Consider the following 115,343-nt stretch of genomic DNA (forward strand, 5'->3'; position numbering starts at 1 on the left):
GGGGTTGAAAGACAGGGAAATTTATGAATTGGATATGAGTTCCTTAATCGCCGGAGCCAAATACCGTGGTGAGTTCGAGGAACGGCTGAAAGGCGTTTTAAAGCAAGTGAAGGAAAGCGATGGGGAAATCATTCTTTTCATTGATGAAATCCATACGATCGTTGGCGCTGGAAAGACTGAAGGGGCGATGGATGCAGGGAATATGCTGAAGCCGATGCTTGCACGCGGTGAATTGTATTGCATCGGTGCGACAACGCTTGACGAATACCGGATGTATATCGAAAAGGATCCTGCACTTGAACGACGCTTCCAGCAAGTGCTTGTACGTGAACCTTCGGTGGAAGATACGATTTCAATTTTACGCGGCTTAAAAGAACGTTTTGAACTTCACCATGGCGTCCGAATCCATGACCGTGCAATAGTCGCAGCAGCAACATTATCGGATCGCTATTTGACAGAACGTTTTATGCCGGATAAAGCAATCGACCTGATCGACGAAGCGAGCGCGATGATCCGGACGGAAATAGACTCGATGCCGCAAGAGTTAGACTCAGTCACACGTCGTATTATGCAGTTGGAAATCGAGGAACAGGCGTTACGGAAAGAGAAGGATGCAATCAGCCAAAACCGCTTGGAAGCCTTACGGACAGAGTTGCAGGAGTTAAAGGATTCTTCCTCCGACATGCGTGAGCAGTGGGATAAGGAAAAAGAAGCTTTGCGTGGAATCCAATTGAAACGCGAAGAGTTAGACCGATACCGCCGCGAGTTGGAAGATGCACAGAACCGCTTTGATTTGAATAAAGCTGCGGAATTGCAATACGGCAAGATTCCTCAATTGGAAAAGGAATTGCAGGCACTCGAAGGTCCGTTAGCCAATAGCTCTGAAAACCGTTTGCTTCGCGAAGAAGTGACGGAAGATGAAATCGCAATGATAGTTGCCCGTTGGACCGGCATTCCAGTTACAAAATTAGTTGAAGGCGAAAGGGAAAAATTGCTTCGTCTTCGCGAGACGTTGGAGGAAAGGGTTATCGGGCAAACAAATGCCGTTCAGTTAGTAACTGAAGCTGTTTGGCGCGCGCGGGCAGGCATTAAGGATCCGGATAAACCGATTGGATCATTTTTATTCTTAGGACCAACTGGAGTCGGGAAAACGGAACTTGCAAAAACGCTTGCCGCGAGCATTTTCGATTCCGAAGATCATTTCATCCGAATCGATATGTCCGAGTACATGGAAAAACATAGCGTATCCCGACTCGTCGGAGCTCCTCCGGGCTATATCGGCTATGAAGAGGGTGGACAGTTGACGGAAGCGGTGCGTCGCAACCCATATTCAGTTGTCTTGTTAGATGAGATTGAGAAGGCGCATCCAGATGTATCGAATATTTTACTGCAAGTCTTAGATGATGGGCGAATTACTGATAGCCAGGGAAGACTTGTCAATTTCACGAATACAGTTGTGATCATGACATCCAACATCGGTTCGGCATATTTGTTGGATGGACAATTCGATTCGGAAAATCATGCAGCCGAGGACTTGGTCATGGCAGAATTGCGCCGCCACTTCAAGCCAGAACTGTTGAATCGGATGGACGATATTATCATCTTCCACTCATTATCGGGAGACTCATTCCGTTTGATAGCGAAGAAAATGCTTGATGATCTTGTCAAACGGTTGAATGAACAGGAAATTGTACTGGAATATAGCGATGAAGTCCTTGACTGGATTGTAAAGGAAGGGACAGACGCAGATTTCGGGGCAAGACCATTAAAACGGTTCATCCAACGCTATGTAGAAACCGCAGTCGCAAAAGAAATCATCAAAGGCGATATGAAAGATGGGGAGAAATTGGTGTTATCGATGGAAGAAGGTAAACTTTTGGTTGAGAAAAAGTGAATTAATATTAAAAAAACCATTCCAATGAAAAGGAATGGTTTTTTGTTGCTCAATGATCTGCTACTTCTCCATCAGGAATAGCTGATGTCATAACGATAACTATCACTGATAGGACCACTGATGCGATAAGGCCGGTCATGAAGTCAAATGATGCGATTCCTGCGATTGATCCTGCAACATAGTTTAACATCGTCACTAAGAGGAAGGACCAGAAGAAAGTCATAATATATTTCATTGAAATCACCTCTACATAACTATTTCACCGTTCATCATACCACAGCACACACAATCATAAAACAAAATTATTTTTAGATTTCATTTTCTTTGGCGAAATCGTGTCCAGATATTGAAAAACGGGTTCAGTTCCACTATAATTAACACCAGGTACTAATAATAGATGATAAGGAACGGGGTATGTGAAATGAATGCAGGGTTGATTGGTGTAGGGAAGTTTGTCCCGTCAAACGTAGTAACAAATCAGGATCTTGAAGCCCGTATGGATACGACGGACGAATGGATTCGTACACGCACCGGCATTGAGGAAAGGCGCATTGCGGATGAAAATACCGATACTTCCGATATGGCTTACGAAGCAGCATTGGACGCATTGGAAAATGCAAATATAAAAGCTGAAGAAATTGGAATGATCATTGTTGCAACAGTGACTCCGGATCGTCCATTCCCTTCAGTCGCTACGATGCTTCAAGAGCGGTTAGGTGCAAAAAACGCAGCTGCCATGGATGTTTCCGCAGCATGTGCAGGTTTCATGTACGGCATCGTTATGGCGAAACATTTCGTAGAGGCTGACACCTATAAGCATGTTTTAGTCGTCGGCGTTGAGAAATTGTCGAAGATTACAGATTGGGAAGACCGAAACACTGCAGTCCTGTTTGGTGATGGTGCGGGAGCGGCGGTAGTTAGTAAAGTGAGCGAAGGCCGCGGAATCCTTTCATTCGAATTAGGAGCGGACGGTACAGGTGGCAAGCATCTTTACCAAGAAAAAAATAAATACATCCAAATGAACGGACGGGAAGTATTCAAGTTTGCAGTTCGGCAAATGGGTGAATCTGCAGTTAATGTTACTGAAAAAGCCGGACTTACTACAGAGGATGTAGATTATTTAATACCTCATCAAGCCAACATCCGTATTATGGAAGCATCGCGTCAACGTTTAGAGTTGCCGATTGAAAAGATGTCCAAGTCAGTCCATAAGTACGGAAATACATCTGCTGCCTCTATCCCGATTTCATTGGTCGATGACCTTGCGGAAGGCCGCGTCAAAGATGATGACATCATCGTAATGGTCGGTTTCGGCGGCGGTCTAACATGGGGCGCTCTCTGTATTAAATGGGGAAAATAATTACGAGATACTATATACTTGATAAAGATTATTCGTAAAAATGAAAGGGAGTTTTCAGGAATGGAAAAACGTCGTGTCGTTATTACTGGAATTGGTGCTGTTTCTCCAGTAGGAAATTCCGCGGAAAAATCGTGGGAAGCGGTATTGAATGGTGAATCGGGAATCGGACCACTTACAAGATTGGATAGTGAACAATTCCCTGTGAAAGTTGCAGCTGAAGTGAAAGACTTTGATATTGAAGAATATATTCCTCGTAAAGATGCAAGGAAGATGGACCGATTTACACATTATGCACTGGCAGCGTCCATCATGGCGATGAAAGATGCGAATCTTGAATTGGATGAAGAGACTGGTTTGCGCACTGGCGTCTGGATTGGTTCAGGGATTGGCGGAATGGAGACTCATGAACAGCAATTCAAGACGTTTCTTGAAAAAGGTTATCGCCGGGTAAGCCCATTCTTCGTACCAATGATGATTCCGGATATGGCTTCTGGTCAAGTATCAATCCATTTCGGAGCAAAGGGTATTAACTCTTGCACAGTTACAGCTTGTGCATCAGGGACAAACTCTATTGGTGACGCATTTGAAGTCATCAAACGTGGTGACGCAGATGTAATGATCACTGGTGGAGCGGAAGCACCGATTACAACAATGGCCGTTGCAGGCTTCTGTTCAAACACTGCATTGTCATTGAACCCGGATCCTGCAACTGCATCTCGTCCATTCGATAAGGAACGGGACGGCTTCGTCATTGGTGAAGGAGCAGGAATCCTGATCCTTGAAGAATATGAACATGCGGTTAAACGTGGTGCTAAAATCTATGCGGAAATCGTCGGATATGGCTCCACGGGAGACGCCCACCATATTACAGCTCCTGCACCGGAAGGCGAAGGCGGTGCACGTGCAATGCGCCAGGCATTGGAAGAAGCGGGAATCAGCCCTGATAAAATCGATTACATCAATGCACACGGTACAAGCACGCCATATAACGATCTATTTGAAACGATTGCGGCGAAAACTGTATTCGGTGAGCATGCCTATAAGTTGGCTATGAGTTCGACTAAGTCAATGACAGGCCATTTATTAGGCGCAGCTGGTGGATTGGAAGCAATCTTCACTGTGAAAGCATTGCAGGAAGGGATTCTGCCACCGACTATGAATATTGAAAATGCAGATCCGGAATGTGATCTTGACTACGTTCCGAACGTTGCACGTAAAGTCGATATTGAATATGCAATGAGTAACTCATTAGGTTTCGGCGGTCATAATGCCTCACTAGTATTCAAAAAAGTGAACTAACCATAAATAAAAGCTCCCCATTTAGAGGTCATCTTCTAAATGGGGAGCTTATTTTCATATGATAAGAAAAAGCAAAAGGGCGATGTTCATGACACGTATATTCCTCTTTCTTCTCAGTTACGGACTAATAGTTGTTTCTGTATCCCATATGATTTTTTATTTTAACTATATTTCACTTGGATATAGTTGGACACGGATTATAGTATTCATTATTGGTACAGCTGATTTCACGATCTTTGTAGCAGCGCTTATTTTACTTCTTCTTACCGTCTTCTTCCAATACCCATTGCGGACTCCATCTTCTTAAGTGTGGCGGATGCGATTGTATTTGCTTTTTCAGCGCCTCTGTCTAAATGTACATCCAGTTCAGATGAATGAAGAAGTTCCGTGTAGCGTTCTTGAACAGGCGCAAGATGCCCGATGATGGCTTCGGCAACCCCCGCCTTGAAAGCGCCATATCCGAGCCCTTCATATTTAGCTTCGAGATCTGCAATTGAAACGCCGCTCATTGCGGATTCGATTGTCAATAGATTTGAGACGCCAGGCTTATTTGTTTCATCGAATTTAACGAAGCCATCAGAATCCGTCACCGCACTTTTTATTTTCTTCTCAATTTCATTCGGTGTATCTAAAATTCTAATCGTACCTTTTTGATTAGGGTCAGATTTGCTCATTTTTTTCAAAGGGTCTTGTAGGGATTTAATACGAGCACCGATTTTTGGTATGCGGATTTCCGGTATTGTAAGGACTTCTCCGTATCGTTTGTTAAACCGCTCTGCCAAGTCGCGTGTCAATTCAACGTGTTGCTTTTGGTCTTCTCCGACAGGGACGACATTTGTGTTATAGATAAGGATGTCGGCAGCCATTAATGGGGGATACGTTAGCAATGCCGCTGAAACGCCTTCTTTTCCATCAGACTTATCCTTGAATTGGGTCATACGTTCAAGTTCACCGATATACGAAATACATTGCATCATCCATCCGGCTTGTGCGTGTGCGGGAACTTCTGATTGGATGAACAGTGTTGATTTTTCTGGATTGATGCCGCTGGCGATGTAGATTGCTGCGAGTGAGCGGATTGTTTTTGTTAGTTCATCGGGATCTTGTTGTACTGTAATAGCGTGCTGGTCTACGATGCAGAACCGGCAGTCGTATTCTTCTTGAAGCTCCGTAAATTGTTTAATAGCCCCAATATAGTTCCCGATTGTTACCGTACCGGTAGGCTGCACACCTGAAAAAATAGTCTTCATTCCAATTCCTCCTAAATATAATTGATTTCCGCTCCAGGCAGACGCTTTCCGGGGGGCGGGCGGTGAGCCTCCTCGGTCGCTTTGCGACACTGCGGGGTCTCACCTGTCCCGCTAATCCCCCAGGAGTCGCCGCCTTTCGCTCCAATCAATGATGCCAAAACTATATAAGTAAATAAAAAAACACCAGCCATCCCCAAAAAAGGGACGACTGATGTTGATCAACCGTGGTACCACCCGAATTAGCCCGTAAAAGGCCACTCAAATCCCATAACGCGGGAGACGTGATTGGCTAATAGGCTGCATCAACAACCTTCGTTCACCAATCAAGCTCAGGAATCCAATTCTTCTTGTACGTCTTGCCTGTTTACACCGGCCACAGGCTCTCTGATAAGGCGAAACAAGAGTACTCTTTCCGTCTTTGCTTTTTATAATTGTTAGTTGTCAAAAGTATAGTATGACTTTGTACGGATTGCAATAGAAAAACTCAAACAGACAAAAAAACAGGTGTTTTGAGGTTTTTTGACAAGAAATCACGGGAATAGTAGAGTTCCCCTATTCAATAGATTTTTGCTTTGGTAGAATAAATGAAAGAGAGGAAGTGTCCTATGAAGAAAATGAAGTTTTTGAGTTCACTACTACTTGCCGCTGCAGTTGTGATACCGACTATGGCGCATGCCGATGAAACTATAAAAGATATTGAATTTGCAGAACGTACATATGGATTTGAAGCGGTGGATGAAGCTATTGTAGCGAGTTCGAAATTATTCCGTTATGATTCGGGACTTGTTTTTGAATATCCGGATGCAGTTAGAGGAATTTACGTCACTGGACATTCTGCAGGAGGGGCCCGATTCGAGAAGTTACTGAATCTAATCGGTTCGACCGATTTGAATGCAATGGTAATTGATATTAAAGATGATTTCGGGTATTTAACATATAAGCCGCAGGAAGATTCCCCGTTGTTTGGTCTCGGAATCGGTAAACCGTATATTAAGGATCCTCAAAAGATGTTAAAGACGCTTGAAGAGAATAAAGTATACCCGATCGCAAGGATAGTTGTGTTCAAGGACAGTGTCCTCGCAGAACAACGACCTGATCTATCGTTCATGGATGGCGATCAGGTATGGAAAAACGGAAGGAAAGAATCATTTGTGAATCCGTTTATGAAAGAAGTTTGGGATCATAACGTACAAATTGCGATAGAAGCTGCAAAGATGGGGTTCAAGGAAATCCAATTTGACTACGTTCGTTTCCCTGAGGGCTTTGAAAAGAGAGCAGATGTACTTGGATATACGATGGAAGACTACAAGGATTCAGAGCTTGACCCAGTGCAACGCCGGGTGGAAGCAGTTACCGATTTTGTTGCCTATGCACGTGAACAGTTAAAGCCATATGATGTTGATGTGTCTGTTGATATTTTTGGATACTCAGCAACATTGCCGGAAGCGCCAGGAATCGGACAAAACTTCTCTAAGATTTCCGAGAACGTAGATGTCATTTCGTCAATGATTTACCCAAGTCATTGGACTTCCTATTTCGGAATTTCAAAACCGGATCTTGAACCATACCGTCTGGTGTCTGAATATGCAAAAGTTGAAAATGCGAAATTAGGGGAACTTGAGAATCCTCCGACTTCCAGACCATGGTTGCAAGACTTCAGCGCACCTTGGTTAGGTGCTGGGAATTATCTGCGTTATGGGAAGAATGAGGTCGAAGCACAGATAAAAGCATTGCAAGATAACGGCATAAACGAATTCCTGTTATGGAATGCTGGCAATTCATACACAGAAGGTGTGGATTATACACCTTAAACTTTAAAGTAGGGGAGAGATCCTCTACTTTTTGTAATTAAAATCATAACTATTTTCATGCATATTGAAACCTTTTTGGGTCAGATTCGTACTATTAGGAAAGTAATTTGCTTTTTCATTCGAGAATACCTAAATGAGAAATCGATTTTTTTCGCAAAAGATGTTTAAAGATTTATGTCATCGGGTATAACAGTAAAGAGTCAAAAAGTACATAACAGAAGGAGCTGTAACCCTTACATTATTGCGGAAATGTGACAAAGGTACAATCTGTATTACTTTTTTTTGAAAAAGTGTATTCATTGAGAATGAATATGTGTATAATAGGAGATAGCTAATTACTTTAAAATCATTCTAATTTAATTTTAAATAAAATCAAGAGCAAGCCGACTGAAAGGAAGTGTCAGCGAATGGGAGTTACATTATTTACCTCACCTAGTTGCACATCATGTAGAAAAGCTAAGGCATGGCTGGAAGAGCATGAAATACCGTATACTGAAAGAAATATCTTTTCGGAGCCTTTGAATATTGGTGAGATTAAGCAAATCCTTCGAATGACGGAAGACGGTACGGATGAAATTATTTCAACACGCTCCAAAATCTTCCAAAAACTGAATGTAGACGTGGAAAGCTTACCACTTCAACGTTTATACGAATTAATTCAAGAACATCCTGGCCTATTAAGAAGACCAATCATTCTTGATGAAAAAAGGCTTCAGGTAGGGTATAATGAAGATGAAATCAGACGTTTCCTACCTAGAAAAGTAAGGGCCTATCAGCTGCTTGAAGCGCGGCGCATGGTAAACTGAATTAAAATATAGTAAAGCTGATAGGGAGCTAACGGGCATTCGCCAAATCCTATCGGCTTTTTAATTTCTTTTAGCTCCAAGAATCGCCCTACGCTATAGATTATTCCCTTGCTTTATGTGCTGATGTTCCCTACAATGCTATTATCAATAGAAGTCTTGAGCGGGAACCCTTTCAAAACTTCGCAAACGGTCATATAGTAAGTATAAGCATTGCAGGTTAATCGCGAGAATAAAAAAATGGGCATATGCCTATTTGTAAGGAAGGGAGAGAAAAGGGATGGAAATAGAGCGTATCAATGAAAATACAGTAAAGTTTTATTTATCGTATATAGACATAGAAGAACGAGGCTTTACGCGTGAGGAAGTCTGGTACAATCGCGATAAAAGCGAGGAGCTCTTCTGGGAGATGATGGATGAAATCAATGACGAGACCGAATTTGAAGTAGAAGGTCCATTGTGGATTCAAGTCCATGCGATGAATAATGGAATCGAAGTGACAGTGACACGTGCACAAATGGAAAACACAGATATAGAATTTGGAGTGGATGAGTCAGATAAGCATTTTGAACCTGACCCTAACATATTCGCAAACCCTGAACAGCTTATGAGTGAATTAAATGATGAGCCCGTAGTATGGACTTCTGATATGTTCGTGTTCGATGATTTCGAAAATCTCATTCCGTTAGCCAAGAAAATTCCCATATACGCAGTTCAATCATCTCTCTATTCATTTGAAAATAAATTCTATATGCATGTGATATACGATGAATCTGAAATGGACGACGATGCTAAATTGGATTATTGTAGTATTGTTTCAGAATACGGTTCATTATCCCAGGTAACGATTCATCGTTTAGAGGAATATGGGAAGGTCATAATGGAATCCGATGTTTTGAAGACAGTTGAGAAATATTTCGGTGAATAAATAGATAACAGCTACTCCCTAAAAACATCGGGGAAGTAGCTTTTTTTGTTTAAAGACAATTGTTCAAAATAGTTGCATTTATGAATGAAGATTCCTACAATTAATTCGAGAGGAGTGAGGAGAATTTTAACAGCGTGTTCAGAGGATGGGCGGACAATCATTTTGTCTGCTGATCTAAAAAGAGAAGAACTTCGAAAGTGGAGGGAGACTCGTAGCTTTTTCTGCCCACAATGCAGAGGTCCGGTACAATTGAAAGTCGGTAATATTGTAGTCCCCCATTTTGCTCATTTAAAAGACACAACCTGTCGTACATCTTTTTCAGAGGGGGAATCCCCACAACATTTAACGGGCAAGTTGCTATTACATCAGTTGCTAACGGCAAATTCGCAAAATACGGTTTTGGAACCGTTGTTAGCCGAAATCTCACAGCGGCCAGACTTGCTTATTTTAAATGAACAGGAAAAAATCCCGATTGAGTTTCAATGCAGTACAATCCCCATCTCCCTTTTGGAAGAGCGAACGGATGGGTTTCGGAAGATTGGAATGCCTCCTATTTGGATATTGCACACGCCAACAAAGTTTGCAAATTTTCCCGAAGGTATAGGGACATTTCAGTTTTCAAAGTTTGAGGAATGGTTTATTGTCAGCACCCCACCTGAAGGAGATGTGCTCCTTACATTTAATCCCCAAATGAAAACATTTCATTATTTCACTAGTTTGTTGCATGTGGCGGGCCAAAGGTATATTGGCATGCACCACATCCTTCCCGTTAACTATCAATCCTTTCCATTTTTACGTCCTAAGATACCATTAGAAAAGGACCTTGCCCGATATGTAAATCTATATAATTCCAAGCGTCATGAAGATCTTGAACGTTCGGTTTTATTGAACAGAAAAGGTATTACTAATCCCTTTTTGAGATGCTGCTATGAAATGAGGATACTACCGACTAAACTGCCAGCATGGGTAGGTGTGCCTGTTTCTAAGAATCAAGCATTTCGTGAAGCGGATTTTGAATGGCAACTGCGGCTCCTTCATTTTCTGAAGCGAAAAGGCCTTGGTTTAATGAAAGTGAATGCGTATCATTTACGGCAATTTGTTAGGAGTTTTGAAAATCCTTCAACTGAAAAAATTTCTGCTTGTCAAAACTATCTCTCGTTTTTAGTCAAATACGGGGTGGACAACCCTTTGAATAATACTGACTTCAGCGAAAAGGTCATTTTGTATATAATTTCAGAAAGATTTCTTGCAAATGACCGACAAAATTGAGAGAATAATAATGATTCGATTTACGAAGAAATTTTTAGGGGGAGGAAGTTGAAAATGACGACGGAAGTTAAAAACAAAGTGTTAACCCGTGACCAAGTCAAAGTGGATGAAACTTGGCGCTTGGAAGATATTTTCCCCACGGATGAAGCGTGGGAGCAGGATTTTAAAGCAATCGAGGAACTATTAGCAAGTGCAGAAAGCTATAAAGGGACATTGAATAATGGTCCTGAAGCTTTGGCCGAGGCTCTTACCTACCGTGATACTGTTTACCAAAGAATGGGCAAGTTATACACATACTCCCATTTGAAAGGTGATCAAGACACGACAAACAGCTTCTATCAAGCGATGGATAGCCGTGCGAAATCATTGTACTCTAAAGTTTCTACTGCACTATCATTCTTCACACCAGAGTTATTGACAATCCCTGAAGAAGAATTGAACAGTCTTGTTGAGAATAATGATAACTTAAGCGTTTACAAGTTTGAGTTTGAAAAAATGAACTCACGCCGGGCTCACATCCTTTTAGCAGAACAAGAGGCAATCCTTGCGCAATTGGGCGAGGTAACAGGAAATGCCGCTGAAACGTTTAGCATGTTGAACAATGCTGATTTGACATTCCCGATGGTAAAGGATGAAAACGGCGAGGAATCTGAGCTTTCTCATGGTCGTTATATCCGTTTCCTTGAAAGTAAAGATCCAAAAGTGCGTGAAGAAGCATTTAAAGCAATGTACAGCAAATATGGTGAGTTCAAAAACACATTTGCATCTACATTGAGTGGAAATGTGAAAAAGAATAATGTCAATGCGCGAATCCGCAAATTTGATTCTGCCCGTCACGCTGCTCTATCGGCAAACCATATTCCAGAACAAGTTTACGACAACCTTGTTAACACAATTAATAAAAACCTTGAACTGCACCATCGCTATGTGGCTCTACGTAAGAAGGTACTTGGACTAAATGAACTTCATATGTGGGACATGTTCGCGCCAATGGTAAAAGACGTTGAAATGAAAGTTCCTTATGAGGAAGCAACAGACACAATGCTTGAAAGCTTCCATCCATTAGGTGAAGAGTATAAATCCATTGTTAAAGAAGGACTTGATAACCGCTGGGTGGACGTCCGCGAAAATAAAGGGAAGCGCTCAGGAGCTTATTCATCTGGATCTTATGGCACAAACCCATATATCTTAATGAACTGGCAAGATAATGTGAATAACTTGTTCACATTGGCTCATGAATTTGGCCATAGTGTTCACAGCTATTATTCCCGTAAAACACAGCCATACAACTACAGCGGCTATTCGATCTTTGTTGCGGAAGTTGCATCTACAGTAAACGAAGCAATCTTGAATGATCATCTATTAAAAACAATTGATGACGAGCAAAAACGTATTTATTTACTGAATCATTGGCTCGAAGGATTCCGTGGTACAGTATTCCGTCAGACAATGTTTGCTGAATTTGAGCACAGAATCTACCAGCTTGACCAGCAAGGCGTTGCATTGACAGCTGATAAACTATCGGAAGAATACGGCGCGTTGAACAAGAAGTATTTTGGTGATGCAGTTGAAGTGGATCCTGAAATCGCTCTTGAATGGGCACGTATCCCACACTTCTACTATAATTATTATGTGTACCAATACGCAACAGGTTTCAGTGCAGCTGTTGCATTAAGCCATCAGATCCTTACTGAAGGTCAACCTGCTGTCGACCGATACATCAATAACTTCTTGAAAGCCGGCTCATCGGATTATCCGATTGAGGTTCTGAAAAAAGCGGGAGTCGATATGACTTCTACAGCACCGATTGAAGAGGCATGCCGTGTGTTTGAAGAAAGATTGAACGAGTTGGAAGAGTTACTGAATAAGCAATAAAAAAATCCTGACTTGGTAATGTTTGTCGCCAAGTCAGGTTTTTGATTCTATGAATCATCGATATTCTTCTATAATAAAAGTAAAAGCGCTTACATTTAGTGTATTTACAATCGGGGTAGCGACTGATAGTCTGTAAGTCTTTAGGTAAGGGATTTGCATATGGTTTTATTTGTGACAGAGATGTGAAACTTTATGTGAAATGTTGCATTAACTATTATTTCGTGATAAATTATAGATGTGAAATAAATCACATACCAAACATACACCCCTTTTGTTTGAACGTGAACATTTCTCCCATTCCCTTTGTAAAAGAGCATCCCTCTCCCCCAGGAGCGGATGCTCTTTTCTTTTTACTTAAAAATTGTCATCCAACTAAAAAGCAGGCGTCCCGATTAGTAGCCGGGACGCCTGCTTTTTATCTATTGTCGTTTACGCCAAAGCGTTACATTATTGAATGGTTGCCTCTCCAAATTTTGTTGGAGTAGCTGCTTTTTCAACTCGCGTTCAGCTGATTTCTCTGAGATGTGGTAGATCTCAGCGACTTCTTTCGTTGCGAGTGAATCAAAGCGTTTAAAAAGATCATCAAGTGGTGGGGGAGTGTCCGGGTCGATTGGATAACCGACCATCTCCTCTAAAATCTGTTCATAGATTTCATAAGAGTGGAGTCCGTTCACCTTGAGTCCTTCGTCTTCAATGTTTTCATTGAAAAAAACAAAGGATGGGGCAATATCCACTTCCATTTCATTCGCAAGGTACAAATCCACCTGCAAGGAACGCAAGACATTATGGGATGAGAAGTCGAGGATGAATTCATCAACGTCCAGCCCTAATTTTTCAGCGATTTCAACAAGAACCGAAAACGATAAGACGTTCCTTGACTTCAAGTAGGTATATTCGAATAGTTTCGAGAGAAAACGGAAACCGGCCCGTTTTCCTTGGAATTCCGCGGCTTTCATTGCGATACTTGGAAAGGACGGATGGGTTTTATCGCATGATTTAACATCATCACATCGATTGCTCAAGTTTGTAAGATTCATCTTGGGCAATGATGATCGAAGTACAATTCTTAATGTAAAGTAGCGTTCGTATTCAACCTGTAATTTACGGAGCAGAGGCTGAAGTGCCCAGCATTTGCTACATAAAGGGTCAACGAATGCATAGATCTCAATGGGTTTTGATAAGGATGCTGACGAAGTGACACTGTTTTCCATAATCGTATCACGATTCACCACTCATCGCCCTCGTTTCTGTTCACCATGTGATTTGCAGTCATAACAAGCCGTTGGTAATACACGTCACGAAGTGTACCCTCAAGTCCTACATCGTTCATCGCTTCTTTCATGCAAGCGAGCCATGCTTGTGCTCGTGTCGGGGTTATAGGAAAAGGCATATGACGCGCTCTCATCATCGGATGTCCGTGTTCCTCCGTGAATAAATTCGGTCCGCCTAAAAATTGTGTTTGGAATTGTTTCTGTTTTCGTGCTGTTTCCGTCAGGTCTTCAGGGAAAATCGGAAATAAGTCCGGGTGGACAGCCACTTTTTCATAAAAACGATCGATGAGCTCAGATAATTTTTCAGCGCCGATTTCCTCATAAGGAATCAAAGGTTTACGAATCATGTATGTCAATCTCCTTTGTTCTGACTGTATGGATATTCTAACAACCAAACAAATCTTTCACAAATATATTGCCTTCCGAGGAATGAATAGTATCAAACTTTAGCCGTATTATAGTAGTTTAAGACTTTTGAAACATAGTCTTGAGTTTCTTTGAAAGGTGGTATCCCACCGTATTTTTTTACATTGCCAGGCCCTGCGTTGTATGCAGCCAAAGCCAATTCAATAGTACCAAACTGGTCAAGCATTTGCCTTAGGTATTTTGTTCCGCCCATTATATTCTGCACCGGATCGAAACTGTTCCGTACTCCCAAGAACTTTGCAGTACCAGGCATAAGTTGCATCAATCCAATTGCCCCCGCACCACTTACGGTGGTGCTGTTGAAATTGGATTCCTGTTTAATAACCGATGTGATCAAGCTTTCAGGCAGTCCATATACACGGGCTGCTTGTTCAACTAGCCCGCTGAAATGATTACCGCCCGAATCGGCAATCGGTTTTGAAGCAGTTTTCTGTAAGATAAGTTCAAGGCTGTTTGGGAGATAGACATTATTCGAACCTTTAAATAGTAGATTCTCCATTGACGAAAGCCCGTCAAGCATTCCAAATGATTGATTCATAACTGAATGAGTATTGAAAGATTTATTATTTATACCATCTAATGCATTGTTTATCATGTCGCTGAACAAGGTGGAAGTGGAATCTTGTACACCAAAAGAGGACTGTACAGAACCCAAAGTCTGCATTGCTTGTATATCCATCAATGTTCGGATTGTTCGTGCATTCATTAAGTGGCACCCCTTCTTTGATGCGAACAGAAGTCCATATACATTCAGTATATCAAGTCCTGCACTAAAACGCATGTTACAAACTGCATCAAAGCCATTCATATGGTAGACTATAAAGGCATCAATAACAAGTCGGGAGGGCTACTGATGAAGGAATGGAAGCAATTTCTTGAGCCGTATAAACAAGCAGTTTCGGAACTTAAAGTGAAACTGAAAGGGTTACGGACACAATATGAGCTTGAAGGTGTACATATGCCGGTGGAGTTTGTGACGGGGCGTGTGAAACCTTTAGCAAGCATCTATGATAAAACCCTCGAAAAAGGAATTCCATTCAAACCTTCGGCAGAGTTAGCAGAAGAATTGCCTGATCTTGCAGGACTTCGGATCATGTGTCAGTTCGTGGATGATATTGGGAAAGTAGTCGATACATTGCGAAAGCGCACCGATATGAATGTTGTAGAGGAAAGAGATTATATATCGAATAAAAAACCGAGCGGGTACAGATCATTCCATATGATTATCGAATATCCTGTACAGACGATTCACGGTGAAAAGACAATTTTGGCAGAAATTCAAATCAGGACATTGGCGATGAATTTTTGGGCATCGATCGAGCATTCCCTGAATTACAAATACCAGGGTGAATTGCCTCATGAAATCAGGCATCGTCTTGAACGCGCCGCGGAGGCGGCTTTCAGACTCGATGAGGAGATGTCGCTCATCCGTGATGAAATACATGATGCACAACAATACTTTACTGCATATAAAGAAACAGCAGACAGAGGATATGGTGAAAAACGGAGGAGGGGGAGTGGGCGATGATGAAATTTGCGGTTCAGACTAGGAATGATTCACTTTCAAACCGATTACGGGATGAAGCTGTCGAGTACTTAACAGACTTTGGACTTGTTTTCGATGAAGATTCACCTGATATTGTCTTATCGGTTGGCGGAGATGGGACTTTGCTTCATGCCTTTCATAAATATATCCATCGACTGAAAGATACGGCATTCATAGGCATTCATACAGGGCATCTTGGTTTTTACGCTGATTGGAAGCCGTCCGAAATGGAAAAATTGGTCTTGTCGATTGCACGTAAAGAATACAATGTGATCGAGTACCCATTATTAGAAGTGACCATTACCTATCGTAATACAGATCAGGAAGCCAAATACCTCGCGTTGAATGAATCGACAGTCAAATCCCCCGAGGTGACTCTGGTAATGGACGTTGAACTGAACGGTGTGCTTTTTGAAAGATTCCGAGGGGATGGTTTATGCATGTCTACACCTTCCGGATCTACTGCATATAATAAAGCACTTGGCGGGGCAATCATCCATCCATCATTGGATGCTATACAACTAACCGAAATGGCCTCCATTAATAATCGGGTATTTAGAACAGTTGGTTCCCCGTTAATTTTGCCGGCACATCATTCGTGTGTATTGACTCCGGTAAATGGACCGGATTTTATGGTTACTATTGATCATTTGCAGTTATTGCATAAAGACGTTAAATCAATAGAATATAAGGTTGCGGATGAGAAAGTGAGATTTGGTAGATTTCGTCCTTTCCCATTTTGGACAAGGGTCCATGATTCATTTATAGCAAGTGAAGAGTGATGAAACAATGAGTGATAATCGGTTTACTTTAAACTTTATTGTGGAAGAGAAAAATCTATTAAGAGAATTCCTGCACGCGAAAGGGATTTCCAAACGAACATTAACTGCCGTGAAGTATGACGGTGGTCAATTATTAGTGAACGGTACGGAGCAAACTGTTCGGCATATAGTAGAAGTAGGGGACACGGTAACGGTTCAGTTCCCGAGAGAAATGCCAAGCGATGGACTTGTTTTAGAATCGGGAACGCTAACTATTCTATATGAAGATGAAGCGATTATTATCGTGGATAAGCCGGCAGGACAAGGGACTATCCCGTCCCGTGACCATCCAGCCGGAACAATTGCAAATTATATTGCAGGTAAATTCATGGAAGAGAAAGTCCCTTCAACAGTGCATATTGTAACAAGATTGGATACTGATACATCAGGCCTTATATGTGTAGCCAAAAATCGTCATATCCATCATCTTTTGAGTGAACAGATACGCGAGACTGGATTCTATCGAAATTATGTCGCATTTGCAGAAGGTCATATTTCAATGGGTGCCTTTGAAATCGAGCAACCTATCGGGCGGAAAGATGGGAGCATTATCGAAAGGATTGTCCGTTCAGACGGTCAATACTCCAAAACGGTCGGCAAAGTTCTTGGACATTATGAACTGAATGGTTCAAAATACACTGCAGTTTCCCTTGAACTTCATACCGGCCGGACGCATCAGATCCGCGTTCATCTTCAATGGCTTGGGCATCCGCTTGTCGGAGATGATTTGTATGGTGGTTCACGCCATCTTCTCAACAGACAGGCGTTACATTGTGCATCGATCGGTTTCCGGCATCCGCTATCGGGAAACCGACATCTATTCACTAGTGAACTTCCCGCTGACCTAGCTATGTTGATCAGTCAAAATGAGTGAACTTTTCCGGAACGAACGGCTGTAAAGACGGGACCGAAACTACTTCCATTTCTGGATAACGAATGGCGGTCAGCTTACCTCCAAACACACAACCCGTATCTACATTGACGGTTCGGTGCTTGAATCTTGCCTCGAGAACCGGTGTATGGCCATAAACAATCCATGCATCTCCATGGTATTTCTTTGCCCAATCCCTTCTTACAGGTCGTCCATCTGGAAGTGTTTCACCTGTAGTATCACCATAAAGAACAAAGGACTGTATTTTTTTTGAAAAGGGTTCTCCTATCATCTGTTCACGGATTCCTGCGTGTGCGATAATGAGATTCCCGTTAGCTAAATTTGCATATAAAGGAAGAGCCTCGTAAAATCGTTTGTATCTATTCAAAAAACGATGTTTTTCTTTAGGGGGAAGAGCATTCAATTCAGCCATCGTTGTTTCCAAACCATGTGTCTGCTGAACATTTCTCCCTATCGATAAGCGGTATAGTTTATTGCAGTGATTCCCAGGGGAATAGATAAGTCTCTGTTTATCCTGTAATTTGAACATCAACTTAAGTGTTTTAACAGATGAGGGACCACGATCCATCGCATCACCAACGAATGCAAGTTGCCTTTCCTTATGAACGGGTAAATCGGCTTCAAATGTGTAGCCAAGTTTGTTTATAAGCATGAGCAATTCGTCGTAGCAACCGTGGATGTCCCCAATAATATCCAGTTTCATCAACAAATCTCCTTTTAATCAATCGTTTTTAGTTATTTTACCTTGAATGGATACAAACATGCATGTCGGGATGGAAAGGAAGGTGCAGCCATGACTGTTAATGAAGAAGTGCGTGAAGAAATCATCATCGATGAAGAGAAATTGATTGAAGCCCTTGAAAGGCAGGATATTAAAACCTTTCGTGAGGAATACTTAATCCTTCACCCATATGATCGTGCCATTTTCTATGAAAAGGTTGACGTCGGTCTAAGGAAGACAATGTACTTCTTCCTTTCACCAAAAGAGTTGGCCGAAATTTTTGAGACGAGTGAAATCGACGAAAATGAATATAAGCAGTTCCTTCAGGAGATGGACACGACATATGCAGCGGACATGATTTCATACATGTTTGTCGATAATGCGGTAGATGTCCTGAAAGAACTTGATAAATCACAAATTGCGACTTATTTGACGTTAATGAATAAAGCAGCGGCTTCAGAAATTAAATCGCTCTTACATTATGAGGAATACACTGCTGGTTCAATAATGACCACGGAGTACGTCTCAATTCCTCAAAACTCCACTGTACGCTCTGCGATGACAATATTAAAAAATGAAGCCCCATCCGCAGAAACAATCTATTATGTATTCGTTGTCGATGAAGATAATCGTCTAACAGGGGTTGTCTCACTCCGTGATCTTATCATCGCTGACGAAGACACATTAATCCAATCAATTATGAATGAGCGTGTTGTTAGCGTCTTGGTATCGGCTGACCAGGAAGACGTCGCCAGGATGACGCAGGATTACAACTTTCTTGCAGTACCAGTTGTTGATTTTCAACATCATATGCTTGGAATTATTACAGTCGACGATATTATTGACGTCATCAATGAAGAGGCATCAGATGACTATTCTAAACTTGCGGCCGTTTCGAATATGGATTCTTTCGATAAAAATTCCCTGTCCGCAGCAAAGAAACGAATTCCTTGGTTGATCATCCTTTTGATCCTTGGTATGTTGACTGCCAATTTGATCGATTTATTCACCGATACGATTTCGCAAGTCGCTCTTTTAGCGGCCTTTATCCCGTTAATTGCCGGAACGGCGGGTAACAGTGGTACTCAGGCGTTGGCGGTTGCTGTCCGAGGGATTGCTACCCGTGATATTGAGGATGAGAGCAAGTTCAAGCTTTTATTACGTGAAGCGGGAACAGGTCTCATTACAGGTATAGTCTGTGCAATTTTTGTTGTCGGACTCATTTTCATCTGGAAGCATGAGTTTATCATCGCGTTATTGGTTGGTGCTGCTATTTTAGTGTCGATTTTTGTCGCTACAATTTCAGGCTCCTTCATACCGCTATTCATGCATCGGATGAAGATAGACCCTGCTGTTGCGTCAGGACCGTTCATCACTACGTTGAATGACGTGATCAGTATTATTATTTACCTTGGTTTGGCGACTACGTTCATTAGCAGCCTTAATTAGACCGAAAAGAACTTCATTGTTCTTAGGCGCATATACTACGGAAAAAGGGGGTAATCAACATTTCCTACAAAGATCCGTTGATATTTGTGCAGGGGCCGCCGCCGGTTTATTTGAAGAAGAAGGTTATTGAAGAAGAAAGTACATCGGTATTTGTCCTGAATGAAGAAGTAGTTAAGGAAATAATTGAAGTTGCATCTTCTCGTCAGATGGAACTGAAAGTTGCCGACCCCAACATCCTTACTAAAATTCAATATTTAAGTGGACCGTTTCAAAGGTCTGCGTACAAACCTTTACAGTTTATGGTCGAAGGTAAGAGTGTGAAAGGTGCCATTCAAAGAATTGAAGATGATTTGTTATGGATTGACCAGGATGATGAGGTAGTAACGAAGATAGAAATCGGGAAGATTGAAGATGTGTTATGGAGAGGTCAGTCGTTTGAGAGAGATTAAGTAAAACAGGACTGTTCGGAATGTCAGTGAAAATTGACTTTCCGGAATAGTCCTGTTTTACTTTATTTGCGTGTTATCATCCAGCTTCGGGCGCCAGAGCCTCGGGTCATAAGTCAAAGCTGCTCTGTGGCAAAAAGCGCCACGCCGCATCTTCGCCTTATGCCTGTCGCCTCTAAGCAGACGCCCTACGCTTTTGCATAGAAAAAGCCCGATCTTTTGGATCGGGCTGAGTTAGCATCACAGGTTGTATCTTCAGTCTTCGTCGCAATCAATATGAACGTCCTTAACACACTGAACAGCACAGAAGCAAGATAAGTCTACGGTTACGCAAGTACCAGTTGCTTCGAATCTTTCGACTTCGCAAACTGCGTCAAGGTCAAGCTTGCCGCCTTTGAATAAGTCGACTCTCCTGCCTCGGATATCACGAGGTTCAAGTACTTGTAAAGTAGCGCAGCAGTTATCAAAAACGTTTTGCACTCTAAAGAAGACGGAGAAACATGTATTACAGTCCCTTCGACCTTGTTCGGAGGCCGTTGCTGTTGCTTCAGCTTCAGAGAACCGTCTGGCTCTCCTGAACATTGCTTTGAATGGATTACCTTTTTCGTCCAAAAGCATGAATACACGCGTATTGGCTCTTTGTCGCGCTGGGCTAACAAGGCTACCGAGCGGAGTCAGGAAACAGTCAGTTCTACAATCGTCACAGTCAATTTCGTCACGAATCCCTTGTACGCGCTTGATGGCACGAACTACTTCACAAATACAACTGTTGTGGCGATTGTTATCAGATCTGACATCTTCATTTCTTCCACATCCCATTCATTCCACCTCCTTTTCTCAACTCCTTATACATTATGCTTTTCAAGGTTTACGGTCAGGGCAAACAACCCGTAATGAATAAAAAACAAGATCAATGCCATACTTTTAAAAAAGGGGATGATGACGATTCGTCGATTACTGCCCATATTTTGCATAATTCTTCTTCTTTCGGGGTGTATTCCAAACGAATTCACTTTTGAAAATAAATCAGGGGAGGACTCGGAGAAAGCGAAGGAGTTAATCAAGAAAGACGATCGGATAAAAGGGGCTTCAGCTCTGTTTTATGAAGATCATCTAATTGTTGGAATCCGAGTGAAAACCTTTGATAGGTTCAAAAAGAGAAAGATTGCAAAAGAACTGGAAAAGAAGTTAACAAAGAGCTACCCCGATCTTGCGGTATTGGTATCCGCGGACAGTAAGATTTTAACGGAAACGAATAAACTAATCTTAAAAGGCGATGAAAAAGGGACAAAGAAAAAGATTCACGAACTGATTTCTCTAACGGAGGAAGAGACATAATGGATGAAAAAAAATATGCGAAACTGGAGCAAAGCATTACTCCGAAACCGCCGATACTTAAAAATGTCATCAAAGCATTCTTAGTTGGTGGTACCATCTGTCTAATTGCCCAATTCATCGCTCTTTTCTATATGACCTTCTTTAATTTTACAGAGAGAACGGCAAGCAATCCGACAGTCGCAACGATGATTTTCATCTCCATGCTTCTGACGGGTTTTGGATTATATAAGAAAATCGGTCAATTGGGCGGAGCGGGAGCTTCAGTACCGATAACTGGATTCGGTAACGCTGTTGTGTCAGCGGCAATTGAACATAAATCAGAGGGATATGTACTTGGTGTCGGTGGAAATATATTTAAGCTTGCGGGATCCGTTATTCTCTACGGTGTCTTTTCAGCTTTCTTAGTTGCTCTTGTTAAGACGATCCTTGTGAAGTTAGGAGTCGTATCATGGTGATGAAAGGTTTATTAACATTTCCCTCAACCCCGTCCATTGCAGCAACTGGTGTGACAGCCGGGCCGTTAGAGAAGAAAAGTCCGTTTCATGTCAACTTTGATAAGATGTTCGATGATGAACGATGCGGAATGAAGACGAATGAACAGGGACATGCAAAATTGATGGAAGATGCCATTATGATTGCATTAAGTAAGGTCGATAAAGTACCAAGTGATGCGGATTTTTTATTGGCGGGGGATCTTGTCAATCAAATGACGCCATCCAATTTTAGTGCAACGACTGTCGGTATTCCGTATATTGGACTTTTCTCGGCATGTGCAACTTCTGTATCTTCCATATTGTTGGCGGCTTTACTAACGGAGTCGGGCATGTCAAAACTTGCTGTTGCAGGTTCGTCAAGCCAGCACAATGCAATCGAAAGGCAATTTCGATATCCGATTGAATATGGCACACAGAAGGGGGATACTTCCCAGTGGACAGTAACAGCAGCCGGTGCAGCGGCGATAACCCCTTACCAGGAAGGTGTACCATGTATTGAACGAGGGACGTTTGGAAAAGCCGTGGATATGGGAATGACAGATCCGTTGAATATGGGTGCAGCGATGGCGCCTGCTGCAGCAGATACGTTGATGCGACACTTGTCAGGTCATAATGCTTCAGCAAGCGACTATGATCTGATCATGACGGGGGATTTAAGTAAAGTCGGCTTTTCGATTTTTAAAAAGATGGTCGGCAATCAAGGAATTAAAGATTTCCAGAATTTCAGTGATGCGGGTGAGGAATACTACGGTGGTCTTCCGGAATTTAAGGCAGGGGCAAGCGGTGCGGGATGTTCTGCATCTATTTATTTTTCCGAAATTTATAAGAAGATGATGGAAAAGGAATACAAGAGGGTTCTCCTTATTGCGACAGGGGCACTTTTATCTCCTTTATCCTATCAGCAAGGAGATACGATACCGTGCATCGCGCACGCGGTCGAATTAACGATGAAATGAGTGGTTTATTTGTTCTCGATATTCATTACCTCCTTTATCGTCGGCGGTTTAATATGCGTTATTGGCCAACTGATGTTTGATGTGGCAAAAATGACCCCGGCACATACACTATGTACATTAGTTGTAGCGGGATCTATCTTAGACGGATTTGGTCTTTATGAACCGCTAATCGACTTTGCTGGGACAGGTGCCACGATTCCGATCACATCATTCGGTAACGCATTGACACATGGAGCGCTTGCTGAAGCCGAGAAACACGGGCTTATCGGTGTCTTGACTGGGATGTTCGAAGTGACGAGTTCGGGTATTAGTGCAGCCATCCTTTTTGGATTCATCGCATCATTTATTTTTAAACCGAAGGGCAATATTTAAAAATGATTGTGCAAACGCCCCCTTCTTCTCTCCGCTATCTGCATAGGATAGATGGAAGGGAAGGAGGGATTTTTATGTTTGGTGGATGCTATCCTTACGGTTATGGCGGAGGGTATGGCGGAGGAAGAGGCTATTATGGCGGTTCCACTTTTGTTTTAATTGTAGTTCTCTTCATCTTGCTAATCATTGTTGGCAGCAGCTTTTGCTAAGGGGGAGGTAAAAGAGTATGAATGACTCGTTTTTTAAGAAAATCGAAGCCAAAACTGGCGTTCCAATGGAAGAAGTTTTTGCATTAGCAAATGCTATCCAATATGCAGACTTCAGCGACGAACGGCAAGTCCGTAAAATCGTAAAAAAAGTCGGCAGGCTTGCAAACAAAAATGTCCCACAACATATGGAAGACGAATTAGTAAAATCAATCGTCAACAATGGGAACTCCGTAAACTTCAACGACATCCAACGAATGATGGGGTAATACCAAGTGCTGAAGGTGGCGTTTAGCTGCGACAGGCGGTGGAAGGTTTGAAATAAAGGCGTTCTTTGCCTTTACTTTCAAACCTGAAGCGACCCGAGCAGCTGCCACCTGAAGCCGGATGATACCAAAAATGAGAGGGTGGCGTTTACGCCGCCCTTTTTCAAATACATACAAAAACAATTGTTTCATATAATAAGAGAACGGTTATAGAGTATAAAAGGAGTGAGGAAATGGGTTATCAACTGCCAATTCAACCAATTCAATCCGAAATATATGCAAATCGTATGAATGCTGGACAGAACAATTTTGCTTATATCAATCGCACTCAAAAAGTAAGTTTGAATCCCGAATTAATGAATAGATTCCAAAGCCATCTCCAGCAAGAAGTAATCGCGAGTCTGGAAGGGAAAGGACTTATGGTGAATAAATACGTATAAAGGAAAAGTGAACCTTGAAAGGGTTAGTAGTCTTCGATATATCGGTAGGTCTAAAGTAATGAAACGACGATAACTCATTGAAAGTGACCGATAACTCGAACCGATTGACCGATAACTTGCGAGAAGTGATCGATAACTCTCAAAAAGTGACCGATAACTCGCGCCAAGTGACCAATAACTTCTCAACCGTCCCATTGCAATATGAAAAACCGCTTCAGTCAACACGGACTGAAGCGGTTTTTCCTTGTGTATACTTAGTTACTAATATCCTTTTCCATAGCACGATGGGGGATATCCGCATCCATGAATTCAGGAGAAGTGACAATATAGCCAAGCTTCTCATAGAAAGGTACTGCATAAGACTGTGCGTTCAAAATAATTTTCTTCATGTTAGTGGACTTTGCATGTTTTTCGAGTTCACGCATGATTAGATTACCAAGATGCTTGCCACGTAATTCCTTTAATATGCAAACTCTCTCGACTTTTCCAATACCACTATCAATTTCTCTAATGCGCCCTGCACCAATCGGTCGTTCATCATCATAGATGACGAAATGATCGGCCGATTGATCGAATTCATCCATTTCAAGACCGAGGGGCACTCCTTGCTCTTCCACAAACACCTTTTTCCGAACGTCATACGCTGCTGCCCGATCATGATCAGATCGGGCAATCTTAACCTCAATCAATCTTCAACTTTCCTCATCAAGACGGAAAGTTTCATAAACTGTCCAAGATCCGTCTTCAAGTTGATAGAGGAGATGGATACGATCGATAATTTCTGTATGATCGATTCCAACCATCTTAATTTGACCAATTATGTCGTCGTGTTCACCCGAAGTGAGTTTTTGAGCGATAGTAATATGTGGGACGAAGGAGAATTCTGGCTTTTCGCCAAAGAAGTCTTCATTCAGATCTTTATGGAGTGCAAGTATATCCTCATTCGGTGTTACCTTGAAGAAAATCGTATTTGTAATAGGCGCAAACGTGCTTACTTTTGCTACATTTAACTCGAAGGGGCTATGCTTTTTTGCAACCTCTCGGATTGCTAAAGCCACTTGCTCAATTTCCTTATCGTCAGCTTCAAATACGCCCTTCACAGTCATGTGTGGAGTGATACGCGCATAATGTGGGTCATACCGTTTCCTGTAACCATTTGCCAAATCTTGGAGTTTCTTTGATGGAAATGCGACTACACCATATTTCATCCTTGTGACCTCCTTGTATAATGTTTTAATACACTACTTCATATCCTCAATTATAACAGAATCGCCGACACATTGCCTAAATTGGAATCATTCGTATTGAAAGGAATTTTTTATAGCACGTCTAACGTCCTTTTGCCAATACTTCCATGTATGGTCCCCTATGAATTCTTCATAGAAGTACGAAAACCCTCTTCTTTTGATTAAATTATTTAACTTTCTATTTGGCGTAAGAAAATCTTGAACCCCATCCTCTGTCGTTTTAACTTCCGTTTCCTCTTTGCCAATTACGTGATAGATGGAAAACGCGGACGGATCTTCCAAAGCCTCCACCTGTTCAAGGACATAATCATCCACATAAGGTGAATGAAGAATTACCTTCCCGAAGCAATTTGGATATTTCAAAGCTGTAAGAAGTGAAATTGTCGCTGCCAGAGAATCTCCGATCAACCCTCTACCTGCACCGACTTGGTATGTAGGGTAGTTTTCATCAATGTAGGGAACAAGCTCATGTGCAAGGAAACGGATATACTCTTTGTGGCGATCACCATTTGGATGATACATTCTTCTTCGTTCTTTAACGCTCTTATAAGGTATTCCGACGACAATCATATTATCAATTTCGCCATCGTTGACCAATTCATCTGCCACGCGTCCGATTCTGCCGTATTGAAAATAATCTTTGCCATCCGAGGCAAAGAGAACTGAATACTTATAAAGTGGTGAATACTGATGTGGTAAATGGATGAGAAGCTGCATTTCCTCACCAAGTGCATTACTGTAAAAGCTGACCTCTTCTATTTTTCCATATTCCATCGGTATGTCCTCCCTTGTTGTTTATGTATCAAGATTGTATCATATGGTACCCTACAGGTATAATCCATAGACAGCTTATTAGGTTGGGGGTATAGACATGCTGAATAATCATTCGTTTGGAAGCGGTCATATTATACGTGATAAGCACGGACTAAAAATAAGGAGGCAATGATAAATGTTCACAGGTAAAAATATAGTTCATAGCGACGTTGTCACGAAAGCAACTAAGGATGCTTTACTCCGGCGAGGTGTCACGCTTGAAGACGTGGCTAAGATTGTATATGAAATGCAAGTTCCTTATAATGAAGGTCTTGACCTTGCAGAATGTGTAGATTCCGTCGAAAGAGTGCTCCGTAAAAGGGAACTGCAACATGCAATCCTTGTGGGAATCGAATTGGATGAATTAGCTGAGCAAGGGAAATTATCAGCTCCTCTACAACAGATTGTTGATTCGGATGAAGGACTTTTCGGTGTGGACGAAACGATCGCATTAGGTGCAGTGTTCACGTACGGTTCCATAGCCGTTACAACTTTCGGTCATTTGGATAAAAATAAGATCGGCATTATTAATGACCTCGATACGAAAAAAGGAATTGGCGTCCATACATTTTTAGATGACCTTGTAGCGAGCATCGCATCATGTGCCGCATCGAGATTGGCACACAGAAAAAGGGATTTGGATGAAGCTGGAATAACATACTTTGACGAAAAAGAAAAATAAAATAAGAAGAATAGTTAATAGTGGGCATCCAAGGAAGATGATACAGTTGTTTATCATCTTCCTTTTCTTAATTAATTCAGAATGAAAACGCTTGCGATTTGCAGATTATTCACAAGAAACGTTGACAAGCGAATGATTAGTTGTGATAGAATAGGTGTTAAGTTGCAAAACTATAAGAATACAAAAAGGGAGAGAGATTGTATGAATAAAAGAGTAGGTCGCATTCTTGCATTGATGTCAGTGCTTACATTGCTACTTCTATCAGCATGTGGTAAAAAAGACATTGAATATCTAAGTATTTTGACAGGCGGTACGCAAGGTACTTATTACGCACTTGGGGGGGCGCTTGCAGAAAACATCGGCAAGGATACTGGTATTAAAACAACAGCTGAAGTTTCACAAGCATCTGCAGCAAACATGACTGCCCTTAAGGACGGAAAAGCTGAACTTGCTTTCGTGCAGACGGATATCGCTTATTATGCGTCTAAAGGTGAAATGATGTTTGACGGCGAAATCATCGACACGGTTTCAGCAATCGGTTTCCTATACCCGGAAACAGTTCAATTGGTAACTCTTGAAAAGAGCGGCATCAAGTCATTTGCTGACTTGAAAGGTAAAAAGGTATCTGTAGGAGCGCCAGGTTCAGGAACTTATGCGAATGCTGAACAGCTTCTTGAAATCCATGGTTTGTCTATGAAAGATATCCAAGCTCAAGATTTGGACTTCGGCGAGTCCACAGAGAGTTTGCAAGCTGGGCAAATCGATGCAGCATTCATCACTGCTGGTACTCCAACAGCTGCTGTTGAAGGGTTGAACGCAACAGCAAAAGTATTTATCGTTCCAGTTGAAGATGCCAAAGCTGACGAATTGATCGCAAAATATGGTTACTATGCAAAAGAAGTTATCCCAGCAGGAACTTATGGTATTGCTAATGACACACCTACAGTATCAGTTGGTGCAATGTTAGTAATTCAAAATGATATTCCAGAAGACGTGGCTTATAAAATCACAAAATCGATTTATGACAACGCATCTAAATTGACGCATCCAAAAGCTGCGTTGATCAAGGTTGAAACTGGTCTTGACGGTATCGGTATTCCGGTACACCCAGGTGCTCAAAAGTACTTTGACGAACACAAATAATTGAATCAAAGCAGAAAGAAAATCGGGGCGGTGAAGCGACATGCTTCATCCGTCCCATTCTTAATTGCGACACAGAAAGGAAGAAGGCGGATGAAATGGAAGAAAGTACTTCCGCCCATCATTCTGCTGCTCACGCTCCTTGCCTTCCTCGCCTTTATTTTCCTGCCGATACATAAGGTGTTCTCATTTACGGAATATCGAGCCAATCATCCGAAAATCTACTATGTAAGGATGAAAAATGAGCAGGAATTTCAAATAAGGTATGTTCACTCCATCTTTTTAACTGATGTAATTGAGTCCTATAAGGTGACCAATCAAAATGCCATACAGTTATTATCTATGCAATATGAGAATGTTGGAATTGGCTTACCGGGATACGCGGAAGAAGGCCAAACGTTATCTGTCAAGGATGGTTTGTATACGCTTACCTTTCTGGACACCATTATCCAATCATTTGTCCTTTTTGTTGGCGATGTCGATGCGGATCTCGCTTTCCGCTATGAGGGACTTGAAACAGATTTGAAAAAACATTTAATAAGGGGAAAATCGTACACATTTAGTGTGCAAAGACTATCTTTTTACCAATTGATGAAAGGAGTAAAGATAAATGGCTAAAGATAAAAAACGGGAAGAAGAAATACAAGTTAATTCTCAAGTAGAAGACAATGAAATGTTAACAGAAGAACAGCAGTTAGAAATCCTTCAGAAGTACGATCCGGAGTCAAATACCCGGAATGTTAAAGGAATCTTCAAGATTATTGTGTTTGTTGGATTATTGTCCTTTTCGCTTTTCCAATTATACACATCCATCGGAACACCATACACTGCCTATATTCAGCGTTCCATTCACTTAGGTTTCGCATTGTCACTTATTTTTATTTTATTCCCGGCGATAAAGAAACCGGGTGTAAAAAAAGACAAGGTGCCTTTCTATGACGTAATTCTTTCCTTACTTGCGATTGCTGTTGGGTTGTATTGGCCGCTATTCTACGGTGACCTTATTGGTCGCGTCGGACGGGTTTCCGAAATGGATTTATTCATCGGTATCGTAGCAATTCTTTTAACATTGGAGGCTGCACGACGGGCTGTTGGGCTACCAATTACTATTATTTCAAGCATTTTCTTGGTATATGCGTTTTTCGGACCGTATTTTCCAGGGTTCCTTGCACATCGTGGCCAAGATATAAAGAGTATTGTGCAGCTGATGTTCTATACGACGGATGGTATTTTAGGGACGCCGATTAGTGTTTCTGCGACATTCATCTTTGTGTTCTTGTTATTCGGGGCTTTCCTCGTAAAAACAGGCGTCGGAAACTATTTCAATGATTTGGCTGTTGTACTTGCTGGTCGTTTGACCGGTGGTCCTGCAAAAGTTGCGATCTTCTCGAGTGCATTGCAAGGAACGATTTCAGGAAGTTCCGTTGCAAACGTTGTTGGTTCTGGTTCATATACAATTCCAATGATGAAAAAGTTAGGGTATCGTAAGGAATTTGCTGGCGGAGTTGAGGCGGCTGCTTCAACTGGTGGGCAGATTATGCCACCAATCATGGGGGCTGCAGCGTTCCTAATGGTTGAATTCATCGGAGGCGTAAGGTATTGGGATATTGCCAAAGCAGCTGCTATTCCAGCCTTGCTATACTTTACCGGAATTTGGATCATGACGCATTTTGAAGCGAAGCGTGTCGGTCTTAAAGGCATGACCGAGGATCAAATGCCGAATCGGAAAGCGACATTGAAAAAGATTTATCTTTTATTGCCGATTTTAGGAATTATCCTTTTCCTATTACTTGGAGTTCCGACGATGAAAGCGGCTTTATTAGGTATTGTTCTTACTTTAGTCGTCAGTTTCTTTGATAAATCTACACGTCTTGGACCTAAAGATATTATTATGGCACTTGTTGATGGTGCACGTACTGCATTGGCTGTTGCAGCAGCGACTGCATGTGCCGGTATTATCGTTGGGGTTGTTGTTAAAACAGGATTAGGGTTAAGCCTTGCAAATGGACTTGTTTCGGCTGCGGGTGGAAATATTCTATTAACGCTTATCTTTACAATGCTTGCAGCCTTAGTACTTGGGATGGGGTCGCCGACAACTGCAAACTATGTCATTACGTCGACGATTGCTGCTCCTGCCATCATCCTATTGCTTATGGGCGGTGAGATGGGACCAGATACGACTATTCCGGTTGTCGTAGCGATTTCTGCCCACTTATTCGTGTTCTATTTCGGGATTATCGCGGATATCACGCCGCCTGTTGCACTTGCTGCATTTGCCGCTTCTGGTATTTCCGGAGGGGACCCGATTAAAACGGGAGTTGTATCTGCAAAACTTGCGATTGCAGCATTCATCATTCCGTATATGTTTGTATTCAATCCGGCAATGCTTATGATTGATTCATCCTTCTTAGAAATTATTTGGGTCGTCTTCACCGCCATCGTCGGTATGATTGCAATCGGTGCAGGAATGATCGGCTATTGGTATAGGAAATGCAATTGGATCGAGCGGATTATTACAGTGGGAACTGGATTATTGTTAATTTATCCAGAAACTATTACTGACATAGTTGGTCTTGTACTTTTCGTTATCTTATGGGCAATTCAATGGAAATCGAAAGGCAATGACGATAAAAGGAAAGTTGCAGTTGCTTCATAATTGAAAAAAGCTGCCACTGAAGATATTCAGTCTTCTGTGGCAGCTTTTTTACTATTTAGTTTTGTGTAATTTCTTCTACCTATTAAATAATATCAATAGTTGTTACTATTGAATTAATTGTCTTTTATGATTATAGTAGAAAGTATCATGTGATTTGAAAATTGGTAGAAATTAGTGAACAAGCTGAAGGGTGGAAGAAAAATGTTGAAATTATCAAATGTATCAATTACCTATAATGATAAAGCCGTTTTGGATAAATTGGAGTTAACGGCCAATATAGGGGAAATTATAGGCGTGGCGGCTCCAAACGGAACCGGGAAATCTACAATGTTCAATGTGATGGCAAATTTTGTGAAGCCAGATTCGGGACATGTATTATTTGATGGAAAATACGCCTACCGAAATGAAAAGGAAGAGTTATTGATACATAAGCAGTTATGTACTTTTCCGGAACAAAAAGATCTGTTTGGCGAGTTATCCGGAGTGGATCACCTGAAACTCTATGCAAATATGTGGAAGGGATCGGCAAAACATGTACCAGCAGTCATTGAGCGACTTCAAATGGGGAACTATGTGAAAAGGAAGGTCCGCACATATTCGTTGGGAATGCGTCAGCGTTTATGCTTTGCAATGATGATGGCAGCTGACACGCCTGTAATCCTTTTGGATGAAGTGATGAATGGCCTTGATGTCGACAATGTGGCTCTCCTATCGGAATGCTTAATGGAAATGAAAAAGGATAAGCTCATTTTTGTCGCATCTCATTTACTATCAAACCTGGATTTATATGCTGATAGGGTCCTTTTCTTGAAAGACGGAAAGTTTGTGCATGAACATAAATTTACCGGTGAAAATGATGTTTACCTAAAAATTGAAACAACTCCTGAAAAATATGAAATTCTGAAAGAGAAGGAGAAATTGCCACTAGGTCATATCTATTTGGCAAACCACTTATTATGTATTCCACTACAGGGAATGAGTACTGCAGAACAGACGAAGTGGATCGAACGGATGCTTGACTATAATGAAAAAGAAATGACAGTTGGCCCACTCGGAACGGTGGAATACTATGATAAGTTTTATTCGAAAAATGCATAATTTTGTATAGAAATAAGTAAAGAAATTACTTTACTATTAAAAGGGGAAGTTGGGATGAATCGAACTTATTTGAAGCATGAATTTCTTATAACAACGAGAAGCAAACGGAATATTCCTTTTATATTATTTATGGCCGTTTTGCTATTAAGTTATTGTTTGATTTTATTGCCGAATAAAGAAACAAAAGAAACCTATTATCCTGAAGAGGTTAGGGATTATTTGACTACCCTTGAAGTGGAGCAGAAGTTCAGGGAGGAAAAAGGAAACACAGGAATTATCATATTCACTGGCCAGCCTGTGTATGCCATGAATGCATATTATTACAAGCTGAACCACGCAATGCTAACAGCGTACGAGGATAAGAACTACACACGCTTCCTATATTTGAGGAATTTCACCCTGTTAGGGAACGAGCGGGAATACACAGCAGATCCAAATCTTTTTACACTTTCACCTTTCCCAGGCAAAGACAGGGCACATTTATATCAGCAAACAATGATGCGCTATGAGGATTATCTTGAAAATGATTACCCCATTACATATGGCTTGATGTATGAAAAGACAGGCTTGCAGGCTTTACAAAAATTCCTACAGACAAACGGAATTCTATTCATTCTGTTCTGTGTAATCTATTTTAGCAGTGATATTTTGTCAAGGGACCGTAAATACCAGACAGTTCTGCAAGGGATGCCGTTGTCTTGGTATCGTCAATTGAATTTGAAATCACTATCGACATTTCTTTATTCACTACTCATAATCGCTGTCATGCTTGTTGTAGGTGTCATCGTAATGAGCTTGCAGTTCGGTTTTGGCTACTTCGATTTGCATGTACCTATCATGATCGGTCAGCAATTGTTTACAGCTGAAGATTATGATGTCATTTCCATTGCAACTTTTATAGGGAAAACATTTATGGGGATTCCATTATTAGTCTTCCTATTCATCCGATTGAATATCATTTTAGGTTTGATACTAAAAAACGAATGGGTTGTCCTTTTAGTAAGTAGTTTAATACTCTTCTTGGATCGTCTATTCGCTACAAGAACGACAAGGGAGCTATTCGGACAAGATATCAGCTTTTTTCCTCAGATCTATTTTGACTTCGGAAAGATTGTCGATGGGGAAAAGAATTTTCTATTGAATGTGGAGACGATTACATTCGCAAAAGGGCTTGTTGTATTACTTGTCACAATCGCCGTTATCGAAGCTCTACTATTCATCTGTTCAAGAATCATCAATAAAAGACGTTTCTATAAAGCATAAAAATAATGAACAGGAAAGGATACGATTATGTTTTGGAAGTATTTATTATTTGAGACAAAATTATTGTTGCATAATCGGAAAAACTGGTTGTTAGGATTAGCGATAATCGTGTTTTTCCCATTGTATTATTCCAGTTATAGTTTAACAGATATTAAGGATTTGCAAAGAAAGAAAAATGATGAAGCGCAGCAATTTCATACCGTCTTCAATGCTTTCCCAGAAGAGCTTCGGGAGACGACAGAAGGGTTAGCGGCCTATAATAATTTAACAAAGCAATCCTCTTTGCTTAACATGCAGAGATTTTATTTGTGGAAGAAAGCTGATTATGACAAATATATAGATGATGGTATCAAGTTGAGTGAATTGAAACTTGAATTGCATGCGTTGGGAAATATAGGGGTACATCCGAAGTACGTTATTCCTAAAGAGGAAATTCAAAAGGAAATGGCGCTTTTACACTATTATAAAGACCATGAACTGCCGATTATTCCGAATCCATTTGCTGCAAGCAACTATTTACCGGTCGCTTTAAAATTGATCAGCGGATTAGTGTTTTGCCTATTCATATTAATCAGCGGCAGTAGCATGTTAATCATTGATCAGCACAATCAATCTGTTGTTAGCGGTTTTCCAGTTTCCTTCATGAAAAAGGTCACTAGCAAAATAGCTATCCATTTCGTCCAGGCCATGCTGTTCTTACTAGTCGGCGTGATAGTTGGGGCGTATTATGTTGCAGGTAAAACGGAGTGGGGGAGCTTTGTTACACCAGTCTTAGTTTACCAAGATGCCGATTTCATTGCAGTATCAACAATTCGATATATTCTATACATGTTCATCGCTTTTGCACTGATTGCGATATTCCTGTATTTAGCCTTTATTTTGATTAATGTACTAACAAAGAATCTATATGCGACGATTTTGATATTACTGATCATCCTTCTTGCTCCAGATTTATTAAGTGTGGCAGGTGTTGAATCCAATCTGTTATATCCGTTGAAATTTATAGATATAGGCTCCGTATTAAGTGGGGAAGCCGCAATGGAATTCGGCATTAAAAACTTGGACTTCAAACATTCTTATAGTTGGCTAATAGGCTTAAATCTGATAGCTATTACCATTTTATATTTGCGTAATATGCTTCTATATATTCGTAGAGGGGAATTTGCATTAAAAGCAAGCTGAGGCAGAGGAGTTGGCGAACACATAGGAGAAAATCGGGGATGGTGGATTGTTATGGATTACAATATAAGGAATTGGTATAAGTCGAGATTTGGGATAATAGGGTCAGTTTTTTTTGTGGCAACATGCCTTTTATTAATGACAGGTTGCAATCCATTACAAGGGACGGCGACAGAAAAAATCATTAACTATGAAAAAAACTTTGAAATTGTTGGATCAGAAAAGGATGAGTTGATCGGAAAGGTGAATCCTGAGATTTTCTTTACAGCTAATCGGAGCAATGAAGGTTTGGAACAGGTAGGACACAATGTGTATACAAAGGAAGGTGTAAAAGTCAACCTTCAGGAGGGAAGGTACTTGATCACGGGGCAACCGGCAGGAAATATTTTTATTTATGATGAAAATGGTAATCTTGTCATCCGTGAAGTTGTTGGTTATGGAGGGGTTGCCAGTCTTTCGGTTGATATTAAGGATTCATATACTATCTTTGCGGATGGTGGATATGATTATGTTAATTTCACACCACTATCGACACTTCCATCTACTGAACTGACAGCAGGTATTTGGGAGGTTGGATTAGATATCGAAGCCGGGGAGTACATCGTTAGCAACGATAACGGATTGGGATATTTGGAAGTACATGAAAAGGGCAAAGAGCCTATTCTGTATGAAATAATTGGAGGATCCCAAATATCTCAGTCGACAAGTCGTGTGAGTCTGATAGATGGGCAAAAGCTCCGTGTCACGAAAATATCCAAAGTTTTATTTACACCAGTGGAAGATTAAACTTCAGTGAGTATGTTCATAAAAAGTATGTTCATGAAAAAGTGCCTAATGAAAGGGCACTTTTTTCCTACCTGTACTAAAATAGAGGTAACTATTCAAGGAAGGGAACGGGTTGAGTGCAACTGACACTTACTTTCATTATTTTAGGAATCACTGTTGTTTTATTCATGACGAATAAAATTAGGGCGGATCTTGTTGCGGTTCTTGCATTGCTTGCATTTGTACTGACCGGCATTCTATCTCCGATTGAGGCATTGTCGGGGTTCTCCAACTCGGTAGTTATCATGATAGCGGCTTTGTTTGTAATCGGCGCGGGGATTTTACGGACGGGACTTGCCCAAATGGCTGGGTCACTTCTATTAAAATATTCCGGTGACAGTGAGAAAAGGCTATTCATACTTTTACTTGTCATCGTTGCCTCAGTTGGTGCCTTTATGAGCAATACCGGAACGGTTGCACTTATGTTGCCGATCGTTGTCAGCATTGCGATAAGCATTAATAGTAGCCCTTCAAAATACTTGATACCACTTTCCTATATGGCCAGTTTTTCTGGATTGCTCACGCTGATCGCTTCACCACCGAATTTAATCATCAGTCAAATGCTTGTCGACAACGGTTATGAGAGATTAAGCTTCTTCCAAATTACACCGATTGGAATAATTGGTGTTGTCGTTGGAATCATCTATTTATATCTTGTTCGGAATAGATTGTTGCCGAAAAGAAAAACCGCCTCTTCGAATATGAATAATAAATTATCAACTAAACAACTTGCTGCTGATTATCAGCTTGGTGGTAATCTTTTTCTTGTTAAAGTACCGACAGGGTCCGATCTTGTAGGGAAACGACTAACACAGCTGAAGATACCAGCTACATATCATCTCTGTATCTTGAAAATTAGCAGGAAATCAACGGAAGGCATGAACTTATTGCCAATGAATTTTCATGAAATGGCAGGGCCGAACAGCGTCATTCAAGAGAAGGACCGACTTTATATTCAAGGTTCACTTTCTAATGTAGAAAAGTTTGCGGAAGACTATGGTTTGTCTGTAGAACAAAGCACGTCCGAAGCGGATGAACTTGTCTCAAAACAGTTGGGCATCGCGGAAGTGCTTCTTACTCCACACTCCAGCCTTATCAATGAGACACTTCGCACAATCGGATTTCGGGAGAAATACAATTTAAACATTTTGGGCATTAACCGGCAAGGTGATTATGTTGTGAAAGACATGTCAAAGCAGACGTTGCGATTTGGGGATGCCCTACTTGTACAAGGTTCGTGGGATTCGATTGAATTACTTTCAAGGGATACACGGAATGTCGTCGTCATCGGGCAACCGAAAGAGCATGCAAGTATGGCTGCTGCCAGCGGAAAGGCCTCTATTGCGGGTGCTATTATGATTTTGATGGTGCTTCTCATGGTTCTTGAAATCTTCCCGGCAGTCATTTCGGTATTGATCGGTGCCGCTTTGATGATCTTGACGGGATGTGTCCGGAATATGGATGATGCATATGGTCAAATCAACTGGGAGAGTGTAGTCCTAATTGGGGCAATGCTACCAATGGCGACAGCACTTGAGAAGACCGGAGGAATGGTGCTTTTATCTGAAGGGATCATTACATTTATGGGCGGGCTTGGGCCATTGGGGATTTTAGGTGGTATCTTTTTCCTTACAATGGTGTTTGGTCAATTTATTAGCAATACAGCTACAGCCGTGTTATTCGCACCGATAGGGTTAAGTGCGGCTCTTACCATCGGCGTTAGCCCGTATCCATTTTTAATCGCAGTCGCGGTTGGGGCCAGTATGGCATTTTCGACACCAGTCGCATCTCCGACGAATGCGCTTGTTATGACGGCAGGAGGCTATCAATTCAAAGATTTCGTTAAAATAGGTATTCCCTTGCAATTCATCATGTTAATCGTCATGATGATTGCTATTCCGATTTTGTTTCCATTATGATAGGTAGTAGGTTGACTATTAAATAGGAGTGGATGAAATGGCTATCGATGTATATCTAACTTTCAACGGAAATTGCAGGCAGGCAGCAGAGTTTTATGCAGAAGTGTTCAATACAGAAAAACCAAAAATCATGACATTTGGCGAAGCACCACAAAATCCTGAATATCAGTTACCAGAGAACGCCAAGGACCTGGTCCTGCACACTCGGTTGAATATTAATGGAAGCAATGTCATGTTCTCTGATACGTTCCCGGGTTCACATTTTGTTCAGGGGAATAATGTGAGCTTAGCTTTTGTTAGTAATGACATGGAAGAAATCAAAAGTACTTTCGACAAGTTGAAAGTAGGCGGCAAAGTGGCGATGGATTTACAAGAAACCTTCTGGAGTAAGAGCTATGGCTCATTGCAAGATAAATTCGGCATCGAATGGCAACTTAGCCACGAAGAGTGAGTATAGAAAAACGGCAAGGATTCATATCCTTTGCCGTTTTTGTTTCGGCTGAAACATTAATAGGAAAACTATAATGTGACTGACAATCATAGAGGGTGTTACAATAGCCTAAGACATTTGCCTATCTGAAAGGAAGAAACGATGATGAAAATCAAAGAAATTGATATTTATGCAATCCACCTGCCTTTACACGAGCCATTTGTAATTAGCTACGCTAGCTTTGACTATATGCCTTCCATCATTGTCAAAATCACTACTGACACGGGTCATATAGGCTATGGTGAGGCGGTTGCTGATGAACATGTAACAGGAGAAAGTTGGGAAAGTACATATGCACTATTGAAACATACACTTGCGCCGAAACTGATTGGCATGAATCCAGCCCAAATGGAAAAAATCCATGCAACGATGGATGCGGAAATATACGGAGTGCCCGCTGCAAAAGCGGCAATGGACATCGCTTGCTATGATGTCGTCGGAAAAGCACTTGGTGTTCCTGTCTATGATCTATTAGGAGGAAGATACCATGATGAATTCCCAATCACTCATGTACTGAGCATTGCAGCTCCAACGCATATGGCGGATGAGGCGGAGCAGCGTGTTACAGAAGGATACCGTTCATTGAAAATGAAAGTCGGTAAAAACGTTTGGGAAGACGTGGAAAGAATCAAAGCAGTGCGGGAGCGCGTAGGAGAATCGATTGCAATCCGTGTCGATGTCAACCAAGGTTGGGTGAACAGCTCAACAACATTGCAGGCGTTAAAGAAACTTGAGGATTGTTCACTCGATTGGCTGGAGCAACCAGTTAAAGCCGATGATATCGATGCGATGGTGGAAATCAAATCAAAGACTTCAGTTCCAGTAATGATCGATGAAGGTCTAAGGGGATTCCGTGAAATGAGGGAAATCATCGCAAAACGTGCTGCTGACAAAGTGAATATAAAGCTGATGAAATGCGGAGGCATTTATCCGGCTATAAAACTCGCCCATATGGCGGAAATGGCCGGAATCGAATGCCAGGTGGGATCCATGGTGGAATCCTCAATTGGCTCAGCTGCCGGCTTCCATGTTGCATTTTCCAAGAAAATCATGACAAGTGTCGAATTGACGGGCCCTTTGAAGTTTAGTGAGGATATTGGTGACTTGAAATATGATATACCTATCATTCGTTTAACGGAAAAAGCCGGTTTAGGCGTTACAGTCAACGAGGATATATTGAATAAATTGACAATCTTTACGGAGAAAGTGGTCTAATGGAAAAAGAACTTACATTGAAAAGCGGCCAAACTGTCATTATTAGGATCCTACATACAAACGATCTGCAGCAGATTATGAAATTACAGGAGAAAGTAATCGCTACATTGGCGGATGCATCCTTCCTACAACCACTTTCCGAAGAGGAATTTCTTACTATTCTCCACGGTAACGGATCGATAATCGGTGCATTTCATGACATTACGTTGATTGGCTTCAGAGCGATGCTTGAACCGAAAATCAATGAAGAGCATTTAGGGTATGACGCGGGATTGAGCGAGTCTGAATTGCCATATGTTCTTTATTCCGAAGTCTCTAATGTCGATCCTGATTATCGGGGAAACAGCTTACAGCAGATTCTTGGTAAGTTACTGATGAAAACGATCAATACACATCGTCACCGCTATGTATTTGCGACGGTTGCTCCATTCAATATCGCCAGCCTAAAAGACAAATTTGTATTGGGAATGCATATCGTTTCCTTAAAAGAGAAATATGGCAATCTCCTCCGTTACACTATGATGAAAAACCTTGTAACGAATGATAAAGTAGAACGGGAAAGTACCATTGTTGATATGTCCGATATCACAAGGCAACAATCATTGTTGAGCGAAGGTTGGATTGGTATCGGCATAGAAGAGAAAAATGGATCTTGGATTGTGAAATATCAAAAATGAAAACAGAACCGTTCCAGTCAAGGGGGATACAAATGAATTTTACAGTGGGTAAGAAGTTATGGACAGGTTTTCTATCCTTATTAGTTTTGATGATAATTTCAGGTACATTCAGTTACTTGGTCATTCCACACATAAGTGGGAACTACAAATCGCTTCTTCATGATCAAATGGAGAAAATTGTTTTGTTAGAACAGCTTTCATCCGATCAAAAAGAACTTTCATATGATTTACGGGGCTACTTACTGCGCAATGATATGAATTACTTGGAGAACCGGCAAAACTTGCTTGAATCAATGGACGAAAAAGTAAAGGAAATGGAACTTGCTTTCAAATCAAAAGAAAATAGAGCATTGCTTGAAGAACTAAAGATCGCATCGAAGCAGTATCACCTTCTAACCGATGAAGCAATTGCTGCTTTTGAAATTGGTAATGACAGGGAGGCACTTGAATACGCTGAAAAAGCGGAGCCTTATCAGATCCTCACATTAGAAAAAGCAAGTAAACTAATTACCAACCAACGTGGGCAAATAATTAAAGCTGAAGAAGAAATGGAAAAAAGAATTACATCAACCGGATACTTCATTATAGGAGTAATGGCGATTGTTATTATTTTAAGTGTAATCATCTCATATTTCATTAGTAGAAATATAACTCGACCGGTTAAAAAAATGACCAGTGGAATAAAAAGGCTTGCTCAAGGGGATTTTGCAATAGATCCTTTGGATATTAAGAATAAGGATGAAATTGGTGAAATGGCAATCGCCTTCAATGAAATGAAAACAGATCTTCGGATGGCTATTATAAACACAAGGGATTCAGCATATCAGTTAGCTGCACAAGCACAGCAACTAACAGCAAGTTCTGAGGAGAGCCTTGCCGCTTCTGAATTGGTAGCAGAAATTGCTGAAAAGAACTTATTGGCAAGTGATATGCAGGTAAAACTTGTGAATTCTTCAAATGATTCAATGGGTGAAATGGTGAATGGTATTAATCAAATTACGGCAGACAATGCGGCAATGCTCAGGTCATCGGACAAAGTCCTAAGACTCGTGGGAGATGGCGCTACTATGATGGAGGACGTAACGGATCAGATGACAAGCATATCCACTTCCTTCCGCCAATCCGCTGACATTATAACGGAACTATCCGTGCATTCTGAAAGAATACGCAATGTTACCGAAATTATTACCGGAATCGCTGAGCAGACCAACCTCCTTGCTTTAAATGCGGCGATAGAAGCTGCTCGTGTCGGAGAACATGGAAGAGGCTTTGCGGTCGTCGCTAATGAAGTTCGAAATTTGGCAGAGCAATCGAAGAAATCGGCTGAAGAAATAGGTCGAATGATTGACGCAGTCACTCGAAATGTTTCACTCGCGGTGAATAGTACAGAAGTTGGGACCGGATTAGTAAAAGAAGGGCTTACAATTACAAAAAAGACGAATAATGTGTTCAGCGAAATTGAAATGGCATCGAATGATGTTAGCGCCAAAATTGAAACAGTTTCAGCAGCAATTGAACAAATTCGTTCTATGACTGAAAGTGTAACTATGGGAGCAAGAAAAGTAGAGGAGCTTGCAATACAGACATCGGCGGAGGCCCAGTCAACAAGTGCTGCAACAGAAGAACAATTGGCTTCCCACGAAGAAATTACCTCAAGTGCCCAAACCCTTTCGGAAGTCGCTGAAAAGCTGCAAAACGATATGAGACGTTTTACAGTATAATGAAAACTCCATGCCAAACGAACGGCGTGGAGTTTTTTCATTTCGTTCTAACGATTCTGAATAAATTGTATTGCCGAAAACCTATTAGAGTGGTACAATCAATTTCTGTTTCGCTAAAACCCCAACATCTCTATAAAAAGCAGGACGCAAAATACGCAAAATGGAGGACTGTATATGCAGAAACATCCCGATTTTGAGTTTGAATTGCAGCGCCTTGACTACACGAAGCACTACATGCAAAAGCTCCTTTTAGAGTCGATGCGTGACGTGCAATCCTCACAAGATGAAATACGCCATGCAATGGCCGACTTGGATTATTTAGATTCAAGTTTAAGCTACATCAACATTTTGACGAATACCCGATTTTTTGAAATGGCCCGAACACAAAAGGAAGGTTTAGAGGCAATCCAGGAAAAGCCTTATTTTGCCCGAATCCATTTTAAAGCGGATGGCGAAAAAGATGAATTCCTCTATATCGGAAAAACATCCGTCTTTCATCAGGAAACACAAGAACCGATCATTGTCGATTGGCGTTCACCTGTTGCGAATGTGTACTATGATGGCAGATTGGGAGATTTGACGTATAAAGTGCGTGACGAAGAAGTCAGCGGGCATCTTTTTTCAAAACGGCAGTACAAGATTGAAAAAGGGGAATTGCTGGATATCCTCGATGTCGACCTAACAACGAATGACGAATTGCTTCAGGAAGCTTTGGCCGGAAAAGCGGATGTCCGATTAACGGAAATCGTTTCAACAATCCAAGCCGAACAAAATGAAATCATTCGCGCGAATCTGAGACAGCCAATCATTGTACAAGGAGCAGCCGGAAGTGGAAAGACAACGATCGCACTTCACCGTATATCCTATTTTCTCTATACAATGGGAGCCGATTTTCCTTCAGAGAAATTAATGATTTTAGCACCAAGCAAGCTTTTCATGGAGTATATCGGGGATGTGTTACCGGAATTAGGCGTCGGTCGGATATGCCAAACTACATTCACTGAGTATGTGTTGAACGCCACGGGATTGAAGCTAAAGTTAGCCGATCCGAACGGAAAGTTGGAGATGCTGACTGCCGGCACTTTCGTGAATGAAGAAACACTTTTCATCGCAAAAATGAAAGGGACACTAGAATACCGCGAAATCATGCAACAGTATGTCAAGAAATTAGAGCATGAGACGGCGGAACTATTTGAAGATATCTATATTGAGAAATATCGGATTATAAGGGCCGCTCGACTAAAAAAGTTGTTTTTAGAGGACTTCAATTATATGCCGCTTGAGAAACGAATTGAGCGGATTCGCGTCATTGTCCAAAGCGAAGTGAATCGAAAGAGGAAACAACTTTATAAAATCCTCTCCGATAAATATGAAGAAGCGCTCGATAAAGCACTGTACGGAATTCGTGATGATGAAAAGCGGAGATCACGAATTACAAGGATTATGGACGAGCGCGACGAACGTCTACCTTCTATTGAAAAGGAAGGGAAGCAAAAAGTCGCTTCCTACATGCGAAGATTTAAAAAGTTCAATTGTAAAAAACTATACAGGGATTGGCTTACAGATCCACAATTACATAAAGAATTAGCATGCCACTGGTCCGATTCGGAAAGGGATGCTTTTTTTGCCGCGCACGTTATTGATTTATGGGAAACGGAAGATTTAGCAGCCCTCTATTATCTACATGCAAAGCTTAAAGGTATCGAGGATAAATGGAAAATGCGAGTCGTCTTCATCGATGAAGTTCAGGATTATAGCGAATTCCAGCTTGCCGCACTCCAAGACGGACTCGAAACCGATATGTTCACAATGGTCGGGGACCTGGCGCAAGGAATCCATAGCTACAGAGCGTTAACATCTTGGGACCCAGTGCAGCAAATGTTCCCCCGAGCAACGTACACAACCTTACAAAAAAGTTACCGGACCACAATTGAAATCATGGAACTCGCGAATAAAGTCCTTGCCCAAATGGACGAAGATTTGCCTTTAGTCGAACCAGTTGTCCGCCACGGCAGGGACCCGGAGTTTTATAGAATGAATAGCCTTGATACTTCCAAGGTGAATGAAATCTATCAAGCAATACTCCAGAGGGGGCACCGTTCGATAGCGTTAATCTGTAAAACGCGGAAAGAAGCGGCGGCCATCCATAAACAGCTTGAACAATCGGGAATGCCGGTTCAATTATTAGGTGAGAACTCCGATATAAACGGGGATTGCCTGTTGATCGTGCCAAGCCACTTATCCAAAGGCCTGGAGTTCGACGCAGTAATCATCGCGGCCTACGAAGAACCTTTCCGCGACCATCCAATCGATCGAAAGCTGTTATACGTCGCAATGACAAGGCCAATGCATGAATTACATCTGATTTCCGACTCACTAATTCCATTGATATCACCGAAAAATGCATAAAGCCATCTATAAACGCATAAACCGCCGGAATCACGCATAACACGGACGAAAAGCTCATAAATGAAGAAAAGTACGCATATTTCCGTTTAAACACGCATAAATCGCTTCAGAAGCTCATAAGAGATTTAATTTACTCATAAGGTATGAAATATAAGAAATATCATGAATAATACAAGCGAGAGTATTGACTTGAAAAGTAAATGATTATAACGGGTAGAAGGTAGCAAGACGCTATTCTTTTCCCGTTTTTTATATAGGTCTCGTTTATCATGGCAGAGTTCCCATTCCCCTCTCTAGGACGAAGATATATGAATATTGGAATATGAATAAATATAATTTGTAGTATAATCTGATTAAGGGGGGGAGGTAACATATGCCACAGATCCACCATTATTGGAGAATACCTGATGAACAGGTAATGGACGGGATTTTGCAATTACATAACGAAGTTTTCGAAAATGCGGATGAACTGCTTGAGAAGGCTGCGAAACGACCAAACATTCTATTTGTAGCCGCAACTGAACAAAATAAGATTATTGGCTATAAAATCGGCTATGAGCTTTCTGCTGACCGCTATTATAGTTGGTATGGTGCCGTTCAAACGGAATTCAGGGGAAAAGGAATTGCCTCCATGCTTATGGAACTGCAGCATTGTCTTGTAATGGAAGCAGGGTATAAAGCAATCGAAACAAAGACTAGAAACAAGTGGCGTAATATGTTGATATTGAATATAAAACATGGTTTTGATATAACTGAAACTTTTTATGATGATGAAGGAATTCACCGAATTACTCTGGTGAAAAGCCTAATAGAAAATAAGGAAGTGATTTAAATTGAAATTGAAAAAAGCGCTGGTTGGCATATTTGTAATGATGATGATACTTAGTGGGTGCGGTAAAGGATACTGGATAATGAAAAAATCGAAGTTGGATGAGGAGCCTGGGGTCAGGGCGCATGTTAATTATTTGCAAAATGAAAAGCCGGATCGAAAAGGTTTTAAAGTCATTGATATTAACGAAGGGAAAAAGTTGGTCGTCGTATCTACTGGAACAAGTAAAGTAGAGTTGGAAGCGGTAAGTGTGGAATACTTGGAAAATCAAACAGTTGTCACGGTGAAAGAGATCGAGGCGGATAGTGACGAGATAAATCCGTATATTCTCATCGGGCTTGATAAACCTGTGAGTAAATTTAAAGTGGTCAATGAAGATGGGGAAGAGTACGATATTGGATTTTAATGTTGCCTGACTTCCCACAGAGTGGCGTTGACTTCCCATAGAATGGTGATGACTTCCCATAGAGTCGCCGGGACTTCCCGTAAAAGGTTGAAGACTTCCCATAGAATCACTATGACTTCCCATAGAATGGCGCAGACTTCCCGTAGTGCCGCCCGGACTTCCCATAGCGTTACCTAAAATTCCATCAACATAGAAGGACCGGCTCTCGCTGGTCCTTCTTAGCACTACCTATATAAGGAAAACCTATAAATTACTATAATAACTATCGAATTTCCTTATCACTCTCCAAGGAGTATACTTAAGGTACCAACAGGGGGGTGTTCGTTTTGGAATATTTATCACTATTTTTTATTGGGGTTATCGCAACCACAATTGGTACATTGGCAGGGGGTGGTGGACTAATCAGCCTTCCTGCAATGTTGCTTTTAGGGGTCCCGATCCACTCGGCAATCGGTGCGAATAAAGTATCTAATACAGTTAGTTCCTTTACAAGCTTTCTATTCCTTTTGAAACATAAACAAATCTCTTTACGGGAATCGTTCTGGATCATTCCTGTCAGCTTGATTGGCGGGGTAAGTGGGGGCTTCATTGCGACGATGCTTTCGGAAGACCGCTTGTATATATTGGCGATCATTCTCCTTTCATTTGCATTCATCACTTCATTCATCGGTAAGGGGGATTTCGAAGGGCAGGAGAAATTGAAAGCAAGTAAATTAAGTATTCCTGGGTTATATGGAATCGGCATCTATGATGGTCTATTTGGACCGGGACAAGGTACGCTCATGCTTTACTTATTCGGGCATTTGAAAGTTGCGTATATTAAGGCGGTTGGCTATGTGCGCCTTGCAACGTTTTCAAGCTGTTTCGGGGCAGCCATCACCTATATTGCCGCAGGGAAAATCATTTGGCCGTTAACGCTCATGCTTATGCTTGGCTCGATTACTGGGGCGCAAACCGGAGTGCGTATCGCAGAAAAGTTGAAGCCGAAATTTGTGAAGCCGTTATTACGGGTTGTTACCGTAGCTTTAATTATCCAAATTGTAATTGAGAATATTTGAATTGTAAAATAAGCCTCGTGGAATCAGGTAAATTCCACGAGGCTTTATTTCTGTTTGAAAAGGGAATGCTTATTACTGAACGATTCAAATTGTAGGTGAAAACATGCTACGGACAATCGGAATGACTACAGAGAGTGAAATGATTTTTGATTTCAGGCTTGAGGAGATTAAGTCACTTCCACTTGAATGGTATTGGGTGGATTTTGATCGGCCGACCGATGAGGAAAGTGAACTATTGTTTAGCTATTTTGACTTTCACCCATTAGCCATTGAAGATTGCTTAGGTCGATTGCAAAGACCAAAAATGGATTACTATGATGGGTTTTCATTCTTCGTGCTGCATTCAATTTGCAGTGACGACCTGGAGGCCGAAGAGTTGAACATGTTCCTTGGGGATAATTTCATCGTCACATTCCATAGAGGAAAGCTGCAGGAAATGGAAAATGCACGTGAGATGATTCTTACAACATCGAAAACATGGGATCAAGGACATAAATATGTTGTCTATCAAATCTTCGACAAAGTGGTCGACCAGTATTTCCCGATTTTATATAATATTGAAGATCATCTGGATGATATCGAGGAGGAACTTTCGCCAAGGACTGTTCATCTATCGATGGATTACGTATTTGAAGTAAGAGGCGATTTACTGCGTTTACGCAGAACGATTTTTCCTATGAGGGAATTGTTATATAGAATGCTCAATTCAGAGCGGTTAAATTTCACCCAGCAGGAGCGTGCTTATTTCTCTGACGTTTACGATCATTTGATTCGCCTCGGAGAAATGATCGACTCCAATCGAGAGCTGACGGCTGATATCCGGGATAGTCAATTGTCCATTAATTCCAATCGAATGAATAGTATTATGACAACATTGACAATCATTTCATCCATTTTCATCCCATTGACATTCATCGTAGGCGTCTACGGCATGAACTTTGACCGTATGCCCGAATTGCATTGGCGGTTCGGCTACCTGATTGTAATCGTAGGAATGGCTCTGATTGCGGTAGCCATGATTAGTTGGTTCAAACGAAAAGGTTGGTTCGGTATCGGCAAGACTTGAAGACAGCCGCACCCGGTAACAAAAGGGGGCGGCTGTTTTCATTCAAAAGAAAAATGTTCGATGATCTCGTATTTTGGGGATTTTGAAGGATGGATCGTGAAAAGTGAAAATCCGTCAACAATAAATTCGATAGGTGGATAAGTTTCCTTTGGAATTGCAAAATCACCAACTGACTTCCGTTTTTTCGCAATTGTAATATGTGGTGTAAATCGTTTGTCAATTTCAATGCCAAAATCTTTCCTGCCAATCGCGGCGATTGATTGTTGTAATGCATATAGTTGGGGGGATGCCTCCACAGACAAATAGACGACCCGCGGACCTTTTGGAGATCCAAAGAATGAAAGACCGCTCACCGATAAATTGAACTCCTTATGTTGGCTAACAACTGCATCAAGTTCTTGTTTCAAATGCGGGATTCTCTCCTTAGATAATGCGCCTATGAACAACAAGGTGATATGTAAGTCATCCATATGGGGAATTGCCTTGTAAGCAGAGGCAAGGTTGTATTTCTCCTTATAATGCCGGACTGTATCTTCAATGGAAGATGGTGTTTTTATCCCAATAAAGTAATGGTTATTCATATGTCCTCCTTGGAAGGTTCTTTTCCTTTATTGTAGCCTAACTGTTGTAGAGTTATAAATTAACTTGATTAACTGGTGCCTCTTTTCAGAAGAATGTGGTAATATGTATTTTGGAAGTTCTTTTAAAGGGGGAAAAAGAATGGTAGTTTTTACGAAAAAAGAAGTTGTTACTGATAATTTCCACGGAACTGAAATAGCTGATCCATATCGGTGGTTGGAAGATCCGAAAAATCCCGAAGTGCAGCAATGGGTGGATTTACAAAATGAGAAAACACAAGAATACTTATCTGGGTACCCACACAAGGATAAAGTTAAGGCGAAATTGACGGAAACATGGAATTTTCCCAAGTACACCGTTCCACGTAAAGAAGGAGATTATTTTTATTTCCATAAGAATGATGGTTTACAAAATCAGGCAGTATTCTATCGCGTTAAAGATCTTGATGCTGATGAGCTTGAAGTCATCCTCGATCCGAATACGATGAATGAGGAAGGGACCGCAGCGATTACGAATCTATCATTTACGAAAGACGGTAAGCGGTTGGCATACGGGATTTCCTTCAATGGCAGTGACTGGCAAGAAATCAAAGTGCGTAATTTGGAGACGGGTCAAGATGAGGCTGATCTAATCCGGTTTTGCAAGTTCAGTAATATTGCATGGAATGAAGAAGGGACAGGTTTTTACTACAATCGTTTCCCGGATCCATCCACAGTTCCTGCTGATGAGCAAAGCTTCAACAATAAAGTGTATTGGCATGAATTAGGAACAACCCAAGACGAGGATGTCTTGATATACGAGGATCCATCTAATAAGGAGTTCTCCTTCAATCCGATCTTCTCGGATGATTATCGTTATTTAGTATTGAACGTTTGGAAGGGTACAGAAAATAAAAGCCGGATTTATTATAAAGACCTCGAAAGTGGCGGGGAATTTGTCCATTTATTCGGCAAGGGCGATGGTGAGTATTCCTTCATTGGCAATGAAGGGCGTACATTCTACTTCATTACAAATGTTGACGCACCTAAAGAAAAAATAATTGCTGTCGATTTGGACAATCCTGCCAAAGAAAATTGGGTGGATATCATCCCTCAACGTGATGATGTCCTTGCATTAGGAAAAATCATCAACCATCAATTCATCGTTTCCTATCTACAGAATGCACATGATGAATTGAAGATTTACGATATGGATGGTAAACATGTGAAAGACATCCCATTACAAGGATTCAACTCGTTGACTGGACTAACTGGAAAAAAAGAGGGCGATACGATGTTCATCGGATATACGTCCTATCTTTCACCTAATGCAATAGGGTGCTATGATTTCAAAACCGGAGAACTTTCCCAGGTTTTCCAACAGAATAATAAGTTCGATACGGAAGGATTCGAAACAACACAGGTCTTTTATCCATCCAAGGACGGTACAAAAATTCCAATGTTCCTGACACATAGAAAGGGCTTGGAATTGAATGGAGAAAATCCGCTTTTGCTATATGGCTATGGTGGGTTCAATGTCAGCTTGACACCAGCTTTTTCTCCAGCAGTTCGCATGTGGATTGAGGAAGGCGGAGTTTATGCAGTCGCTAACTTAAGAGGTGGCGGCGAATTCGGTGAAGAATGGTATAAGGCGGGAACGTTGGAGCGGAAACAAAATGTGTTCGATGATTTTGCGGCAGCTGCAGAATGGCTCATAGCGCAAAATTACACAAAAACGAGCAAGCTTGCAATCATGGGTGGAAGTAATGGTGGATTGCTTGTCGCGACATCCATTACACAACGTCCAGACTTATTCGGGGCGGCAATTTGCCAAGTTCCGGTCGCGGACATGCTACGATACCATAAATTTACGGTCGGCCGCTATTGGGTGACGGATTATGGGAATGCGGAAAAGAATGCTGAGGACTTTGAGTTTATGATCAAATATTCACCGCTGCATAATGTGAAAGAAGGTGTCGAATATCCGCCGACATTAATCACGACTGCAGACACCGATGACCGTGTTGTACCGGCACATGCTAAGAAATTTGCAGCTACATTACAGGCGGGCCATGAAGGGGACAACCCAATTTTGCTCCGTGTAGAAAAAAATGCAGGCCACGGACTCGGGAAACCAACAGCAAAGATTATTGAAGAACAAACAGACGTCTACTCATTCCTATTCAAAACATTAGGTGTGGAGATTAATTAAGAAAAACAGGTGGAGGAAAAAAATCCTTCACCTGTTACTTTTGCCGTTCCCAATTCATAAGAGCAGGATATGGATCAAAGGCCCATTCAGTTTTTCCATTATATTTATACACTCCATAATGAAGATGGGGTGGGAATTTACCGGATGTCCCTTCTTTTCCATAGCCCGAGCTTCCAACATATCCAAGAAGCGTTCCTGGCTTAACGATATCGCCTTCCTTGATGCCTTTATCAAAGTAAGCAAGATGTGCAAAATAATGATACGTATTATGATTATCCCGAATTCCGATGCGCCAACCTCCAAATTGGTTCCAACCCATTACTTCAATAACGCCGTAGGAAGTGGCCACCACTGGAACGCCATAACCCGCAAAAATATCAGTTCCTTCGTGGATTCTCCGTCCACCCCATCCTCTGCTTGAACCCCAAGTACCCCGATATGAATAATGGTAGCCTTTTGGAACAGGGAAAACATGATCATCTAACTCAATCGTCTCAAAATGCTTATAAAGTTTGGCAATGGTCATGATCTGATTGACAGTCTGTTCACGTTTGTAATAATGCCAGAGAGCTGCCTTGAAATCTTCCTCGGCCGGTCCGTAGTAAGACAAATGAGATGACATTGTCAACAAGATATCTTCTAACTCGTTGGAGTCGGCAATTCCGTCACCATTCCCATCCAGTGCATTACCACCAAAAAAAGCAATAGCATCTGGTTCTGTGTCAGTCGGATTAGGATTTAACAGACCTGACCAATAGTGAGGCGGAATAATAATGGAAATGGGACCATCTGGTTTTGGTAAATCACTGCGCACTTGCCGGATGTTCCGCTCAAATTGATCGATTGCAGCCAAATGATACCAAGGTACAAGCTCGTTTGAAAACCGTAAATAATGTTCCATCCGCTTGGCATCGATACTTTCTTCAGTTTGACGATCAGAGGCAGAAGCAAAATGAATGGGGTAAATAAGGCTAATCAAAACACAAAATGCAACAATTTTATAATGGATACGCAAGGGGAAACCTCCTTTGTATGGTCATAGAATTCCCCGATCAGTTCTTTTCATGAGTATTTTGTCGACATTTCAGTTTTGTTTTAGGATGGATTTGTTTTTTAGTGCTATACTCAAGGAAAGAAAAAAGGGGGCATTTGAAATGGAGAAACTTCAATCAGTTGAACAATTTGAGGAGTTAAAAAATGGTGAACGGACGATTTTTATGTTTTCAGCAGATTGGTGCCCGGATTGTAGAGTAATTGAGCCGATCTTACCTACACTTGAAGCGGATTATCCGGAATATGAGTTCATTTATGTGGATCGGGATGAATTCATAGATGTTTGTCAGGAACAGGATATATTCGGAATCCCAAGTTTCATCGCATTTCACGATGGCAAAGAAGTCGGTCGTTTTGTAAGTAAGGACCGGAAGTCTCTTGAGGAAATTGAAGAATTTATTAATGGATTGGCTTAATAAAAAAGAAATCGGCTGTGAGGAATGCCGATTTCTTTTTATTTGTTATTCCCATGTTTTGTGGTCGTCGATTTCTTTCCTTAGGATTTCTGCACCCTTAGGGCTAATGTACATACCATTCGAAAGTTTTTTATTTTGAAGTGAGATTTCGCCTGTCACAACACATGCTTCGTCGACAACATATTTTCGCAAGATGATTTTATCATTGTCCACGAAGATTTCCATAGGTACGCCTTGATCGAGCCCCAAACTTCTCCGTAGTTCCTTCGGAATAACAATCCGACCAAGATGATCTACTTTCCGTACAATTCCAAGACTTTGCATGTTATCCTCCCTAACATTGGAATATTTAGTATATTATTACTTATACTATATCAGATAAATATAAAAAATACAAAAATATGAATATAGTTTCCGTTTGATATAACTATGCCCTTTCTATAAACTTTAAAACTATTCTAAACAAGTTTATCTGTTAAAATAGTTAAGGCTTTTATAGAGAGGAGAAAGTGAAAGACATGTCTTTTATCAATAAAAAATCAGTTGTTTTTGACTATGTCCAAATCATATTCGGCTCAGCATTGGTCGCTCTTGCTTTCAATATATTTTTATTACCTTCACGAATTGCAGCCGGAGGAATTTCTGGTGTAAGTACTATTCTTTATGAGTTATTTGGGTATAATCCCGCGATTGTTCAATGGTTAATTAATATTCCATTGATTGTATTAGGACTAATTCTTGCGGGGAAAGAGTTTAGTTCAAAAACGATCGTTGGTACATTTTGTGTTCCTCTTGTCATTTATTTGACGGCAGGAATAGACCTTCCAATCCATAATCCATTACTTAGCTCAATTTATGGTGGAATCGTCCTTGGTATTGGCCTCGGAGTTGTCTATCGGGGAAATGGGTCGACGGGTGGTACGGCACTGATCGCCCAGTTATTAAAGAAGTATACAGGTATATCCAGTGGCTTTTCTCAATTAATTGTCGATGGAGTTGTTGTTGTTACATCCGCATTCGTCTTTAATTTCGAACTCGCATTATACGCGCTAATGTCGATTTATGTGACAAGTAAGGTGATCGACTTTGTTCAATTGCAAACATCGCCAACAAAGCTTGTTCTGATCATTACGGAAAATGAAGAAAAAGTTCAATCAATCATTAAGAATGAGATTGACCGAGGCTTAACAAAAGTGAAGTCGACGGGTGGTTTTTCGAATGATGAAAAGACGATGATTTTTTGTGTCGTGGAGCAAGCAGAGGCAGTTTATTTGAAAAAGGTATTACAAGCGGCAGAGCCTTCGTCTTTCGTCATTTTCCTAAATGCTTCGGAAATATTAGGACTTGGATTCTCAAAGGCAAAGATTCATCAATAAGGTATACAAAATTAAAAAGAATGATATAATAGTTCACAATTGAATAATTCTTATCAAGAGAAGCTGAGGGATTTGGCCCGATGACGCTTCAGCAACCTCTGCAATTGCAGGAAGGTGCTACCTCCAACAAGATGTAAATCTTGAAAGATAAGAACGAAGAAAATTTCGATGTATCCTCGTTCCTATCCCAAGGAACGAGGATTTTTTAAATTTTAAGGGGGATGAAGTATGCCGATTAACATACCAGAACATTTACCAGCAGGAGAACTATTGAAAGAGGAAAAGATTTTTGTTATGAGTGAAGGGCGGGCTACAAGTCAAGATATCCGTCCGTTAAACATTCTGATATTAAATTTAATGCCCGAGAAGGAGAAAACAGAGCTGCAATTACTTCGGCTGCTTGGCAATACGCCGTTGCAAGTGAATGTTACTTTTTTGAATACAGCTACATATGAGTCGAAAAACGTCAGTAAAAATCATTTGGATTCATTTTACACAACGTTTGAATATGTGAAAAATCGACGTTTTGACGGACTGATTATTACGGGTGCACCAATTGAGCATCTTGCGTTCGAGGATGTCCAGTATTGGGATGAACTCAAAGAAATTATGGATTGGTCTAAATCGAATGTAACTTCAGTTCTGCATATTTGCTGGGGCGCGCAGGCTGCATTGTATCACCATTTCGGCATTGATAAACATGATTTGTCGAAGAAGTTGTCAGGTGTGTTCAGGCATACTTTGACAGATCCTACAGTTAAATTGACAAGGGGTTTCAATGATATTTTCGAAGCGCCGCATTCCCGTTACACATCTGTTTCAATTGAAGAAATTGAGCAAAATGCCGACTTGCAATTATTGGCATTATCTGAAGATGCCGGTGCATTCATTGTCTTATCAAAAGATGAAAAACATATTATGATTACCGGGCATTTAGAATATGATGCCTGTACTCTTGGAGAAGAGTATGAACGCGATTTGCAGAAGGGTATCGATATTGAAATGCCCGAAAACTATTTTCCGAATAACGATCCTACGAAGCGACCACTAAACACGTGGCGATCCCACACACATTTGCTATTCTCGAATTGGCTCAACTACTACGTTTACCAAGAAACTCCTTACGAGTGGGAGTAAAAGCCAATACTGTAATAGTTGGCTAATATTTGGTTTCTCCGTATAATGTCCGTGTTCAGTTACACACTACCTTCTAATGGAGGTGTGTGGAATTGTTGCATGACATAATCGAAAAAATGGATTTCTGGGAAATGATGCTTAGAACAACGCTCTCATTCATAATTCTTATGATACTTGCAAGGGCGATGGGAAAGAAACAGATTTCACAACTTACTTTTTTCCACTACGTCACGGGTATTACAATAGGTTCAATTGCGGCGGAGATTGCGGGGCAATCAGAAACCCCATTTTTAAATGGGGCGATTGCGCTGATTTGGTGGGGAGTACTAACAATATTTGTGAATTTTTTAACTGTGAAATCGAAAAAAGCAAGAGTTCTATTTGATGACTCGCCAACGATTATTATTCATAAAGGTAAAATAAGTGAAAAGGGCATGAAAAATGCGCGAATCACTTTGAATGATTTAAACATGATGCTACGTGAGCAAAGTATATTTGCAGTTGCGGATGTGAATTATGCAATCCTTGAGACGAATGGTCAATTAAGTGTCATGAAGAAGGCGAACAAGGAGTCTGCAACACGCCAAGATGTAAAAGCTCCCGGTAAAGAGCCAAAATATATTCCTACAGAAATTATATCCGATGGGAAATTGATAAAGGAAAATCTGACTGAACTTAACTTGACCGAGGAATGGGTATACGAACAGCTTAAGAAGAATGGAATTAATAAAGTAGAGCACGTTTATTATGCTGAGATTCTTGAAAACGGGACTCTCCATATCGACCAGCGTACGGAAGATAAATAATAAATAATTCATTAAAAGGCCCGGAATGATCCTCATTTCGGGCCTTTTTTTGTATATTGGTTAAAGAATTGCCCAGTCTCTTTCAATTGCAACTTGTTTTAGACGCTGTTCGGGCTTTACAGCAACTGGTTTTCCTACAAGCTCCAGTACGGGTAGATCGGAAAAACTGTCACCATAGGCAAAACTATTTGTCCAGTCGATTTCATACCCGGCAAGTGATTCAAGGATCTTTTCGTTTTTTCGTTTACCCTGTATATGGTGGATGGAAACATCACGATTTAGGGCACCTTCATCGGTGAAGGGGATTTCTGTTCCGATAATCACATCGAACCCCAGATCTTCGGTAACTGCATTCAGTAAGGAAGTGTAGGCTCCTGAAACGAGCATTACGTGGACACCGTCCTTCTTATGTTGCTTCAGGCGGCTAATGACGTCTTTATTAAACCCTTCACGCATGCTTTCTCTCATTTCTTGAAAATAGTCGTCCAACTCATTTTTTGGTAAAGTATGTAATGCATCAACGTAGATTTGCATGGAACGTTCCTTCATCGTATGCTCAGGAACAATTTTAATCTTATAGCCAATGTACAAAGGCAGGATTTTGCGGAAAAAAGTTTTATATTTTGACCTATGTGTAGGATGGTGTTTCATATGCCTCATCAATAATTGGAATGTTTCTTTTGAATACAATGTACCGTCGAAATCGAATATTGCTACGCGCATGAAATTCCCCCACTTCCAAAGCTTTTATATATGATAACACAGTGTTTGTTTTCGGAGTAAGAATTATGGATAATGGAAGAAGAGAGTGAGGAGAAGGATATGAATAGTAATCATAAGAAAACGAGGGAGGGCTCATTTCTTTTTCAAGTGACAGAGGAAGCTGAGCTTTTACCTTTTTTACTCGAAAATTTGAAAAAGAACAGCCGTAACTCAATTAAGTCCATGTTGACGAGAGGACAGGTTTCGGTTAATGGCCAAACAATTACGAAACATAATCATAAACTACTTGAAGGGCAAAAAGTGGAAATCCTTCATAATAAAGCTGCAAAGAGTGAAAGCTCGCTTACGGGGCTGTCAATCATCTATGAGGACGAATCTATTATTGTTATTGACAAGGAAGCTGGGCTCTTATCTATGGCTGCTAAAGATAAGAACGAAAAAACAGCATTCAGTGAGGTTTCCTCTTATGTGAAGAAGCAAAATCCGAGGCAACGGGTTTTCATCGTCCATCGATTGGATAGAGATACATCCGGTGTGCTTTTATTCGCAAAAAGTGAAAAGGTGAAAATGCAATTGCAAGACAACTGGGATGAATTGGTGAAGGATAGAATTTATGCTGCTTTAGTCCAAGGGAATGTCAAGAAAGAAAAAGATACGATCAAGTCCTATCTAAAGGAGACGAGAACGTATAAAGTCTATTCGAATCCGACAGATAATGGGGGGCAACTTGCCATTACCCATTACCGAAAAATCCGAGCGGGTCGACAATATTCATTATTGGAAGTCCGCTTGGAAACTGGAAGAAAAAATCAAATCCGTGTTCATATGGAGGAAATCGGTCATCCGGTTGTTGGCGATAAGAAATATGGCTCAACCGTCAATCCCATTAAACGGTTAGGTCTCCATGCGACCGCTTTAACGATTGTCCACCCGATCACGAATGAAATCATGAAATACGAATCGGAAATTCCATCATCATTCATCAATAAATCATTGTAATGAAAGCCGCCACGAAATAATTATCGTGGCGGCTTTCCTTGCTATACTTACTGTATTTGGTTAGGCGGCAATGCAGGTTGTCCTTGGGCAGATGCGTAGGAATTTACAAGTTGTTGCATGTCCTGTTCGGCAAGTTGTGGAACTTGGTAATAATGATGCTTGTTCTGATAAAGCGCAAGCTCATAAGCCATTTCAATGCAGTTCGGTACGGAATCTTGCAATACACGTCTTACTACAGGGTTACATGTCTCAAGTGCTGCCGCTGTTTTCGCGGTAGCATTCGTTTTTGCACAACCAAGTAGGAAGCCAGAAATCATTTCATCGGTAATCTCATTGGAATTTTGCATCGGTTTTTTAGGTTGTGATGGCTTCATCCCATATATGAAATCGTTGCCTTGCTGCATTTTATAACTTCCGGTTGGATGTGACGGGTCTTTTCCTGTTTTAAAACATTCAACAGTAATATTGTATTCATCCAAGGCGAATCGGTATTGTCTGTCAAGAATGTCCAATAACTCAGGGTCTTTTACATGAGGGCGTAAGATTATTGCTTGATTCAACCCTGCAATTGCATTTGAAAGGACTTCATGGACATCGAATAATTCGTGACCTCCATGGTTCATGGCTGGTGGAACGGATCCAGTGTGCATGTTTTGGTGCATTTGGCCGTCAAAATGATTTTGTGTCAATTAATTTCCTCCTTTTGTTGGTGATATCAATCGAAAGTAGTATGGCTTTTACCGAGTTGTGTATGCGCGAAAAAATTAGAAACACGCATAATCAGAGGCTTTTATAAATAGCATGGGATAAAGGACAATTTGTCAATGAAAGGCAGAGGATAAATTTGCAAATCCATGTTGTACAACCGGGACAAAGTTTATATGGAATTGGTCAAGTATATGGAATTCCCTTTGAGGAGATTGCAAAAGCGAACGAACTACAAGACCCATCGCGTCTTGTAGTTGGTCAAGCATTGGTCATTCCGATCACAGGAAGTTATCATTGGGTTCAACCGGGTCAATCGCTTTACATTATTTCGCAATTATACGGAATGACTGTCGAAGAACTTGCAAGGATTAACGGAATTCCGCCAAATAGCGTTCTCTATGTAGGGCAACGATTATACATTCCACAGAAAAGAAAAGGGATAATCGATGTTTTCATGTATGTGGAACCAAGAGTGGCGACATTAGAGTCTTCCGTAGCGGAAGTAAGGAAAAGGGCAATGGACATTACGTACTTAGGGATGTTCAGTTATGAAGCACAACGGGATGGATCATTAAAGGCCCCACCAATTGACGATATGCCTGAAATCGCTGCACAGGCAGGTGTACTGAATGCAATGGTTGTGACGAACTTGGAGAATTTTACATTCAGTCCTGAGTTGGCGCATGTCCTATTAACAGATCAACAAGTCCAAAATCGCCTATTCGAAAATATTGTACAAACTGCAAAAAGAATTGGTTACAGCGATATTCACTTCGATTTTGAGTTTATTAGCCCCTCTGATAGGGAATTGTATAATCAGTTCATTCGCAATGCCCGCGCACGTTTTCATGCTGCCGGTCTAACTATATCCGTAGCGTTGCCACCTAAGACAAGTGCAAGTACAGCTGGTATGTATGGTGGTATAGATTATAAAACTCTTGGTGAAATTTGTGATTTCGTCACATTGATGACGTATGAATGGGGCTATACGTACAGCGATCCGCAAGCTGTCAGTCCAATAAATCAGGTACGACGGGTTGTAGAATTTGCAGTCAGTCAAATTCCAAGTGAAAAGATCTTCCTTGGGCAGAATCTGTACGGGTATGATTGGACCTATCCATATCCTCCTGCAACCGGGGTAGCAGCTAAAGCACTTAGTCCTCAACAGGCGGTTAATTTGGCCATAAGTAAAAATGCTAATATCCAATTCGATACTACCGCACAGGCACCATTCTTCTTATACTGGGATAATGGCGTCCGCCACGATGTTTGGTTTGAGGATGCACGAAGTATCCAAGCTAAATTCAACTTAATAAAGGAATTTAACTTGCGTGGAATTATGTATTGGAAGTTGGGCTTAGCGTTCCCTCAAAATTGGTTGTTACTCACGGATAACTTCATTGTTAGAAAAAGATGATATAAACCGAACCATATGTGCACCTTTGCACATATGGTTCGTTTCATCCATGTCTTGATTAATCGCCTGAAATATAATTTATAACGTTTTGGAAAATATCCACGTTTGGATTGATCAATAGAGCAGGTAGGAATGCGAAAGCCATTATGATTATTACATTGGCCCCGATGACTGCACGCAACAATTTGCTGAATTTCATTAAAGCATCTCCTCTTTCTCATTGAATTGTTTTCCAATACTATAAAACGTGGCTTAATGGAAAGCCTATAAATAATCTATGTTCTACAACTTGTATATGATTTTATTTTTTTCAAATACCTTTCGACATTATTTTTAATAACGGACATAATTATGTAAAAAACTTATCCGTTCTTGAAAAAAATGTTGAATAGATTCATATTTTCAGTAATAATATGTAGAATGGCAATAATTTTTGGAATATTAATGATTCACCTTGGTAGTTTTTCCGTAGCTGTTTTTCGAAAGGAATGATTGAAATGAAAAATGTTGGAACTACCCATAATAACAGTAGTCGTGCGAATGATTATGTACATGAAGTATATGAGTTAGTGAAAAAAAGGAATCCTGATGAAAAGGAATTCTTACAAGCCATTAGGGAAATTTTTGTCTCTCTGCGACCGGTCTTTGTCAAACATCCTGAATATATACGTGATGGAATTTTGGAGCGTATCACAGAACCTGAGAGAATTATCTCATTTCGTGTTGCTTGGGAGGACGATCAAGGGAGAGTGCATGTAAACCGTGGATTCCGTGTGCAATTTAACAGTGAATTAGGTCCATATAAAGGTGGAATTCGGTTTCATCCTTCTGTAAACAGTAGCATCATGAAATTCCTTGCGTTTGAACAAATTTTTAAAAATGCTTTGACCGGACAACCGATAGGTGCAGGTAAAGGTGGATCTGACTTTGATCCGAAAGGGAAATCAGATCGGGAAATCATGCGTTTCACACAAAGCTTCATGACCGAATTAAGCAAACATATAGGTTCCGACCTGGATGTACCTGCGGGCGATATTGGGGTGGGGAAACGAGAGATCGGTTATATGTTTGGCCAATATAATCGGTTGAAGGGCGGATATGAAGCAGGTGTCCTAACTGGAAAGGACCCAGGTCACGGCGGCTCGTTAGGGCGCAAGGAAGCAACAGGATATGGCACAGTCTATTTTGTCGAGGAAATGTTGAATGAAAATGGACTTTCATTCAAAGATAGTACGGTTATTGTATCGGGTTCAGGAAATGTGTCGACTTATGCAATGGAAAAAGCACAGCAGTTAGGTGCAAAAGTTGTTGCCTGTAGTGATTCAGGCGGCTATATATATGATAAGAATGGGATTGACCTTGAAACCGTCAAGCGGTTAAAAGAAGTGGAAAACAAGCGGATTTCGGAATATCGGAAAACCCATCCGAACGCGGAATACCATGAAGGCTGTTCAGATATCTGGTCAATCCCCTGTGATATAGCTCTTCCATGCGCTACCCAGAATGAAATTGATGAAACCTCGGCACATATGCTTATCAACAATGGTCTGAAGGCTCTTGGAGAAGGGGCGAATATGCCATGTACAATTGAGGCTATCGACATTTTCCTCAAAAATGGCACGCTATTTGCACCCGCTAAGGCTGCAAATGCCGGGGGAGTTGCTGTTTCCGCAATGGAGATGTCTCAAAATAGTATGCGCCTATCATGGACAGCGGAAGAAGTTGACCAACGATTGAAAACTGTTATGAAAAATATCTATGGAAGCTGTAAAGATGCAGCGGATAGCTTTGGTAAGCCAGGAAACCTCGTGATGGGTGCCAATATTGCAGGTTTTTTGAAAGTCGCAGACGCAATGGTCGCCCACGGCATACGCTAAGTTTCAATACTACCTTTATCGTCTACGAATGGCGATGGGTAGTTTTTTTATGCTTAACCCTTGAAATTAGAAATAACTATGTTATTATAAATATACATTTAAATGAATAAAGATACATATACATGATTAAGGAGGATGAGATAATGGGAAATAAAAAAGTGGTTTTAGCATATTCGGGTGGTTTAGACACTTCAGTTGCAGTTCAATGGTTAACAGATAAAGGGTACGATGTGGTTGCTTGTTGCTTAGATGTAGGGGAAGGGAAAGACTTGAACTTCATCCAGCAAAAAGCTTTACAAGTTGGTGCAGTAAATAGTTATGTCATCGATGCAAAGGAAGAATTCGCTCAGGAATATGCACTCCTTGCATTGCAAGCACGAACGTTCTATGAAGATAAATATCCGCTTGTCTCAGCATTATCTCGTCCGTTGATTTCTAAAAAATTGGTTGAGGTTGCGCATAAGGAAAATGCAACCGCAGTTGCACATGGGTGCACAGGTAAAGGGAATGACCAGGTTCGATTTGAAGTAGCCATAAAGGCGTTGGATCCGACGCTTGAAGTTATTGCTCCAGTGCGCGAATGGAGCTGGTCTCGTGAAGAGGAGATCGCTTATGCGAAAGAGAAAAACATTCCTATTCCAGTAGATCTTGACAGCCCTTATTCTATCGACCAAAATTTATGGGGACGAAGCAATGAATGTGGAATCTTGGAAGATCCTTGGGCGGCTCCGCCTGAAGAAGCATTTGGACTAACAGCATCCATCGAAGACTCTCCAGACCAACCGGATGTTATTGAAATTGAATTTGAAAAAGGCGTACCGGTGAGCATTGACGGGAAGTACTACAAGTTAAGCGAACTAATTCTGAAATTGAATGAAATTGCTGGCAAGCATGGTGTCGGACGAATCGACCATGTGGAAAACCGCCTCGTGGGCATCAAATCCCGTGAAGTGTACGAATGTCCTGGTGCAATCACGTTATTAAAAGCGCATAAGGAATTGGAAGATTTGACACTTGTCAAAGACGTCGCCCACTTTAAACCGGTTGTTTCCCAAAAACTGAGCGAATTGATTTACAACGGCCTATGGTTCTCCCCATTGCGAAATGCATTGGAAGCCTTTGTGAAAGATACTCAGCAATACGTCAACGGTGTTGTGCGTGTTAAATTATTCAAAGGGCATGCAATTGTTGAAGGAAGAAAGTCTTCAAACTCCCTTTATGATGAGAAACTTGCAACATATACATCCGACGACCAATTTGACCAATCAGCCGCAGTCGGATTCATACAACTTTGGGGATTGCCTACCGAAGTGCATAGCACGGTGAATAAACAACAAAAAGTGAAAAACTGATTCAACTCGCCTCCTACAAATAATGTAGGGGGTTTTTTGTCGATAAAAAAGGATATTAGTCATTTGAAATAGAATAGAAGTAGATAGCATTAGACAGAATTTAGGGAGAGTGTGAATTTTGAATCGATTCGTTTTTGCATGCATCGCTCCGCATGGCGGAGAAATTATACCTGAACTTCAGGGAAGTTTTCCCGCTCGAATGTCAAAAACTCGTGAAAGTTTAACAGAATTAGGAAGGGAAATGGAGAATGCGAAGCCGGATGTGATCATCGTATTAACGCCGCATGGCACTCGTATAAATGGTCAGTTTGCGATTACGGATTCGGAAAGAATGGAAGGGTCGCTCAAAGAGAATGATGCTGAATTTACGATGGAGCGGTTGGTCGATAGGGAGCTTGCAAGAAGTATAGCGGAAGCAGCAACAAAAGCAGGCATACCTGCCGGTGCCGTGAACTATGGTACAGCGGCTGGTCCGATTTCATGCTTGCCTCTTGATTGGGGAGTAATCGTGCCCCTTCGATTTATGCCAAAGGTACCGATTGTTGTCATTAACCCTTCAAGGGAACTTTCATTTGAAATGCATGTTGCCTTTGGAAACGTGTTGAGTGAAACAGTTCAGGCGGGTACAAAACGGGTAGGGCTTATCGCAAGTTGTGATTGGTCACATACACATGATGAAACGGGACCTTATGGATTTGACCCCGCTGCGGAAAAGCTTGATGCAGAAGTGGTGGAATTGATTAAACAGAATGAGCTTGAGAAAATGGCTGATTTTGATGCCGATTATATCGAAGCGGCAAAACCCGATGGTATTTGGCAGTCTCTTGTATTGGCTGGTGCAATTCCAGCGAATGAGAGGAAAGTGAAATTCTTGTCCTATGAAGCACCGACTTATTTTGGGTTAATCTGTGCTGCTATTGAGTAGCATCTATCTGAAGCGGGTGATGTTGTGAAAAAATCGAAGAAGATGGGGATAGCGATAGGGATTGTACTTGTGTTATTTGGACTATCACTATGGTTTTTGACTGGAAAGTGGATTGCGGATGGACAAGAACCCGTAGCCAACGGAACCAACGAATATGCCATTATTCTTGGCGCAAAAGTAAATGGGGAGACGCCTTCACTTACTTTGCACTATCGCTTGGAAAAAGCTTTATCATATGCCGAAGGCCACCCTGATGTCCGGTTCATTTTGTCGGGAGGACAGGGGCCTGATGAAGATATTGCAGAAGCGGAAGCAATGAGGCGATATTTGACGGAGCACGGAATCAGTGAAGATCGGTTACTGATTGAGTCTAAGTCAACGTCAACATATGAAAATCTCCTATTTTCAAAAAGTCTATTACCAGAAGAAATTAATTCTTTAACAATCATCACTAGCGATTTTCATTTGGCGCGTGCCCGGATGCTTGCTGATACCCTCGGTCTTGAGACGGATGCCCTCGGAGCAAAAACACCCGCCTCCGTGAAAGTCAAACATACTATTCGTGAGAGGCTTGCAATCATTAAGACTTGTATCGTAGGTAAATGAAAAAGCTGTATCTCCATTAATTTGGAGAACAGCTTTTATTCATAGACTATCAATTGAATGAAATACGGGTTCCCGGTTGTTAAATGTTGTGATGTATGAAAATCCTATCGACTTTAATAGCTCGAGTGACTCCGCGAATTGAAAAGCGATATCACCTGATTTATGGGCGTCTGACCCTAATGTAATAACTTCTCCTCCACATTGCTTATAAAGCTTAAGAATATCGTCACTTGGCAATCCATTAGGCAATCCATAACGTACTCCAGATGTATTTAACTCAATACCTTTTCCTGCTGGGATGATATGTTTGAAGATTGCCTGCAATATATCATGGAAGTCGTTTTGGAGAGTTTCAGGTGCATAGCGCTTTATCAAATCGATATGACCCAAAATTGAATAGTTATCGAAGTTTTTCACACAATACAGCAATTCATTATAATAACTGAGGGAAGCCTCTTCTACAGTTTTCCCTTTGAAAATATCGCCGTAATGCAAGCCCTTCCTCTCCACAGTATGCATCGAGCAGATAATGAAGTCGAAGGGTTCTTTCTTCAACATTTCATCATACCGCCCTAATATATGTGGCTGAACGCCGATTTCCACGCCTTTACGAATACGGATTTGTCCATCGTATAGCTGCCTGAGTTCCTCAATTCGATGAGTGTATTTTTGTTTATCAAAATCAAATTCAATTGCTTCATCCGGATAATCATAATCGATATGCTCCGTAAAACAGATTTCCGTAAGGCCTTTTGCTATGGCTCCCCGCACCATTTCCTCCATTTCGACAAAGCAATCCTTTGAAAATGAACTATGCATATGGTAATCAAACATATTAATTCCTCCAAACAAAGTTGTGATTTTATCATATCATTGTGGAGGGTGAAATAGGATAGCAATTCAAGCTGAAAAACTGGTATACTTATGTCAACTATAAAGGGTAGGGAAGGCAGGCATATTAATGACCACTCCAAAATATATCGATATTGCGTTGATCATTTTTTAGGGTATTTTGCAATCGACCGTTTTTCGAAAGGCCAGACCGGAATAGCAATCATGTTCACTTTTTTATCTTTATTGAATGTCTTCGTTTTAATTATGAAAATTAAGCAGGATAAAAAACATGTGAAAGAACCAAAATAAGAAAAAAGCTGCAATTTCAGAAGTGCAGCTTTTTTCTTCCGTTTTTATCATTTTTATGGTATAATGACGGAATGCCAAGCTTAGAGGTGAGGAATTGACATGAAAAAATCAATTTACGGATTAACATTGGAACAGCTGACAGCTTTTTTAGTGGAAAATGGACAAAAGAAATTCCGTGCTGCTCAAGTATGGGACTGGCTTTATAAAAAGCGTGTCGCCAACTTTGCAGACATGAAAAATATAAATAAAGAATGCCTTCAATTATTGGATGAGAATTTTGCAATACAGACTCTTGAGGAGTCAGTGAAACAAGTTTCGGATGACGGGACAATCAAGTTCCTTTTCAAAATGCAAGACGGGAACCTAATCGAAACCGTTCTGATGAAATTCCCATACGGACAGTCCGTATGTGTAACGACGCAAGTTGGATGTAATATCGGCTGTAGTTTCTGTGCAAGTGGTCTATTGCGCAAAAATCGTGATTTGGAAGCAGGCGAAATTGTTGGCCAAATTATGAAAGTGCAAGAACATCTTGATAATCTGGGCGGCGGTGAACGTGTTAGCCATATCGTTGTAATGGGAATTGGTGAACCGTTTGATAATTACACGAACTTGATGAACTTCCTTCGTGTCGTCAACGACCAAAATGGATTGTCAATTGGTGCACGCCATATCACCGTTTCTACAAGTGGGTTAACACCGAAGATCCGTGAATTCGCGGAAGAAAATATTCAAATCAATTTGGCTGTATCATTACACGCACCAAACAATGATTTACGGAGCCAAATTATGAAGATCAATAAAGCTTTCCCGATTGAGAAATTGATGGATGCGATTGATTACTATTTGGAAGCGAAGAACCGTCGGATTACGTTCGAGTACATCCTATTGGATGATGTAAATGATCATGTGGCGGAGGCAGAACAATTGGCGAAACTGCTTCATAATAAACGCCATTTGTCATATGTAAACTTAATCCCTTATAATCCGGTAGATGAACACGGGCAGTATCAACGAAGCAAGCCAGAAGCGATCAAAGCGTTTTACGAAACATTGAAAAAACGCGGTATCAACTGCGGTGTCCGTCTGGAACACGGAACAGACATCGACGCAGCTTGCGGTCAATTGCGTAGTAAGCAAATTAAGAAGGATAAAGTCAAAGCAAATTAACAAAAACGCATGCTCATAAAAAGCAGCGTTTCAGACTGTAGACAAAAGGGATGGAAATCGAATTGATTTCCATCCCTTTTGTTTTATTTTACGCATTTGGCTCAAAAACGTTAGACTGACACGACGTTGATTTCCGTTCCGGGCGGACGCTTTCCGGGGGGCTTGCCCTCAGCCTCCTCGGATGTGCTCCCAACGCTTCGCTTTTGGTCGCAAAAGCCTTTCTTCGTAACGGCTTTTCCTGCGGGGTCTTCGCGCTTCGCTGATCCCCCAGGAGTCGCCGCCCTGCACTCCAATCAACTAAATATCCCTGAAGATTCAAGTGATTTTTACAGCCGGCGTCCTCCATGTCCAGCTGGCGCGCTTCGGAAGATTTAATGCAGCAAAAGTTAGCATCGCCTGCATGGACAATTTTTCAAGTCCCCTTAGGGTTGTCCATCGCATGCCATGCTTTTCTTTTACATCGGCAAAGACACGTTCAAATGACTCTTTGCGGTTTCCATATATTTCTTAAATTTCATGATTGTGACGTAAATATTCAGCTACTTCTAAATAATCTTCCCAGATATGACGTAGAATCATTGGTCTTCAACTAATGGAGAGGTAAAGGAAAAATCAATTGCCGCATCCAGTTTGCGTACCAGATGGTCTTGAGGAACCAACTGCTCTATGGTCAGTATTACCAACTGGTCTCGTTCATTGATTTGATTCTTAGTCATCATATCCATCACCTCATTCATTTGATAGGAAGCACCGTTGATTGGAGCGGAGAGCGGCGACTCCTGCGGGAACAGCGCGAGCTGAAGACCCTGGACTGAGCGCAGCGAGGGAAGCGGCTGAAGCCGTGCCCGCGGAAAGCGTCCGCTCGCAGCGGAAATCAACTTTTTTAGCTTTATCTCTATTTTAAAAGAAAACATACTGTAGGCAAACACTAAAATTCATGTGTTTATCAACAATCTGAAACGCATGCTAATAAAGGGCATGCGTTTTTGTTATGTATATTCAATAAAATTAAATAATAACAAGGAGAATAAAAAAAGTAGAGAATCATTCCAGTCTCTACTTTTGGAAAAGCTTATTTGTTTTTTGTTTTTCGAATGGCGATTATGATGAATTGGACAATCACAGCAATTCCAAAACCGAATGTAGTGATAATGAAAAGGGAAAGAACGCCAATCAAATCGCCAAAACCATTTGTATCCATGAGAAAACTTCTGAAAAACTCTGCAAATCCTAAAGTAAGGGCTGCCATAAAAATCCGGAAGGCAATTTTAAGCCTATAGAATAGTAACGATGCCGCAAGAACTCCTACGGTTAAGCTAAATATACCAAATGTAAAGTAGTTTTTAAGAACCAGTTCCGTCCCTAAAATCGTCCGAATCCCTAATATTAATAAACAGAATGAAGTCAAACCCGTGAAGAATCCTATTTTCCATAACTTTTTATCCATCAAAATGCACCCGCTTTCAGTACATATCATAACGGAAAATGGGAAAGAAGAAAAGCTGCTCCATCGGAAAAGAACTCCTAATGGAACAGCCTCCTCTGTTGACTTTATTATTTTTTAGCAATCAAGACAAGTTTTCCGTGGTCAAGCTCGCGCTCGGCATCCGCTGCATCTTCAGCGGTTAGGCCGGCAGCTTCCATTTTGCTGCGAAGTTCGTCACCGCGTGACGTGAACATGTTTTTCATGCTATCAAGGAATCCTTGCTCCTTCATACCAACCTTTTCCGTATCAAGTGCTTCGGTGATGTTTTCTGTTCTTTTTTTATCATGTGCAAAAATATAAATGTCATCATGTGTGTATCCTTGACTTGTTAAATCCTCAATCTCTTTTTTAGCTTGCACCGCATTTTCTACGATTTTTTTAATAACCATAATAAAAATCCCTCCCAATTGTATTTGTTTTTATATACCTCTGACCGGACATTTTTAAACAAATGCAATAGGAAGTAATCTAAAACGCATAGTAATCGCCTTTTAATTTGCGGTACGAATGGATGAACTCATTTGGATCGGTTTTTACCTCGAATGTGAAAACCCCTCTGTTTGTATGGAGGTAAAACAATCCAGTTCCGTTTGAGAAAGCACGATAGGAAACATCATGAACATGTTCAAGAGAAAAAGTGTGTTCCTTGGTTTTGATCGACCCTTCAAATAACAAAAGGGTGTTCGATGATTGCTGATGCTTTTGTTGAAACCAATCGATGGACCGCTCTACCGTGAAGTATGGTAGGGAAGCGATAGATGCATGTATTGATTCACTCACGTGCATTCCTCCTGAAAAATTCGATTTGCTCATATGGTATCAGTTTTATTATATGACGCCAATCATTTCGGCATCATCATTTTGAAAGTCTATCCACCTGATCCAAAACCTGATCAACGAAGTCCTCCTCAACATAATTGAATTCGTTCATAATTTGTCCGTCCCGGTTAATGATATAAAAGTTAGTTCCGTGAATGACTTGACGTGAGGTCTTTGGTTTTTGAACGATTGTCTGAAATTGCTCCAACGCTATTTTCTCGATTTTCTCTTGAGAATACCCCGTCAGTAGATGCCAATTCGATTCATCCTCAGTAAATTGGCTTATATAGTCTTTCAGAACCCCGGGCGAATCGGTATCGGGATCGACCGTAAACGAAACAAACTCGACGTCAAGGTTTTTCTCATTGAATATTTTTTGTAGTTTAGCCATTTCGCTTGTCATCTGTGGACATACAGTGGTGCAGTGTATGAATATGAAATTAGCAATCCAAACTTTTCCGTCTAACTGATCCGTGCCAAAAGAATTACCGTTCTGGTCAGTAAATGAAAAAGGGGTGACTTCTCTTCCTGTCTGTTGTTTTGAATAGCTGCATGCTGACAGAAGAAGCAGCACCGCAAGGACAACGCCTAAGTTAACCAATCTCATTGTTCATCCCCGCTTTCAAACGGATTTTAACAGAAGTTCCTGTCTTCGGATCGCTTTGTATGGAAAATGTGCCGCCATGAAGGCGGATAATTTCTTTAACGATCGAAAGCCCAAGACCAGTTCCCCCCGTTGTTCGGTTCCTCGCTTTGTCGGTTCTGAAAAAACGCTCACCAATACGACTGATATCTTCCTTCGGTATGTGGATTCCTTCGTTATCGACTTGAAATTCAATGTTCTCACCAGTTTGTTTCAATGAGATTTTCAAGACCCCTTTAGCCAAGGAATATTTAATGGCATTGTCGATAATATTATAGAAGACTTGCTGAATTCTTTGCGGGTCTCCAGTGATGATAATATTCTCTTCGATGTCCATCTGAAGCTGTAGTCCTTTTTCTGTGATTAAGATTTTGAATAAATCAACCGTATCCAATATGATTTGGGCGATCGCAATCGGTTCATTAACTAAAACGTACAGGTTCTCCTGTAGATGATTTAATTCGACGAGATCATTAATAAGTTTGTTTAGCCGGACAGTTTCTTTTTCAATTGTAGTTAAATAGCTTTCAGCTTCCTCGGGTGAAGAATAGATTTTTGCCTTTAAAGCATGAGTGTAACCGCCAATATAGGTCAAAGGTGTACGAAGCTCATGAACGATATTGGAGGTGAATTCCTTTTTCCTCTTTTCCTGCTCCTCAAGCGACAGACTCATTGAATTGAAGGCATTCGTCAGTTGCCCAATTTCATCCTTCCGATCTGTTTCGACTCGACTGCTGTAGTTGCCTTTCGACACTTCAGCAGACATTCTTTGCAATTCATGTAGTGGATTGAACAATGAATATAAGGTTTTATTGATGATAAGGAATAGGAAGAAAAAGAATAATGTACCTACTATTACCATAAGGGGAATGCTCTCACGAAATACATCTTGAATCGCAGCTAATGGGACATAAATGTATATGAATCCTATTAAACCCGTTTCTCCTTTTATAGGGAAAATCGCTCCTATGATTTCGCGGTTGAGCTCTTCTACAAATCCCTTCTTAAGTAGATAACCACCTTTTTCTAACTTATCCCGATCGGAAAAATCAACAAGGTTTTCATAATCGATGCGATAAGGGAAGTACGTTGTAAGTTCCTCTAACTCATCGACAACGATAATTTCATACTCGGAGACGACATTATACCATTGTATTTTCTCGATGATTTCGTCACTCAGTTCACCATAATGATAGTGGGAGGCGGTCCGCTTCCCTTGATAGACAATCGATTCCTCGATACTTGAAATATAGAGCCGGGAATAAAGGAAATGAATAAAGAAAAACGAAAAAAGAATGGTAAATGCAATACTCGAAAGGAAAACGACGAATATTTTTTTATTTAAATTTAAATTTTTCATTACTTTACCTCGAACTTATAGCCAATACCCCATACGGTTTCAATCATGCTTCCGGCATCGCCCATCTTTAGTCTCAGTGTTTTGATATGGGTATCTACAGTCCTATCTGTACTATGATGGTTATCCCCCCATACCAATGCCAAAAGCTGTTCACGGGTATAGACACGTCCTTTATTCTTAGCCAAGGTCTCAAGGATGCCGAATTCTTTAAGTGTCAGGGGAAGCTGCTTATTATCCAAAGTTACAGTATGGGCCTCTGGATCGATGACAAGGGGACCGATGACCAATGAATGCCTGACGGGGTTATTTTTATAAGATCGTCTTAGGACGGACTCAACCCTTGCCAATAATTCACCCGGCATGAAAGGTTTAACGATATAATCATCACCTCCAAGTTTTAGACCTTCAATTTTATCCCATTCCTCTCCTTTTGCAGATAAAAAAATAAGGGGAATATTGGAAAATTCTTTCAATTCTCTTGCGAATTCGAAGCCGTCCATATAGGGCATCATCACATCGACAATGCATAGATGGGGCTGCTTTATATTTATCTTAGACAACGCATTCATCCCATCCGTCGCTTCCTCAACAGAATATCCATCACGGGCAAGAAACGTCCGTATCAACTTTCTCATCTGCGGCTCATCGTCAATTATTAAAATTGTATAGGGTTTCATCGAAAAACCTCACTTCGAATGTTTTAAACTTTAGATTAGAATATTGTTGTGAAATACTTATGAAGAAGTACTTCATAATTACTTCTTAATTAACTGATACTATCATACTGAACAAGTTCTGAAACGTTAAGTAATAAAAATGGAGGCACGGATAATGAAGAAGAAGTTTAGTGCACTTATTATGATTTTCGGGTTAATCGTTTTATCGGCCTGTGGAAAAGATGTAGATGATGGATCTTCTATGGAAGTACTACCACTAATTGTAGATCTTTCCGTAACTGAACATGCTGAAATCGGCGAAACGGTAAAAATGGAGGCCCTCGTTACATATGGGGATGAAAAAGTTGAAGATGCAGATAAAGTCGTTTATGAAGTGTGGGAAGATGGGAAAAAAGATGACTCTGTTATGATTGATTCGGTAAATGAAAAGAATGGCCTGTATACTGCAGAAACTTCCTTCGATAAGGATGGGCTTTATCATATACAAGTGCATGTCGATGCTAAGCGTTTGCATACGATGCCAGTAAAAGAAGTGACAATTGGAAAAGGTCCCAATACTGAAGGACATGATGATGAACATGCGGAGCACGGTCATGAACATGGCCATACAGAAGGTTTTTCTCTTCATTTCGTGAAGCCAGAGCATGCGGAAGTCGGAGTTCACACTGAATTGATGACGCATGTGCAAATTGACGGACAACCGCTTGAAAATGCAAACGTGCGTTATGAAATATGGGGTGATAGTCTCGGTGAAAAGCATTTATGGATTGATACGGATGAATTAAAACCTGGTGAATACACGGTTTCTAATACATTTAATGATGCTGGAACATATACAGTCAAGATTCATGTTAAAAATGACGATGGCTTACATGAGCATGAAGAGTTCACTTTTGAAGTTCATTGATGTGAAAGTGTGACTAAAAGATGTAGAATTCTTTCGTATGTAGCAATTTGGCGATTTAGATTGGAATAAAAGGGCTAAAATCGCTATGATGGAAGTAGATTAAGTAGAGGAGCGATACACTATGAATGAATTACCAGAAAAAACATGTTCGATAGAGAGACTCGTCACAATTCCAGAAGACGTCGCAAAAGTTTTGGATGGAAAAAAAATGGCGACGAGACGAAATGGTGTTTATGCTTATCCAGATGAAATCATGGTTTTGAATGGGAAGGAATTCAAAATTGATAAACTTTACCAACAAACACTTGGTGAGATGACTGATGAGCATGCGGCTCAGGAAGGATATGCCAATATGGACGAATACAAACAGTCCATCCTTGCATTACACCCAAAAATGCCTTGGATTCCCAAAATGACCGTGTGGGTTCACGAATTCAGCCCAGTTACAGAATAAGATGTTATGAAGTACATGTACGGGACAATCGTTTTTGTCCACGTTGTTTCCGCAGTCCTTTCCATCGGACCGTTATTTCTTTTAATGCCTTCGATTAAAAGGCTGCGGAACGTTGACGTTTCATCCGAAAGCGCTTTTTTATCGGTCATTCATGTCATTATTAGAATCGTCATGCACGCCGGACATGCGTTGGTCATTTCAGGAGTGCTACTCATCTTGATCGGACCATGGCCGTGGTATACATCATGGGTGATTGCAACACTTGCCGTCCTGTTGTTATCAGGCGTGTTTCTATCAACCGGGTTTACGAAGGTGCTTAGAAGATATTATCTTCCTGAGAGTGATAAAGGGGAAATCCTGACAGTTCTGAACAGGACTTCTTGGATATATATTGGATTAATGCTTGTCATGCTGTGGTTAATGGTTCAAAAGCCGATGTTATGGTGAAATGAAGAGTGATCTACATAGAGTAAAGGATATGCGATGAGGCATGTCCTTTTTATATTGACTGAAACTGTTTTAAGACAATGATGACAATTCTATTATTCATCTGTATAATTCTGAGGAAAGAAATGGGGGATGGGGAATGCAGTTTATTCGATTTGAGAAGCCGGAACAATTTGCCACGGTTGCAGAACCGATTGTTGAAAAACAAGAGGATGTCTTTAGTTTGTTTTACGGTATATTGCAGGCAATTAAGGCTGGGAAATATGAGGATCCTTTCATGGCTGTAGTTATGGATGAGGATAGGGTGCTTGCAATTCTACAAATGACACCGCCGCATCCACTGAATCTTGTTATTGTGGATGAAAGTAGGATTGAAGTAGTGATTGATTTCATCATTCGGGAACTTAACGGCAACTCGGTTCCTGTCAAATCAGTTATTAGCTTGAAAAAATGGGCTGAGTTGTTTGCGGACAAATGGGTGGCATATACGGGGGAAGGGCAAAAGTTAATGATGGATCAAGGTCTGTATCGATTGGATAAAGTTGATGAAACAATTGAGATGAGCTCAGGAAGTTGGCGGTATGCGACGATGGACGATCATTCATTGATCGTAAACTGGTTTTCGTTATTTGAAGAGGATGCGAATTTGGAAGGGACTCCTATTGGAGTTGTGAAAGAGAGAGTTTCACAGTTCATTGACGCGCAGGAGGTATTTTTGTGGGAAGATGATGGGAAAATTGTATCCATGATGAAGAAATCAAGACCGACAAGGAACGGTGTGACGGTCTCATTGGTCTTTACACCGAAAGAAGAGAGAAGGAAGGGCTATGCACGCACGATGGTTGCATACGGTTCTAAGGAGCTTTTAAAGGAGTATGATTTCTGTGTGCTTTATACGGATATGATGAATTCCACTTCGAATAAAATCTATATGGAGATTGGATATAAGCATATTGCGGAATCGATTCATATTGGATTTGTGAAATAAGGGGCATCGTTCAATCGTTCGAGATGCTCAGCTATGTCGCTCAAGAAAGTGCGTCCCGCGCTCAATTACTCCCTTAAGCATCTAAAAAGGCCGCCATCGATGGCGGCCTCATTGCATGTTAAGATTCAACCACTGAAAATATCCCCAACTTCTCAATTCTTCGGACCGCCTCAGCAATCCGCTCTTCACTCTCTAGTAATCCAACACGCACATACCCCTCTCCATGTTTACCAAAGCCATTGCCCGCTGCAACGACCACACCGGCTTGTTGAAGAAGGATATCCGCAAATGATTCGCTCGTATAGCCTTCAGGAACTGGTAACCAAGCGAAGAAGGAGGCTTTTGGTGCTTCCACGTCCCAGCCGATACGCTGGCATTCCCTAATCAATACATTTCGACGACTTTCATAAAGAGCTGTCAGTTCGCTTACACATGATTGATCTGCACTTAAAGCGGCGATTGCAGCGTGTTGGATCCCAGGGAACATGCCGATGAACAGCTGGCTTTGCAATCGACTGATTGCTTCAATCATTTTTGCATTTCCTACTGCAAAGGCGACTCTCCATCCGGCCATATTATACGTTTTCGACAACGTATACATTTCAATCCCGATATCCTTTGAACCTTCAGCTTGAAGGAAGCTAATCGGCTTAACTCCATCAAAGCCAATCCCTCCATAGGCCATATCATGCACTATAAATATTCCATTCTCCCTTGCAAAGAAAATCGCTTCTTCAAAAAAAGGAATAGTTGCGACGGCACTTGTCGGGTTGTTTGGATAGTTTAAATACATGACTTTTGCTTTTTGCTTAGCCTCATCTGAAATCGAAGAGAAATCGGGCATGTACTCATTCTCCTTGACGAGCGGCATCGTTTCGTATTCTATATTTGCAAGACTTACACCGGACAGATAATCAGGGTATCCTGGATCCGGCAGTAAAAGAAGATCGCCTTCATCCATCATCGCAAGAGGAATTTCTACAAGTCCAATCTTTGAACCGCCTAAAACGGCGACCTCGGTGTCAGGGTCAATATGCACTCCGTATTCACGATAATAAAATTCTGCAACCGCCTTTCGTAGTTCGGGTATCCCGTTAAAAGGGGAATATCCATGATTTTCCGGGCGTTCCGCTGCTTGCTGTAATGCTTTAATAATGTGGTCAGGCGTCGGTTGATCGGGATTTCCTCTTCCAAGATTGATAATGTCCATACCAGATTGCTTCGCAGCCTCCACTTTTTTTACCAATCCGGAGAAAAAGTGGGGAGGCATGTTTCTTAACCGATTAGAAATCATGTGAACGACCCCGTTTTCATATTTTTTAGATTCATCAGACTACCAGTTGCTATCATTCTACTATATGCGCTGGGGCGAACTCAACATGATTTTAGGTGAATTAGAAAAAGCCGCCTTAGATAAAAAAAGGCGGCAACATGAATGCATTACTATTTTCGATTTTGGTCTAAAATAAATGTTAAAAGTGTAATCCAATGATCCATTTTGCGATAGACTTCTATATATTCCGGAGACTCTCTTTTAAGCCGTTTATCAAGATTAGAATAAAAACGAATAATATGGAATGGATTATCTTTGTCATCCACTATGATTTTCATTTCAATCGTGACGATTTTACGGAGAATCGCTTTTCTCGCAAGTGATACTCTTTCATCAATAACCGGATCTACTGATTGTCCGATCGCTTCGAGTCGATCAGTTGTCCCCTCGGCCTCGTTTAAGATTACTTTTTTTCGTATTCCATTTTCATATGTTTCGATAGCTAATAATTGGTCGTATGAGTAATCCAGTATCTCATAAGGCATTTTTAAATATGCTTTTGTTACACGTTTACCATCCGCAAGTAATGCAGGTTCCCAAAAGTGGATTCTCTTGTTTTCTTCATCAATTGCAATTTTTGAAAGGAGGTCATCAGAAACAAATGCATGTGATTCTTCAAATCTTGGATTTTTTGGTTTATACGTTTGAAGATGTTCGAGTTGCTTTGCTTTTAATTTTTTCTCAGTATTTGTTGCTAAAGTAAGGAAAAGGACCGCGAATCCAAAAAAGATTGCGAAGAAAATAAAACCGGGAAGGATGTCATCCCTTTTAATAAAATAAACAAGTGCTATGGTCCCTATGATTGGTCCAAGACAGCCCAAGCGAACGTACCAAGTGGATTGTGTGGAAGGCAAAAAAATCCCTCATTTCAAAAGAGTATTATATGTATTAATCATAAAGGATGAAAGCATGAATGACAATGAATCAATGAAAAAGCTGTCCCTAAAGAGGAAGGGACAGCTTCTTCTAAACTAATTAGTTCACTTGTGCTGCTTCGATCTCATCAGTCAATTCAACAAGTTCATCGATCAATTCACCGATATAGGCGATTGTATCTTTTAATGGCTGTTCTGTTGTAATATCAACGCCTGCCATTTTCGAAAGTTCAGCAGGAGATTTAGTTCCACCTGCTTGAAGTACTTTCAACCAATCATCAACAGCAGGTTGGCCTTCAGAAAGGATACGCTTTGATACTTGTGTAGAAATCGTCAAACCAGCGCTGTATGTGTATGGATACAAGCCCATGTAGTAGTGAGGCTGGCGCATCCAAGTCAACTCTGCACCTTCATTGATTTTCACGTCTTCTCCCCAGAACTCTTCCAATACGCCCCGCTTCAAGCTATTCAATACATTGGCATTCACGCTGCCGCCTGCATCGATGCGCTCATAAACTTTACGTTGGTAAGCAGCTTCGAGTAAATGTGTAACGAAGTTGTGGTAGTACGTACGAGCAACGATGGAAGAAATCACCCAACGCTTGAACTTCGGATCATCCGAATTGGAAAGCAGGTGATTCGCTACAAGCATTTCATTCATCGTCGACGGCGCTTCAATGAAATACATTGAAGGACGTGAATTGAAAATATTTTGGTGCTGGTGCGCGTTATAGAAGTGTCCTGCATGACCTAATTCATGCGCTAAGACGAAGACATCTTCCATGCTGCCTGTCCAAGATATCAAGATATAAGGATGCACGCCATATGGGCTTGAACAGAATGCTCCAGTCGATTTTCCGACGTTCTGTGCAAAGTCTGTCCAGCGCTCCTTATACGAACGATCAACCATATTCAAATAATCCTCACCCATGATTGTTAGGGCATCATCGATGTATTTCTTGGATTCTTCAATTGTGATCTTTGGCTCGTAATTTGGATCCAAAGGAATCTTCAAATCGGAGAACGTCATTTCGTCCAATCCATGAACCTTTTGAAGAAGTTTTGCATATTTGCGCATATGCGGTGCAAGACCTTCCATGATTAAATCGATCTGACGGTCATACATGGAACGGTCAACTTCTTGGTTGAACAGAAGATAATCGAAAACATTGTCATGTCCTCTTAAGTCTGAAGTTGTTTTCTCCTTTTGCAAATGCGTGTCATATGCTTTTGCAGTTGTATGCTGATAATCTCTTAATTTGGCATGGAATGCGTCATATGCAGCTCTTCTTTTTTCTGTGTCAACTTCGGATTCCCAGCCGCCTTCAAAAGTCGTATAGCTTAGAGGGAATTCTTCCCCGTTTACTTCGAAATTGTCGAATTTCATATCGACTAATTTCGTCGTATTGTAAATGCCGTATGGCGCGTTCAAAACGGAAGAGAATGCAGCTAATGTCTTTTCCACTTCTGGGTGCAACTTATGAGGCTTTTGGCGAATCAATTCCTCAAGATAATTTTTGTAATCGTCGGATTGGTTCATTGCTTTTTCAAGGATTTCACTGGACACTTCGGAAAGCTCACTTGTGAAGAATGAAAGTTTGCTTCCAAGCTTTGAAGAGATGGAGCTGTATTTGCTTGATCGCATTTGAGCTTCGTCGTTTGTTTGATCCACGCTAAGTGATAGGCTTTGATATGTGCCAATCGGTGTCATTTTGCCCATGATGGATGCGTAGCCATCTAACGCTTCAAGAACTGCTGTTTCATCAGTCATTTTGCCTTTGAAACGTTCTTCGAAGGAAGTGACTTCACTTTCAAGTTGGACGAGTGCAGCATTGTAGTCGTCCTCGGTTTTAAAGAGGTCTTCCAAATTCCATGTTTCTTCGATTTTTACTTCAGAACGTGGTGGTAAACTTTTAACCATTCATCATCTCTCCCTTTTTTATTACGGTAGTCGAACTAATTATAGTATATAGCAAACTAATAGAAAAGTAAAAAAAATGAATAGGTATTTTAGTAAATTTATTTTTTCCTTTGTAAAAGTTGAATTTCATCCGCGACTACAAAAGCCAAATCTTCATTGCCGAAGAGTTGAAGGACATCAAGCATTGTTTCGTTGTCTATATGAAATTCGTCAAAACCATCATCGGATTCGATGACATTCTTTAATGCTTCATTTTCCAGTTGATATGGATATGCTTTTTTGTAAAGTGCGTTTGGATCAAGTTCGTAGTTTTTGCACCACTGAACGAATAAGCGGATCATGAGTGTTTCGTCTTCTCTGTATTTCTGTATAACTTGTTCACTGATATTTTTGAATTCCATTGTTTCGACCTCCATTGATAAGCTATTATTCTAAGTATAAACGAAATGGGGGAGATGACTAATGAATCGTGTGGATGTTGTGTATGCTGTCATTTTAAAAAATGGAAAAGTTCTTATGGTGAAGAATAAGAAATATAATAATTGGACGTTGCCGGGAGGGGGAGTTGAGAGAGGGGAAACTTTGGAACAAGCGGCAATCCGTGAAGTTTGGGAGGAAACAGGTCTGACGGTTGAAATTGGGAAGCTGCTTGCTGTGAACGAGACATTTAGGCAAAAGGAAAATAATCATGTTTTATTTTTTACATTTAGTACGGAAGTAATTGGTGGGGAAGTTGCCATTCAAGATAAAGATGGGATTTTGGATGTACAGTGGATGGATATCGAGGAAGCAAATGAGGAGTTGCCTTATTATGAAGGCGGGATTGGGAGGCTTCTTGAAGCATCGATACCATACGTCTATCAGGTAGTTCAGGTTTGAATAATGCTGGTGGAAGATATCCAAGAGCCAAAGTAATTGGTGTTTTGCAATCCGGTAATCGACTATTAGTCGAAGAATTCTCAGGAGTACATTCTAAAGGATTTGGAACATATTATCGGCCGATTGGCGGCTCGATTGAATTCGGCGAAAAATCAGAGGATGCACTTTTAAGGGAATTTGAAGAAGAACTTCAAGTAAAAGTGGAAATTAAGAATTATATGGGATGCATTGAAAATATCTTTTCTATAAATGAACAAAGAGGTCATGAAATATTGCAGGTATATGGAGTTGAGTTTTCAGAGAAGGAAAATTACGCCAAAGAGAAATTTGAGATTTTAGAAGGTGGGCAATCGTCATTTGCGAATTGGGTTAACTTAGCAGATTTTATTGACGGAGTAAAAATACTATATCCTGATAGTTTGGTGTGTAAGTTAGAAGGAGGGAATTGATTGAACCAAAGGGAGATGAGTGAGAGAAATAGAATTGGCTGGAGCCAAAATGCATATAAGGCATGGGTATCTCGCCATGGTACTCCCAAACAGTATGCAGAAGAATTAAAGGCTGATCCAATAAAAAAAGTGAGCTATTATTTGGAAAGAGTCGGAGATGTAGATGGAAAGAGGATTCTAAATTTGCTTGGCTCAAAAGGGAATAAAGCCGTCTGTTTTGCACTTCTTGGAGCCGATGTCACAGTTGTAGATATATCTGTAGAAAATAAAAGATATGCTTTCGAGTTGGCCGAAGCCGCAGGTGTTTCCATTAATTACATCGTTAAAGATGTTCTTGATATACAATCGGAGGAACTTTCATCATTCGATATTGTTATCCTTGAGATGGGAGTACTCCATTATTTTATAGATTTAATTCCCTTATTCCGAATGGTTTCGAACCATTTGAAAGAAGACGGTTTATTTATTGTAAGAGATTATCACCCATTCGTTTCAAAAGTGCTTGGCTTTGTGGATGGGGAGGTAGAATTTGATGGTGACTATTTTAGTGAAGAGTGTATTGAGGTTGATGTTGCTTATTCAACTTTGTTAACAGAGGAAAAGCGGGGGGATTTATATAAAAACGTCATTAAGCATTGGACGATTTCAGAAGTAATAAATGCCTTGATCAGCGCAGGTTTGATCATAAGAAAAATGCAAGAGGATAAAGGGATTCAGTGGGCATTTCCTGATGGTTCACCTGAGGGGATTTCAAATCGACTTCCAGGGACATTTACGATTTGTTCATCGTTAAGTGAAGTTTGAAATCAAAGGGAAAATAGGGGGATTTAATAATGGGTTATATTGAGGATCTAAGAGAAGTGGTCGGGAATCGTCCGATAATGCTTACCGGAGTTGGAGTAGGTGTGTTCAATGAAACAGGGGAAATCCTTTTACAGCGAAACTTAGACGGACGTTGGGGGATACCTGGAGGATTCATGGAACTTGGTGAATCTGCCGAAGAAACAGGCCGAAGGGAAGTGCTTGAAGAGACGGGAATTGAAATTGGAAAGTTGGATCTTGTAACTGTCATCTCTGGCGCACATACACATACGATATTGAAAAATGGGCATGAGTACTATTCAGTTACTCTCGTGTTTGTATCTAACGATATTCGTGGCGGTGAGTTAAAGGCTGATGGTGTTGAGACAGTGGATGTCGGTTTCTTTAACCTGCAGAAACTGCCCGAAGATGTTAATCCGATGATTAAATCGATGATACTTCAATACGTTTCAAACCAATAGTGTTGGATGCAACTTAGTTGTAGCCAATGCGATAAGTCGCGCAGACTGTTATTCCGCTTGGCTTATCGCGTGAGGCTCACATCATTTATTGCTGACAATAAAACGTACAATCCAGTTTACATCAAGCGGGCCATCGATAATTTCATAATAAAGGTTTGAATTTTGGATAATTAGATTTTCTGCAACCATAATTGTAAGACTATTCCCCTCTGAATCTTTTAAGCTAATTGAAAGCTCATCAATATTATCGTATGGATTAACCTCATTAGGTTTGATTTTTTTCACACTATAGTTTTGCAAGAACTGAAGCAACTCATCCACTTCGACTTCATCATTTATTTTCCAAGTTTCAGCAGGGTTTCCGTTCATGGCTGGTTTATTAAAAGTGAGCGAATCGAATTCAGTATTCATGGATTCAAATAATTCATTAAAAGTTTTCTCATTATAATCGTTTATGGACTCTAACATTGCATATGTTCCTCCGATTAATAGCGCAATGAGCAAGACAGCTCGCATCTTCATATTCAATTCCTCCTGTCATTGTTTGTATAGTATACGCTGGCGTCGCTCATGTGGAATAGTACTCATGTTATGTTCCGGATGAAAGAAAAATTAATAATGGAGAATTTAATGTTATAATAGTATTCTAACTTTAAAGAATAGATGGAGGATGAGTAAGATGACTAAAATTGTTGACGCAATTCAGGACGGGTATGCTGATGATTTTGCTTGGTGTTATGGATGTGGACGCCTAAATGAGGACGGTCACCATTTCCGTACTGGTTGGGAAGGAGAAAAAACAGTTACATATTATGAGCCTTCTGAAAAGCATACAGCCATACCCGGGTTCGTATATGGAGGAGTTATTGCATCTTTAGTCGATTGTCATGGAACAGGATCTTGTGCATTGGCTTTACACCGTAAGAATGGACATGAACCTAAGGACGGGGCTGAAGTTCCACGTTTTGTAACCGCTTCCTTGAATGTGAATTATTTGAAGCCAACGCCACAAGGAATCGTGTTGAAGGCTGTAGGAACTGTAGAAGAGATTCACCCAAAGAAATGGAAAGTGAATGTGGAAGTATTTGCTGGAGACGTTCTATGCGCTACTGGTGAAGTTGTTGGAGTTGTCATGCCATCGACATTTATAACAAAGTAATTATAGACGAAACCTTTAGAAAGTAATTCCGTATTAGTAGGTATGGGAGCTGCGATGGACTGAAAGATGAAAGGGAAGGTGGAAAACGATGATCGGATTCTGGATAGTAGCGGTCGTAATGTGTGTTCCAATAGTAGCAATCATAACTGAACATCGGGAGAAGACATTAAGATACAAAACTGAGTTGGTTCGGGAAGAGCTTGAACTGGAGAAATTGAAACAGCAGAATTTCATTATTGAGACGGAAAAAATGAAACTTGAATTGGAACAGATGAAACTTGATTATACATCTGACAAAAATGATGTCATGAAAGCTTAATAATTGAAATAGGTGTGAAAGCTTAGGGAAGGGCAGGGAAGTATAGGAATGGGTTACATTACAGGTATTTTAATTGTTGGGATTGTCATGTGTGTTCCAATCACTGCGATCATCACGGATTACAAGCGGAAAACGATGAAGTTCAAAGCGGAAATGGTTCGTGAAGAGATTGAATTGGAGAAAATAAAGCAGCAGAATTTCATCATTGAGACAGAAAAAATGAAACTTGAATTGGAACAGATGAAACTTGATTACACATCTGGTAAAAATGAAATCATGAAAATCTGATGAAAGTGTGGGGTAAGTATGTCAGATAATAATTCTATGCCTCCTTATAACGATTTGATTGGTGATATGTTGAAAAAGAAAACGGACGAAGTCGGTATGGAAAATCTGAAAGGCTTCGGAAAACCATTGCCTAAGGAATATTTTTCAGGTGACACCTTCCAACATTTTCAAAGGATTGCGAAAGACGCAGGCTATAAACCGCATTGGTTGAAATTACAGCATGAAATCCGTGATATGGTGTATGCTATCGATGAGGTTATTGCACGTGAAAAACCGGCTGAACTGGAAAAACGAATTGCCAAGGTGAATGAAAAAATCGCGGAACATAATAAACATTGCCCGCCCCTGATGTTAAAAGGGCGTATTTCAATAGATACACTGGATCGAGCGAAGGAAATTTGGAACTAACAAGGAGGGAATGACGATGATGAGGCATGTAGTCTATATAATCGTCTTTTCCCTTTTTCTATTTAGTTCAGGTTGTTCTCAACAAAATGCCAAAAATGATTATCAACATAACCTTGTTTTCAGAGAAAGACATTCAATAGTTGAACCGTCGAAAGTTGAATTTTCTCAAACTGATTTATTGATGGATAAAATGTCCGTCGATGAGAAAATAGGACAACTAATAGTCGTTGGAATGGAAGGGAAATCATATAACAATGATATCGATAGTCTAATCCGTCGTAAACACGTAGGTGGAATCATTTTATTAGGCAAAAACATTTCTACAGCAGATGGCATCGTCGAAATATTGAATGATAGCAAGAAGGCGAACGCAGGCAATAAAGTCCCTTTATTACTCTCGGTTGATGAGGAGGGGGGGCGGGTTTCCCGTTTACCTAAGGGAATGAAGAAGTTACCTTCAGCCGCATCGATCGGGCAAAAGAATAAGGAATTTGCGTATGAAACAGGGACTTATCTTGCGGACGTACTACATTCATTGGGGTATAATATGAACTTTGCACCTGTATTGGATGTAAATAGCAATCCTAAAAACCCGGTAATTGGAGACCGTTCCTTCTCTTCAAATCCTTCTGAAGTCGCATCTTTAGGCATGTCAGTCATGAAAGGAATGACTGATAATGGCATCATTTCCGTTGTTAAGCACTTCCCAGGGCACGGTGACACGCATGTAGACTCCCATAAATCTTTGCCTGTTATTCATAAAAGCCTAAAGGAGCTTCGAGAAACTGAATTAGTTCCTTTTCAGCGGGCAATCGATGAATATGCGGATATGATTATGGTAGCCCATATACTGTTTCCTGAACTGGATAAAGAGTATCCCTCTTCATTGTCAAAGAAGATCATTACCGATCTCTTGCGGAAGGAAATGCATTATGACGGAATTGTCATTACCGATGATTTAACAATGGGCGCAATCGTCAATGAATATTCGGTTCCGGAAGCGGCCCTTCAAGCCTTTTTGGCTGGAAGTGATTTGCTTTTAGTTGCGGGGGATTATCAAAACCAGATTGATACGTTCGATGCCTTGCGAACAGCTGTGGAGTCAGGGGTTATTTCGATGAGGAGGCTCGATGAAAGCGTGAAGCGTATTTTAGAGCTGAAGGAACGTTATCAATTGGAAGATAAAGTTAATGAAGAGATTGACGTAAAAAAACTCAATCAAAAATATGATGAATTAATGAGTTGAAAAACGAAACTTCCTGTACACTTATCCGTAAAATAAGATAGAAACAGATAAAAGGAGGTTTCAATCATGGAAAAAACTGGCTTAAAAGTGTTGGTACACGCAAGCGCATTTTTCGCCCCTTTTTTAGTTCCTTTCATTCTTTATTTAGTTATTGACGATACGGAGATAAAAAGATTGTCCATCCAAGCATTATTATTCCAATTGGTGATGGGTGCATTAATATTCATATCGGCAATATTAATCATTTTAATTATTGGTATTCCAATGTTAATTGTTTTTATCTTAATGACGATTATCGTTCCTATTATAGGTATTGTAAAAGCCCTTGGTGGCGAAACATACAATTACCCGATTGTTGGCAGATGGATTTGATTGGTACAGCCCCTTCTTACAAAGTGAGAAGGGGTTTTTTATGTGGATATTAAATATATCGGTTATTTATTCATGTTATCACCTTGAATTGTATATGTTGGTATAAGCAGTTTTTCATGTGGTTTGGAGTAATAAATAGAAAGGGGAGAAGAATGAAGTTTAAGTTTAATCTTGTCACGCAGATTTTCATCGCCTTTGTTTTAGCAATCATTTTGGGAAGTGTGTTCGGAAGCTCCATCGATTTTCTGAAACCGTTTGGGGATTTGTTTTTAAGGCTTATTAAATTCATCATTGCTCCACTCATCTTATCGACATTGGTTGTTGGTGTAGCGGGTACCTCCAATCCAAAACAGTTAGGTAGAATCGGATTTAAAACAGTCTCCTATTACTTGGTAACGACTGCAATTGCAATTGTTATCGGGCTGACTGTTGCATTTATCATTTCACCAGGGAAAGGTGTATCCATTTCTTCCGAGGGCTTAGTGGCACCTGAAGCTGCAACTAAAGAGCCGCAAAGTGCAATTACAACGATTTTGAACATCGTACCTGAAAATCCATTTACGGCATTATCATCTGGTAACGTTTTACAAATCATCTTCTTTGCTTTATTCATCGGCCTTGCCATAACGATTGTTGGTGAGAAAGCACGTCCGGTCTACAATTTCTTCGAAGGATTTGCGGAAATCATGTACAAGATAACGGGAATTGTTATGAAAGTGGCGCCAATTGGTATTTTAGGTCTACTCGCACCTGTTATCGGACAATATGGATTATCCGTGTTGTTGCCGCTCGTCAAAGTAATTTTGGCAGTCTACATCGCATGTATCCTACATGCTGTCATCGTATATTCGACAGCAGTAAAATCATTTGCAGGTATGAACCCTAAAACCTTTTTCAAAGGGATTTCCCCTGCTGCACTTGTCGCGTTCAGTACGTGCAGTAGCTCTGGAACATTGCCCGTAACGATTAAAAATACAAATGAAAATTTAGGCGTCCCTAATAAGATATCAAGCTTTGTCCTCCCGTTAGGTGCAACCGTTAATATGGATGGAACTGCGATTTATCAAGGGGTTGCTGTTATTTTCATAGCACAATTTTATAGCTTGGAACTCTCGTTCATGCAATTGCTAACGGTTGTTCTAATAACAATTTTAGCATCGATTGGAACAGCGGGAGTTCCTGGCGCTGGGATGATCATGTTAGCCATGGTGTTAACATCTGTGAACATGCCGCTTGAGGGGATTGCACTCATTGCAGGAATTGACCGAGTTTTAGATATGATGAGGACATCGGTCAACGTTGTTGGAGATGCTTCCGCAGCGGTTGTTGTAGCCGGAACGGAAAAGGGGAGAGTGGAATAATCAGCTAAAAGGGATTGGATTCTTTTCATGAATCCAATCCCTTTTTCTTATGTCATTTAAAAAACTGCTTTATTTTTTCCGTCCTCAAATTTTTGAAACCAATGAACGAGTCAATAATTGTTGTTGCGATTGAAGCAAGTCCCACGCCCATAATTAATAGAGAAACTTGGGTAGTAATATCTTCGGGTGATTTTTGAAAAACCTTCGCCAAAGATTCAGCAAGATATGGCTGAATCACATTGGGATTTAGGAGTAAGATGACTATTAGCAACATCCATAATATATTTAGCACCAAATTACTAATAGCAAGCTTGGTTGTCCACTTGGGGTAAAGTGCTTTGTATGAGCCTAATACAATTTCTAACGTCAACAATAAAAGTGCAGAAGGAAATAAAACCATCAAAGATACATTGCCAAAGAGTGACATATTGACGTCAATCCTTTCGAATACTTTACGCTCAATCTACCCGGAAATCCCATTTCTTAAAACGATGAATAAAATCAAATAAGTGAAAATAGTACTCGCGAAGGAAAATTGTTGCTGTATACTATACATATTGTCGAATTTTATAGAAAAAGCAGGGATACATATGACTTCATCGAAACAGACACAAAATCTCGCAAACCCAGTTTATCCGATCATGTTTGCAATCGGGGCATGCCATTTGTTGAATGATACGCTTCAGGCTGTTATTCCGGCTATGTTTCCGGTTTTGGAGAAAGAAAGGGGACTGACTTTCACCCAACTTGGCTTCATTTTCTTTGCATTGAACATGGTAGCTTCAGTCCTACAACCGGTTGTCGGCTATTTTAGTGACAGGAAACCGATGCCCTATGCACTTCCAATAGGAATGACATTTTCCCTGATCGGTATGGCTGGTTTGGCCATTGCACCAAGTTATTGGTTGATATTACTATCGGTCATTATATTGGGACTCGGCTCAGCAGTCTTCCATCCCGAAGGTTCTCGTGTATCTTTCCTTGCGGCAGGTAACAAAAGAGGGCTGTCGCAATCGATTTATCAAGTCGGCGGAAATTCAGGACAAGCCTTAGCTCCTTTGATCAGCGCATTTATCCTTGTACCTCTTGGTCAGAAAGGCGCAGCGGTTTTCATCGTGGTAGCGGCACTCGGAATAATTATCTTATCGAGAATTTCTGCTTGGTATAAACAACAGTTGGAATTGGAGAAGCAAAACAACCGTAAAAAAGTAATATTGTCTTCAATCGGTGATTTGACGAAAAAACAAATTGGCATTGCTCTGACGTTATTGCTGATCATAATTTTTGCCAGATCATTTTATACTACGAATGTAACGAGCTTCTACGTTTTTTATTTGATGGATGAATATGGATTGAACATCGAACAGGGACAGTTATACATCTTCCTATTCATGGCATTGGGTGCTGCTGGGACATTTTTTGGAGGGCCGATGGCGGATAGAATTGGGAGAAAAAATGTCATTGTACTGTCTCTATTAGTCCCAGTGCCACTTTGTTTACTGCTTCCGCATATGCCACTTTGGGCGGTTGGGGTATTGTTGGCATTGATTGGATTCTTCATCATGCTCAGCTTTTCTGTTACAGTCATTTATGCACAAGAGCTTGTGCCAAGTAAAATAGGCACGATGGCTGGCCTAACTGTAGGCTTAGCATTCGGGATGGGGGCCATTGGGGCAGTTGTAATCGGTGCATTAATGGATGGCATCGGTATATTCCCGACGATGGTAATAGCTTCCTTCTTACCTTTCATTGGCTTGGCAGGACTTGCATTGCCGAAGGATCAAAAGATAACAGCATCTGCAAATTAATACAAAACCGCACCGTTCACATTGACGGTTGCGGTTTTTCATTTTCCTATTCTAAAATAGTATCTTTACATATTTCGGCACACGAAGTATAATAAATTAGTTAAACGATGTTCAGATCATTGAAATTGATAAAGAAGGGGAGTCATTCATTGAATAAAGAACCGATTTGGACAAAATCATTTATCAGCTTATTTTTAACGAATCTATCCGTATTCGTTGTGTTTTACGGTTTGGTATCTACGTTACCGCTCTATGCTAAAGACGCACTAAGTCGAACAGATGAAGAGGCGGGCCTCTTGATGACAATCTTCTTATTGTCCGCTATCATTGTTCGCCCATTTACTGGAAAGTTGCTCGATTTAGTTGGGAAACGAAGGATGCTTTGGATTAGCTTGTTCTTCTACCTCATTTGTACTGTCCTCTACTACTTCATCACCCCGTTTGAAGGTTTACTTGCGTTGCGCTTCTTCCAAGGTGTTTGGTTCAGTATCGTTACAACGGCGGCAGGGTCTCTTGCGGCGGATATCGTTCCAGTGACAAGGCGTGGAGCAGGTCTTGGGTATTTTGTTATGTCGACTAATTTGGCAGTCGTGGTCGGTCCTTTTATCGCATTATTTATCATTCAAACATTCACGTATAACGCTTTGTTTATCACGATGTCTATCCTAATGATTTTTGGTGCGATTATTGCGCTGCTTATCCCAGACATGAAGTTAGAAGGTGTAGGTGGGCCAAGCTTTAAATCGAAACGTTTTACATGGAATGATTTATTTGAAAAGAAAGCATTGCCTATTGCAATAGTGGCAAGTCTTATCGCATTTTCGTATGCAAGCGTACTTTCGTATCTTTCGATTTATGCACAGGAGAAAGGGTTGCTTTCACTTGCGAGCATTTTCTTTGCTGTGTTTGCCATCGTCATGCTTATTACACGCCCATTTACAGGAAAGGTTTTTGATGAAAAGGGTCCGGCATTTATATTAGTTCCGGGATTCATTTTATTTTTCTTAGGCTTGCTCATTTTAAGTTTTATGAATTCCGCGGGATTATTTCTTCTTGCTGGAGCTTTTATCGGCCTTGGTTATGGAGCGCTTGTACCAAGTTTACAAACACTTGCCGTCCAGTCCACGTCCCATCAAAGGAGCGGATATGCTACAGCGACATTTTTCACTCTGTTTGATACGGGATTAGCAATCGGTTCATTTATCCTTGGAATGATTGCTTCCAAATTTGGATATCAGAATGTTTATTTGCTATCAGGTATACTTGTTTTGGCAGTACTTGCCTTATACGGAGTAATTGTACGCAAAAAGCGTCTAAATTGATTGTTTTTGGTATATGAAAAGCCGGATTCTTATGGAATCCGGCTTTCATTAATTCACTTGTATATTCTTTTTAAGGCTTCTTTAAAAGGAGGTTTTATATCCGTTTCCGGTCGGATTGCCATTGTCATCATTTCGGCCTCTGCAATGTTTTCCGCTTTTCCTAACTCAAGCAATGTTGCTGCGGCAAGTGTTCCGCCTCGTCCCCTGCCAGTATTGCAATGAAAATAGATGTTTTTACCTTCCTTATAAGCTTCTATCACTTTATTTACAGCCTGACGAATGGAATCGTCTTGTGTTTCGGCATCATCCAATAAAGGCTGATGAATACTAATATCACTTGGCAATTCGCCGTTTACATTCGCACGTAAATCGTAAATCACATCAATTTTTTCATTTTCCGTTACTTCTTCAATCGCATCGACCCCTCCGAAAAAGATTCGGTCTGTCACCAATGCCTTATATCGTTTGTTTGTCATCAATTTCTCCTCTTTCATTTCTTTCATCTTATCGGATTCTACAGAATACACCATTTTACTTGGTAGTTCCAGGCAATTCAATTGTCCTCCATAGACAGCCGCTCCATCAATACCAATTATCCTGTTTCCACCGAAGTATACAGAGTAGTCCTGCTTGTCCTTATGTAAATTCTTCGTCGGGGTATGGCCGAAAATGACGGTTTTCTCCCCGCAATATCCATTATGGAAAATATCTCTAATCCATATCAGTTCATAAGGGTCAGATTCTTGAACGGTTTTTTCGGGATGAACGCCAGCATGAACGAAAATCACATCGTCAGTTTCAACATAATAATCCAGACTTTGAATGAAATGCAGATGTTCATCCAACTTTTCTGAGTGAATAGTTGGTTTTACAAACGGCTCATCTTCTTTAATGATAAATTGTTCTTCCGAAAATCCATAGCTTTGTAATGTCTGGCTTCCGCCGTTGCGGTTCGTCCAGTTTTTCCATGCTCTCTCTTCATCCGTCAACATTGCTTTAACCATCATATCCTCATGATTGCCTTTTAATACGATTGCACCAGCTTCCTTTAACTGAATCACTTTTTCAAGAACTCCTTTGGAATCAGCCCCGCGATCGATATAGTCACCTAAGAGGATTAGTTGATCTTTATCTGGGTCGTAGTTTACAGTTTCCAATAGTTTTTCAAATAAATTCAGTTCTCCGTGTATATCACTTATGATCAAAGTTCTTTTCAACTAAATCATCCTTTCATAACCCCTAATATGATTCTAACGTATTTTCGTGATACGATTAACAAAATAGTCTCAAAAGAAAGGGAAGATGCCAATGTGCGGTCGTTTTACACTATTTGCTCCATATTATGAAATCATGGACCGTTTTCGTATTGAAGCCGCTTTTGAAGAAAGCGATTATATGCCAAGTTATAATATTGCCCCGTCTCAACAGGTTGTAGCGATCATAAATGATGGAGAAAAAAATCGTATGGGGCATTTACGATGGGGGCTCATTCCGCCATGGGCGAAAGATGAAAAGATCGGATACAAAATGATCAACGCAAGGGCGGAGACAGTAGCAGAAAAAACAAGCTATCGAAAAGCCTTCAGTAAGCAGCGTTGTATCATTCCAGCAGATTCATTTTATGAATGGCAAAGAAAAGATGGTGAGAAGGTGCCGATGCGTATCAAGTTGAAAACCGATGAACTTTTTGCAATCGCCGGCCTTTGGGAAACTTGGAAATCACCGGACGGTAAACTCATCCATACTTGCACTGCGATTACTACCGAGCCAAATGAGTTGGTGAAACCGATTCACAATCGGATGCCTGTTATTTTGAATAAAGAGGATGAGGGAATTTGGTTGGACCCGAAAAATACGGATGTTCAATCGCTTGGTAATTTGCTGAAACCATTTGATAAAGACCAAATGGATGCATACATCGTCTCTTCAGCAGTCAACTCACCTAAAAATAATGAGGAATCTCTAATTCTTCCGGTTTGTTGATTGAAAATTGTAACGAAATTCTAATTTCAACGTCTACTCCTTAAAGGGGAGGGGTTGGAGTGAGGGTGAGATATGTACTGTCGTTTGGCTTATTATTCATGTTGTTTATATGGTGGAAACCGTTAGACGCTTCAGCCTGCTCATGCATTGCGCCGCCGCCACCGGAAGATGCACTTGAGAAGGCGAATGCAGTGTTTACTGGCGAAGTAGTGGAGATAGAAGAGAAACGGAAATTGTTTGGTGGCTTTATTGGTAAAAAAGTACAATTTAAAGTGGATAAAGCATGGAAGGGAATAGATGAATCTGAAATCGTGATATCTACCGGACAGAGTGATGGGGACTGTGGATTTTCTTTCGTAAAGGGACAAAAATACCTTGTCTATGCGTCAGTAAGTAGTATGTATGAGGAGAATAATTATTCTTTATCCACAACGATTTGCCACAGGACAACGGAGCTTACCAATGCAACAGCAGACTTGAACGCATTGGGTGAAGGCCAGGAAGTTACCAGTCCGGAAGAAAGCCAAGACGATGATGAAGCTGCCCTTCCCTGGTGGACGTTTGCATTATTCGTTTTAGGGTTGGTCGCCATCTTCTATGGCTTCAGATATAAAAAAGCACAAAAAAACGCGCGCGGTTAAATTCCACTGCACGCGTTTTTTTATATTTAAGTAAAAGCCATCATCCGATCTAATGGAGAATTCGGCTTTATACTATCTCTTAAATCTAATAGTGGAATCGGAAAGTATGGGAATCCCCAATAGTATGGAGTGATTTCGTAGAGCTGGAAAAAGATTACGATGGATGTATCGGCAATATAGAAATCCTGATCTTTACGGATACCCTTAAAAGGCGGTTCTAACAAATCAATATTCCACTTCTTTATATCCACACGGATAATATCAGATATCTTTTTCACATAGTCACTATTTTCTTTGAAGAGCTCTTCCAATTCGTATTGTTTGCCAGTTCTCGTATCAAACGTCAATGCTCTCGTGAAAGTCATCCCATGTGCTCCGCCGGTAAATGAATAGACGATAAGTATTAAGCTAAGAACCCCACGTTCATTCGTTTTTATTTCAAAGTTAGCAATCATTTCCACAAGGTCTTTATTATAGAAATCTTGATCAACAAGCATTTCGTTTAATGTATGGATAATTGTATGATTAAGTTTCCGTTGTATTATCGCATCTTCCATATCCGTTATAACGGGATAAAACACCTGGACTTTTGAAGAAGTGTTGGGCAATTTTTTCGTTTGAATTAGTAACGGCAAGTCTTCCAAAATATAACTTCCTTCCATCTGGGTAGTTATATAGTATATGAGATGGATGTATAGGAAGATCACTATAGGTATTACTTTTCGCAATCCGCCTAATTTTGTGGTAGGATAAAACTTCACAAAAGAAGAGGACGTGAGTGTAAATTGATCTCAATTACAATACCAAACCCGGATGTTACAATTATCCAGCGTGAACAAAAAATAACTGGTGATGAAGCACCAATCAAGCCAATCAATGGCTTCATCGATATCCATGAAATACCGCGTGATAAAGGCGGTCTTATCCTATTTTACAATAAAAAGGATGAATTGCTTTTGGCTGGCAAAGCGCGTAAGCTGCGTCAACGAGTGAAAAAACACCTTGAAGACAACACCTCTCCACTAAAAAATCACCGAAATGAAATTAATAAAATTTCTGTGATCATTGTCGAGGATCCTATGAAACGTGAAATTTATGAAACATACATCATCAACACAATGCGCGCCAAGTACAATACTGAAAAAGTATTCTACCAAGACTAACCAATGAAAAAACCGCATTCAAGCCTTAATTTGGCTTGAATGCGGTTTTTTATCATTCACTAAGTTCTTCATGTATCAAGTCAATATTGTATTTCAAATACTTAACATACGTATCGACTTCATCCCCAGGTTTACCGATTTCATCCGAGTAGATTTTCTTTTTTGCAATACGCACACCGGTCTCATTGGCGACCGTTTCCATTGGGCGTGGGTCTACATTGGATTCGATAAACAGAACTTGGACTTCATGAGTTTTGATGAACTCAACCAATTTTTTGATTTGGGTTGGAGAACCATTCTCTTCCGTATCAATTTCCCAAATATATGCTTCCTTTAAACCGTAATGGTATGCCATATATTGGAAAGCTCTCTCGCTTGTAACCAAAATCCGTTTTTCCTCAGGGATATCATTGAATCGCTCTTGGTACTCTTTATCTATTTCTTTCAGACGCTGCACATATGCATCACCACGTTTTTGGATTTCATCACTTTTTGAAGGATGTTTTTTCACGAGTATATCACGCAGATCTTCCGCCATCTTCACACCAACAGCCGGATCTATGAATGCGTGTGGGTTGATCTCCTCATCACGGCCATCTGAACCTGTCAAATACATCGGTTCTACCCGTTCAGTCAAACTGAATACATTCTCTTCTTTCTGGTTCACTGTATCAATCATCTTAAAGAACCAACCTTTTTTCCCACCCTCAAGATTGAGACCATTATAGAAAAGAACATCTGCATCCGTTGCAGCTTTAATATCATTTGGCAATGGCTCATATTCATGTGGATCTGTTCCAGTCGGTACAAGGTTGTGCACTTCGACCAAATCACCACCAATTTCATTAGCCATATCAGCGATAATCGTAAACGATGTGACGACTTTCAGTGGCCTATCGCCTTCAGGTGTCGCGCTTTCATTGTCATCCCTTCCACAAGCTGCAAGAAGAAGGACAGCGGATAGAGATAAACCTATCCATGTCATTATTTTTTTCATTTCAGCATAACTCCTGTTCTTTTTGATTTTTTATTGGGTCAAGCAAGCTTTTTACGATTAAACGCTTGGATCTTCCTAAAAACAATTCCTTGTTTCGGTGAAAAAAGAAACGCTAAAAGGAATAGCGCTGTTGTTGCCAATGCAATAACCGGACCAGACGGCATATTGTACACAAAACTGAAATATAACCCTATAACAGCTGACAATGCACCGAAGAAAGCTGCAAGCAAGACCATTACGGAGAGTCGATTCGTTAAAAGATAAGCTGTTGAAGCAGGTGTAATAAGCATCGACACAACAAGAATTACACCAACTGTTTGAAGAGATGCTACTGTTACGAGTGTTAGAAGGAACATGATGGAGTAGTGGATGAAACGAACTTTCAAACCGTACGCCGCAGCCATCGTTTCATCAAAACTTGAGACTAACAGCTCCTTATAGAATAGAATCACGACAAGAATGACCAAACTGCCAATTGCCAATGTTAACCACATATCTGATGTCCTAACAGCCAAAACATTACCGAAAAGTATTTGAGTTAAATCTGTGGCACTTCTTGCACGGGTTATCAAAATGATACCAAGTGCAAAGAATGCTGAGAAAACAAGTCCGATGGATGAATCGCTTTTAATACGGCTATTTTGCGTAATTGCCCCAATGCCAAAAGCGGTTAAAATGCCGGTGAAAACAGCACCGTAGAAGTAATTGATGCCTAACATGTATGAAATGGCGACCCCAGGCAAGACGGCGTGGGATATGGCGTCTCCCATTAAAGCCATTCCCCGTAATATGATGAAACTGCCGATGACACCACAGATGATTCCGACCATTATGGATGTAATGAAGGCCTTTTGTAAAAACTCATAGGTTTGTAAATCATGTAAAAACTCCATTACAGTTGAACCTCCAAATCTTTCAGCATTAAAAATGGACTTTCATATGCCCGAGCCATAATTTCGGTTTTAAACACTTTTTCAACTGGCCCCGCGTCAATTAGTTGTTTATTGATCAAAATAAGCTCGTCAAAATAGTTCTTCACCTTCGTCAAGTCGTGATGGACAACAAAAACAGTTTTACCTTCGCTCTGTAACTTCTTTAATATGCTTATAATCACTTCTTCGCTTGAGACGTCAATACCAACGAAGGGTTCATCCAAGAAGAAATAATCAGCCTTTTGTGCGAGTGCTCGAGCTAGAAAAACACGTTGCTGCTGCCCGCCTGAAAGTTCCCCGATTTGCCGATTAGCGAAATCCTGCATGCCTACTTGCTCGAGGCAACGCATTGCCCATTCCTTCTCTTCCTTTCGTGGTCTTCGTAATAGCCCTAACGATGGATACGTCCCGATGACAACGGTGTCTTTTACAGTGATTGGAAAGCTCCAATCGATATTCGAGCGTTGAGGGACATAAGCGATTTTTTTTCTGAAATCATTAATCGGCTTGGAATTGATTTCAATTAAGCCTTTATCTTTTGGGATTAATCCTAACATTGCTTTCAACAATGTTGACTTTCCCGCACCGTTCGGACCTAAAATACCTATTAAATGGCCTGAAGTGAATTCAAAAGAAACATTTTCAAGTACTTGTTTTCCAAAGTACGAAACCGAAATGTCTTTCACTGAAATTATATCTGACATCACTTTTCCTCCTCACAAATTCGGCAACGATGAGAAACTTTCCCTCGTGCAACTTTTAGTGTAAAAAAATTTGAAATCAACCTTGCAACATTTTAGTAGTATATTGCCAATCTATTTTTGTAGTTATGATGAATGCCTACTTTAAATGCAAAAGTTTCCTTCGTGCAACTTTCGTTTAAGTATAGTATAGATTATTTTCAGAGTAAAGCCTTTTTTCTTGTTAAGGAGAGGAATTTTTTTTGATTGGAATTGGGCTTAATGAAATAATAATCTTTTTACTTGGATGTCATGCCATTTAAGCAAGTTTACTGTAAAATAAAAGCATAGAAGAAGAAACGGGAGGCGGGGGAATTGAAGTTTTTCCATACGGCTGATTGGCATTTAGGCAAACTGGTAAAAGGTGTATACATGACGGAGGGACAGCGTTATGTACTTCGGCAATTCATCGACGCCATTAAAGAAGAAAAACCTGATGCAATCATTATAGCTGGAGATTTGTATGATCGCGCAGTTCCGCCAACAGATGCAGTCACTTTGTTAGATGATGTGTTGCAGGAAATTGTCGTTGACCTGAAGACACCGGTAATTGCGGTTGCTGGTAACCATGACAGCCCCGGTAGATTGGACTTTGGCAGCAACTTGATGCGGAAGAATGGATACTACATTGAAGGCCGGCTAAAACATAAGGTAAAGCCGATTGTATTCAACGATGCATTCGGCGAGGTTCATTTTCATCTTGTGCCATATGCTGACCCATCTATATGTAGACAAGTTTATGGGGATGAAAAAATAACGGATTTTAATAGTGCAATGCAATCTGTAATTGAGAAAATCGATTTTAAAGAAGATGCACGACATGTTTTTGTAGGACATGCTTTCGTCACTCCTCATGGCAAGGAGGAGGAGAATACGAGTGATTCGGAACGTCCTTTGGCAATCGGAGGGGCGGAATATGTGTCTGCCCAACTATTTCAAAAGTTCCATTACACTGCCCTTGGCCATCTGCACCAGGCACATCATGTTTTGAATGAAACGATTCGATATGCGGGCTCTCCGATGAAGTATTCGATATCAGAAGAGCATCACAAAAAAGGATTTTTCATTGTCGAAATGGATGGAGAGGGCAATGTCGACGTCCAAAAACGTCTACTTATACCAAAGCATGATATGCGTACTGTGGAGGGGGAGATGGATGAAATTCTCACCCATACTCCGAGTGATGACTACGTTTTTGTTAAATTGCATGATGAAACTCCGGTTTTATTTCCAATGGAAAAGGTGAAATCAATTTATCCGAATGCCATGCATATTGAAAGGAAAGTTGGACGCACCGCAGCGACGTTGGAAAGGCAGGGAACTGCTGTCCAGGAAAAACCGGATGACAGACAATTGTTCCGATACTTTTACACTCAGATGAATGATATGGAACCGGATGCTGAGACTGAACGAATCTTTGACGAAGTCTTGCAAGAAGTGAAAGGGGGAACTGACAGATGAAACCCATTCAATTAACAATGACTGCTTTTGGACCTTATAAGGGCACGGAAATAGTTGACTTCCGGAAACTTGAGGATCACCGATTGTTTGTCGTGTCAGGAGCTACCGGGGCGGGAAAAACTACGATATTCGATGCGATTTGTTTTGCATTATACGGGCAAGCAAGCGGAGAAGACCGAACAGAATATAGGTCAATGCGAAGTGATTTTGCAGACGACTCTGTCCAAACGACTGTTGAATTAGTTTTTCAGATTAATAGGCGGACATATAGAGTGATGCGTCAAATTCCTTATTTGAAAGCTGGAAATAAGGCAGAAACTGCTGCAAGATGTGAGTTTTTTGAAGTGACGGGTAATGGAGAAGTACCTTTTGTCGATCGGCAAATCGTATCCGAAATCAACAGGAAAATCGAAGATCTTGTTGGTTTTACACAAGCCCAATTTAGCCAAATCGTGATGCTTCCTCAAGGTGAATTCAGGAAGTTTTTGACTTCTGACACGGAAAACAAGGAAACGATCATGAGAAAAATCTTCAAAACGGAAGAATACCGCGAAGTCGTAAACCGATTGAAGATGAAACGGGATGAGGCTCATATCCGTTTGGTTGAAGAAAAAAGTAGGATTGAAGGGTTTATTCGTCAAATTCCTACTGTCATACCGGAACGGGATTCCCTGATTTTTGAAGTGTTAGCCAATGAGTACAAGAACGTTGCGCAAGTGCTTGACGGCATCGTGATCGAAGCAGAATACTATTCGGGAAAAATGGTGGAAGATGAAAAAAATTATCAAGTTGCGTATGAAAAACATGCCGAAATGCTTTCTGCATATCACTTGGCGAAAAATCTCAACGAACAATTCGATAAGCTTGAACAGTGGAAGAAAAGTTTGACATCATTTACGGCTGAAATTCCGACTGTCACTTTTAAAGAAAAAAGGATTGCAAATGCGGAGCGGGCTGCAGTCATTCAAGAAATCGAAGGGCATTTCCACCAGTTGTGTAATGAAGCTGAAATAAGGTTGAAGGAATTGAATCAAGCAGTTAATGAAGCACGTGAAGCAAAAAAATCATTGGAAGCAATTGAAATACAGTACAAACAAGAAGAGGCAAAACACGAAGAAAGGGTACAAGTGACGGAGCGACTCATCCGTTTACGCGATTTTCTTCCTGCAGTAAAGGATTTGGCAGTTAAAGAAGCATCAGTTAAAAGCCTAAGGCAGCGCCTTAAGGGAATGGAAGAAGAATCGTTAGTATCAGCCAATAGGCTACTAACGGAAAAAGAGAAAACGGAACTGTTAAAGGCTCAAATTGAAAAGATCGAATCTGATTTAATCCCATTGGACGAAATTACTGAAAAGGTCCTTCGGATAGAATCCAAAATTAAAGTTGTACAAGACCATATTAAAGTTAATGCTGAAGTGACGAAGTGGAAGCAACAGAAGGAAAAAGGATCAGTAGTTGTAAGTAGGATGAAAGACGAATTTACACGCATGCAAAATTTATGGTTGAATAATCAGGCCGCATTCTTGGCACATTCCTTACAGGATGGGGAGCCGTGTCCAGTTTGCGGAAGCGAGCATCACCCATTAAAGACACATCCACGGAGTAATGAATCGGTATCACGAGAAGAACTCGATCGAAGTCAACAAGATTTGGCTAAAGTGGAGGGTTCGTACCAGGCAGTTTGCGCTAAATATGAGAATTACCTTGAACAATTGGAAGCGAAAGAGTTGGAAATGAAGGAGCTTCAAATTGATTGGACTCTTGAAATACTGTTGGAAAGAAAAAAGGAGTTAACAGAACATGCTACCCATTTACGAGCGAAAAGGGATCAATTGCCCGGCTTGAAAAAGACGCTGAAAACACAAGAAGAGAGAGCCTCGGATATGCAAGCGGCTCATATGGAAAACGAAAAGAGAGTTCTTGAACAGAAATCACTATTGGATAAAGAGACATCATTATTACAAATGGTGATTGCCCAAATTCCTGAAGAGATGCGAAGCTTACCTGCATTGCAAAAGGAACTCGTTGAAGTGGAATCGTATAAAAATCGCATGGATAATGCGTGGCAGGCTGTACAAAAATCCCGTGAAGAAGCAAGAGGGAAATTGGCGAAGGCGGAATCCGCAGAGTACCATTGTAAAAAAACATTTGATGAATGTTCCGAAAAAAAGGTGGTTGCCGAAACAAGATTCAATGAAGCGTTAACGTCATCCGAATTCGCTTCAGAAACTGAATATCGAGATGCCAAGATGTCCGAACCAGAGAGACGTCTTTTGAAGGAACAAGTGATGGATTTCAAACAAAGACTCCATACGACAAAGGAAAAAGTTGGAGAACTTGAAGCACATTTGCTTGGAAAAGAGAAAGTTGATTTGGATAGCATGCTTGAAGCCGTACAAAAGTTGAAAGCAGCCTATGAGACAGCTTGGACTGAGATGAAAAAATCGTCAGAATGTAAAAATGCTTTAATTTCATTGGAAGCGAATATTAGAAGAACTGGTGAGGGCATAGATGAGTTAGAGAGAAAGGTTGGAAAAATAACCAATTTATATGACACCATCAGGGGCCAAAATGAAATGAAACTTTCATTCGAACGGTTCATCCAGATTGATTATTTGGAGCGCATCATTCAATCAGCGAATGAGAGACTTAAAGATTTATCGAACGGACAATTTCAGCTATTACGAAGTGACCGCCAGGAAACGAGGGGCAAGCAAAGTGGCCTCGGATTGGACGTGCATGATGGCTACACAGGCCAGAACCGGGATGTTAAGACACTGTCGGGGGGCGAGAAATTTAATGCTTCGCTCAGTCTAGCTTTAGGCATGGCCGACGTTATCCAGAGCTACCAAGGGTCCGTCTCAATTGACACGATGTTCATCGATGAAGGTTTTGGGACATTGGATGAGGAATCGTTGCAGAAGGCGATCGAAACTCTTGTTGACTTGCAAAGGTCCGGAAGAATGATTGGTGTCATTTCTCACGTAGAGGAATTGAAAGCGGCTTTACCGGCAATATTAGAAGTCCGCAAGACAAGAGAAGGTCATAGTGAGACTGAATTCATACTAAAATAATCTCGGAAAATGACGGCCCAAAAAGCCGTCTTTTTTTTATGGCTTAATAAAAAAATATTGAACGAATAGAGAAATCTTTTTATTTTCTATTGCATTTAAGGACGACGGGGAGTATTATAAATAAATTCCTAAAGTAAATTGAACACAATAATTTGCATATTAACATCATGAAGGGAGCAGTATACATGCAAAAAAAATTGTCATTTTCTTCATATTTAGTTATAGGTGTCATGTTATTTGCCCTCTTTTTTGGTGCTGGTAATCTTATATTTCCTGCACAGCTTGGACAGTATTCAGGCGAAAACCTCTGGCCGGCAACATTCGGATTTCTTCTTACAGGAGCCGGGCTTCCACTTTTAGGAATTTTGGCAATGGGATTCTCGGGTAGTAAAAACTTGCAAGAACTAGCAAGCCGGGTACATCCAGTTTACGGATTATTATTCACCTCTATACTTTATTTAACAATAGGTCCGTTTTTTGCCGCACCCCGCACAGGAGCAGTCGCGTTCGATATTGGAATCGCCTCATCTATTCCAGAGGGCTATACGAAAATTGCCCTATTACTATTTACATTGTTATTTTTCGGTATAACATTATGGCTTTCCTTGAATCCCGCTAAAATTGTAGATCGTATCGGGAAACTCATGTCTCCAATTATCATAATATTATTACTTGTCCTATTAACAGTTGCGTTTATAAATCCTATGGGAGAAATTCAAAGTCCTGTTGATGCATATGCAGAAGGCGCATTTGTGAAAGGGTTGACTGAAGGGTATAATACGATGGATGCTTTAGCTTCCCTTGTATTCGGGATTATCGTCATTAATGTATTACGCTCATATGGGCTGAAAAAGATGCAGATCTTTTCTGCTACTGTGAAAACCGGTGTCGTGGCATCAGGGATCCTCGCATTATTATATGTGGGAATCGCGTATCTCGGGGCAACAACGACTGAAAGGTTCGGATTATTTGAAACTGGAGGACCTGTTTTAAGTGAGGCGGCTTCTTATTACTTTGGAACAATTGGTACTGTTATGCTTGCGATTGTAATTATTCTTGCCTGCTTGACGACAAGTATTGGACTCATTACAGCATGTGGAGAATATTTCAATACAATCATCCCGAAAGTTGGATACAAAACATTCGTTACGGGTTTCACAGTCTTTTGTTTTGTTGTTTCGAACTTCGGTTTAGCGAATATTATTACCTATTCTATTCCGGTCCTAATGTTACTTTACCCACTGGCCGTTGTTCTAATGTTACTTACATTCACCTCGCCCCTGTTCGGTCATGCAAGAATCGTTTATCTTAGTGCAACAGCCACTGCTTTCTTTATTAGCGTCATCGATGGCATTAAAACTTTATATTCCACGTTGGGTTTTACAAAGGAAGCATGGCCGAATTGGCTTACTTCAATTGACTCGTTCTATAATACTGTGCTTCCGTTTTACAGCGATGGTTTAGGCTGGGTTCTACCAGTCCTTGTCGTTATGATCTTTACAGGCCTCATCGCCCTTATATTGAAATTAGAACCTGCCCATAGATAGTTATAAGGAGCATTCCAAATAAATTGGAATGCTCCTTATTAATGGATTCGTCTTGAATATACAAGGGAAATATCCTGGTCATCAGTTGTTGAACCGTATGCATTTTCCTCTCGCACGAACAAAAATCCTTTCGCCTCATAAAAAGGAATGCCATATTGATTGCCTTTAGCAACAGAAACCCATTGACGATTAGCCCCATAAGTATACCTTTGAATTTTCGTATAGAAGTCAAGTAGTCTTGTGCCGATCCCCATCCCTCTATAATCGGGGTCCATATAGAAGACATAAATCTCACCATCGGACTCGTCCGCCATCCCTCCGCCGATTACACCAAGAATTTTTCCGGCCATTTCTGCTACAAAATACCCATGCCAACTTTTGTCGATTGTTGTGATTTCACGCTCTATACGTTCGACATTGTAATATTTGCCTATTAATTGTTGAATATATGTACCTGAATAAAGGTCCCGATAAGTAAACCATTGGCATTTGGAAAGTAGATGGGATATGGGTTCAGCTTCATTTAGCCTAGCGGATCTGACTAAAATTTCGGTCATTTTAAAACCTCCGTACATTGTAATAATTGACTGACTTTTGTAATCAGAATAAACGCAATTTGTAATATTGCTGTAATACTGTACTGATAATCTATAAATAGACTAAAAGGCGGGGAGTAGAAAACTTGAGAAAACATATTGTGACGATTCTTTTTGCAGTAGTGTTATTGTTCGGCAGTACGACCGAAGGTTTTGCAGCTTCTTCAACGTATACAGTCAAAAATGGTGATACACTATACAAAATTGCAAAGATGCATAATGTCACCGTCAATGAGCTAAAATCATGGAATGGTTTGAAGTCAACGGTTATAAAGCCTAATCAGAAATTGAAAGTTACGAAAACTAATACAAGCAATAAGAAAACACCATCACGGTCTGATGACGACATCGTTTTGAAGGAAATAACTGTTTCTGCGAGTGCCTATACAGCCAATTGTAACGGTTGTTCCGGCATCACTTCAACTGGAATAAATCTTAAGCGAAATCCGGACATAAAAGTGATTGCTGTAGATCCTTCAGTTATCCCGTTAGGAACGAAAGTTTACGTTGAAGGCTATGGTTACGCAATAGCTGGCGATACAGGCGGCTCTATTAAAGGTAATAAAATCGATGTGTTCTTCCCAACAAAAGGCGAAGCATATAAATGGGGAAGAAAAGATGTGAAGATCAAAATACTAAAATAAAAATACAAAGCCGGTTCCTTCATAGATGAGGGAGTCGGCTTTTAATATTTTGTCGGCTTGTACATAGATATGGTGTAAACTATATGGAAAGAAGAGGAATGGGGAGATGGAATGGAGAAAAGAAGATTGATCATGGGGCTGATCCTCATATTAGCAATTGCATTGTATATTTGGATTGCCTATTTTGAAATTCCTAATAAAACGAAAATCGGGGAAGATGAAATCCAACAACAAGATTCACTGAAAGGGGAAGAATGATGAATATTTTTATCATTACAGGCGCATCAAAGGGCATTGGACTTGAGTTGATGTGTCAACTGAAGGAAAAAGGGGAGACAGTGATTGGTATCGCAAGGACCAATTCAGGTCATGAGGGATTTGAGACAGCGGATTTATCAGAAACAAGTGGCTTGGCTGAATTGATGAATCGAATAATTGAAGAAAATCTCCCATCCGCAAACTCATTTACATTGATCAATAACGCTGGAACTGTTGAACCAATTGGATTAATCGGCAGTGTTAACGATGAGGAGTTAGTTAGGGCAATGTCGGTTAATTTGACTGCACCTATGATTTTATCCAATGCATTTATCGGGAGTTTGAAAGGCTTTGAAGGTGAAAAGAGGATTATCAATATTTCGTCTGGTGCAGGTAGGAACCCTTATGAGGGATGGGGTGTGTATTGTACGACGAAAGCGGGACTTGATCATTTTTCACGTGTTGTTTCACTTGAACAGAAGAAGGCACAATTTCCTGTTGATATTGTTTCGATTGCACCAGGAATCATTGATACTGACATGCAGGAAACGATCCGATCAAGCGAAGCGGAGGATTTCCCGTTACTTGATCGCTTTATCGACTACAAGGAACAAGGGCATTTGAGCAGCGCTTCTGAAACAGCAAGCAAACTGATAGCTGTGATGGAGAGAGAAGATTTTAAGGGTATTGGACCGATTGCAGATATACGGCAATTATAAGGATTACTTAGGCACAAACCGTTGATTTCCGCTACAGGCGGACGCTTTCCGCGGGCACGGCTTCAGCCGCTTCCCTCGCTACGCTCAGTCCAGGGTCTTCAGCTCGTGCTGTTCCCGCAGGAGTCGCCGCCTTTCGCTCCAATCAACTATAAAATCCTTCACAATAGGATATTTCTCTCATTTAAACTCCAAATTACTAATCTGTACAACCTCAACAAAATCCCTCACTTTTTCGATTGCGATTAAAAATGGGGGGTTATTTCTTTGATTCAATAGCTCGTAACGAATTACGTGAACGTCTGCCTGGTGCAAGGTTTTGACATATTCAAGCAACGCGTCACGCTCTTCCTTGCCGCCTTCGTGACCATCATAGACAGATATCGTGATGATTCCGCCCTTTTTCAGCATTCCTAAGAGTTTATGGATAGCTGTTATCGTTGAATCCGGTTTCGTTACAATCGTCTTATCATCGGCATAAGGGAGGTAACCAAGGTTGAACATTGCTCCGCCAATTGGTTCATTTACATACTGATCCACATTCGCATGACTATCAAGGATTAATGTCGTTCGCACGGTTAACTCGCCAAGCCTTTCCGCAGTTGCTACAAGGGCCGCCTCTTGAATGTCGAATGCGAAAACCTTTCCTGCCGCTCCGACCTGTTCCGCTAAAAATAAAGTATCATTCCCGTTGCCAGCAGTCGCATCAACAACTGTTTCCCCAGAGAGAACAGTTTCGCTAATCAGTCGCTTGGAAAACGGAAGGACGCGATGTAATCGTATTTTACTCATATGAGTTCAACCAACCTTTCATAAAACTTGCCTTGATAGCTATTACGGCGTTGCAATTCTTTATCGATACCGTTAAGCACATCCCACTTCGTGACGCTCCACATTGGTCCGATCATCAAATCAATCGGTCCGTCCCCGGTAATTCGATGGACGATCATCTCAGGTGGCAGTATTTCCAGTTGATCAACAACAAGGTTGATGTATTCGTCCATTTTTAGAAACTCAAGCATACCTTTTTCATACTGCTTTACCATTGGCGTTCCTTTCAGCAAGTGCAATAAATGGATCTTTATCCCTTGTACATCTAACTTTGAAACTTGTCTCGCAGTTTCCATCATCATGTCATAGTCCTCTAAAGGAAGCCCGTTGATAATATGAGTGCAGACACGTATTCCGTGCTTTCGAAGTTTTTCAACACCTTCTACATAAGTGGAGAAATCATGTGCCCGGTTTACTAATTGTGCAGTTTTTTCATGTACTGTTTGCAGGCCTAATTCAACCCATAAATAGGTCCGCTCATTCAATTCGGCCAAGTATTCAACAACGTCATCGGGCAAACAATCCGGGCGAGTGGCGATTGACATGCCAACAACCCCATCCTGCGCAAGTGCAGCCTCGAATTTCTCTTTTATTACAGGAAGAGGTGCATGGGTGTTTGTGTAGGCCTGGAAATAAGCAAGATACTTTCCATCTTTCCACTTGCGGTGCATTCGGTCTCGGATCTCTGCAAATTGAACCTCAATTGGATCCACCCGATCACCAGCGAAGTCCCCAGACCCCGCAACACTGCAAAAAGTACAGCCCCCGAATGCTACAGTCCCGTCCCGATTTGGACAATCGAAGCCTGCGTCAAGAGCAATTTTAAATACTTTGCAACCAAATTCGTCTTTCAAATGTCGTGACCATGTATGGTAACGTTTCCCTTCTGAAGGAAACGGGTAATTGAAATTCTGCATTGTGTTTCAGCTCCTCAACAGTTGATTGTATCACGATAGTTGGGATTGGTGTCATCTGAATTATAGAACATATTTAGTTTGTCTTGTCTGATAGTAGAAAAAGGAATACACTCGAACTATCCTGCCAAAAGGCCGGATTTTATTTTGCATAAAAATCAGTGGGAAACCAGTCTGATTGGATTCTATATTTATTATTTAGAACGGAGGCAGCAGAAATGCCGAAAAAAGTTTGGCTGCTTGTCATCGGGATGTTTGTCAATGTTATTGGGAACTCATTTCTCTGGCCGCTGAATACAATCTACATGCATGATTATCTTGGTAAATCATTGGCCGTTGCTGGCCTTGTGTTAGCGGCGAACTCGGGCGCAGGGGTTGTGGGAAACTTGCTTGGCGGATATTTATTCGACAAAATTGGAGGTTTCCGATCGATTATTAGTGGGATTGTCATCTCGATCCTTGCACTTGCCTATCTTGTTTATGACCATACTTGGTATCCATATATAATTTTTCTCACTGTTTTAGGGTTTAGTGGCGGTATTATTTTTCCAAGCATGTATGCAATGGTTGGAACTCTCTGGCCGGAGGGTGGTCGAAAAGCATTTAACTCGATTTATCTTGCGCAGAATGTCGGAGTTGCCATTGGTCCTGCTATGGCTGGGTTCATTGCATCTGTTCATATCGACTATATTTTCTCGGCGAATCTCGTATTCTATATCCTCTTTTTAGTCATTGCATACTTCGGATATAAAAGAATGGAAATTGCACCGGAACGCCATACGGATGTAATAAGGGAGACTACTCCAATCAAGTATAAGGCTCCTTTCTATGCACTGCTTATTTTAGTTTCGGGCTATTTTATAACTTGGCTTGTCTACTCGCAATGGTCGACGACAATTTCTACGCATGCATTGTCGATCGGAGTTACACTGCGTGAATACAGTTTTATTTGGACAATCAATGGGCTACTAATTGTCTTAGGGCAACCAATCATCAGACCGCTTATCAAACGTATTGAAAAACAGCTGAAAACACAAATGATCATCGGAACATCTATTTTCTTATTTTCATTTATCGTCGTCAGTTTTGCAGGCTCATTTAAGATGTTCATCGCGTCAATGATCATACTAACATTCGGTGAGATGATTGTATGGCCGGCTATCCCGACGATAGCGAGTCAACTGGCCCCGAAAGGAAAAGATGGATTCTATCAAGGCGTAGTTAACTCTGCCGCAACTATCGGTCGGATGATCGGACCGTTAGCAGGTGGAATCTTAGTAGAGATGCATGGTATGAAAATGATGCTTTTATTGCTCACAAGTCTTATGGCTATTACATTCTTAACGACAATCCTATATGATCGACCTCTAAAGTCATCCAAACAAAAGCCGGAAATCCAATAGAGATTTCCGGCTTTTCAATTACGATCATTGCGTCAATCAAAATTGTTTGATTAAATAGAGATAGGTTAGTAGTAATTATCTAAGTAATTGAAGGGGGAAGCGAAATGAAACCGATTTATTCAACAGCAATGGAAGCGATTTCGCAAATTGAAGATGGTTCAACTTTAATGGTAGGTGGCTTTGGTTTAGTTGGGATTCCCGAACAGCTTATTTTGGCTTTGGTCGAGAAGGGCGTAAAGGATTTGACAATCATATCAAATAACTGTGGCGTAGACGAATGGGGCTTAGGCCTTTTATTAAAAGAAAAGCAGATTAAAAAAATGATCGGTTCATATGTTGGGGAAAATAAGGAATTTGAACGTCAAGTACTTTCCGGTGAAATCGAAGTGGAGCTGACTCCTCAAGGTACGCTTGCTGAAAAGATTCGTGCCGGTGGTGCTGGCATTCCTGCTTTTTACACACCAGCGGGGGTTGGAACAACTGTTGCCGACGGTAAAGAGACAAGAGTTTTTGATGGCAAGGAATATGTCCTTGAAAAAGCGTTGGTGGCCGATTTTGCATTGATTCGTGCAGCGAAGGCGGATAAGCTTGGGAACTTGATCTACAACAAGACGGCACAAAACTTTAATCCGATGATGGCGGCAGCAGGACGTGTGACGATTGCTGAAGTTGAGGAAATTGTAGAAACTGGTCAGATGGACCCTGCAACAATCCACACACCAAGCATCTATGTACAAGGATTATTGCAAGCTGATCAGGAAAAAAGAATTGAGCGGTTAACGACGCGATAAGGAAGGGGATTGTTCACGATGACGACTATAAATTATAGAGAACGAATTGCTAGACGTGCGGAAAAGGAAATTAACGATGGTGACTACGTAAATCTTGGAATCGGCATGCCGACTTTGGTCGCTAACTATATTTCGGATGATAAAACAGTCGTGCTTCAATCGGAAAACGGTCTTCTTGGAATTGGACCATATCCGACCGAGGATGAAGTCGATCCAGATTTAATCAACGCGGGCAAGGAAACGGTTACAACAATCTCTGGATCAGCATTTTTCAATAGCGCAGAGTCATTCGCAATGATCCGTGGAGGCCATGTGGATGTTGCAATCTTAGGGGGCATGGAAGTGTCCGAAAAAGGCGATCTTGCAAACTGGATGATTCCCGGCAAAATGATCAAAGGTATGGGCGGCGCGATGGATCTTGTGCATGGCGCAAAGAAAATCATTGTCATAATGGATCATGTTGCAAAGGACGGATCCGCGAAGATAAAGAAAGAATGCTCACTGCCGTTAACAGGAAAAGGCGTTGTCCATAAAATCATCACGGAACGTGCGTTGATCGATGTAACGCCGGACGGATTGGAACTGAAGGAAGTTTTCGAAGGATTTACGGTCGAAGACGTCATTAACTCGACGGAAGCTGAATTGAAAGTGAATTTGAATTTGAATTAATTTAGAATGCCGAGTCCTCGATAATGGGCTTGGCATTTTTATAGTTGTTGTAAATTGGAACATTTTCGGGTACACTACAATAAACTGAATTCAAATAGCGTTGGCAATGAAGAGGAATTAGTAATCGGTACGGTCGGTCAAAGAGAGCAGGCGGTTGGTGCGAGCCTGTACGACTACGATGAACTCGCCTATGAGCCTGTATCGGTGAACGAATAGTAACCGGTGCCGTTTTCCGCGTTAAGGAAACAAGTTGGGCGGCATTGCCGTCAATTTGGGTGGCACCGCGGGAGTATACATACCTCTCGTCCCTTATCGTTAAGGGACGGGAGTTTTTTTATTTCCGCAAACAAACGCGATTTGAATATTAAGGGAAGGAATGAAACCAAATGAGTTACAAACATGTACAGATCGAGAAGAAGTGGCAACAATATTGGAAAGACAATAAGACCTACAAAATGGTCGACGATGAAACAAAACCGAAATTCTATGCGCTTGATATGTTCCCATATCCGTCCGGTGCTGGGCTTCACGTTGGCCATCCACTTGGCTATATTGCTACGGATATTTTGAGCTCATTCAAACGAAAGCAAGGCTATAATGTCCTTCACCCAATGGGATGGGACGCTTTCGGTCTCCCGGCTGAACAATATGCGATTGACACGGGTAATGACCCTGCTGAATTCACGGCGAAAAACATTGCAACATTCAAACGCCAAATGAATGATCTTGGTTTCTCCTATGACTGGGATCGTGAAGTGAATACGACAGATCCTAAGTATTACAAATGGACGCAATGGATTTTCATCCAACTGTATAAAAAAGGCTTGGCGTATATCGATGAAGTGCCTGTCAACTGGTGCCCGGCTCTTGGAACAGTACTTGCGAATGAAGAAGTAATTGACGGGAAATCAGAACGTGGTGGTCACCCGGTTGAGCGTCGTCCAATGCGCCAATGGGTATTGCGTATTACGGAATATGCGGACCGTTTGCTTGAGGATTTGGATGATCTTGACTGGCCAGATAGCTTGAAAGATATGCAACGGAACTGGATTGGCCGCTCTGAAGGTGCGCAATTGACGTTTGAAATTGACGGAACAGATCTTTCATTCGAAGCTTTCACAACTCGACCAGACACGATTTTCGGTGCGACATATGCTGTCCTTGCTCCTGAGCATAAGCTTGTTGAACAAATCACGACTGCTGAACAAAAAGATGCGGTTGACGCTTACTTGGATAAAGTGAAAACGAAGAGTGACTTGGAACGTACAGATCTTGCGAAAGAAAAGACAGGCGTATTCACAGGCTCTTACGCGATCAACCCTGCAAGCGGCGAGAAGATGCCGATCTGGATTGCCGATTATGTCCTTGCAACGTACGGAACTGGTGCAATCATGGCGGTTCCCGCACATGATGAGCGGGATTACGAATTTGCTGTTGAATTCAAATTGCCGATCGTGGAAGTCGTTGCTGGCGGCGATATTACAAAAGAAGCGTATGTTGGCGATGGAGAACATATCAATTCCGATTTCTTGGACGGTCTTGGAAAAGATGAAGCGATTGAAAAGGCGATTGCCTGGTTCGTTGAAAACGGCAAGGGTGAAAAGAAAATCACTTACCGTCTTCGCGATTGGTTATTCTCGAGACAACGTTATTGGGGCGAGCCAATTCCAATTATCCATTGGGAAGATGGTTCAATGACAACAGTCGATGAATCTGAATTGCCATTGATGTTGCCGAAAACGGATAACATCAAGCCAAGTGGAACTGGTGAATCACCACTTGCGAACATTGAAGAGTGGGTCAATGTTGTTGATCCTGTGACAGGCATGAAAGGCCGCCGTGAAACGAACACGATGCCGCAATGGGCGGGAAGCTGCTGGTACTACTTGCGCTATATCGATCCGGATAACGATGAAATGCTGATTGATCCGAAACTGGCGGAACGCTGGTTGCCGGTCGACATTTACGTCGGCGGAGCGGAACATGCGGTACTTCACCTTCTATATGCACGCTTCTGGCATAAAGTTCTATACGATATCGGCGTTGTTTCAACGAAAGAGCCTTTCCAAAAGCTCTTCAACCAAGGAATGATCCTTGGAGAAGGACATGTGAAAATGTCCAAGTCACTTGGAAATGTCATCAATCCTGACGACATCGTACATTCTCATGGTGCAGACACACTTCGCCTTTACGAAATGTTCATGGGCCCTCTTGACGCTTCGAAAGAGTGGTCAACGAATGGTCTTGACGGAGCTCGCCGTTTCTTGGATCGCATCTGGCGTCTATTCGTCAACGAAGATGGAACGCTAAGCTCGAAAATTGGTGGAAATTCGGGTGGTGCACTTGAAAAGGTCTATCACCAAACTGTGAAGAAAGTAACTGAAGACTATGAAGGAATGCGCAATAACACTGCGATTTCGCAAATGATGGTGTTCATCAATGAAGGGTATAAAGTCGACTCGATTCCTAAAGAATTCGTTGAAGGCTTTGTAATCATGATTTCACCAATTACTCCGCATCTTGCAGAAGAGCTTTGGGAGAAGTTAGGTCATAGCGAATCGATTTCCTACGTTGCATGGCCGTCCTTCGATGAATCAAAACTATTTGATGACACAGTGGAAATTGCTGTACAAATCAACGGTAAAGTCCGTGCGAAAATTAACGTCGCAAAATACATTACGAAGGAAGATCTTGAAAAGGTCGCACTTGCGGACGATCAAGTGAAGCAATGGATCGATGGGAAGGAATTAAAGAAGGTAATTGCAATTCCAGGAAGATTGGTTAATATTGTAGCTGTTTAATAAATGAAAAATCCACGGAAAAGAGTAAATTCTTTTTCCGTGGATTTTTTTGTTGGATTCTTATTGGAGTATATTCTTGTAGCGCTCAAGAATCGTCATGTCGCGCTCAAGAATTGGATTCCGCGCTCAACAACCTGCCGTCTACATGACAAACTCATTCCCTCGCAAACTCCCCGGCATTCATCCCCGCAATCCGTCCAGTTACAAGCGCGGAAGTGATATTATAACCGCCCGTATACCCATGAATATCCAATATCTCGCCGCAGAAAAAAAGTCCGGCCTTTTTCCGCGACGCCATCGTCTTCGGTTCGATCTCCTTCGTGGAAATCCCACCGCCAGTAACAAACGCTTTTTCAATCGGCTGCGTACCGTTCACCGTCATAGGAAAACCTTTCAACAAGCCAGCTAACTTACGGATTTTTTCATTAGAAATCCCCGCGCCGGTATCGGCAGCGTCAATTTCCGCTCGATCGAATAAAAACAGTAGCCATCGCTCAGGTGCGATTCCCTTCAAACTATTCTTCACCGCTTTCTTCGGATCCTCTTTCAACATACCTGAAATCATCTGGAATGCCTTTTCTTCATTCATCGATGGCATTGAATCAATCCGCATCTCAACAGGCTTACCGCCGTTTTTCATCTGCTCCTTAACGACAAACTGGCTGCATCGTAAAATCGCAGGACCGCTCAATCCGAAATGAGTGAACAACATGTCCATTTGATGTGTAACCAATGTTTTCCCTTTTGCATTCAATACGGATACAGCAACATCACGCAATGCAAGTCCCTGTAATTCTTTTGATTGGATAAACGATTCACCTGACAGTAGAGGAACTTCTGTCGGATACAATTCAGTAACAGTATGACCAGCTTTTTCAGCCCACGGGTATCCATCCCCTGTGCTTCCGGTTTGCGGGACTGCTTTACCGCCAACAGCAACGACAACCGCATTCGCGCGGATTTCTTCGCCATCTTCAAGTCGTACCCCTAAGATCTTTTCATCATCCATTAGCAATTTCTTGACACGTGTCGTTAAACGAATCTCGACATTCAGGCGATCCATCTCACCAAGCAATGCATTCACGACATCCTTAGCATTATTTGAAACAGGGAACATCCTGCCATGATCTTCCTCTTTCAATGGCACACCAAGGCCTTCAAAAAAGGCAATAATATCTTCATTATTGAAGACAGAGAACGGGCCATATAAAAACCTCCCGTTGCCTGGGATGTTCTTTACGATTTCTTCCAATGGCAAACGGTTGGTTACATTGCACCGTCCGCCCCCTGAAATGGATAATTTATTGCCAAGTTTTTTTCCTTTATCTATAAGGAGGACTTTGCCTCCCTTTTCAGCTGCAGCGATGGAGGCCATTAACCCTGAGGGACCCCCGCCGATGATTATAACGTCATACATAGATGGAACCACACTTTCAGTTTTTCTCCATTATACATGAAGTGTCCAATAATCATTGTGAAAAGTGTCTGCTGGGGGTAAACTTGTAGGTAGCTTTGTCAAGTAGTTCTTAAGATTGGAAGGATCAACTATGTCATCAAATCTTGTAAAAGGCACGGCCATTTTAACAATCGGGCTCTTTTTATCGAAGGCGCTCGGTCTTTTATACGTCATTCCGTTTTATGCGATTGTCGGGAAAGAGAATATCGGTTTGTATCAATACGCGTACATTCCCTATAACTTGGCTTTGGCGATTGCCATTTCGGGTGCTCCTCTTGCCATTTCAAAGTTTGTTTCGAAATATAATGCGATGGGTGATTATGCAACCGGTCGGAAGTTAATGAAGTCTGGGATGCTTGTCATGACAATATCCGGTATGTTGTCGTTCTTAGTCTTGTTTTTCATGGCAGAACCAATTGCAAAACTTGTTATTCGTGACAATGAACAAATTTTCACGATAGATGAGATTAAATCAGTTATCCAGTGGGTCAGCTATGCATTGCTTGCTGTTCCGCTTATGAGTATTGTCAGGGGTTATTTACAGGGTAATCAGAAGTTTGAACCAACCTCCGTCTCCCAGCTTGTTGAGCAAATTATCCGGATTTTGGTTGTGTTGATTGGATCTTATCTCGTAGTGAACGTACTTGATTTATCTCCACGAATTGCGGTGAAATTCGCTGTATTTGCGGCATTTATCGGGGCACTGGCGGGTTTGATTGTACTGTATAAATATTGGTTGAAATACAAGCCTGAGTTTACAACTTTATATGAAAGCAGTCCACCTGCTAGTAATATTTCATTCCTCGACATGTATAAGGAAGTAATCGGGTATACGATTCCATTTGTCCTAGTTGGTGTTATCAATCCTCTTTACCAATTCGTGGATATGATTACATTCAACGGAGCTATGATATCAATTGGCCTTTCAACCGTTACGGATGAAATATTAACGATGCTCAACTTCCTTACACATAAAGTTGTTATGATCCCTGTTATGGTTGCAACAGGTTTTTCAATGGCTCTTATTCCTGTTATCACAGGTTATTACACAAAGAACGACCAGAAAGGACTCACTCGATCTCTTGATCAAACCTATCAGATCATGCTGTTTTTGACGATTCCAATGGTTTTAGGACTGATTGTCCTTTCTGATGAATTTTATACGTTCCTTTACAGCAAGGATGCTGTCGGCTCAGCAGTTTTGTCTGCATATGCGCCAGTTGCAATCCTGTTTGGCTTATTCACCGTGACTGCAGCCATCCTTCAAGGGATCGATAAGCATAAATGGATTGTCTTCACTTCGTTGACTGGTTTATTGGTTAAAATGGTTTTAAATATCCCTCTTATCAAGCTTTTCGAAGTGAACGGTGCGATAGCAGCAACGGCAATCGGATATGGGGTAGCTGTTATAATCAATCTTGTGGTTATCTCGAAGGTCCTGAATTACCACTCGAGAATGGTGTTCAGACGATTGATCCTTATCGGGATTTTTAACGTCATCATGCTTGTTGCGGTTAACTTCACATTAAAAGGCTTGCTTGCTATCAGTCCTGTCGGCGGCAAGATGCAAGCATTGCTCTATGTCTTGATTTGTGCGTTTGTTGGAGCTGTAGTATATGGAGCTCTGTCTCTGAAATCAGGTCTTGCACAGAAATTATTTGGCGATAAATTAACTAAAATTACAAAGAAGCTTGGTTTTGGAGGATAAAAAATGCGTTTAGATAAATTACTGGCGAATATGGGATTTGGATCACGAAAAGAGGTACGCCAGCTATTGAAGAAAGGTGCCATACAGGTGAATAGTGTACCGGTAAAGGATCCAGCACTACACGTTGATCCTGAAGCGGATGAAGTAACAATTCTTGGTGAACGGGTCATTTACAGGGAATTCATCTACTTGATGTTGCACAAACCACAAGGTGTCATTTCAGCAACTGAGGATAATCGAGATCGAACTGTTATTGATTTGTTAGATGATGAATACCGGCATTTCGAGCCATTCCCGGTTGGCAGACTTGATAAGGATACTGAAGGTCTTTTACTGATTACTAATGATGGAAAGCTTGCGCATGAATTATTATCACCGAAGAAGGAAGTTCCGAAAACGTATTTTGCTCATATTGATGGTGTTGTCACTGATGAAGATATCGAAAGGTTTGCGGAGGGGGTTACACTCGATGACGGGTATTTCACCAAACCAGGAAAGCTCCGGATATTAAAATCTGCCGATATCTCCGAAATTGAACTGACGATTACGGAAGGGAAATTCCATCAAGTCAAGCGGATGTTCGAGGCTGTAGGTAAGCGGGTCATCTATTTGAAACGACTTACTATGGGTACTTTGAAGTTGGACGATGGATTGAAGTTAGGGGAATATCGGGAATTGACTGCAGATGAATTGGCTCTGCTTCAAAATGAAAAAGCTGAACTGGATTGACAGTTCAGCTTTTTCATATCCTAAAAAAGTGCAAGTGATATCGTCAGGGTAATTTAACTTTTTTCTGAGTTGTTGTCCATTTACCGCGGGTTGGGCTTGTAATGAGTTCATTATACTCAAGAACGTTCAAATCCCGTTGTGCGGTACGGTTTGTGATGCCGAATTCTTCTACTACGTTTTCGGTTGTAACGATGCCCCGGTCAAGGATGTACAAATAGACGTCCTTAATACGGATAAGCATACGATCAGTAGCGGTATTCAACTGTGGAACCACTCCTTCATCTTCATTTTCCAAATCTATGGGCATGAGACTATTGAATGTTACCTATGCAAGTTGAAATTGGCCCCTGACAATGCACTCCTTTCAGCAGAACGCTGTGTCGGATGAATCCGATAATACAATTATAACTTATTTTAAACAATAGTAAAAGAATTTTTTGTTAATTCAATGTAAATATTGCTTGGTACTTTATTTTCTGAGCTGAACATGTGAAAATAAGAATGGAGAAAGAGGGTGTTTGGAATGGTAAATTGGAATGAAAAAGCATTGGGTAAACAAGATTTTGTAATTAATGATTTAAAGCAATTGGTTTCAATCCCTTCCGTCCTTGATGAAAGCTTGTCTACAGAGGATGCGCCGTTTGGTCCTGAACCGAAGCGGGCGCTGGACTGGCTTTTGGAAGAAGGTAGGAAAGCAGGTTTTACCGTCAAAAATATCGATAACATGGCAGGGCATATCGAAATGGGCGAGGGCGATGAACTATTAGGAATCCTTTGCCACGTTGATGTGGTACCGGCCGGAAGTAACTGGACGTATGGACCGTTCGAAGGTACTGTCAAGGATGGGAAGTTATTTGGGCGTGGTGCAATCGATGATAAAGGCCCGACAATTGCAGCTTGGCATGCCATGAAAATGGTGAAAGAGGCAGGGATCCCTCTGAATAAACGGGTACGACTCATTATTGGCACTGACGAAGAAAGCGGATTCCGTTGTGTAAGACGCTATTTTGAAAAAGAGGAGATGCCGACAATCGGTTTTGCTCCGGATGCGGATTTCCCGATCATCAATGCGGAAAAGGGAATTTCATCATTGGTCTTTTCTCAAAAAACGAATACGCCGGATGGACAATTGCTTGCCTTCGAATCAGGAAGTCGGACGAATATGGTTCCAGACGTTGCTCA

124 protein-coding genes, 2 pseudogenes, 1 riboswitch and 2 other annotated features (2 of these 129 cut by a window edge) are annotated in these 115,343 nt (G+C 41.0%); of the genes and pseudogenes, 84 read left to right on the top strand and 42 right to left on the bottom strand.

Going from position 1 to position 115,343, the window contains the following annotated elements:
* Positions 1–1,894 carry the 3' portion of an ATP-dependent Clp protease ATP-binding subunit gene (locus P5G49_RS05100; RefSeq protein ID WP_435877183.1) on the top strand. It extends 248 nt beyond the left edge of the window, so only the last 1,894 of its 2,142 coding nucleotides appear in the window; the start codon falls outside the window, past its left edge; the stop codon is at positions 1,892–1,894.
* 49 nt (positions 1,895–1,943) lie between these two features.
* Here P5G49_RS05100 and P5G49_RS05105 read toward each other — a convergent pair whose 3' ends face one another.
* On the bottom strand, positions 1,944–2,129 hold the full coding sequence (locus P5G49_RS05105; RefSeq protein WP_301242405.1) for a DUF2929 family protein: 186 nt from the start codon (positions 2,127–2,129) through the stop codon (positions 1,944–1,946).
* Positions 2,130–2,315: 186 nt separating this feature from the next.
* On the opposite strand from P5G49_RS05105, the gene P5G49_RS05110 reads away from it, so the two are divergent.
* The 3 genes from P5G49_RS05110 (at position 2,316) to P5G49_RS17595 (ending at position 4,860) form a co-directional block, all read left to right on the top strand.
* The gene (locus P5G49_RS05110; protein ID WP_301242406.1) at positions 2,316–3,254 is read left to right on the top strand and encodes a beta-ketoacyl-ACP synthase III; all 939 of its coding nucleotides are present in this window, start codon (positions 2,316–2,318) and stop codon (positions 3,252–3,254) included.
* Positions 3,255–3,314: 60 nt separating this feature from the next.
* Positions 3,315–4,553, top strand: a complete 1,239-nt coding sequence (fabF, locus tag P5G49_RS05115; protein WP_301242407.1) for a beta-ketoacyl-ACP synthase II — start codon at positions 3,315–3,317, stop codon at positions 4,551–4,553.
* An 88-nt stretch (positions 4,554–4,641) separates the two neighbouring features.
* A complete protein-coding gene (locus P5G49_RS17595; protein ID WP_487247670.1) occupies positions 4,642–4,860 on the top strand; it encodes a YuzI family membrane protein in 219 nt (72 codons plus the stop codon).
* On the opposite strand, the gene trpS is transcribed toward P5G49_RS17595, so the two are convergent.
* Positions 4,817–5,803, bottom strand: a complete 987-nt coding sequence (trpS, locus tag P5G49_RS05120; protein ID WP_301242408.1) for a tryptophan--tRNA ligase — start codon at positions 5,801–5,803, stop codon at positions 4,817–4,819. The two genes, P5G49_RS17595 and trpS, sit on opposite strands and share 44 nt — an antisense overlap.
* A gap of 197 nt (positions 5,804–6,000) precedes the next feature.
* Positions 6,001–6,231: a binding site (T-box leader), on the bottom strand.
* A gap of 177 nt (positions 6,232–6,408) precedes the next feature.
* Between trpS and P5G49_RS05125 the strand changes: the two genes are divergently transcribed.
* From P5G49_RS05125 to pepF (P5G49_RS05145), 5 genes are all read left to right on the top strand, one after another.
* Positions 6,409–7,614 carry a putative glycoside hydrolase gene (locus P5G49_RS05125; RefSeq protein ID WP_301242409.1) on the top strand — a complete coding sequence of 402 codons (1,206 nt, stop codon included), beginning with the start codon at positions 6,409–6,411 and terminating at the stop codon, positions 7,612–7,614.
* A gap of 407 nt (positions 7,615–8,021) precedes the next feature.
* On the top strand, positions 8,022–8,420 hold the full coding sequence (gene spxA, locus P5G49_RS05130) for a transcriptional regulator SpxA (RefSeq protein WP_283732601.1): 399 nt from the start codon (positions 8,022–8,024) through the stop codon (positions 8,418–8,420).
* 277 nt (positions 8,421–8,697) lie between these two features.
* Complete coding sequence (gene mecA, locus P5G49_RS05135) at positions 8,698–9,345, top strand: adaptor protein MecA (RefSeq protein ID WP_301242410.1); 648 nt, start codon at positions 8,698–8,700, stop codon at positions 9,343–9,345.
* Positions 9,346–9,459: 114 nt separating this feature from the next.
* Complete coding sequence (locus P5G49_RS05140) at positions 9,460–10,614, top strand: competence protein CoiA (protein ID WP_301242411.1); 1,155 nt, start codon at positions 9,460–9,462, stop codon at positions 10,612–10,614.
* Positions 10,615–10,668: 54 nt separating this feature from the next.
* The gene (pepF, locus tag P5G49_RS05145) at positions 10,669–12,489 is read left to right on the top strand and encodes an oligoendopeptidase F (protein ID WP_301242412.1); all 1,821 of its coding nucleotides are present in this window, start codon (positions 10,669–10,671) and stop codon (positions 12,487–12,489) included.
* A 419-nt stretch (positions 12,490–12,908) separates the two neighbouring features.
* On the opposite strand, the gene P5G49_RS05150 is transcribed toward pepF (P5G49_RS05145), so the two are convergent.
* From P5G49_RS05150 to P5G49_RS05160, 3 genes are all read right to left on the bottom strand, one after another.
* Positions 12,909–13,721 (bottom strand): DsbA family protein, encoded by an 813-nt coding sequence (locus P5G49_RS05150; protein WP_435877184.1) that lies wholly within the window; start codon positions 13,719–13,721, stop codon positions 12,909–12,911.
* Positions 13,715–14,107, bottom strand: coding sequence for a globin domain-containing protein (locus tag P5G49_RS05155; RefSeq protein ID WP_301242413.1), 393 nt, complete (start codon positions 14,105–14,107; stop codon positions 13,715–13,717). The genes P5G49_RS05150 and P5G49_RS05155 overlap by 7 nt, the downstream gene beginning before the upstream one ends.
* Before the next feature lie 92 nt (positions 14,108–14,199).
* Positions 14,200–14,892 carry a lytic transglycosylase domain-containing protein gene (locus P5G49_RS05160; protein WP_301242415.1) on the bottom strand — a complete coding sequence of 231 codons (693 nt, stop codon included), beginning with the start codon at positions 14,890–14,892 and terminating at the stop codon, positions 14,200–14,202.
* A 147-nt stretch (positions 14,893–15,039) separates the two neighbouring features.
* Here P5G49_RS05160 and yjbM point away from each other — a divergent pair, with 147 nt between their 5' ends.
* Genes yjbM through P5G49_RS05175 form a run of 3 tightly spaced genes read left to right on the top strand, consistent with a single transcriptional unit; the run spans position 15,040 to position 17,427 of the window.
* The gene (gene yjbM / locus P5G49_RS05165) at positions 15,040–15,714 is read left to right on the top strand and encodes a GTP diphosphokinase (RefSeq protein ID WP_301242416.1); all 675 of its coding nucleotides are present in this window, start codon (positions 15,040–15,042) and stop codon (positions 15,712–15,714) included.
* Positions 15,714–16,514, top strand: coding sequence for an NAD kinase (locus P5G49_RS05170; RefSeq protein ID WP_301242580.1), 801 nt, complete (start codon positions 15,714–15,716; stop codon positions 16,512–16,514). Before yjbM ends, P5G49_RS05170 begins: the two co-directional genes overlap by 1 nt.
* 7 nt (positions 16,515–16,521) lie before the next feature.
* A complete protein-coding gene (locus P5G49_RS05175; protein WP_301242417.1) occupies positions 16,522–17,427 on the top strand; it encodes an RluA family pseudouridine synthase in 906 nt (301 codons plus the stop codon).
* Here the strand turns inward: P5G49_RS05175 and prpE are convergent.
* Positions 17,411–18,148 carry a bis(5'-nucleosyl)-tetraphosphatase PrpE gene (gene prpE / locus P5G49_RS05180; protein WP_301242419.1) on the bottom strand — a complete coding sequence of 246 codons (738 nt, stop codon included), beginning with the start codon at positions 18,146–18,148 and terminating at the stop codon, positions 17,411–17,413. The two genes, P5G49_RS05175 and prpE, sit on opposite strands and share 17 nt — an antisense overlap.
* Positions 18,149–18,238: 90 nt before the next feature.
* Between prpE and mgtE the strand changes: the two genes are divergently transcribed.
* Positions 18,239–19,615: a magnesium transporter gene (gene mgtE / locus P5G49_RS05185; RefSeq protein ID WP_301242420.1), complete on the top strand. Its 1,377-nt coding sequence runs from the start codon at positions 18,239–18,241 to the stop codon at positions 19,613–19,615.
* 110 nt (positions 19,616–19,725) lie between these two features.
* A complete protein-coding gene (locus P5G49_RS05190; RefSeq protein ID WP_301242421.1) occupies positions 19,726–20,064 on the top strand; it encodes a hypothetical protein in 339 nt (112 codons plus the stop codon).
* Between the two features lie 252 nt (positions 20,065–20,316).
* Here P5G49_RS05190 and P5G49_RS05195 read toward each other — a convergent pair whose 3' ends face one another.
* On the bottom strand, positions 20,317–20,880 hold the full coding sequence (locus P5G49_RS05195) for a CotY/CotZ family spore coat protein (protein WP_301242422.1): 564 nt from the start codon (positions 20,878–20,880) through the stop codon (positions 20,317–20,319).
* 117 nt (positions 20,881–20,997) lie between these two features.
* Between P5G49_RS05195 and P5G49_RS05200 the strand changes: the two genes are divergently transcribed.
* From P5G49_RS05200 to P5G49_RS05230, 7 genes are all read left to right on the top strand, one after another.
* Positions 20,998–21,399 carry a hypothetical protein gene (locus P5G49_RS05200; RefSeq protein WP_301242423.1) on the top strand — a complete coding sequence of 134 codons (402 nt, stop codon included), beginning with the start codon at positions 20,998–21,000 and terminating at the stop codon, positions 21,397–21,399.
* On the top strand, positions 21,399–21,854 hold the full coding sequence (gene spoVAC / locus P5G49_RS05205; protein ID WP_301242424.1) for a stage V sporulation protein AC: 456 nt from the start codon (positions 21,399–21,401) through the stop codon (positions 21,852–21,854). Before P5G49_RS05200 ends, spoVAC begins: the two co-directional genes overlap by 1 nt.
* A complete protein-coding gene (locus P5G49_RS05210; protein ID WP_301242425.1) occupies positions 21,848–22,849 on the top strand; it encodes a beta-ketoacyl-[acyl-carrier-protein] synthase family protein in 1,002 nt (333 codons plus the stop codon). Before spoVAC ends, P5G49_RS05210 begins: the two co-directional genes overlap by 7 nt.
* A gap of 18 nt (positions 22,850–22,867) precedes the next feature.
* Positions 22,868–23,221: a stage V sporulation protein AE gene (gene spoVAE / locus P5G49_RS05215; RefSeq protein WP_435877190.1), complete on the top strand. Its 354-nt coding sequence runs from the start codon at positions 22,868–22,870 to the stop codon at positions 23,219–23,221.
* Between the two features lie 74 nt (positions 23,222–23,295).
* On the top strand, positions 23,296–23,430 hold the full coding sequence (locus tag P5G49_RS05220; RefSeq protein ID WP_301242427.1) for a YjcZ family sporulation protein: 135 nt from the start codon (positions 23,296–23,298) through the stop codon (positions 23,428–23,430).
* 17 nt (positions 23,431–23,447) lie between these two features.
* Positions 23,448–23,696, top strand: a complete 249-nt coding sequence (locus tag P5G49_RS05225) for a stage VI sporulation protein F (RefSeq protein WP_301242428.1) — start codon at positions 23,448–23,450, stop codon at positions 23,694–23,696.
* 230 nt (positions 23,697–23,926) lie between these two features.
* Positions 23,927–24,133, top strand: a complete 207-nt coding sequence (locus P5G49_RS05230) for a hypothetical protein (protein WP_301242429.1) — start codon at positions 23,927–23,929, stop codon at positions 24,131–24,133.
* A 254-nt stretch (positions 24,134–24,387) separates the two neighbouring features.
* Here P5G49_RS05230 and P5G49_RS05235 read toward each other — a convergent pair whose 3' ends face one another.
* The 3 genes from P5G49_RS05235 to P5G49_RS05245 form a co-directional block, all read right to left on the bottom strand.
* Positions 24,388–24,822 (bottom strand): GNAT family N-acetyltransferase, encoded by a 435-nt coding sequence (locus tag P5G49_RS05235; RefSeq protein ID WP_301242430.1) that lies wholly within the window; start codon positions 24,820–24,822, stop codon positions 24,388–24,390.
* Positions 24,823–24,825: 3 nt separating this feature from the next.
* The gene (locus P5G49_RS05240; protein ID WP_301242431.1) at positions 24,826–25,341 is read right to left on the bottom strand and encodes a YjcG family protein; all 516 of its coding nucleotides are present in this window, start codon (positions 25,339–25,341) and stop codon (positions 24,826–24,828) included.
* Positions 25,342–25,428: 87 nt separating this feature from the next.
* Positions 25,429–26,154, bottom strand: a complete 726-nt coding sequence (locus tag P5G49_RS05245) for an alpha/beta hydrolase (protein WP_301242432.1) — start codon at positions 26,152–26,154, stop codon at positions 25,429–25,431.
* Between the two features lie 175 nt (positions 26,155–26,329).
* On the opposite strand from P5G49_RS05245, the gene P5G49_RS05250 reads away from it, so the two are divergent.
* The 18 genes from P5G49_RS05250 to corA all read left to right on the top strand — a co-directional run bounded on the left by P5G49_RS05250 (position 26,330) and on the right by corA (position 46,826).
* A complete protein-coding gene (locus tag P5G49_RS05250) occupies positions 26,330–26,875 on the top strand; it encodes a phosphatidylglycerophosphatase A family protein (RefSeq protein ID WP_301242433.1) in 546 nt (181 codons plus the stop codon).
* A gap of 201 nt (positions 26,876–27,076) precedes the next feature.
* The gene (locus P5G49_RS05255) at positions 27,077–28,018 is read left to right on the top strand and encodes a TAXI family TRAP transporter solute-binding subunit (protein WP_301242434.1); all 942 of its coding nucleotides are present in this window, start codon (positions 27,077–27,079) and stop codon (positions 28,016–28,018) included.
* Positions 28,019–28,108: 90 nt separating this feature from the next.
* Positions 28,109–28,633, top strand: coding sequence for a DUF1850 domain-containing protein (locus tag P5G49_RS05260; RefSeq protein ID WP_301242435.1), 525 nt, complete (start codon positions 28,109–28,111; stop codon positions 28,631–28,633).
* A complete protein-coding gene (locus P5G49_RS05265) occupies positions 28,626–30,671 on the top strand; it encodes a TRAP transporter permease (protein WP_301242436.1) in 2,046 nt (681 codons plus the stop codon). Before P5G49_RS05260 ends, P5G49_RS05265 begins: the two co-directional genes overlap by 8 nt.
* Before the next feature lie 201 nt (positions 30,672–30,872).
* The gene (locus P5G49_RS05270) at positions 30,873–31,769 is read left to right on the top strand and encodes an ATP-binding cassette domain-containing protein (RefSeq protein ID WP_301242437.1); all 897 of its coding nucleotides are present in this window, start codon (positions 30,873–30,875) and stop codon (positions 31,767–31,769) included.
* A 54-nt stretch (positions 31,770–31,823) separates the two neighbouring features.
* On the top strand, positions 31,824–33,032 hold the full coding sequence (locus P5G49_RS05275; RefSeq protein WP_301242438.1) for a hypothetical protein: 1,209 nt from the start codon (positions 31,824–31,826) through the stop codon (positions 33,030–33,032).
* Between the two features lie 27 nt (positions 33,033–33,059).
* Positions 33,060–34,214, top strand: coding sequence for a hypothetical protein (locus tag P5G49_RS05280; protein WP_301242439.1), 1,155 nt, complete (start codon positions 33,060–33,062; stop codon positions 34,212–34,214).
* Between the two features lie 51 nt (positions 34,215–34,265).
* Positions 34,266–34,997, top strand: a complete 732-nt coding sequence (locus P5G49_RS05285; RefSeq protein WP_301242440.1) for a hypothetical protein — start codon at positions 34,266–34,268, stop codon at positions 34,995–34,997.
* Between the two features lie 167 nt (positions 34,998–35,164).
* A complete protein-coding gene (locus P5G49_RS05290; protein ID WP_301242581.1) occupies positions 35,165–36,955 on the top strand; it encodes an SLC13 family permease in 1,791 nt (596 codons plus the stop codon).
* A 37-nt stretch (positions 36,956–36,992) separates the two neighbouring features.
* Positions 36,993–37,406 (top strand): VOC family protein, encoded by a 414-nt coding sequence (locus tag P5G49_RS05295; protein ID WP_301242441.1) that lies wholly within the window; start codon positions 36,993–36,995, stop codon positions 37,404–37,406.
* 144 nt (positions 37,407–37,550) lie between these two features.
* Positions 37,551–38,660: a mandelate racemase/muconate lactonizing enzyme family protein gene (locus P5G49_RS05300; RefSeq protein ID WP_301242582.1), complete on the top strand. Its 1,110-nt coding sequence runs from the start codon at positions 37,551–37,553 to the stop codon at positions 38,658–38,660.
* A complete protein-coding gene (locus P5G49_RS05305; RefSeq protein ID WP_301242442.1) occupies positions 38,660–39,337 on the top strand; it encodes a hypothetical protein in 678 nt (225 codons plus the stop codon). The genes P5G49_RS05300 and P5G49_RS05305 overlap by 1 nt, the downstream gene beginning before the upstream one ends.
* Before the next feature lie 32 nt (positions 39,338–39,369).
* Positions 39,370–41,058 carry a methyl-accepting chemotaxis protein gene (locus tag P5G49_RS05310; protein WP_301242443.1) on the top strand — a complete coding sequence of 563 codons (1,689 nt, stop codon included), beginning with the start codon at positions 39,370–39,372 and terminating at the stop codon, positions 41,056–41,058.
* A 174-nt stretch (positions 41,059–41,232) separates the two neighbouring features.
* Positions 41,233–43,467, top strand: coding sequence for an RNA polymerase recycling motor HelD (gene helD, locus P5G49_RS05315; protein ID WP_301242444.1), 2,235 nt, complete (start codon positions 41,233–41,235; stop codon positions 43,465–43,467).
* 373 nt (positions 43,468–43,840) lie between these two features.
* Positions 43,841–44,299 carry a GNAT family N-acetyltransferase gene (locus P5G49_RS05320; RefSeq protein ID WP_301242446.1) on the top strand — a complete coding sequence of 153 codons (459 nt, stop codon included), beginning with the start codon at positions 43,841–43,843 and terminating at the stop codon, positions 44,297–44,299.
* Between the two features lies 1 nt (position 44,300).
* A complete protein-coding gene (locus P5G49_RS05325) occupies positions 44,301–44,702 on the top strand; it encodes a hypothetical protein (protein ID WP_301242448.1) in 402 nt (133 codons plus the stop codon).
* Positions 44,703–45,028: 326 nt separating this feature from the next.
* On the top strand, positions 45,029–45,760 hold the full coding sequence (locus P5G49_RS05330) for a sulfite exporter TauE/SafE family protein (RefSeq protein ID WP_301242449.1): 732 nt from the start codon (positions 45,029–45,031) through the stop codon (positions 45,758–45,760).
* A 103-nt stretch (positions 45,761–45,863) separates the two neighbouring features.
* A complete protein-coding gene (gene corA / locus P5G49_RS05335; protein WP_301242450.1) occupies positions 45,864–46,826 on the top strand; it encodes a magnesium/cobalt transporter CorA in 963 nt (320 codons plus the stop codon).
* 38 nt (positions 46,827–46,864) lie between these two features.
* On the opposite strand, the gene thpR is transcribed toward corA, so the two are convergent.
* Positions 46,865–47,407 carry an RNA 2',3'-cyclic phosphodiesterase gene (thpR, locus tag P5G49_RS05340; protein WP_301242451.1) on the bottom strand — a complete coding sequence of 181 codons (543 nt, stop codon included), beginning with the start codon at positions 47,405–47,407 and terminating at the stop codon, positions 46,865–46,867.
* 139 nt (positions 47,408–47,546) lie between these two features.
* On the opposite strand from thpR, the gene P5G49_RS05345 reads away from it, so the two are divergent.
* A complete protein-coding gene (locus tag P5G49_RS05345) occupies positions 47,547–49,595 on the top strand; it encodes a prolyl oligopeptidase family serine peptidase (RefSeq protein WP_301242452.1) in 2,049 nt (682 codons plus the stop codon).
* Between the two features lie 34 nt (positions 49,596–49,629).
* Here the strand turns inward: P5G49_RS05345 and P5G49_RS05350 are convergent, their stop codons facing one another.
* Positions 49,630–50,610, bottom strand: coding sequence for a M23 family metallopeptidase (locus P5G49_RS05350; protein WP_435877185.1), 981 nt, complete (start codon positions 50,608–50,610; stop codon positions 49,630–49,632).
* Positions 50,611–50,749: 139 nt separating this feature from the next.
* On the opposite strand from P5G49_RS05350, the gene P5G49_RS05355 reads away from it, so the two are divergent.
* Positions 50,750–51,064, top strand: coding sequence for a thioredoxin family protein (locus P5G49_RS05355; RefSeq protein WP_301242453.1), 315 nt, complete (start codon positions 50,750–50,752; stop codon positions 51,062–51,064).
* Positions 51,065–51,109: 45 nt separating this feature from the next.
* Here P5G49_RS05355 and P5G49_RS05360 read toward each other — a convergent pair whose 3' ends face one another.
* Positions 51,110–51,388, bottom strand: a complete 279-nt coding sequence (locus tag P5G49_RS05360; RefSeq protein WP_301242454.1) for an AbrB/MazE/SpoVT family DNA-binding domain-containing protein — start codon at positions 51,386–51,388, stop codon at positions 51,110–51,112.
* Between the two features lie 194 nt (positions 51,389–51,582).
* Here P5G49_RS05360 and P5G49_RS05365 point away from each other — a divergent pair, with 194 nt between their 5' ends.
* From P5G49_RS05365 to P5G49_RS05375, 3 genes are all read left to right on the top strand, one after another.
* On the top strand, positions 51,583–52,440 hold the full coding sequence (locus P5G49_RS05365; RefSeq protein ID WP_301242455.1) for a YitT family protein: 858 nt from the start codon (positions 51,583–51,585) through the stop codon (positions 52,438–52,440).
* Between the two features lie 47 nt (positions 52,441–52,487).
* Positions 52,488–52,594, top strand: a riboswitch (SAM riboswitch).
* A 74-nt stretch (positions 52,595–52,668) separates the two neighbouring features.
* Positions 52,669–53,577 (top strand): homoserine O-acetyltransferase MetA, encoded by a 909-nt coding sequence (gene metA, locus P5G49_RS05370; RefSeq protein ID WP_301242456.1) that lies wholly within the window; start codon positions 52,669–52,671, stop codon positions 53,575–53,577.
* Positions 53,578–53,708: 131 nt separating this feature from the next.
* A complete protein-coding gene (locus P5G49_RS05375; protein WP_301242584.1) occupies positions 53,709–54,383 on the top strand; it encodes a YetF domain-containing protein in 675 nt (224 codons plus the stop codon).
* Between the two features lie 60 nt (positions 54,384–54,443).
* Here P5G49_RS05375 and P5G49_RS05380 read toward each other — a convergent pair whose 3' ends face one another.
* On the bottom strand, positions 54,444–55,106 hold the full coding sequence (locus P5G49_RS05380) for an HAD family hydrolase (protein ID WP_301242457.1): 663 nt from the start codon (positions 55,104–55,106) through the stop codon (positions 54,444–54,446).
* 99 nt (positions 55,107–55,205) lie between these two features.
* Between P5G49_RS05380 and P5G49_RS05385 the strand changes: the two genes are divergently transcribed.
* A complete protein-coding gene (locus P5G49_RS05385) occupies positions 55,206–56,105 on the top strand; it encodes an RluA family pseudouridine synthase (RefSeq protein ID WP_301242458.1) in 900 nt (299 codons plus the stop codon).
* Positions 56,106–56,152: 47 nt separating this feature from the next.
* Here P5G49_RS05385 and P5G49_RS05390 read toward each other — a convergent pair whose 3' ends face one another.
* The gene (locus P5G49_RS05390) at positions 56,153–56,794 is read right to left on the bottom strand and encodes a spore coat protein (RefSeq protein WP_301242459.1); all 642 of its coding nucleotides are present in this window, start codon (positions 56,792–56,794) and stop codon (positions 56,153–56,155) included.
* A 155-nt stretch (positions 56,795–56,949) separates the two neighbouring features.
* Here P5G49_RS05390 and P5G49_RS05395 point away from each other — a divergent pair, with 155 nt between their 5' ends.
* Complete coding sequence (locus P5G49_RS05395) at positions 56,950–58,230, top strand: glycoside hydrolase family 18 protein (protein ID WP_301242460.1); 1,281 nt, start codon at positions 56,950–56,952, stop codon at positions 58,228–58,230.
* 58 nt (positions 58,231–58,288) lie between these two features.
* Here P5G49_RS05395 and P5G49_RS05400 read toward each other — a convergent pair whose 3' ends face one another.
* Entirely contained in the window at positions 58,289–58,429 is a 141-nt protein-coding gene (locus tag P5G49_RS05400; RefSeq protein ID WP_301242461.1) for a hypothetical protein, read from the bottom strand.
* A 298-nt stretch (positions 58,430–58,727) separates the two neighbouring features.
* Between P5G49_RS05400 and gdhA the strand changes: the two genes are divergently transcribed.
* The 4 genes from gdhA to P5G49_RS05420 all read left to right on the top strand — a co-directional run bounded on the left by gdhA (position 58,728) and on the right by P5G49_RS05420 (position 62,990).
* Entirely contained in the window at positions 58,728–60,107 is a 1,380-nt protein-coding gene (gdhA, locus tag P5G49_RS05405; RefSeq protein WP_435877186.1) for an NADP-specific glutamate dehydrogenase, read from the top strand.
* 143 nt (positions 60,108–60,250) lie between these two features.
* Positions 60,251–61,459, top strand: coding sequence for an argininosuccinate synthase (locus P5G49_RS05410; protein ID WP_435877187.1), 1,209 nt, complete (start codon positions 60,251–60,253; stop codon positions 61,457–61,459).
* Positions 61,460–61,577: 118 nt separating this feature from the next.
* The gene (locus P5G49_RS05415; RefSeq protein ID WP_301242463.1) at positions 61,578–62,384 is read left to right on the top strand and encodes a DODA-type extradiol aromatic ring-opening family dioxygenase; all 807 of its coding nucleotides are present in this window, start codon (positions 61,578–61,580) and stop codon (positions 62,382–62,384) included.
* 24 nt (positions 62,385–62,408) lie between these two features.
* Positions 62,409–62,990 carry a YdcF family protein gene (locus P5G49_RS05420; protein WP_301242464.1) on the top strand — a complete coding sequence of 194 codons (582 nt, stop codon included), beginning with the start codon at positions 62,409–62,411 and terminating at the stop codon, positions 62,988–62,990.
* A 39-nt stretch (positions 62,991–63,029) separates the two neighbouring features.
* On the opposite strand, the gene P5G49_RS05425 is transcribed toward P5G49_RS05420, so the two are convergent.
* Positions 63,030–63,824, bottom strand: a complete 795-nt coding sequence (locus P5G49_RS05425; RefSeq protein ID WP_301242465.1) for a histidinol-phosphatase HisJ family protein — start codon at positions 63,822–63,824, stop codon at positions 63,030–63,032.
* Between the two features lie 408 nt (positions 63,825–64,232).
* On the opposite strand from P5G49_RS05425, the gene rlmN reads away from it, so the two are divergent.
* On the top strand, positions 64,233–65,303 hold the full coding sequence (gene rlmN, locus P5G49_RS05430) for a dual-specificity RNA methyltransferase RlmN (protein WP_301242466.1): 1,071 nt from the start codon (positions 64,233–64,235) through the stop codon (positions 65,301–65,303).
* Between the two features lie 315 nt (positions 65,304–65,618).
* On the opposite strand, the pseudogene P5G49_RS05435 reads toward rlmN, so the two are convergent.
* From P5G49_RS05435 to P5G49_RS05470, 8 genes and pseudogenes are all read right to left on the bottom strand, one after another.
* Positions 65,619–65,879, bottom strand: a pseudogene (locus P5G49_RS05435) (transposase); the annotation flags it as partial.
* A complete protein-coding gene (locus P5G49_RS05440) occupies positions 65,879–66,217 on the bottom strand; it encodes a hypothetical protein (RefSeq protein ID WP_301242467.1) in 339 nt (112 codons plus the stop codon). The pseudogene P5G49_RS05435 and the gene P5G49_RS05440, both read right to left, overlap by 1 nt.
* Positions 66,218–66,375: 158 nt before the next feature.
* Positions 66,376–66,750, bottom strand: a complete 375-nt coding sequence (locus P5G49_RS05445) for a hypothetical protein (RefSeq protein WP_301242468.1) — start codon at positions 66,748–66,750, stop codon at positions 66,376–66,378.
* A 107-nt stretch (positions 66,751–66,857) separates the two neighbouring features.
* Complete coding sequence (locus tag P5G49_RS05450) at positions 66,858–67,178, bottom strand: YflT domain-containing protein (RefSeq protein ID WP_301242469.1); 321 nt, start codon at positions 67,176–67,178, stop codon at positions 66,858–66,860.
* Positions 67,179–67,257: 79 nt separating this feature from the next.
* Positions 67,258–67,569: a hypothetical protein gene (locus tag P5G49_RS05455; protein ID WP_301242470.1), complete on the bottom strand. Its 312-nt coding sequence runs from the start codon at positions 67,567–67,569 to the stop codon at positions 67,258–67,260.
* A 76-nt stretch (positions 67,570–67,645) separates the two neighbouring features.
* Entirely contained in the window at positions 67,646–68,215 is a 570-nt protein-coding gene (locus P5G49_RS05460) for an SCO family protein (RefSeq protein WP_301242471.1), read from the bottom strand.
* Complete coding sequence (locus P5G49_RS05465; RefSeq protein ID WP_301242472.1) at positions 68,202–69,611, bottom strand: sensor histidine kinase; 1,410 nt, start codon at positions 69,609–69,611, stop codon at positions 68,202–68,204. Before P5G49_RS05465 ends, P5G49_RS05460 begins: the two co-directional genes overlap by 14 nt.
* Positions 69,611–70,288 carry a response regulator transcription factor gene (locus P5G49_RS05470; protein ID WP_301242473.1) on the bottom strand — a complete coding sequence of 226 codons (678 nt, stop codon included), beginning with the start codon at positions 70,286–70,288 and terminating at the stop codon, positions 69,611–69,613. The genes P5G49_RS05465 and P5G49_RS05470 overlap by 1 nt, the downstream gene beginning before the upstream one ends.
* A gap of 154 nt (positions 70,289–70,442) precedes the next feature.
* On the opposite strand from P5G49_RS05470, the gene P5G49_RS05475 reads away from it, so the two are divergent.
* The 4 genes from P5G49_RS05475 (at position 70,443) to P5G49_RS05490 (ending at position 73,084) form a co-directional block, all read left to right on the top strand.
* Positions 70,443–71,195, top strand: coding sequence for a FixH family protein (locus P5G49_RS05475; RefSeq protein ID WP_301242474.1), 753 nt, complete (start codon positions 70,443–70,445; stop codon positions 71,193–71,195).
* A 121-nt stretch (positions 71,196–71,316) separates the two neighbouring features.
* Positions 71,317–71,649, top strand: a complete 333-nt coding sequence (locus P5G49_RS05480; protein ID WP_301242475.1) for an ASCH domain-containing protein — start codon at positions 71,317–71,319, stop codon at positions 71,647–71,649.
* A gap of 6 nt (positions 71,650–71,655) precedes the next feature.
* Positions 71,656–72,096: a hypothetical protein gene (locus tag P5G49_RS05485; RefSeq protein ID WP_301242476.1), complete on the top strand. Its 441-nt coding sequence runs from the start codon at positions 71,656–71,658 to the stop codon at positions 72,094–72,096.
* Positions 72,097–72,235: 139 nt separating this feature from the next.
* Positions 72,236–73,084, top strand: coding sequence for a GNAT family N-acetyltransferase (locus tag P5G49_RS05490; RefSeq protein ID WP_301242477.1), 849 nt, complete (start codon positions 72,236–72,238; stop codon positions 73,082–73,084).
* A 118-nt stretch (positions 73,085–73,202) separates the two neighbouring features.
* On the opposite strand, the gene P5G49_RS05495 is transcribed toward P5G49_RS05490, so the two are convergent.
* The 4 genes from P5G49_RS05495 to P5G49_RS05510 all read right to left on the bottom strand — a co-directional run bounded on the left by P5G49_RS05495 (position 73,203) and on the right by P5G49_RS05510 (position 77,614).
* Positions 73,203–74,378 (bottom strand): pyridoxal phosphate-dependent aminotransferase, encoded by a 1,176-nt coding sequence (locus tag P5G49_RS05495; RefSeq protein ID WP_301242478.1) that lies wholly within the window; start codon positions 74,376–74,378, stop codon positions 73,203–73,205.
* Between the two features lie 149 nt (positions 74,379–74,527).
* Positions 74,528–75,271, bottom strand: coding sequence for a hypothetical protein (locus P5G49_RS05500; protein WP_301242479.1), 744 nt, complete (start codon positions 75,269–75,271; stop codon positions 74,528–74,530).
* A 121-nt stretch (positions 75,272–75,392) separates the two neighbouring features.
* Positions 75,393–77,213: an oligoendopeptidase F gene (pepF, locus tag P5G49_RS05505; RefSeq protein ID WP_301242480.1), complete on the bottom strand. Its 1,821-nt coding sequence runs from the start codon at positions 77,211–77,213 to the stop codon at positions 75,393–75,395.
* A gap of 98 nt (positions 77,214–77,311) precedes the next feature.
* Positions 77,312–77,614 (bottom strand): hypothetical protein, encoded by a 303-nt coding sequence (locus tag P5G49_RS05510; protein WP_301242481.1) that lies wholly within the window; start codon positions 77,612–77,614, stop codon positions 77,312–77,314.
* Positions 77,615–77,675: 61 nt separating this feature from the next.
* Here P5G49_RS05510 and P5G49_RS05515 point away from each other — a divergent pair, with 61 nt between their 5' ends.
* Genes P5G49_RS05515 through P5G49_RS05530 form a run of 4 tightly spaced genes read left to right on the top strand, consistent with a single transcriptional unit; the run spans position 77,676 to position 79,824 of the window.
* A complete protein-coding gene (locus tag P5G49_RS05515; RefSeq protein ID WP_301242482.1) occupies positions 77,676–78,092 on the top strand; it encodes an NUDIX domain-containing protein in 417 nt (138 codons plus the stop codon).
* Positions 78,089–78,541 (top strand): NUDIX hydrolase, encoded by a 453-nt coding sequence (locus tag P5G49_RS05520; protein ID WP_301242483.1) that lies wholly within the window; start codon positions 78,089–78,091, stop codon positions 78,539–78,541. The genes P5G49_RS05515 and P5G49_RS05520 overlap by 4 nt, the downstream gene beginning before the upstream one ends.
* The gene (locus tag P5G49_RS05525) at positions 78,542–79,345 is read left to right on the top strand and encodes a class I SAM-dependent methyltransferase (protein ID WP_301242484.1); all 804 of its coding nucleotides are present in this window, start codon (positions 78,542–78,544) and stop codon (positions 79,343–79,345) included.
* A gap of 29 nt (positions 79,346–79,374) precedes the next feature.
* Positions 79,375–79,824 (top strand): NUDIX hydrolase, encoded by a 450-nt coding sequence (locus tag P5G49_RS05530; protein WP_301242485.1) that lies wholly within the window; start codon positions 79,375–79,377, stop codon positions 79,822–79,824.
* An 81-nt stretch (positions 79,825–79,905) separates the two neighbouring features.
* On the opposite strand, the gene P5G49_RS05535 is transcribed toward P5G49_RS05530, so the two are convergent.
* Complete coding sequence (locus tag P5G49_RS05535; RefSeq protein ID WP_301242486.1) at positions 79,906–80,346, bottom strand: hypothetical protein; 441 nt, start codon at positions 80,344–80,346, stop codon at positions 79,906–79,908.
* 157 nt (positions 80,347–80,503) lie between these two features.
* Here P5G49_RS05535 and P5G49_RS05540 point away from each other — a divergent pair, with 157 nt between their 5' ends.
* The 7 genes from P5G49_RS05540 to P5G49_RS05570 all read left to right on the top strand — a co-directional run bounded on the left by P5G49_RS05540 (position 80,504) and on the right by P5G49_RS05570 (position 84,977).
* On the top strand, positions 80,504–80,983 hold the full coding sequence (locus P5G49_RS05540; RefSeq protein WP_301242487.1) for a PaaI family thioesterase: 480 nt from the start codon (positions 80,504–80,506) through the stop codon (positions 80,981–80,983).
* Positions 80,984–81,071: 88 nt separating this feature from the next.
* Positions 81,072–81,302 (top strand): hypothetical protein, encoded by a 231-nt coding sequence (locus P5G49_RS05545; protein ID WP_283732523.1) that lies wholly within the window; start codon positions 81,072–81,074, stop codon positions 81,300–81,302.
* A 48-nt stretch (positions 81,303–81,350) separates the two neighbouring features.
* Entirely contained in the window at positions 81,351–81,590 is a 240-nt protein-coding gene (locus P5G49_RS05550) for a hypothetical protein (RefSeq protein ID WP_301242488.1), read from the top strand.
* 18 nt (positions 81,591–81,608) lie between these two features.
* The gene (locus P5G49_RS05555; protein ID WP_301242489.1) at positions 81,609–81,998 is read left to right on the top strand and encodes a DnaJ family domain-containing protein; all 390 of its coding nucleotides are present in this window, start codon (positions 81,609–81,611) and stop codon (positions 81,996–81,998) included.
* A 16-nt stretch (positions 81,999–82,014) separates the two neighbouring features.
* Entirely contained in the window at positions 82,015–83,244 is a 1,230-nt protein-coding gene (gene nagZ, locus P5G49_RS05560; RefSeq protein WP_301242490.1) for a beta-N-acetylhexosaminidase, read from the top strand.
* Positions 83,245–83,310: 66 nt separating this feature from the next.
* On the top strand, positions 83,311–83,616 hold the full coding sequence (locus P5G49_RS05565; protein WP_301242491.1) for a magnetosome magnetite crystal formation protein family: 306 nt from the start codon (positions 83,311–83,313) through the stop codon (positions 83,614–83,616).
* 152 nt (positions 83,617–83,768) lie between these two features.
* Complete coding sequence (locus P5G49_RS05570; RefSeq protein ID WP_301242492.1) at positions 83,769–84,977, top strand: dicarboxylate/amino acid:cation symporter; 1,209 nt, start codon at positions 83,769–83,771, stop codon at positions 84,975–84,977.
* Between the two features lie 52 nt (positions 84,978–85,029).
* Here the strand turns inward: P5G49_RS05570 and P5G49_RS05575 are convergent, their stop codons facing one another.
* Complete coding sequence (locus tag P5G49_RS05575; protein WP_301242493.1) at positions 85,030–85,404, bottom strand: hypothetical protein; 375 nt, start codon at positions 85,402–85,404, stop codon at positions 85,030–85,032.
* Positions 85,405–85,567: 163 nt separating this feature from the next.
* On the opposite strand from P5G49_RS05575, the gene P5G49_RS05580 reads away from it, so the two are divergent.
* Together P5G49_RS05580 and P5G49_RS05585 are read left to right on the top strand one after the other, a co-directional pair.
* Entirely contained in the window at positions 85,568–86,785 is a 1,218-nt protein-coding gene (locus P5G49_RS05580; protein ID WP_301242494.1) for an MFS transporter, read from the top strand.
* Between the two features lie 149 nt (positions 86,786–86,934).
* Complete coding sequence (locus P5G49_RS05585; protein WP_363322160.1) at positions 86,935–88,107, top strand: MFS transporter; 1,173 nt, start codon at positions 86,935–86,937, stop codon at positions 88,105–88,107.
* A gap of 53 nt (positions 88,108–88,160) precedes the next feature.
* Here the strand turns inward: P5G49_RS05585 and P5G49_RS17550 are convergent, their stop codons facing one another.
* Both P5G49_RS17550 and P5G49_RS05595 read right to left on the bottom strand, forming a co-directional pair.
* A complete protein-coding gene (locus tag P5G49_RS17550; RefSeq protein WP_435877191.1) occupies positions 88,161–88,637 on the bottom strand; it encodes a protein-tyrosine phosphatase family protein in 477 nt (158 codons plus the stop codon).
* A pseudogene (locus P5G49_RS05595) lies at positions 88,617–89,324 on the bottom strand (metallophosphoesterase family protein); the annotation flags it as partial. The gene P5G49_RS17550 and the pseudogene P5G49_RS05595, both read right to left, overlap by 21 nt.
* A 91-nt stretch (positions 89,325–89,415) precedes the next feature.
* Here P5G49_RS05595 and P5G49_RS05600 point away from each other — a divergent pair.
* Positions 89,416–90,090, top strand: a complete 675-nt coding sequence (locus P5G49_RS05600; protein ID WP_301242496.1) for an SOS response-associated peptidase — start codon at positions 89,416–89,418, stop codon at positions 90,088–90,090.
* Between the two features lie 59 nt (positions 90,091–90,149).
* On the top strand, positions 90,150–90,731 hold the full coding sequence (locus P5G49_RS05605) for a hypothetical protein (RefSeq protein WP_301242497.1): 582 nt from the start codon (positions 90,150–90,152) through the stop codon (positions 90,729–90,731).
* Between the two features lie 26 nt (positions 90,732–90,757).
* Here the strand turns inward: P5G49_RS05605 and P5G49_RS05610 are convergent, their stop codons facing one another.
* Positions 90,758–91,375: a DUF3298 and DUF4163 domain-containing protein gene (locus P5G49_RS05610; protein ID WP_301242498.1), complete on the bottom strand. Its 618-nt coding sequence runs from the start codon at positions 91,373–91,375 to the stop codon at positions 90,758–90,760.
* Between the two features lie 141 nt (positions 91,376–91,516).
* Between P5G49_RS05610 and P5G49_RS05615 the strand changes: the two genes are divergently transcribed.
* On the top strand, positions 91,517–91,894 hold the full coding sequence (locus P5G49_RS05615; RefSeq protein ID WP_301242499.1) for a nucleotide excision repair endonuclease: 378 nt from the start codon (positions 91,517–91,519) through the stop codon (positions 91,892–91,894).
* 52 nt (positions 91,895–91,946) lie between these two features.
* On the opposite strand, the gene P5G49_RS05620 is transcribed toward P5G49_RS05615, so the two are convergent.
* From P5G49_RS05620 to P5G49_RS05630, 3 genes are read right to left on the bottom strand one after another with little or no spacing between them, the layout of a single operon-like run.
* Positions 91,947–92,891, bottom strand: a complete 945-nt coding sequence (locus tag P5G49_RS05620; RefSeq protein ID WP_301242500.1) for a metal ABC transporter solute-binding protein, Zn/Mn family — start codon at positions 92,889–92,891, stop codon at positions 91,947–91,949.
* 38 nt (positions 92,892–92,929) lie between these two features.
* Positions 92,930–93,784 carry a metal ABC transporter permease gene (locus P5G49_RS05625; RefSeq protein WP_301242501.1) on the bottom strand — a complete coding sequence of 285 codons (855 nt, stop codon included), beginning with the start codon at positions 93,782–93,784 and terminating at the stop codon, positions 92,930–92,932.
* Positions 93,784–94,527, bottom strand: coding sequence for a metal ABC transporter ATP-binding protein (locus P5G49_RS05630; RefSeq protein ID WP_301242502.1), 744 nt, complete (start codon positions 94,525–94,527; stop codon positions 93,784–93,786). The genes P5G49_RS05625 and P5G49_RS05630 overlap by 1 nt, the downstream gene beginning before the upstream one ends.
* A gap of 351 nt (positions 94,528–94,878) precedes the next feature.
* Here P5G49_RS05630 and P5G49_RS05635 point away from each other — a divergent pair, with 351 nt between their 5' ends.
* The 3 genes from P5G49_RS05635 to brnQ all read left to right on the top strand — a co-directional run bounded on the left by P5G49_RS05635 (position 94,879) and on the right by brnQ (position 100,645).
* Positions 94,879–96,024: an exonuclease SbcCD subunit D gene (locus P5G49_RS05635; protein ID WP_301242503.1), complete on the top strand. Its 1,146-nt coding sequence runs from the start codon at positions 94,879–94,881 to the stop codon at positions 96,022–96,024.
* Positions 96,021–99,098, top strand: coding sequence for an AAA family ATPase (locus P5G49_RS05640; protein ID WP_301242504.1), 3,078 nt, complete (start codon positions 96,021–96,023; stop codon positions 99,096–99,098). Before P5G49_RS05635 ends, P5G49_RS05640 begins: the two co-directional genes overlap by 4 nt.
* Positions 99,099–99,283: 185 nt before the next feature.
* Complete coding sequence (gene brnQ / locus P5G49_RS05645) at positions 99,284–100,645, top strand: branched-chain amino acid transport system II carrier protein (protein WP_301242505.1); 1,362 nt, start codon at positions 99,284–99,286, stop codon at positions 100,643–100,645.
* A gap of 38 nt (positions 100,646–100,683) precedes the next feature.
* On the opposite strand, the gene P5G49_RS05650 is transcribed toward brnQ, so the two are convergent.
* Entirely contained in the window at positions 100,684–101,202 is a 519-nt protein-coding gene (locus P5G49_RS05650; RefSeq protein WP_301242506.1) for a GNAT family N-acetyltransferase, read from the bottom strand.
* 125 nt (positions 101,203–101,327) lie between these two features.
* Between P5G49_RS05650 and P5G49_RS05655 the strand changes: the two genes are divergently transcribed.
* The 3 genes from P5G49_RS05655 to P5G49_RS05665 all read left to right on the top strand — a co-directional run bounded on the left by P5G49_RS05655 (position 101,328) and on the right by P5G49_RS05665 (position 102,862).
* Positions 101,328–101,885 carry a 3D domain-containing protein gene (locus P5G49_RS05655; RefSeq protein WP_301242507.1) on the top strand — a complete coding sequence of 186 codons (558 nt, stop codon included), beginning with the start codon at positions 101,328–101,330 and terminating at the stop codon, positions 101,883–101,885.
* Positions 101,886–101,996: 111 nt separating this feature from the next.
* The gene (locus tag P5G49_RS05660; protein WP_301242508.1) at positions 101,997–102,143 is read left to right on the top strand and encodes a hypothetical protein; all 147 of its coding nucleotides are present in this window, start codon (positions 101,997–101,999) and stop codon (positions 102,141–102,143) included.
* Positions 102,143–102,862 (top strand): SDR family NAD(P)-dependent oxidoreductase, encoded by a 720-nt coding sequence (locus P5G49_RS05665; protein WP_301242509.1) that lies wholly within the window; start codon positions 102,143–102,145, stop codon positions 102,860–102,862. The genes P5G49_RS05660 and P5G49_RS05665 overlap by 1 nt, the downstream gene beginning before the upstream one ends.
* Before the next feature lie 177 nt (positions 102,863–103,039).
* Here the strand turns inward: P5G49_RS05665 and mnmM are convergent, their stop codons facing one another.
* On the bottom strand, positions 103,040–103,651 hold the full coding sequence (gene mnmM, locus P5G49_RS05670; RefSeq protein ID WP_301242510.1) for a tRNA 5-(aminomethyl)-2-thiouridylate-methyltransferase MnmM: 612 nt from the start codon (positions 103,649–103,651) through the stop codon (positions 103,040–103,042).
* Positions 103,648–104,607, bottom strand: a complete 960-nt coding sequence (mnmL, locus tag P5G49_RS05675) for a tRNA modification radical SAM protein MnmL/YtqA (protein ID WP_301242511.1) — start codon at positions 104,605–104,607, stop codon at positions 103,648–103,650. The genes mnmM and mnmL overlap by 4 nt, the downstream gene beginning before the upstream one ends.
* 215 nt (positions 104,608–104,822) lie before the next feature.
* Here mnmL and P5G49_RS05680 point away from each other — a divergent pair, with 215 nt between their 5' ends.
* From P5G49_RS05680 to leuS, 4 genes are all read left to right on the top strand, one after another.
* On the top strand, positions 104,823–106,007 hold the full coding sequence (locus P5G49_RS05680) for an MDR family MFS transporter (protein ID WP_301242512.1): 1,185 nt from the start codon (positions 104,823–104,825) through the stop codon (positions 106,005–106,007).
* A gap of 104 nt (positions 106,008–106,111) precedes the next feature.
* Positions 106,112–106,798 carry a CoA transferase subunit A gene (locus P5G49_RS05685; protein WP_301242513.1) on the top strand — a complete coding sequence of 229 codons (687 nt, stop codon included), beginning with the start codon at positions 106,112–106,114 and terminating at the stop codon, positions 106,796–106,798.
* Between the two features lie 18 nt (positions 106,799–106,816).
* Positions 106,817–107,467, top strand: coding sequence for a 3-oxoacid CoA-transferase subunit B (locus tag P5G49_RS05690; protein ID WP_301242514.1), 651 nt, complete (start codon positions 106,817–106,819; stop codon positions 107,465–107,467).
* 97 nt (positions 107,468–107,564) lie between these two features.
* Positions 107,565–107,780, top strand: a binding site (T-box leader).
* Positions 107,781–107,853: 73 nt separating this feature from the next.
* The gene (gene leuS, locus P5G49_RS05695) at positions 107,854–110,268 is read left to right on the top strand and encodes a leucine--tRNA ligase (RefSeq protein ID WP_301242515.1); all 2,415 of its coding nucleotides are present in this window, start codon (positions 107,854–107,856) and stop codon (positions 110,266–110,268) included.
* Between the two features lie 154 nt (positions 110,269–110,422).
* Here leuS and P5G49_RS05700 read toward each other — a convergent pair whose 3' ends face one another.
* Positions 110,423–111,685: a BaiN/RdsA family NAD(P)/FAD-dependent oxidoreductase gene (locus tag P5G49_RS05700; protein WP_301242516.1), complete on the bottom strand. Its 1,263-nt coding sequence runs from the start codon at positions 111,683–111,685 to the stop codon at positions 110,423–110,425.
* Positions 111,686–111,815: 130 nt separating this feature from the next.
* Here P5G49_RS05700 and P5G49_RS05705 point away from each other — a divergent pair, with 130 nt between their 5' ends.
* Together P5G49_RS05705 and P5G49_RS05710 are read left to right on the top strand one after the other, a co-directional pair.
* On the top strand, positions 111,816–113,432 hold the full coding sequence (locus P5G49_RS05705) for a putative polysaccharide biosynthesis protein (RefSeq protein ID WP_301242517.1): 1,617 nt from the start codon (positions 111,816–111,818) through the stop codon (positions 113,430–113,432).
* 3 nt (positions 113,433–113,435) lie between these two features.
* Complete coding sequence (locus P5G49_RS05710; protein ID WP_301242518.1) at positions 113,436–114,161, top strand: pseudouridine synthase; 726 nt, start codon at positions 113,436–113,438, stop codon at positions 114,159–114,161.
* A gap of 43 nt (positions 114,162–114,204) precedes the next feature.
* On the opposite strand, the gene P5G49_RS05715 is transcribed toward P5G49_RS05710, so the two are convergent.
* Entirely contained in the window at positions 114,205–114,423 is a 219-nt protein-coding gene (locus P5G49_RS05715) for a DeoR family transcriptional regulator (RefSeq protein WP_301242519.1), read from the bottom strand.
* A gap of 261 nt (positions 114,424–114,684) precedes the next feature.
* Between P5G49_RS05715 and pepV the strand changes: the two genes are divergently transcribed.
* Positions 114,685–115,343: the 5' end (the start) of a dipeptidase PepV gene (gene pepV, locus P5G49_RS05720; RefSeq protein ID WP_301242520.1), read on the top strand. The gene runs 748 nt beyond the window's last position; 659 of the gene's 1,407 nt are visible here — the first part of the coding sequence; it begins with the start codon at positions 114,685–114,687; its stop codon lies beyond the right edge, outside the window.

The sequence above is a fragment of the Sporosarcina highlanderae genome, assembly GCF_030433715.1.
Classification (GTDB): Bacteria; Bacillota; Bacilli; order Bacillales_A; family Planococcaceae; genus Sporosarcina; species Sporosarcina highlanderae.

Coding starts and splice junctions, on each gene's coding strand:
- P5G49_RS05285 (WP_301242440.1), top strand. CDS start 34,266: ATGGATTACAATATAAGGAATTGGTATAAGTCGAGATTTGGGATAATA.
- P5G49_RS05440 (WP_301242467.1), bottom strand. CDS start 66,217: ATGTTTTCTTTTAAAATAGAGATAAAGCTAAAAAAGTTGATTTCCGCT.
- P5G49_RS05470 (WP_301242473.1), bottom strand. CDS start 70,288: ATGAAACCCTATACAATTTTAATAATTGACGATGAGCCGCAGATGAGA.
- spxA (WP_283732601.1), top strand. CDS start 8,022: ATGGGAGTTACATTATTTACCTCACCTAGTTGCACATCATGTAGAAAA.
- P5G49_RS05220 (WP_301242427.1), top strand. CDS start 23,296: ATGTTTGGTGGATGCTATCCTTACGGTTATGGCGGAGGGTATGGCGGA.
- helD (WP_301242444.1), top strand. CDS start 41,233: ATGCAGAAACATCCCGATTTTGAGTTTGAATTGCAGCGCCTTGACTAC.
- P5G49_RS05660 (WP_301242508.1), top strand. CDS start 101,997: ATGGAGAAAAGAAGATTGATCATGGGGCTGATCCTCATATTAGCAATT.
- P5G49_RS05460 (WP_301242471.1), bottom strand. CDS start 68,215: ATGAGATTGGTTAACTTAGGCGTTGTCCTTGCGGTGCTGCTTCTTCTG.
- P5G49_RS05300 (WP_301242582.1), top strand. CDS start 37,551: ATGAAAATCAAAGAAATTGATATTTATGCAATCCACCTGCCTTTACAC.
- trpS (WP_301242408.1), bottom strand. CDS start 5,803: ATGAAGACTATTTTTTCAGGTGTGCAGCCTACCGGTACGGTAACAATC.
- P5G49_RS05125 (WP_301242409.1), top strand. CDS start 6,409: ATGAAGAAAATGAAGTTTTTGAGTTCACTACTACTTGCCGCTGCAGTT.
- P5G49_RS05265 (WP_301242436.1), top strand. CDS start 28,626: ATGGCTAAAGATAAAAAACGGGAAGAAGAAATACAAGTTAATTCTCAA.
- P5G49_RS05225 (WP_301242428.1), top strand. CDS start 23,448: ATGAATGACTCGTTTTTTAAGAAAATCGAAGCCAAAACTGGCGTTCCA.
- P5G49_RS05700 (WP_301242516.1), bottom strand. CDS start 111,685: ATGTATGACGTTATAATCATCGGCGGGGGTCCCTCAGGGTTAATGGCC.
- P5G49_RS17595 (WP_487247670.1), top strand. CDS start 4,642: ATGACACGTATATTCCTCTTTCTTCTCAGTTACGGACTAATAGTTGTT.
- P5G49_RS05425 (WP_301242465.1), bottom strand. CDS start 63,824: ATGTTTGATTACCATATGCATAGTTCATTTTCAAAGGATTGCTTTGTC.
- P5G49_RS05380 (WP_301242457.1), bottom strand. CDS start 55,106: ATGCGCGTAGCAATATTCGATTTCGACGGTACATTGTATTCAAAAGAA.
- leuS (WP_301242515.1), top strand. CDS start 107,854: ATGAGTTACAAACATGTACAGATCGAGAAGAAGTGGCAACAATATTGG.
- P5G49_RS05535 (WP_301242486.1), bottom strand. CDS start 80,346: ATGAAGATGCGAGCTGTCTTGCTCATTGCGCTATTAATCGGAGGAACA.
- fabF (WP_301242407.1), top strand. CDS start 3,315: ATGGAAAAACGTCGTGTCGTTATTACTGGAATTGGTGCTGTTTCTCCA.
- P5G49_RS05260 (WP_301242435.1), top strand. CDS start 28,109: ATGAAATGGAAGAAAGTACTTCCGCCCATCATTCTGCTGCTCACGCTC.
- P5G49_RS05540 (WP_301242487.1), top strand. CDS start 80,504: ATGACTAAAATTGTTGACGCAATTCAGGACGGGTATGCTGATGATTTT.
- P5G49_RS05495 (WP_301242478.1), bottom strand. CDS start 74,378: ATGATTTCTAATCGGTTAAGAAACATGCCTCCCCACTTTTTCTCCGGA.
- P5G49_RS05710 (WP_301242518.1), top strand. CDS start 113,436: ATGCGTTTAGATAAATTACTGGCGAATATGGGATTTGGATCACGAAAA.
- spoVAC (WP_301242424.1), top strand. CDS start 21,399: ATGGATGAAAAAAAATATGCGAAACTGGAGCAAAGCATTACTCCGAAA.
- P5G49_RS05365 (WP_301242455.1), top strand. CDS start 51,583: ATGTCTTTTATCAATAAAAAATCAGTTGTTTTTGACTATGTCCAAATC.
- P5G49_RS05480 (WP_301242475.1), top strand. CDS start 71,317: ATGAATGAATTACCAGAAAAAACATGTTCGATAGAGAGACTCGTCACA.
- mgtE (WP_301242420.1), top strand. CDS start 18,239: ATGACTGTTAATGAAGAAGTGCGTGAAGAAATCATCATCGATGAAGAG.
- P5G49_RS05640 (WP_301242504.1), top strand. CDS start 96,021: ATGAAACCCATTCAATTAACAATGACTGCTTTTGGACCTTATAAGGGC.
- yjbM (WP_301242416.1), top strand. CDS start 15,040: ATGAAGGAATGGAAGCAATTTCTTGAGCCGTATAAACAAGCAGTTTCG.
- mecA (WP_301242410.1), top strand. CDS start 8,698: ATGGAAATAGAGCGTATCAATGAAAATACAGTAAAGTTTTATTTATCG.
- P5G49_RS05290 (WP_301242581.1), top strand. CDS start 35,165: ATGACGAATAAAATTAGGGCGGATCTTGTTGCGGTTCTTGCATTGCTT.
- P5G49_RS05575 (WP_301242493.1), bottom strand. CDS start 85,404: ATGTCACTCTTTGGCAATGTATCTTTGATGGTTTTATTTCCTTCTGCA.
- P5G49_RS05375 (WP_301242584.1), top strand. CDS start 53,709: ATGATGCTTAGAACAACGCTCTCATTCATAATTCTTATGATACTTGCA.
- P5G49_RS05275 (WP_301242438.1), top strand. CDS start 31,824: ATGAATCGAACTTATTTGAAGCATGAATTTCTTATAACAACGAGAAGC.
- P5G49_RS05445 (WP_301242468.1), bottom strand. CDS start 66,750: ATGGATAAAAAGTTATGGAAAATAGGATTCTTCACGGGTTTGACTTCA.
- P5G49_RS05570 (WP_301242492.1), top strand. CDS start 83,769: ATGAAGTTTAAGTTTAATCTTGTCACGCAGATTTTCATCGCCTTTGTT.
- P5G49_RS05545 (WP_283732523.1), top strand. CDS start 81,072: ATGATCGGATTCTGGATAGTAGCGGTCGTAATGTGTGTTCCAATAGTA.
- P5G49_RS05280 (WP_301242439.1), top strand. CDS start 33,060: ATGTTTTGGAAGTATTTATTATTTGAGACAAAATTATTGTTGCATAAT.
- nagZ (WP_301242490.1), top strand. CDS start 82,015: ATGATGAGGCATGTAGTCTATATAATCGTCTTTTCCCTTTTTCTATTT.
- thpR (WP_301242451.1), bottom strand. CDS start 47,407: ATGAATAACCATTACTTTATTGGGATAAAAACACCATCTTCCATTGAA.
- P5G49_RS05255 (WP_301242434.1), top strand. CDS start 27,077: ATGAATAAAAGAGTAGGTCGCATTCTTGCATTGATGTCAGTGCTTACA.
- P5G49_RS05555 (WP_301242489.1), top strand. CDS start 81,609: ATGTCAGATAATAATTCTATGCCTCCTTATAACGATTTGATTGGTGAT.
- P5G49_RS05305 (WP_301242442.1), top strand. CDS start 38,660: ATGGAAAAAGAACTTACATTGAAAAGCGGCCAAACTGTCATTATTAGG.
- P5G49_RS05360 (WP_301242454.1), bottom strand. CDS start 51,388: ATGCAAAGTCTTGGAATTGTACGGAAAGTAGATCATCTTGGTCGGATT.
- gdhA (WP_435877186.1), top strand. CDS start 58,728: ATGAAAAATGTTGGAACTACCCATAATAACAGTAGTCGTGCGAATGAT.
- corA (WP_301242450.1), top strand. CDS start 45,864: ATGCTACGGACAATCGGAATGACTACAGAGAGTGAAATGATTTTTGAT.
- brnQ (WP_301242505.1), top strand. CDS start 99,284: ATGCAAAAAAAATTGTCATTTTCTTCATATTTAGTTATAGGTGTCATG.
- P5G49_RS05665 (WP_301242509.1), top strand. CDS start 102,143: ATGAATATTTTTATCATTACAGGCGCATCAAAGGGCATTGGACTTGAG.
- P5G49_RS05690 (WP_301242514.1), top strand. CDS start 106,817: ATGACGACTATAAATTATAGAGAACGAATTGCTAGACGTGCGGAAAAG.
- P5G49_RS05270 (WP_301242437.1), top strand. CDS start 30,873: ATGTTGAAATTATCAAATGTATCAATTACCTATAATGATAAAGCCGTT.
- P5G49_RS05485 (WP_301242476.1), top strand. CDS start 71,656: ATGAAGTACATGTACGGGACAATCGTTTTTGTCCACGTTGTTTCCGCA.
- P5G49_RS05515 (WP_301242482.1), top strand. CDS start 77,676: ATGAATCGTGTGGATGTTGTGTATGCTGTCATTTTAAAAAATGGAAAA.
- P5G49_RS05685 (WP_301242513.1), top strand. CDS start 106,112: ATGAAACCGATTTATTCAACAGCAATGGAAGCGATTTCGCAAATTGAA.
- P5G49_RS05230 (WP_301242429.1), top strand. CDS start 23,927: ATGGGTTATCAACTGCCAATTCAACCAATTCAATCCGAAATATATGCA.
- P5G49_RS05355 (WP_301242453.1), top strand. CDS start 50,750: ATGGAGAAACTTCAATCAGTTGAACAATTTGAGGAGTTAAAAAATGGT.
- P5G49_RS05490 (WP_301242477.1), top strand. CDS start 72,236: ATGCAGTTTATTCGATTTGAGAAGCCGGAACAATTTGCCACGGTTGCA.
- P5G49_RS05160 (WP_301242415.1), bottom strand. CDS start 14,892: ATGAATGCACGAACAATCCGAACATTGATGGATATACAAGCAATGCAG.
- pepF (WP_301242412.1), top strand. CDS start 10,669: ATGACGACGGAAGTTAAAAACAAAGTGTTAACCCGTGACCAAGTCAAA.
- P5G49_RS05195 (WP_301242422.1), bottom strand. CDS start 20,880: ATGGGATGTGGAAGAAATGAAGATGTCAGATCTGATAACAATCGCCAC.
- metA (WP_301242456.1), top strand. CDS start 52,669: ATGCCGATTAACATACCAGAACATTTACCAGCAGGAGAACTATTGAAA.
- P5G49_RS05620 (WP_301242500.1), bottom strand. CDS start 92,891: ATGAAAAAAATAATGACATGGATAGGTTTATCTCTATCCGCTGTCCTT.
- P5G49_RS05650 (WP_301242506.1), bottom strand. CDS start 101,202: ATGACCGAAATTTTAGTCAGATCCGCTAGGCTAAATGAAGCTGAACCC.
- P5G49_RS05250 (WP_301242433.1), top strand. CDS start 26,330: ATGTTCACAGGTAAAAATATAGTTCATAGCGACGTTGTCACGAAAGCA.
- P5G49_RS17550 (WP_435877191.1), bottom strand. CDS start 88,637: ATGGTGTATTCTGTAGAATCCGATAAGATGAAAGAAATGAAAGAGGAG.
- P5G49_RS05110 (WP_301242406.1), top strand. CDS start 2,316: ATGAATGCAGGGTTGATTGGTGTAGGGAAGTTTGTCCCGTCAAACGTA.
- P5G49_RS05565 (WP_301242491.1), top strand. CDS start 83,311: ATGGAAAAAACTGGCTTAAAAGTGTTGGTACACGCAAGCGCATTTTTC.
- P5G49_RS05600 (WP_301242496.1), top strand. CDS start 89,416: ATGTGCGGTCGTTTTACACTATTTGCTCCATATTATGAAATCATGGAC.
- mnmM (WP_301242510.1), bottom strand. CDS start 103,651: ATGAGTAAAATACGATTACATCGCGTCCTTCCGTTTTCCAAGCGACTG.
- P5G49_RS05170 (WP_301242580.1), top strand. CDS start 15,714: ATGAAATTTGCGGTTCAGACTAGGAATGATTCACTTTCAAACCGATTA.
- rlmN (WP_301242466.1), top strand. CDS start 64,233: ATGAAAAAATCAATTTACGGATTAACATTGGAACAGCTGACAGCTTTT.
- P5G49_RS05320 (WP_301242446.1), top strand. CDS start 43,841: ATGCCACAGATCCACCATTATTGGAGAATACCTGATGAACAGGTAATG.
- P5G49_RS05625 (WP_301242501.1), bottom strand. CDS start 93,784: ATGGAGTTTTTACATGATTTACAAACCTATGAGTTTTTACAAAAGGCC.
- P5G49_RS05400 (WP_301242461.1), bottom strand. CDS start 58,429: ATGAAATTCAGCAAATTGTTGCGTGCAGTCATCGGGGCCAATGTAATA.
- P5G49_RS05345 (WP_301242452.1), top strand. CDS start 47,547: ATGGTAGTTTTTACGAAAAAAGAAGTTGTTACTGATAATTTCCACGGA.
- pepF (WP_301242480.1), bottom strand. CDS start 77,213: ATGGTTAAAAGTTTACCACCACGTTCTGAAGTAAAAATCGAAGAAACA.
- P5G49_RS05200 (WP_301242423.1), top strand. CDS start 20,998: ATGATGACGATTCGTCGATTACTGCCCATATTTTGCATAATTCTTCTT.
- mnmL (WP_301242511.1), bottom strand. CDS start 104,607: ATGCAGAATTTCAATTACCCGTTTCCTTCAGAAGGGAAACGTTACCAT.
- P5G49_RS05295 (WP_301242441.1), top strand. CDS start 36,993: ATGGCTATCGATGTATATCTAACTTTCAACGGAAATTGCAGGCAGGCA.
- P5G49_RS05310 (WP_301242443.1), top strand. CDS start 39,370: ATGAATTTTACAGTGGGTAAGAAGTTATGGACAGGTTTTCTATCCTTA.
- P5G49_RS05175 (WP_301242417.1), top strand. CDS start 16,522: ATGAGTGATAATCGGTTTACTTTAAACTTTATTGTGGAAGAGAAAAAT.
- P5G49_RS05705 (WP_301242517.1), top strand. CDS start 111,816: ATGTCATCAAATCTTGTAAAAGGCACGGCCATTTTAACAATCGGGCTC.
- P5G49_RS05475 (WP_301242474.1), top strand. CDS start 70,443: ATGAAGAAGAAGTTTAGTGCACTTATTATGATTTTCGGGTTAATCGTT.
- P5G49_RS05105 (WP_301242405.1), bottom strand. CDS start 2,129: ATGAAATATATTATGACTTTCTTCTGGTCCTTCCTCTTAGTGACGATG.
- P5G49_RS05550 (WP_301242488.1), top strand. CDS start 81,351: ATGGGTTACATTACAGGTATTTTAATTGTTGGGATTGTCATGTGTGTT.
- P5G49_RS05580 (WP_301242494.1), top strand. CDS start 85,568: ATGACTTCATCGAAACAGACACAAAATCTCGCAAACCCAGTTTATCCG.
- P5G49_RS05510 (WP_301242481.1), bottom strand. CDS start 77,614: ATGGAATTCAAAAATATCAGTGAACAAGTTATACAGAAATACAGAGAA.
- P5G49_RS05385 (WP_301242458.1), top strand. CDS start 55,206: ATGAATAGTAATCATAAGAAAACGAGGGAGGGCTCATTTCTTTTTCAA.
- P5G49_RS05410 (WP_435877187.1), top strand. CDS start 60,251: ATGGGAAATAAAAAAGTGGTTTTAGCATATTCGGGTGGTTTAGACACT.
- P5G49_RS05450 (WP_301242469.1), bottom strand. CDS start 67,178: ATGGTTATTAAAAAAATCGTAGAAAATGCGGTGCAAGCTAAAAAAGAG.
- P5G49_RS05155 (WP_301242413.1), bottom strand. CDS start 14,107: ATGATTCGTAAACCTTTGATTCCTTATGAGGAAATCGGCGCTGAAAAA.
- P5G49_RS05630 (WP_301242502.1), bottom strand. CDS start 94,527: ATGTCAGATATAATTTCAGTGAAAGACATTTCGGTTTCGTACTTTGGA.
- P5G49_RS05680 (WP_301242512.1), top strand. CDS start 104,823: ATGCCGAAAAAAGTTTGGCTGCTTGTCATCGGGATGTTTGTCAATGTT.
- P5G49_RS05245 (WP_301242432.1), bottom strand. CDS start 26,154: ATGGAATATGGAAAAATAGAAGAGGTCAGCTTTTACAGTAATGCACTT.
- P5G49_RS05530 (WP_301242485.1), top strand. CDS start 79,375: ATGGGTTATATTGAGGATCTAAGAGAAGTGGTCGGGAATCGTCCGATA.
- P5G49_RS05240 (WP_301242431.1), bottom strand. CDS start 25,341: ATGAAATATGGTGTAGTCGCATTTCCATCAAAGAAACTCCAAGATTTG.
- P5G49_RS05465 (WP_301242472.1), bottom strand. CDS start 69,611: ATGAAAAATTTAAATTTAAATAAAAAAATATTCGTCGTTTTCCTTTCG.
- P5G49_RS05210 (WP_301242425.1), top strand. CDS start 21,848: ATGGTGATGAAAGGTTTATTAACATTTCCCTCAACCCCGTCCATTGCA.
- prpE (WP_301242419.1), bottom strand. CDS start 18,148: ATGAAACTGGATATTATTGGGGACATCCACGGTTGCTACGACGAATTG.